Genomic DNA, 90,090 nt, shown 5'->3' on the forward strand with positions numbered 1-90,090 from the left:
CAACAGGCTCCGTCCAATGGCTCTTCACCAGATACGGCCTCTCAACAAAAGGCATCATCGCTGCAGCCCAAAAAACGCTGCAGCGCAAAGGATAAGCAATGCGCGTACTCGCAATCGATCAGGGGACCTGACCGCATCAGTTCCGCACCTTTGTTTCCGATTGCCGTATCGGCGTTTCCTCTAGCGGGAACCAGTGGCGGGTGCGGTTGGCGAACCATACCAGCGACAACATCACCGGTACTTCAACCAGTACGCCCACCACGGTGACCAGCGCTGCGATGGAGTTCAGACCAAAGAGGCCGATCGCCACGGCCACCGCCAGTTCAAAGAAGTTCGACGTGCCGATCAGCGCACAAGGAGCGGCAACCTTATGCGGGACACGCCACAGTTTCGCGGCCCAATAGGCCACTGCGAACATGCCATAGGACTGGATCAGCAGCGGAATGGCGATGATCGCGATGATCAGCGGGCGGTCAAGGATCACCTCGCCCTGAAAACCAAACAGCAGCATGACCGTCGCCAGAAGCCCGATGACCGAAAAGGGTTTCACCTGCGCCGTAAATGCGCTGACGCTTGCCTCCGCTGCGGCAGCGCCGCGCCGCTGCGCCCCGCGCGTCAGATACAGCCGCGTGATTACCCCCGCCGTCAATGGCACCACGATATACAGCACCACCGACAGCACCAGCGTTTCCCATGGCACAGTAATATCTGTCACGCCCAACAGCAGCGCGACAATCGGGGCAAAGGCGAAAATCATGATCACATCATTCAGCGACACCTGCACAAGCGTGTAATTGGGATCACCCTTCGTCAGTTGCGACCACACAAACACCATGGCCGTGCAGGGCGCGGCCCCCAGCAGGATCATGCCCGCAATATACTGGCCCGCTGTGCCCGGTTCGATGAAAGGCGCAAAGACGTACTCAAAGAACAGCACGCCGAGCGCCGCCATGGTGAAGGGCTTGATCAGCCAGTTGACGACCAGCGTGATGATCAGGCCCTTGGGGCGCTCATGCACATGTTTCAGAGAGGTAAAATCCACCCCGACCATCATCGGATAGACCATGAACCAGATCAGCACCGCGATGACAAAATTGACAGACCCGTATTCAAGGCTTGCAAGGACGTTCACCAGCGCCGGCGCAATCTGGCCAAGTACCAGCCCCACGATAATCGCCAGGGCAACCCAGACCGACAGATAACGTTCAAAGACAGGCATGTGGTTATTCCTTCAGAAGTTCAGACAGTGCGCAAGGCGGTCGGCATGTTCAGCGACTGGTCTGCATCCGGGCCACAAATGCCGGTCGCGCAGCACATGGCAGGGTCATATGGGTGACATGGATCATTCCGCGCTCTCTTTCCCGGCATAGGCCTGAGGTGTGTAGCAGCAGGATGCCGCGTCATTCTGCGCGCCGCGTGCCGCAATAAGCCCGATAAGGGCGTGCAACGGTTCCAGAGCGCCGGGGTCCAGCGAATAGCAGATGCGCGGCCGCTCTATTGTGCCGACAACCAGACCTGATTCCTTCAGAATGCGCAGATGCTCTGACACAGTGGACTGCGCAAGCCCGATTTCGTCCACGATATCCCCCCCGATGCAGCCGGGCCGCGACAACAGAAATTCAATGATCCGCACGCGCGCAGGATGGGCCATGGCCTTGGCCAGCGCAGCCACCTGCGCGGCGTTGCGGGTATCGAAGCCGTGTGTCATATCCGGGTCTGGCATATTCACGCATCCATATCGTCGTTCACCGATATATTAATCGTCAATCGACGATGCAAGGAGAATACACAACCCCGGCAGTTCAGCCCGGCAGTGTGATGACGATGGCACCGCGACGGGTTGCCACGACCGTATGTTCATACTGGACGACCGGGGCTGGCGGTTCGCTGAAAAGCGTCCATGCGTCATCTTTGCCTGACATCGCCCACATTCCGCCGCGCGACAGGAATGGCTCTACCGTCAGCACGAGGCCGTCATGCATGCGTCGCTTGTCGCCTTTGGTTGGCCAGGTCGCAACTTCCTCGGGGTATTCGTGCAGGGCCTTGCCCACACCATGGCTGGCAAGGTTCCGAATCAGCGTGTAGCCGCGCTTCGATGCGAACTTGCCAATAGCGTTGCCGATGTCGGCCAATGGCTTGTCATGGCCGACCTGCGCGATGCCGATCTGCATTGCGCGCTTGCCATCCCGGCACAGCCGGACCAGCGAGGGGCAGACTGCGCCAAGGCCGAAGGTTGCCCCGGTATCGGCAAAATATCCGTTCAGCGAGGCCGAGACATCGATATTAACCAGATCGCCCGATGCAAGCTTGCGGTCGCCGGGGATGCCATGCGCGATCTCTTCGTTGACACTGATGCAGGTGGTGCCCGGAAAATCATAGGTTGCCTGAGGCGCAGATACGGCGCCCGCCTGCTCCAGCAACTTGCGGCCGATCCCGTCAAGTTCGCGTGTTGTCATGCCAGGCTCCATCGCCGCAGCCATGGTATGCATGGTGTTGGCAACGATACGACCAATCTTTTTCAGGCCATCCAACTCGTCTTGATGCGTGATTGTCATTCAGGCTCTCTTCAGAAATGCGGTGGGGCAATCCCATAGCATATAACACCAGAAGTCCGCTTTGTCCGCACGCCCGCCGGTCGGATGGCGCAAAACTGCGGCCATAATATGCTGGACGGCAACTGCGCAGTCAGAAACCGACGCGATCGCCCCCCTTCAGGCCCAGTATTTCGCGGGCTTCATCCGGGCTGGCGATTTCATTGCCCAGTTCTTCGACAATGCGCCGGATTTTGGTGACCTGTTGCGCGTTGGACTCCGCCAGTTTGCCCCGGGTTATGAACAGGCTGTCTTCCAGCCCCACGCGGACATGGCCGCCCATCTGGCTGGCGGTGGTCGCCATCGGAATCTGTGACGCCCCCGCCGCCAGCACCGACCAGCGGTAATCATCGCCGAACAGCTTGTCAGCGGTACGCTTCATGAATACCAGATTTTCGACATCCGCGCCGATCCCGCCCAGAATACCCAGCACGAACTGAATGAAGACGGGCGCTTTGAACAGGCCGGTATCCATGCAGAATTTCAGGTTATAGAGATGGCTGATATCATAGCATTCATGCTCGAACTTCGTGCCATGCGGTGCAAGGCTGGTCGCGGCCTCCCTGATATCGCGGAAGGTGTTGCGGAAAATGCTGGCTTCGGAATTTTCGACATAGGTCTTCTCCCAGTCGAATTTCCATTCGCTGTAGCGCGCGGCCAGCGGGTGGAAGCTGAAATTCATCGACCCCATATTCATTGAGCACATCTCGGGCGAAAAGGTCATGGCTGGCCTGATCCTGTCCTGAATAGACAGGCTGAGCGAGCCGCCGGTGGAAATGTTTACCACCGCGTCGGACGCTTGCCTGATGCGGGCAAGGAAGGGCGCAAAATCGACTGGGTCCACCGATGGTGCCCCGTTTTCGGGATTGCGCGCATGCAGGTGCAGGATCGAAGCGCCAGCCTCGGATGCGGCAAGCGCCTGTCCGGCAATTTGCTCGCAAGTCCATGGCAGGGCATCCGACATTGTCGGCGTATGGATTGCCCCGGTAATGGCGCAGGTGATGATGGTACGCGGCTTTCGGGCCATGTCAGTGTCCTTTCTCGTTCAGGCCTGCCACCCGTCGGCTGAGCGGAAATATCTCCAGTCCCCATCGATCGCGCACCAACCCCCACAATCCGCGCGGTGCCCAGAGCATTACGGCAATCGCCACCAGTCCCAGCGCAATCAGATAGATCGTGCCCAGATCCGCCAGCGTCTGGCGCAGCGCAAAAAAGACCAGCGTGCCTATGATGGGCCCTTCGATTGTGCCAAGACCGCCGATGACGACAATGAAGATCACAAACGCCGTCCAGTCATTGACCGAAAAGGCGGCATCGGGCGAAATCCGCAGCTTTTGCAGGAAGATCAGCGCGCCGATCAATGTGGTTAACGCACCCACTGCGACATAGACGGTGAATTTCGTGCGCCAGACATCAATACCCAGTGACCGCGCAGCCAGTTCGTTGTCGCGGATCGCCGTCAGCGCAACACCATTGCGCGACCGCAGGAACAGCACCACCACACCGATGACCAGAGCTGCCGCCCCCAACGCCAGCCACCAGGCCATGGCCTCGCGCATCCAGCGATCGTCGGACAAGGCGCGCACCACGGCAGGCGGCAACGAAATGCCCGACCCGCCCCCGAGTGCCGACACCTGCGCAAAGGTCAGACGGAACACTTCCGCCAGAACCCATGATCCGATGGCGAAATAGGCACCACGAAGCCGGAACAGCAGGACCGCCGCAGTGGCCGACATTCCCGCACCCACCAGCATCAGCAGCGGCAGTGCTGCCAGCGGGTGGACACCCGCCAGAAGCGTGAGAGCGAAGAAAACATAGGCCCCCAGCCCGACATAGGCCTGCTGCCCGACAGAAACCAACCCCGCATACCCGGCAAGCAGGTTCCACAGCGTGGCCAATGACATATAAAGCGCAATTTCACCCATCAGGCGCAGATCTGCCCGCCCCGCCCACCAGGGCGCAGCCGTCAGCAGCACCAGTGCCGGCATCAACAGGATCAGTGTGGTCAGCGACAACCGGGTCTGACGGGTGACATGCAACGCGTTCATTCTTCTCTCCTTGGAAACAGGCCACGCGGCCGCACCGCGAGTATCGCCAGAAACACCAGATGACCGGCCAGCACCTGAAAACCAGGATGGATCGTGGCGCCGACGGTCTGCGCGACACCCAGGATCACCCCGCCCGCCAGCGTGCCCCATAGATTGCCAAGCCCGCCGATGATCACGGCCTCGAACCCATAGATCAGCCGCGCGCTGCCGCCAGCCGGGTCAAACGCTGTGCGGATGCCCAGAAACACCCCCGCCAGCGCCGTGACCGCAAGACACAGCGCCATCGCCATCGCGAACACATGCGCCCGGTTCAACCCCATAAGCTGCGCAATGTCCTGCCGGTCTGACGTAGCGCGGAATGCCCGGCCCAGAGCAGTGCGATAGAACATCCATTGCAGCGCTCCGATCACCGCCACCGCGCAGGCAAAGACCAGCAGCGGCATGACCCCCAGCACCAGCGGCCCGGCCTGCACCGATGCCGTTTCAATCCAGCCTGCATCCAGTTTCTGCGGATCGGCGGAATAGCCCGTCAGCAGCGCGTTCTGAATAATGACCGACAGGCCGAATGTCACCAGAAGCGGCGGCAGGATATCCTCGCCCATGGCGCGATTAAGGATCAGCCGTTGCAGGGCGTAGCCGAACAGCGCCATCCCGGGGACCACCAGCACCAGCGCCAGCAGCGGATGCAGACCCAGTGCAAGCGTCACGGTAAGGGCGACATAGGCCGAAAGCACGATAAGGTCGCCATGGGCGATATTGACCAGCCGCATGATGCCGAAAATCAGGCTGAGCCCCGCCGCGAACAGCGCGTAAAGCCCCCCCAGCAGGACACCTTGGGCAATGGCGTTGATCCACTCCATCCGTCAGACTCCGAAATAGGCGCGCGCGATAGCGTCGCGTGTGACATCCACTGATGGCCCGGTCAGGGCCACGCGCCCTTCCTGCAGGCAGTAAATCCGGTGCGAAACCGAAAGCGCCCTGGTAATGTCCTGCTCTACGATGATCGCGGTCAGCCCTTCGGCCACGATAGCGGGCAGGGCGTCATAGATCTGGCGAATAACGACAGGCGCCAGCCCCAGGCTTATTTCGTCCATCAGAATAAGCTCCGGGTTGGCCATCAGCGCGCGGCCGATGGCAACCATCTGTTGTTGTCCGCCCGACAGCGCATTGGCAGGAAAATGGCGGCGTTCGCGCAGGATGGGAAACAGGGTCTGCACCCGTTCAAGTGTCCACGGCCCGCGACGCCCCAGTTGCCCGCCGATGATCAGGTTCTCCTCGACCGTCAGGGAATCGAACAGAAGCCGCCCCTCTGGTACCATCGCGATACCCAGCGCCGCGATCTGGTCAGCGCGCAAGGCGCCGATGGGGCGCCCCTGCCAGAGGATCGCGCCGGAACGGCTGCGCAGCAGTCCGGCCACCGCGCGCAGCAATGTGGTCTTGCCCGCGCCATTGGCCCCGATCAGCGCCAGCACCTCGCCCGCGGTGACCTGCATGGTCACGCCATGTAGCGCCTGAAAATCGCCGTAATGGGCATCAAGTGCATCAATATTCAGAACGGGGTCAGGCATCGGCATCAATCCCCAGATAAATTTCGCGCACCTCGGGGCTTTGCATGATGGCCTGTGGCGCGCCCTCCGCGATCTTGCGCCCGAAATCGATCACGATCAGCCGGTCCACCAGCGCAATCAGCGCATGCACGACATGTTCGATCCAGACGATGGACACCCCGGTGGCACGCACATCCCGGATGGTATCAATCAGCGCGTGGCATTCGTGTTCACTCAACCCGCCCGCGATTTCGTCCAGCAGCAGCACGCGCGGCTTCGCACAAAGCGCGCGCGCCAGCTCCAGCCGCTTGCGCTCCAGTAGTGTAAGGCCCCCGGCACGGGCATTGGCACGGTGCAGCAAGCCGGTGCGGGCAAGTATATCAAGGCACATCGCATCAGCCCCCGGGCCGGACAGCCCGGCACCCTGTGTTGCGGCGACGAAAGCATTTTCGAACACCGTCATATGCGCAAACGGCTGCGGCACCTGAAAGCTGCGGGCGATCCCCGCCCGGCACCGGCGCGGGGCCGTCCAGTCAGTGATATCCTGCCCGGACAGACGGATGCGCCCGGCATCTGCCCTGATTGTGCCGGTAACCAGATTGAACATACTGGTCTTTCCTGCGCCGTTCGGGCCCAGAACACCCAGCGCCTCGCCTTTGGCCAATGACCAGGATTGCGCTTCGGCCACCACGACAGCGCCAAACGCCTTGCTTACGTTGTCCATCTCCAGGATCGGTTGCATGCGGTACTCCGGCCTTGGTGAACCGCCCGGCCCCGATGGCCGGGCAGCAGTTGACGTCAGAGCAGTTGCAGCGCCCCGGTCAGCGGGATCTGCGGCGCGGTGGCGTTGGCGACGATCTTCAGGTCAATCCCGTCCCCGTCACGCTGCCACTGCCCGGCAACAAGGGGGGTCTTGGTCACGTTCGGAACCGGGCCGGTTGCCCAGTTCACCGGGCCGACGATCGTGTTCAGATCAGTGCCCCTGATCGCGGCAAGAATGGCATCCGGGTCATCCAGATCCGCAGCGCGCGCGACCACATCGGCCACCACCTCGAACAGCGCGTGTTTGAACCCGATGGGCTGTGTCCAGGGCCGCCCGGTGGCAGCGGTAAAGCCGCCCGCCAGTTCCCCCGCCGTGACACCCGTCAACGACGAAGCGAACGGATGATCCGGCGACCACCAGACTTCGGATGACAGGCCAGGCCCACGCTCACCCAAGCCCTGAATGACGGATGGAAACAACAGCGCCTTGCCGATGGTGACGATCTTCGGGTGGAAGCCCTGCTGCGCGGCCTGCGCCCAGAAGGTGCCGAAATCGGGCGGAATCATGTTGCCGGTCACAATCTCGCAGCCAGCGGCTTTGAATGCGTTGATGTAGTTCGAAAAATCATCGGAAAGCGGCTGATAGCGGCCCGGATCGGTCAGCGTGTAACCCGCCGCAGCCAGTGGTGTGGGCAGCCCCAGTTCAGGATGGCCCCAGGCATTGCCGTCTGCATCATTGGGAAACAGCCCGCCCACCGTCTTTGTTACCCCGGCGGCATCCCACATCGACAGGAATGCACCGATCACATCTTCAAGGCCCCAGAAGAAATGAAATGTGTTGCGAAACCCCTCTGCGGGATTGCCGCCGCGCCCGAAGAAATAGGGCTGCCACGGACAATCGGTGGTGATGCAGGGCACATCATTGATCTCGGCCTGATCGGACACCGGGTTGACCGTGTCCGGGGTCGAAGCTGCGACGATGATGTCAACCTCGTCTGACAGGATCAGTTCGCTGGTCACTTCAGAGGCGCGGTTGGGGTTGGACTGGCTGTCCTTGGAGATGATCTGGATCTGCCAGCCGCGCCCGTTGTTCTCAACCCCGCCTGCGAAACGTTCGGCAAGCCCTGCCAGAATATGCTCATCAGCCTCTGCAAACCCCGCCAGCGGGCCGGTGCGCGGACTGACATGGCCCACTTTCAGCACCGGTGTGCGGGCATAGGCACGGGTGCCGCGCAAAATGGCCGGTGCGGCCAGAAGGGTGGTGCTGCCTGTAAGAAAAAGTCTTCTGCTCAGTGTCTTCATGGTCTCGTCCTCCCCGGTTCGAGATGTGTGAAGCTTTGTGCGAACGCACGCCCCGGACGGCGCCGCGCCTCAGTCCTTGTCCAGTATTCCTTCCAGCCTGCGCAAATGGGTGGTGACCCGGTTGCGAACCCTGGCGGCCTCCTCTGGGGTCCATTTGCGGAACCCCGCGCCGGTCTTCATGCCCAGCTTGCCGTCGGCGACCAGTTGCTGAAGATAAGGCGAGGGGGCCTGCCGGTGTTCCAGATCGGCCAGAACCGTGTTGTGGATATCAAGCGTCAGATCAGTGCCCACAAGATCGGCGTTTTCCAGTGGCCCCAGTACCGACAGCCGCCGCCCGAAACAGGATTTCACCACCGTATCGACCGATTCCGCGTCACAGATGCCACGTTCGACAAGGCTGATCGCCTCGCGCCAGAGCGCGTGCTGCAGGCGATTGCCGATGAAACCGGGCACGTCTTTTTCCACCCGCACCGGCGTTTTGCCCAAATCAGTCAGCAGACCGACCATGGCATCCATGCTGTGGGTGGTGGTCCATTCGGTACGGATCACCTCAACCAGCGGAATCATGTGGGGCGGGTTCCACCAATGGGTTCCCAGCGCCCTGCCCCGCAGCCGAAGGTTCTGCATGATCCGGGTTATCGGCATCACGCTGGTGTTCGATGCCAGAATGCAGGAGTCTGACGCATGCGCTTCTATCTCCGCAAAGATCGCCTGTTTCAGCGCCAGCTTTTCCGGCGCTGCCTCGAACACGACGGCAGCGTCACACACTGCGGCGGGCACTGTATCGGTAATTGCGATCTTCGCCAGAATTCCGGCAATGCGCCCCTCATCTTCGCCCATCAGCCGCAGGCTGTCGGAAATACGCTGCGGAGCGCTGGCGCGGGCTTGCGGCAGGGGGTCGGTCAGCGCGACACGCCAGCCCGCGCGCGCCAGTGTAAGCGCAATGCCGTGCCCCATCAGCCCTGCACCTATCACCGCCGTTTGCTGGTTGCTGTGCATATCCCTACCCCGCCGTATAGCCGCCATCGGCATAAAGGATATGCCCGGTGTAAAAGTCCGACGCTTTCGACGACAGGAACAGAAGCGGCCCCGCCAGATCCTCTGGTTCGCCCAGACGGCCCTTCGGCACACGCGCCAGAAAGCCCTCACGCACCGCTTTTGCGTTGTCGGTATCGTCGAACATCCATTGCGTCAGCGGACTGCGGAACACAGTTGGCGCAATCGCGTTTACCGTGATCCCGGTCGGCCCCAGTTCACACCCCAGCGCTTTGGTGATCCCGTCCACAGCGGATTTGGATGCACAATAGGCGGTGTATCCGGCCGGGTGACCCAGCAAGCCGCGCGCGCTGGAGACCAGAACGATCTTTCCGCCCCTGCCCTGCGCCTTCATCTGGCGGGTGGCAGCGCGGGCCATCAGCCAGCTTTGGGTGACATTGGCATCCATGACCGACAAGAAGGTGTCGGGCGTCATTTCGTCTATTTTTGCAACCTTGTTCATGCCGCTGGCAACCACAAGGATATCAAGCGCACCAAACCCACTGACCGCCTGCGCAACCAGCGCGTCACAGGCCGCTTCACTGTCGGGGCGGGCATTGGCTTCATGTACCCCTGCACCAGCCTCGCGGCACTCGCGGGCAATTGCAGCCAAGGCGGAGGCATCGCCGGCCGCCAGAACCAGCCTTGCACCAGCGCCCGCCAGCACACGCGCAGCCACGGCCCCAAAAGCCCCGGATGCGCCGGTGATCAACGCGACCTTGCCGCGGATATCGAACATGTCCAGCGGGGTCGGCAGGGTCATGGCTGAACTCCGGGCGGATAGGGGACGACCACAAGCATGGTGCAGGTGTGATTGGTGCGGTTCTTGATGGTGCGCACCTCGTCCGGGTGAATGGTCGCGCTGTCATATCTGCCAAGCACGGTTTCCACGCCGTCGATGATGACTGTCATTTCGCCATCAAGAACAACATAGACCTTCTCAAACGGTGTCGAATCCGGCCCGGCCCCGCCACCCGGCAGGAATTGCGACAGACCGACCCATTGGTTACGCGGCCCCTCTGCCTCGAACCCTTGCAGCCGCAAGCCCGCCACGCCCCAGTGATTGGGCGCGTGATAGAATGCGGCATCCTGAAAACGCTTTACAAACAACGGTGTCCCCTCCCCCATCGGCGGCTCAACTGGCAGCGGGCCCGCTTTTCCGGCGCCTCTCCAGTCCTGAAACCGGATAAGCGGCAGGGGTCGGCCAACCCTTGCACCCGCCGCGCCACGCGCGCACTCAGAGCGGCGCGCCGCGTTCAATCCGGTAGTCGCCTGACTTGTCGATCATCGCGACCAGACGGATGATACAGCCATCGCCCCGGTCCCAGTTCCACGGAAAGAAGGCGAAGGTGCAGCGCTTGCCGGTCACCGCATCCAGATCACCGCCGACATTCTCAATGCCAAGGATGCCGTTTTTGAACAGCACCTGATGCACCGGTTCCCATTCCGGAAAGTCATCTTCCCAGTCATTGCCGCCGGTATGCGCGGCCCATTCCTTTTTCAGATGCGGCAGCAACGGCCCGTTCCTTTGCGGGCCGATGGCAGTGGCCAGCGGGTGATCATTGGCCTGGGTGTCATGGCCCACAACCTTGACACCCTTTTCCACCATCCATTCACCCGCCGATTTCACGAAGCCGGGGCAATAGGCAAAGTAATCGCCATCTTCATATTGCTTGTGCCAGCCGGTGTTGATGATCAGCACATCACCCTTGCGGATGGTCTTGCCGCAGGCTTCTTCCAGATCGTCGCCGGTAATGAACTCCCACTTCTTTTTGGGCATCGGCACCACGATCCCGGTGCCGAAGAAATGCGGCAGCGGCACCTCGTCGATAAAGGGCGTTCCCTGCACCACATGGGCGGGCGCATCGATATGGGTGGTGGCGTGCATCGTCGTTGTAATGCGCTGCGACAGCACACCCGACTTGGCCATGTAGTGGATACGCTCGATCTTGGTATCCTGAAAATACGGCCAGTTCGGATTCTGAAACCCGAAACGATGGCTGAGATTATAGAACTCCAGCCCCATGCTGTTGTCGAGATTTCCTTCAAAACTGATCCCGCGGATCATCACCATGACAATTCCCCCCTTGGTCCCGCCGCGCCTTGGTGGTGGCGCGTCTTCGTTCCATATTACGGTACATCTGCATCACCATTCGGTCAACAATAAATTTGGTACGGCTGTACCGCATTGCAATCACCCGGGTATTTGGTGTATTGCATGGTGAAATCCGGCATGGAGAGACCAATGAACGAAGAGGCAAACAGCCGGTCCGGCATTCAGGTAATCGCACGGGCCGCAGCGATTCTGCGGGCGTTGCGCGACAATTCGGATGGTATGAGTCTGGGGCAGATCGCCGAACAGGTGGAACTGCCACGTTCGACCGTGCAGCGGATCGTCGGCGCACTGCAGGTGGAACGACTGGTGATTGCGTCATCCTCGGGCGGTTCAATCCGGCTGGGGCCGGGCATCACCGCATTGTCCGAGGGGACGCATTACAACGTGGTCGATGATTGCAGGCTGCATCTGTCCGAACTATCCCGCCGGTTGGGCGAAACGGCCGATCTGTCGGTGCTGCGTGGTGCGGCGATGATTTTTCTGGATCAGGTTCCCGGCACCCACCGGCTGCGGACAGTTTCCGCCGTGGGGGATGTGTTTCCGCTGACAACCACTGCCAACGGTCGCGCCGCACTGGCCCTGCTGCCGCCTGATCGCGCCCGCGCATTGGCAGAAGCCGAATGGCAGCGGCGGGGCCAGCAGGGTGACTGGCCGTCCTTTGCGACCCTGTTGGACCGCATCCGCGAAGAAGGGCTGGCATCAGACATTGATGAGCACACGCAGGGTATTTCCGCATTGGGCGGGGCATTCTGCGACCGCAATGGCGAAATCCACGCAGTTTCCGTACCGGTGCCGTCCCAGCGGTTCGCCCATACCCGCAAGAACATCGAAACCGCCCTGCGCGAAACCCTTGCAGCGGTAAAGCGCGACGGGCGGCGCTGATCTTCTGACCGCAGTTCAGGCGCTGGCTGAAATCCTCCCTGACCGGAACATACAGAAATGTATTGACCGGTAACAGAGTCTGTGCAAACCATAAACAAACAGAAGTGTATGGAACGCTCTGCTGGGGGAATCACATGTTTTCTGTGGATTGGTCGCTTTCTGAGCGACGCCATGCGCCTGCGCGCACGTCACTTGCCATCCCCATAAGCGATGGCATCACTCTGGATGCGGTAGTGACCCGCCCGGATGATGACATGCCGTACCCTGCGCTTTTATGTGCACATGCCTACCGCACCACTGATCAGTTGATGCACATGCGTCCGGTCGGGTTTTCCCATGCGCGGGGTCATCTGGAAGCGGGCGATCCCGAATTCTGGGCGCGGCGCGGATATGCCCATGTGGTGGTGAATGTGCGCGGCACCGGCAATTCGACGGGCACGTATGACAACCTCGGTCCACGAACAATTCAGGATCTGGCAGACGCCATCGCATGGCTTGCATCGCAGACATGGTGTTCCGGTGCCGTGGGTATGTTCGGCATTTCGTATTTCGCGATCGTGCAGCCGCTGGTCGCACAACTTTCGCCGCCGGCACTGAAAGCGATCTTCGCACCCTATGGCTATACCGACATGTACCGCGACCGCTATTATCACGGTGGCATTCTCAGTCACAAATTCATGGAGATGTGGCTGCCGACGCTTGACCGGCCACGCCTGCAAAGCGTGCTGGCAGCGGGCGACGGGCGCGCGGCGTTTGACGCGGGAATCGCTGCGGCGCAGGCGGATGCCGACCTGATGGCAGTGCCGTTTCTGCGCGACATTCTTGCCGACCCGCTGAACGGACAAAACGGCATGATTGCCGACATTCTTCAGTCACCGCTCGACGGGCAATATTACCGCGAACGTTCGGTTGATTATGCGCATGGCTGCACGGTGCCCGCCTATTTTGGCGGGTGCTGGGGGGTGCATGGCCTGCATCTGCCCGGCGCATTGCGCAGCTTTGCCAACTGGAACGGGCCGCGAAAGCTGACAATCGGCCCGCCCGTCTATCTTGACCGGCCCTTCTATCAGTACCACCAGGAAGCGCTGCGCTGGTTCGATCACTGGCTGAAGGGCAACGACACCGGCATGATGGACGAAACGGATATCAACCTGTTCATTGTCGGAACCGGGCGCTGGAAATCTGCGCAGCAATGGCCATTGCCCGAAACGCGCTTTACCCGGTTCTACCTGCATGAAAACGGCGAACTGTCCGAGCGCGGGTATACCGTCGGAGAAGGTGCGACAACCTTCTCGGATTCGCCCTACTGCCACGAGGCCCTGGAATTCTGGACCCATCCGATGGTCGAAGAAACAGAACTGGCCGGGCCGATGGTGCTGAATTTGCACGCCAGCACGACCGACACCGAAGCATTGTGGTTTGTTTCGGTGCTGCACCGCGACGTGCATGGAACCGAGACTTTGCTGACCCGTGGCTGGCTGCGCGGATCGCAGCGCGCAACCGATCCGGCGAGCAGCACCCCATGGCAGCCCTGGCACCCGCATGATGCGCGTGAACCGCTGGAACCCGGTGTTATCCATGATTTTGCCATCGAAATCCGTCCCTATGCCATCGCCCTGCGGCCCGGTGAACGCCTGGGCCTGCGGATCAAATGCGCCGATGACGAGGCCCCGCCGACCCCGCTTGATGCCATCTGTCAGGGGCATCTGTCGCGGGCCACAGGGGCACGGCTGACGGTGCATCACAATGGCGATCACCCGTCGCATCTGGTGCTGCCGGTGACAGCCGGCAACCGGGTCGGCACCTTCGTATCAGGGGGGAAGCTGTAATGGCACCCGAACTGGTCGGAGCAGGTGGATTTGTGGCGCTGCTGGCCCTGATCGCGCTGCGCGCGCCCATCGGGCTGGCGCTTATGCTCGTGGGTGGCGGCGGGCTGACGATCATTCAGGGCACACGCACACTGGATTTTGTCGCCGGTCAGGCCCCGGTTTCGGCGCTGATGAACTATACCCTGTCGACCCTGCCGATGTTTCTGTTCATGGGTGTTCTGGCAGTGCGCATCGGCATGGCCGAACGCCTGTATGACACCGCCAACACCTTCGTGCGCCACCGCCGTGGCGGGCTGGCGATGGCCAGCGTGCTTTCGTGTGGCGGGTTCGGGGCGGTATGCGGCAGCAGCGTCGCCACGGTCACCACAATGGCGCGCATTGCCGTGCCGCCAATGCTGAAAAACGGCTACAGCCCCCGGCTTGCAGGCGGGTCGATTGCTGCGGGTACGACGCTGGGCATCCTTATTCCGCCTTCGCTGCCGCTGATCGTCTATGCCATTCTGACCGAAACATCGATCGGCAAACTGTTCGCCGCCGGTATCATACCAGGCATTGTCGCCATGCTGCTTTATGTCTTTGCCGTCTGGGTCTGGACCCGGATTGACCCGCAATCCGCACCGGTCGGCCTGCGGGCAGGCTGGCGCGAGCGTATCGCGGCACTGGGAAGGATCGGCGGGGTACTGGCGCTGTTTCTGCTGGTGATGGGCGGGATATTCATTGGCCTTTTTACCCCGTCGGAAGGGGCTGCGATCGGGGCCGCCGGGGCAATGGTCATCGGCCTTGTCACCCGAACACTGACGCCAGAGGTCTTTCGCGCCTCGGTGGTAGAAACAGTGCAGCTTTCCACCATGATCATCTTCATTGTGCTGGGTGTGACGTTTTACGAATATTTCCTGCAGGCGTCGCGCATCCCAAATGTCTTTGTCGGCTTTGTCGAGGCGCTGGATCTGTCCCCGTTGGCCCTGATCCTGTTGTTGGTTGCGGCCTTCGTGCTGTTGGGCTGCGTTCTGGATTCAATGGCGATCCTGTTCATCTTTACGCCGGTGATCTTTCCGCTGGTGTTGCAGGCCGGGTTCGACCCGGTCTGGTTCGGCATCATCATGGTGATGGTGATCGAATTCGGGCTGGTCACCCCACCGATAGGACTGAATATCTTTCTGCTGTCGCGCGTCACACCGCAGATATCAATGACGGATGCCTTTGTCGGCGTGGTGCCCTTCATTGCGGTCGATGTCCTGCGACTGGCGTTGTTTATCGCGTTTCCGGGGCTGGTGCTGTTTCTGCCCGGCCTGCTGTTCGACTGACGGAGTTATGCCATGAAACATCTGAAAACCCTGACTGACCTTCTGTCGTACCTGACAGTCCTGCTGGCCGGGCTGGCGCTTGTGCTTATGGTAGGCATTGTCGTCGCGGATGTGGGCGGGCGTTACTTCTCTGCATCGCTGTCATTCAACGGCGCTATCGAGATGGTTTCGATCCTGCTGCTGGCAGTGGGGTTCTTTGGACTGCCGCGCGCTTTCGCGCAGGGAACCCATCTGAATGTCGAAATTGCGACTGCTACCGTACCCCCGCAGGTTCTGCGCTGGCTGGATGCATTCTGGGTGCTCATCGGGGCCGCTGTCTGCGGCTATCTGGCGTGGAAGGTCTTGCAAAGCGGGTTGATGACGTTGCGTTTCGGCCAGGTAACAGAGGTGCTGCGCCTGCCGATGATTGTTCCGTATGCCCTGACCGCCAGCGCGCTGGCCATCGCCGCAGTGGTTGCGGTTCTTACCGCTGTCCGGCGCGCAATGACACACGGGGATCTGCCGGAACCCACTGATAACCAACACTGAACTTCAACAGGGAGGACTATTATGACAACCGGAAAAACCCTTGCTTTCGCGCTTGGCACGCTGATGGCAGTCAGCCCGGCGCACGCCTCTGAGGTCACGATGCGATTCAGCACGTTCGGCACGGCGACAACCCCCTATTACGTCTGCTCCGACCGCGCAATTTTGGATCAGATCGAAGAGGAATCAGGCGGGCGAATTACTGTGGAAACCTTTCTGGGCGGCACGGCCTTTGCCAACCCGGTGATGCAGTATCAGCAGATCGCGCAGGGTGTGATCGACATGTCCGAAGGCGTGCTCAGCTACACCCCCGGCCGGTTCTCGCTGACCGAAATAGCGGCGCTGCCATTGATTGCTGACGACAATGTCGTTGCCTCCATTGCCCTTACCCGGCTGGCCCCGGAATGGCTGGCCGCGGAATTTGCCGATATCCATCTGATGGGTCTGGTACTGACCACGCCTTTCCAGATCCATATGGCACGCCCCGCCGAAACCTTCACCAGCCTTGAGGGGCGGCGGATGCGGGTGTCAGGCAGCGCAATGACGGCCATGACCGAGGCATTTGGCGGCACCGCCGCCGGGATGCCCCTGCCAGAGGTATATGAAGCCTTGCAACGCGGCGTGCTTGACGGGGCCATCGCCAACTGGTCGGCAGTCGGGTCGTTCAACCTGGCAGAGGTCACGCAACAGCATTTCATTGCGGATGTAGGATTTGGTCAGACATTCTTCGGAATGAGCCGGGGTTTCTATGAATCCCTGCCCGATGATCTGCGCACGCTGATTGACACGCGCTTTACCGGAGAGCGGATCGCAGAGCATGGCGCCGAGTGTTTCCGCGAGATCGACCAGCGCGGGCTGGAGGCCGCGCGCGCGCGTGGCAACGAAATCATCGAGGTGTCTGAAGAAGACCGCGCCGCTGCCGCTGCCCGGCTCCAGCCGCTGATCGACAATCTGATCGCCGAGGTCGAGGCGTCGGGCAAGCCCGCGCGCGCCTTCTATGAGGCCTTTCAGGCAGAAATGGAAATAGTCCGTGCCGAACGCGCCAACCGGTGACACCCAGCCCTGCATCCGGCCATGCCGGGCGCAGGGATCACGCCATATCAGCCGCCAGGTCCACCCGACCGACCGATTGGCATGCCGCATCATCTGGGGTATTTTCCCGTCATGGCGATGCGCCGGCGCGAACAGGTGGTTGCGTCCGGGTATTGTCAGGCAACGCATGAATCCGAACAAGGGGACTCGTCAGTGACCGGAAACGCGAACATCCAACCCGACCGCCCGGAGGGGGGCTCGTCGCGCCTTGGCCGCGAAGACTGGATCGCTGCGGCATGGGAGGCCCTGTCAGAAGGGTCCGCCGATACGATCAAGGTTGACCGGCTGGCGCGCCGGATCGGCGTTACCCGGGGCAGTTTTTACTGGCATTTCCGCAACCGCGAAGACCTGATCGACGCAGTGGTGGAATACTGGCTGAAGCGTCTGGCGCGCAATGCCTCGCTGGTTGACCGGCATACCGAAGGTGCCACACCCGAAGACCGGCTCTGGACTGTTTATGACTTTGTGGTGCGCTCGGTAACCGGCCCGCAATCGGTTTTCCTGCGCATCGCCGCACAGAAATCACCCCATCTGACCAGACGGTTGCAGGACGAAAGCACGCAGCGGGTTGATGCCGACGCCGCGCTGTTCTGCGAGATGGGACTGCCACCTGCCGATGCGCAGCAGTTTGCCACGCTCTATAACACGATGATCGTCAGCGAATTTCTTCGCAACGGTGCCTTGCCGCTGGAAGAGCGGCTGGCCCTTGCGCGATCTCAGCATGATCTGGTGATCAACGCCGCACGGCGGTTTTCACCTGCGTGATCGCGTCAGGCTGGTTGAAACGGTTGCTGGGCGCCCGAAGCCCGCGCTTCCGGCGGGCCGGGGGCTGCCGGTTCCACGCTGGATAAGTTTACTTTATGCAAGCGGCCTACTCCGACCTGCACGGCTTGCACTGACATCAGCGCTATCCGGGACGCCCCCAAAGGCCCGTCTTACGCCGACAGTACCCGCAAACAGGGTGCTTCACCTGATCTGCTCATGCTCCGGTGCCCGCCGCCTGACATAAAATCCCCGATGGAAACAGGGTATCGGACATTTGCCCGACATCCTTGCGAAAAACGGTCGGATGAGGGTTTTCCGCCCTTAGTGTTCTGGTTCCGAAATTTCGAAGGTCGGCTTGGGGAGATATCCGTGCTATGCTCCGCACATGCCTGAAACGCAAAAGCCAACTCATTCATCAAGCACCAATCCCTACATTCCCAAGGGTGACGGCGACGAAGCTGTGCAAGCTTATATTGCCGCGATGCCAGGCTGGAAGAGTGCCCTTGGCAAGCAGATCGATGAAACCATAGAAAAGGTACTTCCCGATGTCCGCAAACAAGTGCGATGGAACACGCCATTCTATGGCAAGGAAGACGGATGGTTTCTGGCGATGTATTGCTACAAGAACTACGTGCAGATCACTTTTTTGACCGGCTCGTCGCTTGACCCAATGCCGCCCAAGAAATCCAAAGTTGAAGGCACACGATATCTGGATATTCATGAAAATGAAGCACTTGATGCAAAGCAACTGGCAAGCTGGGTTCGGCAGGCACTAAAACTCCCCGGCCAAAAGCTCTAGAGTAGACGTTCAGAGGGCAATGCTCTGTATCCGCTCCGTCCCGCATAACCGTCACCTGAACGTCGTCTGTACATCTGTGGCAGGCAGGGAACCCTTTGTCAGCTGGCAAACACACGCTGCACCACAGCAGAGCCGGTTTAGTGCATGTTGCGCGATAACATCCGGCACGGGCTCATGGTGTCTGGACTCCGATGCGCCTGAAACGTACCGGGACAGGGCGATATTTCGAACTGGTGTATGATGCCTTCGGGAAAAAGGGATCGCCTTCTGCAAAGCCATGGGCGGCACCCATGTCGGGGTGGTACAGGCAGCGCAACAGAAAACAGTCGATCAGGCATTCTCCAGTACGATGCAACCTGCGCCGGTCATAGAGGCGGGCAAGTGGTAATGTGTGTGTTTCACGTTGACCGACGCATCCATCGCCCCGCGCATGACCAACCACATGATCAGTTCTGCCCCCTCTGATCCGAAGATTTCGACGAAATCCTCGCGGCTCAGATCGCGCCACTTCCCGGGATTGTTCCCGATGCTGGCCAGCCAGTCACGGTCCGCCTGTTCGTTCAGGAAACCCGCCCTTGTGCCTTGCAACTGGTGCGACAACCCACCGGTTCCCATGACGACAATGCGCTCATCTGTGGGGTAGCTCTCGATTGCCGCGCGCAGGATTTGACCCATCTCCCAGCAACGCTGCGGCGTCGGAATCGGGAATTGCACGGTGTTAACCCAGATCGGCAGAATCCTGACCGGCCATTTGTCCTCCGGGCGACCGAAGAACAGCTCCATCGGGACCTGCAATCCGTGGTCCACATCGATTTCCCGCGCAATCATCGGGTCGAAATGGTTCTCCACAAGTTTGTCAGCGAAATACCAGCTGAAATCCTCTGCCCCGTCGAAATGCGGGATGGCGCGTGGCCCCCAGCCCTCGTCCGCTGGTGCGTATTTGTCCGCAACGCCGACCGTAAAGGTTGGCACACGGTCCAGAAACATCGCGTTGCCGTGGTCGTTGAAGATTACCACCGCAATGTCGGGGCGGTTTTCCTTCATCCATTGTTTGGGATAGTCATATCCGTCAAACAGCGGCTTCCAGTAATCTGTCTGATCCTGCCCCTTATCCAGTGCGACACCGATAGAGGGCACATGGCTGGTTCCCAGCCCGCCGATGAGTTTTGCCATCCTACTTCCCCAGTCTGTTCTTGATGAAATCTTCCGGCGTCATGCCAGCCTGTGCCGCCCCGATAGAAATGATCGGGGTCGGGTCGATGGCCGATATCTTCAGGATGAAGAACAGGTTACCCCCAAGGCGCACCATTTCGTGCCAGTCGCGCGACATGACCGCGGCCTTGGTCACGGCATCCAGCCCGAAACGGTCCAGATAGGCCTCCTCGTTATCCTTGAACGCCTGACGATTATGTTCCTCGACCAGGGCCATGGCCATCTTGTTCAGTTTGTAGCCCCGGATATTGGCCTTGCGGTCAAACAGCGGGGTCTGGGCAATCTTGCCTGTGTCAGACATGGGTCCTCTCCTTGTTGCGGCTAAGCCATTCAGTAATGCGCGCGACGGTATCCGCCGGTTGTTCGACCGGCATGAAATGCCCTGCATCGTCAATCAGCTGCACCTCTGCGTCGGGTGCCATATCCGCGATGGCGCGGTGCTGCGCGGCTGGCGACCATGCGTCCTGTCTGCCGGTCAACAGTAGGATCGGACATGCAATCCGGCCCAGACAGGCCCCGGCATCGGGGCGGTTCAGCAGGGCATGGATCTGGCGTTCGTGAACTGCAGGCCCTGCCGCGATTACCATTTCTGTCAGGCCTTCGATCAGCGCAGTGTCGCTGGTTCGCGCCGGGTCCAGCATGCCGGGCAACCATTCCGCCGCCAGTTTTGCCATGCTGTCGTGCCCCAGATCGATTTTGGCCTGTCGCTTCGCGGTTTCACCAGGTTTGCGCGTGTCGTGCCCTGTATTGGCCAACACCAGCGCGCGCAGACGATCCGGGGCCTGCCGGGCCATTTCCATGGCAACACGGCCCCCCATCGAATGGCCGACCGCGATCAGCGGTCCATCGGCATCCGCAAGAAGCCGCGCGGCCATCGCTTCGATCCGGTCATCGCGCTGCACATTGGCGGCGTGAATAACATAGCTGTCTTTCAGGGCATCAGCCACAGGTTGCCAGACACGCGCATCGGAAACGAGACCGGGAATCAGAACAAGGGTCAATTCGTGCAACGAGACCTCCTCTGGCATGGTGTGGGACGTGATCAGGCATGAAAGTGGCATGACAAGACTTTATTTGACAATCCGATCCATCAGATACTTAATATCTGAAATTTCGATGAATCGACCGGCCGGCCTGCAAGGAGATCAGACCATTCAGAGCGATCCATACAAGGTTGACTTTCAGGCGCTTCGAACGCTGAAGCTGGTGTATCTGCACCGGTCATTTTCAGAAGTCGCCAACAGGCTCGGCGTCAGCCAATCCGTCGTCAGCTATACCATTGATAAACTGCGGACCGCATTCAAGGACTCCCTTTTCATCCGGCAGGGTGCAGGCGTCGCTCCGACGGCACGCTGCATACAGGCAGTGGCAGAGGCTGACCGAATATTGGGCCTGTTTGAGGGTTTGATTACGCCGGAAGATGTCGATCCTGCCCGCATCCGGCATCAGTTCACAATCAGCGGAAACTACTATGAGAGACGTCTGATCCTGCCGCTTGTCGCCCGCGCGCTGCGCAGCGCCGCGCCGCTTGCCGAACTGGTCGCGTTGCAGGCCCAGACCCGGGGGCCGAAACAACTTATCAGCGGCGAAGCTGACGTTCTGATCGGGCCAATGCTGCCTGACGCCGAAGGCTTCTACAAGCGTACATTGCTAACCGAATCCTATGTCTGCATCATGGACCCGGGCAATGCGCTGGCGCAACGACCCTTGACGCTGGAAGATTACGGCACGGCCAACCATGTCGGCATCGATTACGGACGCGGATGGTCATCCAGCTATGTCACAAAATTGCAGTCCATGGGGTTCGATCTGCGCCCGGCAATAACCGTTCCCAGCCCGGCAGATATTGCGGATTTGATTGTGAACACCGATCTGATCGCATCGGTGCCTGAAAAAGCGGCCAGATCAATGCAGCCCGCATTACACATTGCGCCATGCCCCTTTCCGGCACCGTTCGAGATCGCGATGGTGTGGACGGCGCGGACCCATGAATCGCGCCTTCATCAATGGTTCCGAAATCTCATTGCCAAGGCCGTCAAGGATGATCTGAACACCCGTTAAATACACTATAATATCACCTCCTACAGTGTCACGACATGCTGTTTGCAATGCTATCGCTATAGATCAATCATGTGAGTTCGAAGGCAAATGCAAGATCGCATCAACATACGCCACATACGCTGTTTTCTGGAAGTCGCGCGCCAGCAAAGCGTGAAGCGCGCAGCTGAAAAACTGAATATCGCACAACCCGCGATATCACGCACGTTGAACGAACTGGAAGAAATCGTCGGACAGAAGCTTCTTGAACGCAACCGACGGGGAAGCCACCTGACCATTTCCGGTGACAACTTTTATCGACAGGTTTCAACAGGAATGGACCAGTTGATCAGTGCATATTCCACAGTCGGCAATTTGCAGGAAAGTGGCGAGGTCATCAGCATCGGTGCATTGCCAACAGCTTCGGCGGAATTCCTTCCGGGGATTTTCACGGAACTTCGGGCACAAGGCTTTGATGCGGGGATCCGGGTTGTCCAGGGGTCCAACAAGGAACTTCTCAGAATGCTTCAAAGGGGGGTCGTTGCGTTTGTGATAGGTCGCCTCGGGCCGCCGGAAGACATGGCGGGGCTGGCATTCGAGCATCTGTACTACGAGACACTGGAATGTGCCGCGCGACCTGAGCATCCATTGCTTGAGGGCGCAGGCAAAAGCGTCACAACTGCCCGGATTGCCAGCTATCCCTTGATTCTGAACGTGCCGGAAACAATTGTCCGCACAGAAACAGACCGGCAGTTCCAAAGTGCTGGCGTGACTGCCTTTGTCGATGTGATCGAGACAAACTCCGTTTCGCTGGCACGCCGCCTGACGCTTATGTCGGACCGCATCTGGGTCGTGCCAAGGGGCGTTGTCGACCTTGATTATCGCGAGGGCAAGATGCGGAAAATCAACGTGACGGACTGGCAAATACGTGGACCAGTCGGGATGAGCACCAACCCGAAAACAAGTGTAAGCAAGGCGACAAAAGCCATGATGAACGAGGTTCGAAGAAACGCGAGCATCATTTAATGAACATAATTGTTATGTAAAAAGCAGAGTCAGTATTTTTCTTGCTCCGAAATATATGTTTTCTCGTCAATGAGTAACTTGGAGGAGGACTCATGTTTATGAACAACACCCTGCGGCTTACCGCAGTCGCTTTGGCGTTCGCTGGCGTCGCTGAAGCGCAAACCGTGTCCATTGGCACCAATCCGCAAGGTTCCGTGGCATATGCTACCGGATCAGCACTCGCCAAAGTAGCAATCGAGCAGGCGGACATTCGCATGCGCGTTGTGCCACAGGGCGGCCCGAACGTCGTTGTGCCGATTGTGAACGCCGGTGAAATGGAATTTTCCATCGCAAATGGTGTGGTCGCGGCGAATGCCTATGGCGGGGTAGGTGAATTCTCCAGGCCGAATGAAAATATCCGGGTCGCAGCCGTGCTGTTCCCGCTTTATAGCGGATTCATGGTCCGCGCAGACAGCGACATCAACACATTGTCCGATCTGGCCGGGCGGCGTCTGGCCTCCGACTTTTTGCAGCAAAAAGGGGCGCAGCTGAATTCGGAATCGGTTCTCAGAACGGTGGGCCTGACGTATGACGATGTGCAGCGCGTGCCGGTACCGTCCGGCGTCCGAGGCGTAGAGGATTTCGAAGCAGGCAATGTTGACGCCACCTTCTTCTCGCTCAGTTCCGGCCGCACCTTGCAAGCCGATGCAACCATTGGCGGCATCCGGATTCTTGCGGTTGAGAACAGTGATGAAGCGCTGGCCAACCTGACCGAAGTTTACAAAGGTGCCTGGATTGAAACAGTTGAGCCTGGCCCGAACTTTCCGGGCATTCATGAACCTACAGGCGCTTTCACAACGCCATTCGTCGTGCTGGCAAACGCCAATGTGTCCGACGACCTCGTTTACGATTTCATCAAAGCGCTTCATGACAACAAACCTGCACTGGTTGCAGCAGCAGGCGCTTTCGAAGGCTTTGATCCGGCAAGGATGAACGCGGATATCGGCGTGCCGTTCCACCCTGGGGCAGAACGGTTTTTTGCCGAAATGGGCATGTGATCGCATCATGGGCTGACACCTGACGGCTGTCAGCCCAAATTTTCCAATGACATCGGAGGAGACTGTCGTGGCAGCCGACAAGAAACTGTCGATGGCTGATGCTGGCGATGCCGCATTGCCCAACGATTTCAAGCCCCAGGAAAGTAGCAGCAGATCGATCCTGGCTGCCAAGCTCCTCGGCGCGACAATTGTTGTCCTTGCGTTGTCTGACGCGCTGGATCTTTATCGCAAGCTGGGGTTCGTATTTATCAACGAGCAGTTGCTTGCGCTGGTGCTTGGTTTTGGCCTCGCCACAGTGTTCCTTATTCGTCCGTTTCATCGCGGGGCGACGCGGACCAACCTGCCTTGGTATGATCTTGCCCTCGCAATCATAACATTCGGCGCATGCCTCTATGTCGCGGTATTCTATGTCCAGATCGTCGAAACACTTTTCGAGAAGCCACTCGGCTCACTTGCCGCTGGTACGATCATCGTCGCAGGCGTTGCGGAAGGGCTTCGTCGCACGGCAGGTCCGGTGCTGTTCATCTTCGTGCTTTTCTTCCTTATGTTCGGGCTTCTGGGCCATTTTATCCCCGGTCACTTTCAGGGCCGAAACGTCGCGACTGACAGGCTGTTCATGTATGTCGGTCTGGATTCAAACGGAATCATCGGGCTGCCGATCGCGACTGTCGTCTCTATCGTTATCGCTTTTATTTTCTTCGGGAACTTGCTGAATGCGTCTGGCGGCGCGAACTTCTTCACAGAGATCGCAACCGCAGCGATGGGACGCTATCGGGGCGGATCAGCGAAGGTGGCGATCATGGCCTCTTCGCTGTTTGGTTCGATTTCAGGATCGGCGGTCGCCAATGTTGTATCTACTGGCGTGCTGACGATTCCCATGATGAAAAAGGGCGGCTATCCGAAAGAAAAGGCCGCCGCCATCGAAGCTGTTGCATCTACTGGTGGTCAGCTTATGCCGCCGATGATGGGCGCCGCAGCGTTCTTGATAGCAGAATTCCTGCAAATCCCGTTCCGGGAGGTTATTCTGGCCGCGCTGATCCCGGCGGTTCTGTATTACGTCGCACTATTCATTCAAGCGGACCTGTATGCCGCGCGTGAAGGCGTCAAACCGCTTGAGAATCTTACATTTCGCGCGACCGAGGTTCTGGCAAGAGGCTGGCCCTATATCACGCCGTTTGCGGTGATCCTGCTTGGCCTGTTTACCTTTAATATTCGACCACAAACCGCCGCGATGTGGGCTGTTGGTGTGCTTATCCCTATTGCATTGCTTTACGGGTATCGCGGTGTGCGGATGCACTGGAAAACCTTCTTCGTTGCGCTTGGCGATACTGGAATCGCAGTTACCAATCTTTTGATGGTCTCTGCGATGGCCGGGGTCGTGATCGGTGTTCTGAACATCACCGGTTTGGGTTTTGCGCTGACGCAAGCCATTATCCAGCTCTCCGGTGGGAACCTTGCACTGATCCTACTGCTGGCGGGTGCAATTTCGATTGTGTTGGGCATGGGTATGCCGACCGTCGGCGTCTACCTTTTGTTGGCAACGCTTGTCGTTCCTTCGATGGTCGAGGCGGGTGTGCCCCCCCTGGCCGCACATATGTTCGCCTTCTACTTCGGCATTTTGTCGATGATCACACCGCCGGTCGCCGCCGCAGCGTTTGCAGCTGCAACAATATCAGGCTCGGATTTCATACGAACCGGATTGGCAGCAGCCGCGTTCGGTTGGCCGGCCTATGTGGTGCCGTTCATTTTTGTGATGTCTCCAGAAATGCTCTGGCAGGGCAGTGCATTCGAAGTTGCCCGGATTTTTGTGCTCTCTACCGCAGGTGTCTGGCTGATTTCGGCAGGCTGGATTGCCTATACAGGGGGGCGTCTGTCCACCTTATGGCGGTTGCTTTTCATCGCCTCAGGGGTGCTTTGCCTCGTTCCTGGCGGCGTTGTTCCATATGGCGAATACATTGATCTTTTCGGGCTGGCCACAGGTGTGGTTCTTCTGACCGCCCGTATCGGAAATGCAAAGAGAAGGGCTCAGGATGCCTGAAAAACGACCAAACTTCATCCTCTTCATCACCGATCAGCACAGAGCCGATTATCTGGGATGTTACGGACATCCGGTAGTTCAAACCCCGCATATCGACGCGATGGCGCAGCAGGGACTTGCATTTGACAGCTTCTATGTCGCAAGCCCGGTCTGCATGCCCAACCGTGCCAGCCTGATGACTGCGCGCCTGCCTTCAAGTCATGGCGTGCGGATGAATGGCAGTCCTCTTTCACGTCGAAACGTGACATTCGTGGAACTGCTGCGCGACGCGGGCTATGATACCGCCCTGATCGGCAAAAGCCATCTTCAGACTTTGTCCGGACAGCCGCCTCTATTGAAGAAGCCCGAAGGACGTTCAGGTTATCATCATGCCAATGGTGATCTGCGCGAGGCGGTCCGCCACGATTTGACAGAGCCAGCCTATAAGCTTGAGGAACCACGCTACTGGGCGGATGGAAATCCGAATTTTCCGACACCTTTCTACGGCTTTGATCATGTTGAACTGGTAATCGGACACGGGGACGGTGTCGGAGGCCATTATCGTGACTGGCTTTATAGTAAAGAACCTGACGCCGATGCCCTGATCGGGCCGGAAAACCAGCTGCCGCATGACTACATCTGTCCGCAGGCCGTGCGCACCGCGATCCCGGAGGAGTTATATTCCACCACCTATATTGCTGAACGTGCCGAGGCGTGGCTTGCCGCGCGCAAGGACAGTGAACGGCCTTTTTTCCTTATGGTGTCGTGGCCGGACCCACATCATCCGTTCAACCCGCCGGGCAGGTACTGGGACATGTACAACCCCGCTAACATGCCAGTTCCAGAGGCCTTCTTGCGTAATGACTGGACACCGCCAGAACATGTTGCCGGGATCTTGCGGACACGAGAGGAAGGTCGCGCCATGCTGGGCGGTCTGAACTCCGTTGCCGTGACATTGCGCGAGGCACAGGAAGCGCAAGCGCTGACCTGCGGCATGATTACCATGATTGATGACGCGGTCGGGCGGGTTAAGCAAGCGTTGCACGATACTGGGCGCGCAGACACGACCGTTACGATGTTCACAACTGATCATGGCGACCATCTGGGCGACCACAAGCTGCTACTGAAAGGCGCGGAGCAATACGAACAGATCACCAGAGTTCCTTTCATCTGGGCGGACCCGGAAGGCCCGGCCGGAGAACGGACTGACAAGATTGGTCAGACCTACGACATCGGAACCACGATACTTGAACGTGCAAGGATCGAACCAGCCTATGGCATGCAGGGCGTTGACCTGATGTCGCATGCCAGGGAAACGGCGCTTATTCAGTATGCACATCAGAAGATCATGGATGGCATGCCGATCCGGCCCAATGTCCATTCGCTTCGCCGCGATTGCTATCGCCTGTCAGTCTATCAGCACATGAGCTGGGGCGAACTTTACGATCTTGACGATGATCCGGGCGAGTTCTGCAATCTATGGAACGATCCGGGCTACAGCGCCATCAAGCTTTCCCTGCTAGAGGATCTGGCCCGGGCGGAACTGGCCGCTGCTGACCTTTCGCCCGCCCCTGTAGCGCGGGCTTAGCGTCGCACAACAAAGCGGCGAAGCGCGAATGTCATTCCAGCGATGCATACACTACCATACCCCGAACAGATAACCGCGATGTTTGTGTGTGTCGGTCCGCGCTTCAATCTGTGTGTCGGAAAGGGTAACCCGCATCCGACGGTCCCGCAGCCAGCGGAACAGTTCATCACGCAATTCGTCGCGAATTGTCGCATGATCCGCGCTTCCGCCCAGATCATGCTGTTCGGCAGAGTCTTCCATCAGGTCAAACAACTGCGGGGCATAACCGTCATAGTCGACATACTTCCAGCGATCAGTGCGCACCATCCAGGCACGCGACTCGGACGGTGCCCGCCCCAGCGTCAGGCGAGCGCCGCGAAACGCATAGTCGCATTGTGAAAAACAGGCATGCCGCCAACCCTCGCCCGTCGCGCGGGTCCGCGCCAATAGCGAGCGCCCTTCCAGAATATGCGCAGGAACTGTTCCGCCGACGGCCTGAACAAAGGTGGGGGCCAGATCGATTGCCTCTACCAAAGCGTCGTCCACTGTACCGCGCGTGGCGTCAGCGGCGGCCGAAGGGTCATACACAATCATCGGGATGCGCACGCTTTCCTCGTGAAACAGCTCCTTCTCACCCAGCCAGTGATCGCCCAGATAATCACCATGGTCAGATGTTACCACGATCAGCGTATTCTCAAACAATCCCCGTTGCTCAAGAAATTCCCAGAGTCTTGCGAGGTGGTCATCGACCTGGCGGATCAACCCCATATATGCCGGGATCACTGTTTCGCGCACCTCATCACGGGCAAAATTCACGCTTTCCTCATGCTGCATGAATGCGCCGACAACCGGATGTGGGGACTTGCGTTCCGCCTCGGTGCGGTTGGCGGGCAGCACATGCTGCGGCCCATACATCGCATGATAAGGGCTGGGGGCGATATAGGGCCAGTGCGGCTTGATATATGACAGATGCAAGCACCAGGGCTGGTCGCCAGCCTCGTCGATGAACTCCATTGCCCGCATGGTCATATAGGCGGTTTCGGAATGCTCTTCGGCAATTGCCGCGGGTTCGGCGCAATTGCGCATCAGCCAGCCGGATTTCAAGTTGCCCTCTGCATCGCGCCCGGCATTGGCATTGGCGTGCCAGGGGTTGTCGCCCTCGTAGCCCTGCGCGCGCAGCCAGCGATTATACGCCAGATCATGGGGGTTTACCTCGTCCGGCCAAAGCCCGTCATCGCGTTCATAGGGTTCGAATCCGCATTCGGCAGCAAAGACCCCTTCCACCGACTGTCGGTCGACACCTAACCGGGTCATGCCGTCGCGATCTTCAGTCATGTGGGTCTTGCCAACCAGCGCGGTCCGCAGGCCAAGCGGACGCAAATGATCGCCAATCGTCATTTCCCCAACCCGCAGCGGCACGCGGTTATAGCTGGACCCGTGCGAGGCAACATAGCGGCCGGTATAGAAGCTCATCCGCGAAGGGCCACAAACTGGGGCCTGCACATAAGCACGCGAGAACCGCACACCCCGCGCTGCCAGTGCATCCATCGCCGGGGTCTGCAGATGGGGATGGCCATAGCACGACAGGTAATCAGCGCGCAGCTGATCGGCCATGATAAACAGGATATTGCGTATGGGTTTGGCGTCAGAAATTGGCATGTATCTCTCCAGCAAGGAAGCGCACCCACCCGAAAAGGCGGGCACGCCAGAGCGCGTTATTCGCATTCACACGCCGCACTCTGACTTGTTGATTTCGCATGTCCGGAAGGCAGAAAACCGGTTTTTACTTTGTCCGCAACATGCGCTAGTTCACCGACAGTCGCCGGTCAGGGGCGCAACTCGTCAGGGATATCGATTCCCAGTTCCTCGTAGTAGCGCAGCGCACCGGGGTGGATCGGCAGGTTCAGATCGGTCAGCGCCCCTTCCAGTGTTACCTGACGCAGCCAGGGCGTACTATCGCGGATGTCGGACACCGCTTCCCAGAAGGCTTTGGTAATCCGGTAAACCGCGTCCTCGTCCACATGTGCGCCAGCGCCGATCCCGACAGTGGAGCCCAGCGTGACCACACGTTCGGCATTCACCTGATTGTCGCCGTAAACACCGGCCTCAATTTCCCCCAGCAGACCGCCCGGCCGGTTCAGGATTGCCTGTACCACTGGCTGCGCCAGATGCTCTTCAGTCAAGCCCAGAAATCGGATTTTGCGGCTCAGGGCGATCTGTTGAATCACCGGCGAGGGAACAAGGGTTGAGTTGATGTAAACATCGATCCGGCCATCCTGAAACGCCTGCGTCGCACCATCCCAGCCCAGCTGTACCTGCTGATACCCGGCACCCGGTTCCAGCCCTGTCGCTGCACGAACCACGTTCTGCATGATCGCGGTTGCGCCCCCGCCCGGGGGGCCAAGGAAAACGGTCTTGCCCTCTAGATCCTCCAGCCGCTCGATGCCGCTGTCGGCATTTGTGGTAATGTGATATAGGCCAAGCGGAAAGGCAAATACCGCGCGCAGGTTCTGCGACAGGTCTGCGGCCTGCGGTACGTTGGCATACATTGCCGTGCCTTCGACCATGTTGGCATGCACACTGGCTGACCACATGAAGAAATCAAGCTGCCCTGCCCCGGCTTCCAGCGCGTGTTGCGTCGCGGCGCCAGTGGCATTGACCTGTATCTCGACATCATCAAGCTGCTGGCCCACCAGTTGGGCAAAGGTACTCATCACCAGATAGGGCGAAGAGCCCGGCCCAAGCGTGGCCAGGCGGAAGAACTCTTGCGCGGGAGCGGCAGTGACCGCCCCGACGGAAAGCGCAATAGCCAGTAGTCCGGTTTTCAGGGTCGACATGTGATCCTCCTTTTCACGGTGTCAAACAGTAGTTCGGGAAATCTGCGCGGCATCGCTGCGGAATGCCCGCCAGTCCAGCCAGACCAGCATAAGGGTCAGCACGACGGCTGCGGTCTCTATCCAGATATCGGGGACCAACAAACCCACACCCAATGCCAGCCGCACCAGCCGGATGGGCATGCCAATTGGTCTGCCACCAAAACCAGCGAAGCCGGTGGTGAACATCCAAAGTGCCAGCCCCAGCCGCAGACACACCCAGATCAACCCCTCTGGGGTCACATCGATCACCAATGTCAGCGAGGGATTGTAGACCAGCACAAACGGAATGATGAAGCCAATCAGCGCCAGTCGCGTCGCATCAATCCCGATTGCGACCGGATTGGCGCGGGCTATGGGCGCGGCGGCAAAGGCCGCGATAGCCACAGGCGGGGTAATGGCACTAAGCACCGCGAAATACACGACGAACATATGCGCAATCAGCGTCGGCACACCCAACCGCTCAATGGCCGGACCCATGACCAAAACGACTATCAGATAGGCCGGAACCGTCGGCATACCCATACCAAGCACCAGGGCGCCCAGCATCATCAGAACCAGCGAAAGAAACAGCGACCCGCTTGCCGCGCTCTGGATCAGCCCTGCAAAGCGCAGGCCCAGCCCGGTCATGTTCATCACGCCGATGACGATGCCGATCGCCCCCACTGCAATCAGGATCTGCGCAGAGGCAAGCCCGCCCTGATGCAAACCTTTCAGTAGCATCAGGGGCTTGCGGCGAACCTCGGGGTTCATCACGACCCCCAGCGCGACAACGGCGAATACGGCCCAGAACCCGGCCAGCGCAGGCGAGCGGCCGCTGATCATAAGCGCCATCATCAACGCCAGCGGCAAGACGAGACAAAGTGACATGCGCCAGTCATGCGGGGTCAGGCGCGGCAAGTCTGCGCGCGGCACCGGTTTAATGCCGCGGCGCAAGGCTTCCATATGCACCGAAAGAAAGAGCGATGCGTAGTAAAACAGTGCCGGCAACAGTGCGGCCAGACAGATCGTAAGATACGGAATCCCGGTCACATCGGCCATTATGAAGGCAACCGCGCCCATTATCGGCGGCATGAACTGACCACCGGCCGAGGCTGCCGCCTCGACCCCACCAGCATAGCGACGGGGAAAGCCCCGCTCCACGATCATCGGAATGGTCATGACACCGGTGCCCACCACATTGCCGGAAACCGATCCGGACATGGTGCCGAAAACGCCGCTGGCCGCGACTGCCGCATGGGCCGGGCCGCCGCGCAGCCGCCCGGTGGCCACGACAGCGAATCGTAGCAGCACGGCGCCCGCCCCTATGGCTTCCAGCAGCGCGCCAAAAACGATGAACACCAGGATCAGTGATACGACGACAGAAAGCGGGCCGCCGAACACGCCATCGAATGAATACCAGACCACCCGCACGATTTGTTCCAGAGAATAGCCGCCATGGCGGAAAATCGATGGCAGACTCTGGCCCCAGAAGGCATAGCCCAGCACCAGCAGGCACACGATCACCAGCGGCAGCCCGAAGGCGCGGCGCGTCAGTTCCAGCAGCGCGGCAAGTCCGACGCAGCCGATCACAACATCCTCTCGCGTAAAGAAATAAAGTCCCGTCTCTAGCGCCTGTCCAATCTCGAACCAGCGGATGACCGATACCGCCAGTGCCAGCGCCAAAACAACGTTTGCCCCGGTTGCGATGTAATGGCGACCAGCAATGTCGCGAGAGAAAGACACCAACAGCAGCACCACACTGCCCAGTGCATAGGTGCCGACCCGCAGCAAGGTTTCGCTGAACCCGCCAAAACCGGCGACCCAGATCCCGACCAAAGCCAGAGATACGCCCAAAAGCGCAGTTGCAGCGTTCAGAAACCTCGCGCCTGCGGCATTCTCGCCCTGATCCATACCGTCCTCCCAAACCGGCATATTTCACTCCTGTTTTTCAGTCTGGTGACCCAACGACTTTCCGGCTACAAAAAATGCATTCCGTTTCACCAGGAGAAATTTTAGTCATGAAACGCATTGCCTCGCTTGAGCGCGGATTGCTGGTCATGGACTTCCTGCGCCGATCAGGACCGATGTCGCTGGCCGAGGTTACGCAGCGCTCCGGACTCCCGAAGCCGACGGTTCTGCGCATTCTCCGCACGTTGGCAGCCGCCGGTGTGGCGCATCAGGGGCTTGCGGACCGGCTGTGGCGGCTGTCACCACAAAACAATCCGGCCACCGGAAATGACGATCCGGATGCGCGGCTAACCGAAATTGCGGGCGTAATGCTTGATGCGCTTTGTCGAAAGGTTCTGTGGCCCTCGGACATTGGTGTTTACCGCGATGGTGCCATTCAGGTCCTGGAGAATTCGCGCCGCATGTCGCCATTTCTGGTCAACCGCGATGTGATCAGCCAACGCATCCATGTTCTTCCATCAGCGATGGGCCGGGCGATTCTGGCCTGGTCATCTGCCGACATCCGTGAGCGCATCCTTTCCGAACTACCCGTGCTGGGTGGCGGCATTGATCGCGCGCTGCCCCCGGCGGCCGATCTCGACGCATCACTTGCGCGCATCCGCGCCCGCGGTTACGCCGCGCGCCAGAAAGGATATTTCGTTTCGATCCCCCGAGAGGGGCGGGTAATGGCAATCGCTGTTCCGGTCGATCTGGGACAGGGCCGTGTTGCCGCCGTAAACCTGTCCTGGGTCGCCAGCGCAATGACCGAAACCGATTTCGTCGGGCGCCATCTGGATGAGTTGTCCGCGACAGCACGGCACATAGAAGCGGCGCTCCGCGATACTGACAGCACCGCAATCAGTGTTCCGGCAAATCCCGGCAAATATCAGAAATGATTGCTGCCAAGTTCCCTTCGCCTTCAGCCCGTCCACGCCGGGGTGGCCGAAATCCTTCATGCGTTGACCAGGGCGCTATGCCCCCTTGCACGGCCCCACTGTGGCCCGCAATACAAGCTGCGGGGGCAGAAGCACTTTTTTCGCCTGATGCTCTGACCTGAGCAGGGATTGCACAGCCAGCTGCCCGATGCCGGCCTTGTCCACAGCGATTGTCGTCAGCGCCGGATAAAGCAGGCCAGCCTCTTCCATATCATCGCATCCGATAACAGACAGGCTTTCGGCAGGGGTGGTGCCACTTTGCAAAATGCCGCTGACCATACCAAAGGCAATCAGATCGCTGAAACAAATTGCGGCAGTTGGCCTTTCAGGTGTGGCTGGGCGACCTAATATATGCTCGGCGGCGTGCCGACCGAACTGCCGCAGGGTGGGACCGTGCATCAACTCCAGCGAGGGGAGACCCGCCTTGGCCATTGCCATTGTTGCGCCGGCCTGCCGATTGCGCGCGGTAGAGGTTTCCTGCCCACCGCCGACCCAGATAATGCGCTTGTGCCCGTGATCGATCAGGCATTGCGCCGCCATCTGGCCCGCCACAAAATCATCGTTCAGAAATTGCGAAACTGGCACATCCTCAAGCGCGCGCGAAATCAAGGCAGTGGGTAGCAGTGGTCTGGATCGCCCTTCAGGCCAGATCACCGTCAGATCGGTGCGGGTGGTGCCACGCACTGGCAGCAGGAGCAAACCGCTTGCGCCTTGTTCCAGCGCCGTTTGCAGAAACTGGTGTTGCAGCGCAAGATCTTCGCGGGCAATCCCCAGAAAGACCAGACGATCCTGCGCACGCAACTCTTCCTCGATATGAATAAGGAATTCGTTGAAAACCGGGTTGGACAGATCGCTTAGGCAGACAGCAACCAAGGAAGAAGAGGTTTGCCGAAGATTGGCAGCAGCGCGGTTGTAGATATATCCAAGCCGCAATGCTGCTTCCTGGACACGCGCTGTTGTCTGCTGCGAAATACGCGGGTTTGCGCGCAACGCCATGGAGGCGGTGGCAACAGTCACGCCCACATCAAGGGCGACGTCTCGCAATGTCACGCGTCTGGTGGTCATCAGGATCTCATTGCCAAATGCGATGCAACTTTTGCAAAGACAATTTCTTGTTTAATCGATTGACTAGATCATTTTCAACATGTTTATCTGACACCAGAGAGTTGCGGCGCAGTGTCTGCGCACAAAACTCTCCACCAAAGAGGAGGAGGAGGAACACATGACCAGAAAGATGACTCACACGCTGTTGCGTGGTGTTGCCGCTGCGGCGCTTGCAACCGCATCAACAGCCGCCTATGCCCAGACTTGCGACTGGACCCCGGATCGCGCTGTGACCTATGTTGTGCCATGGGGCGCAGGGGGTGGAACCGATGCCAATTCGCGCATGCTGGCGACGATGCTTGAACAGAAATGGGGAGTTCCGTTCAACGTTGTGAACCGCACGGGCGGAAATGGCGTGACAGGCCACAGCGCCATCTCCAATGCAGCGCCTGATGGCTATACGGTCGGGGCGGTCACGGTTGAGATTAATACCATGCATTGGGTCGGACTAACCGACATGACCCATGAAAACATCGCACCGATCGCGCTGATCGATATTGTGCCCGCCAGTGTTCTGGTCGGCCATGACAGTCCTTTCGAAACGCTGGAAGACCTGATGGCGCATGCGCGCGCGAATCCGGGCGAACTGACTGCCTCCGGTACCTCTCTCGGGGGGATCTGGCATCTTGCGCTGGCCGGGATGCTGAATGCCGAAGGGATGGACCCAGAGGCCATTCGCTGGATTCCATCGCAAGGTGCCGCGCCTGCCATGCAGGAATTGATCGCGGGAGGGGTGGATATTGCAACACCGGCCCTGTCTGAAGGTCGCGCACTCGTTGAGGCAGGCGAAATTCGGGCATTGGCCTATATGCATGACAGCCCGATGGAAGCCTTGCCGGATGTGCCAGTGACGTCCGAGGTGCTTGAAAGCGGCTGGACGTTGGCGGCTTATATCACCATCTCTGGCCCCGAAGGGCTACCGGATGAAATTTCCTGCGCCTATGAGCAAGCAGTGAATGAAATCACGCAAAGCGCTGAATGGGCCGAATTCAAGGCATCGCGCGGCGCAGATGTTGTCTTCATGGGCCGTGAAGAGCTGACAGAATTCATGGTCGCCCAGGACACCGCACTGGGAGAAACCATTCAGGCCATCGGGCTGGCGGAGTGATCCGGGCCAATGCAACTCAGACGTGATCTGATTGTGGGGGCAGCCATAACTGCCCTCGCTATCGCCATGATTATAGCAACGCAGGGTTTCCCGCGTATCCGGGCCATGCCCTACGGTCCTGATCTTTTTCCGCGCATCATTGCCGGGGGACTCATCCTTTCGGCCATCGGAATCGTGATCGAAGGGTTGCGCAGCTTGCGTGCCGGGGCGGCTGAAGCAGGTGCGCCGCCTGCCCCGCGCGTCACTTTGGGGGCCTTTGCCTTTGTCGCTGTGGCCGCATTGGTTGCAGGTTTCGCGCTGTTGCTGCCGCTGCTGGGCTTTCATCTTGCTGCGGCATTGGTGCTGCTCTGTGCGGTTCCCATCTTCGGCGGCAGTCTGCTTCTGGCGGTTTTCATGGCGGCAGTGGTGCCCTTCGCGCTGCATTACGTGTTTTATTCGCTGATGCGTGTGGTTCTGCCCTGGGGCGTACTTACGCCATATGCCTGGTGATCGCTGATGGATATGTTTGCAATTCTCGCGACTGTCCTGTCACCCAAGATCCTTGGCACGATCTTTTTGTGCACGCTCTACGGCTCTTTTGTCGGGGCCATGCCGGGGCTGACCGCGACGATGGCCGTGGCGCTGCTGGTGCCCTTCACCTGGTTCATGGACCCGGTTCAGGCCGCTGCCGCGATTGTCGCAACCACCACAACCGCCATTTTCGCCGGGGATATCTCTGGCGCAATCCTCAAGATTCCCGGCACGCCCGCCTCCGCCGCCTATGTCGAGGACAGTTATCGCCTGTCACAATCGGGCAAGTCGCGCAGTACCCTTTTCGCGGCGCTTTTCGCTTCGGTATGCGGTGGGGTGATCGGGGTTCTGATCCTTGCCCTTGCAACGCCCCTGTTGGCAAATCTCTCGCGCAGCTTCTCCAGCGATGAGGTCTTCTGGCTGGCCACGCTCGGGCTGTCCTGCGCTGTGCTGGTCGGCGGCCCGTCGGTGCCACGGAATTTTGCAAGCCTTCTGATAGGCCTGGCCATTGCGACAATCGGGATCGATGTGGCCGTAGGGCATCCGCGCTTCACATTCGGCAATCTGGAACTGTATGATGGTGTGAGCTTCATACCGGCAATGATCGGCATGTTCGCGCTTTCGGAATTGTTGCGTAACGCTGCGCTTGGGCATCAGACGAAATTGGTCAAGCTGACAGTAGAGCCGTTGGGCGAAGCCCTTGCCACAGCAACGCGCCGCTTTGGCCAATTGTGGAAGAATGTCTTGCGTTCGGCCTCTGGCGGAACGGTGATCGGGGCGCTGCCCGGCGCAGGGGCAGATGTCGCGGCATGGATTGCCTACGCCGTCTCGCGGCGGTTTTCCAGAAACCCCGAGGCCTATGGCAAGGGCCATCTCGAAGGTATTGTTGATGGTGGTGCGGCCAATAACGCCGCCGTTGCCGGTGCCTGGACGCCGGCGCTGGTCTTCGGCATTCCGGGCGATAGTGTGACAGCCATCGCAATCGGTGTCCTGATGATGAAAGGGCTGACACCTGGCCCGGATATCTTTAACAGCGATGCCACTCTGGTTTACACCATCTTCGGCGCGTTTCTGATGGCCAATATCCTGATGCTCTTTGCCGGAGGGCTGGTTGTGACGCTTGCCACACAGGTTTTGCGCGTGCCCCGTGCCATTCTGATGCCGCTTATCCTGCTGCTGGCCATGATTGGCGGGTTTGCAATTACCGGCAGCACGCTTGCGATCTGGATCATCCTTGCGCTGGGGCTTCTGGCCAGTGCCATGCTCTGGGCAAAGATTCCGCTGGCCCCTGCGATTCTCGGCATCGTTCTGGGGCGCATCGTGGAGGATAACTTTATGGTTTCCATGATGAAGGCACGCGGCGATCTGACTCAGTTTTTCGCGCGTGATACGGCGGCAGTTCTGGGTGCTCTTACCCTAATTATATGGGCACTCCTGCTCTATCGTGCCTTGCGCAGCTTTCTTGATGCAACAACGCCCCACAAATGAAACGGACAAATAGATGAACAGACGAAATACTCTCAGGACGCGACTGGAGACAGGCGAGACTGTCGCCGCTGCCTGGCTTGACCTTGGATCGGCAGAGGTTGCTGAAGTCCTGGTGCATACTGGCTGGGATGTGGTGGTTGTGGATTGCGAGCATGGCCCCACGGCGGTGGAACAGGCCATTCCCCTTATCCGCGCAATCGAAGCCGCTGGTGGTGTGGCCGTGCTTCGGGTGCCCGACGGGTCTGACACTGTTCTGAAGCGCGTGCTTGATAAGGGCGTGCATTCGCTGATGGTGCCCATGGTTCAGACCGCAGAGGTCGCGCGCGCCGTCGCCGAAAGTTGCTTGTATCCGCCGCGCGGCAGGCGCGGCTACGCTGCGCCGATCCTGCGGGCTTCGGGTTATGGGGCGATTCCCGATTACGCCCGCGAAAGGGCGCATGACGAGTTGCTGCTCATGGTTCAGATCGAGCATGTTGACGCGATAGAGGCCATCCCCGAGATTGCCGCGATTGAAGGGGTCAGCATGATCTTTATCGGGCCGAATGACCTTGCGGCATCAATGGGGCATCTGGAAAACATGGCACATCCAGAGGTGCGCGCCGCTATTGCACGGGCAGAAGACCTTGCGCGTGCAGCTGGGCTTATGCTCGGTACGGTGCTTTGGGCCGATCACGATTATCGCTCGCTGCGCGCGGCGGGGTATACCTTCATTGCAGGGGCCTGCGACGTGGCGCTTCTGGCCAGGGCGGCGCGTGAGGCACGCAACGCCGCCCACGAGATGCTGGCGTAAGCGCATGACGGCGCATCGCCTGCACATCCTCTGCGCTGGCCTGGTGGCGCTGGATATGGAATTTTCCGTGCCAGCATTTCCTGTGATGGGGTTGAAACACAAGGCAAGCGCCACGCGGTTTCTGGGGGGCGGAGGAGCACTGCTTGCAGCAACGGCAGTGCAGATTCTGGGCGGTCGCGCCAGTTTGCGGGGGGCCATGGGCGATGATGCTCTTGCCAATCTGTTGGCCGAGCGCATTCGCGACAGCGGTATCCCTCTGGATGGTCTTCACCGCATTGCCGGTGAAGTGACCCCGCATTCAGCGGTGTTGATCCAACCCGATGGTGAACGCACGATCATCAATTTCAGGCAGGACTCACTTTGTGATAACCTGCCATTGCCTGACTTGAACTTCCCCTATGACGCAGCGCTTTGCGATACGCGGTTTGCCAAGCTGTCAACGCCGGTTCTGGCTGCGGCACGGGCAGCGGGCAAACCTGCTGTGCTGGATGCCGAAGCCCCCGTCAGAAACATCGGATCAGGCTTGCAGGAAGCAACGCATATCGCCTTCTCGATGCAAGGACTGGAAGATTTTGCCGGTGCAAGCGATGCACGCACCTTGCGCGAGGTGGCGCGCAGTTTGCAAAGATGGGTCTGTGTCACGCGCGGCCCCGATCCTGTGCTTTGCGATGATGGCGCAGAAGGTTATTCCGTTGCCGTGCCGCATGCGCGTGCGGTCAACACCAATGGCGCAGGGGATTTCTGGCATGCAGCGTTCACGCTTGCGCTGGCTGGCGGGAAAACTGAACGCGCTGCGGTTACCGCCGCGAACTGCGCTGCCGCGCGGCATGTGGCCGCCTTGCCGCCCGCATTTCCATGAAAACATCAAGACACAGAAAGCTGATCCATGACCGGAACCTTGAAAATTGCCATCGCGGGTGCTGGTGCGATCAGTGCCTTTCACCTTGCGGGCTGGCGGGCGCAGAACGATATTTCGCTTGTCGGGATCTGCGACCCTGATCTGGCAAGAGCACAGGCGCGTGCAACCGAATACGGCATTCCGATGGTGTTTCAGGATATGGCCGACATGCTGGATAAGACGAAGCCGGATGCCGTGGATATCATCACCCCGGTTGGCACGCATTCCGATCTGGTGCGACAGGCGGCGGCGCGCGGTGTGCATGTAAAGTGCCAGAAACCCATGACCCCAACCGTGGCCGAAGCAGAGCGTCTGATTGCCGATCTGGGGGAGAGTGTGCGCTTCATGGTGCATGAGAATTACCGCTTCCGCCCCCATTATGCCGAAATCGCGCATCGTGTGCAGGCAGGCGAGATTGGCCAGTTGCGTCATGCCCGACTGACGGTGCGGGCCTCCGCGCTGAATGCCTATCCGGGTCAGGTGCCCTTTTTGCTGAACCGCCAGCCCTATCTGGCGCAGTTTCCAAGGTTGCTGGTCTTTGAAGTTCTGATTCACCATCTCGACGCACTTCGTGCAATTCTGGGAGAGATGACAGTGATGGCTGTGCATCTGGATCGGCTGAATCCTGATTTGCAGGGCGAGGATGTGGCGCTGATCACGTTGCGGGCACATTCGGGGGCGCTGGTTCAGATTGATGCTAATATTTCGGCACTGGGATACCCCGATTTGCCGACTGACCGTCTGGAACTGGTGGGCACGCAGGATACGCTGGTCTATGACCGGGACCGTATCGCACTGCTTTCGCAGCCCGAAAACTTGTCGTTGCATGATCTGAGCGCCAATTATCAGGCCTGCTTCACCGGCGCGATCTGCGAGTTTGTCGAGGGGCTGCGCCACGCCAGACCCTTTGCAACGGACCGGCTCGACAATCTCAAGACGCTGCGGCTGATGGAATCAATCTATCATATGGCGGGCGTCTCCGTTGGCTAAGTAGCTCCGGGGGTTTCAGCGTGCCGGCCCCCGCCCGTTTTTCCTGTCTCTGAGTTCCACATCTAACAGATCGATCCCCCATCCTGGCCTTCACAGCTTGTTCGCTTTTTGTTGATGCGCTACGCCTGAAAATCCTGCATGCCAAGTTCGTCCAGAATCTCTGCGGAATGCTCGCCCAGCTTCGGGGGGGGCGCGTCATGCCCCGGCCCGTCATGTGCAAATTCGAATCCGGCATTCAGGATTGTTGCAACCGGCACATGCGGGTTGGGGGTCGGCACATCGATCATCAGATTTCGGAGCTTCAGCTGATCCAATTCCAATGCATCCGACACCTTTCTTACAGCACCTGCGGGCACCCCTGCCCTGGACAGCAACTCTTCGCATTCCGTGGCGCTGAACTTCGCGAATGCCGCCGTCAATTCGGTCTGCAATGCAGCGTCATTCACAATGCGCGTATCGGAATCCCTGAAGCGGGGGTCACTGATCAGATGTGGAAGTTCAAGCACATGACACAGCCGCTCAAACTGGTTTTGCTGAACCGCGCCAATGGTGATCTGTCGGTCCCGGGTTGGGAATGTATCGGCCGTTGGCGCAAGCGAAAAGCCCCGGTTGCCGGTCCGCACAGGTTCCGTGCCGGAAATCAGCAAAGGATAGATAACCGACGCCATCATGACCAACGAGGCGTCAAGCATCGCGACATCAACATACTGTCCCTGTTTCGCAGGGTCGCGCTCGCGTTGCAGCAATGCAGACTGAACTGCAAACGCCGTCATCAACGCGCTATAGGTGTCGACGACAGGAAAACCTATACGCATTGGCGGCGCCTCATGTTCCCCTGACAGGGTCATAAGTCCTGAAACACTCTGAATAATCTGGTCAATAGCGGGATGATCGCGCATTGGCCCCTTCTGACCGTAACCGGAAACAGAACAATAGATCAGCGAGGGATTTTCAGCCATGACACGTTCATGTCCCAGCCCAAGGCGATCAATCACACCCGGACGAAAATTCTCGATCATGACGTCGCTTGTTGCGATCAGCCGTCTTGCAGCTTCCTGTCCGAAGTCTGCTTTCAGGTCCAGAACCAGTGATTTCTTGCCTGCATTCACACCAATGAAAGCTTCTGCCATACCGCGCAATTCCTGCCTTTGGGTATAATTGCGCAGAACATCCCCTTTGGGTGGTTCAACCTTGATGACTTCGGCACCCATCAAGCGCAGGAAATGGGTCGCAAGCGGCCCCGCAATCACATGCGAAAAATCTGCAATTCGCATACCGGCAAGTGGCTGCCCCATGATGATCCCTCCTCAAATAAGTTCAATATATGAACTTTATATACTGTGAGGTCAAGCTGACAGCGGCTGAATTTTCTACTTCTCTTGCGGGTCTTTCAAGGCCGGTGACAGGGTGTCCCGGTGTTTTGAGCGCATTGCAAGATGATCATGCAGGGTGTTCAACAACTGAAACAGCATCGCAGACTCCGCTGTGCTGAACGGGCCGAGCATGGCGTTGTGCTGTGCCTCCATCCGCTGCATCAGCTGGTCGTGCCATTCAATACCTGATGGCGTCAGCGACAACGCATTATAGCGTCGGTCACTTCGGACCTTACGACGCTGGACCAGACCACGCTTCTCCAGGTTCTTGATAAGGCTTGTTACAGCGGACTTTTTAAGAACAATATGCTGCGCCAGTTCATTCTGAGAGATGCCCTGATTTTCGCGGATCAGGCTAAGCGTCGCGATCTCGCCATGCTCGGTATGCATATCGCCGAAATGCTCGACATTTTCCGCGCGGATGAACGCTCGGATCGTCTGGGACAGAAACGGTAAATTCGCACGCAAATGGCCCAGATTGATCGACTCAACGCAGGACGGGACGGCGCCTTCATGTTCGGTCATATGTCTCACTCTCAAATTTTCATCCAACCTATATGGGGTGCTGCATTCCTGTCAAAGGCAGAAAAGGGTATTGACACATGCATCATAAAAAGTTCAAGTTATGAACTACAAGGGAAGGAGAACTGCTGTGACTTCGCAAACTGCGGCCAACAGACTTGAAAACGCATTTGCCTTGCGCAGCACGGAACTGCCGACCGATATGATCGGCATTTTCGGCGAAGGGTTTCCCGAAGCGTTGCTGCGTGCGGCTGGGGCGCGGCTAACCTGTCTGCATGTTGCGCCCATCGATGACGACAGCAATGCCGGACAAGCTGTATCCGATTGTATAGAACCCTTTGTCGATCACGCGGTTCAATGCTTCCTGCACCGTTTCGCAATGGACAGCTTCAGGAACTTGCAAGCGATCATCTTTTGCCGCGATGACACGGCGGCCCTTGTGGCCTATCAGTATGCATCGGAATTGCGGCGGTTGGGATTGGCGCCTGCGACACCGCAGTTGATTTTGTGGAATCTGGTCCACGCACCCCACGCGCATGATTTCAACATGCTGCAAATGAAGAAACTGTGGCAATACCTGGACCTCGCGCCGCCGGTCGATAGCGCTTTGGCCGCGACCCTGACAGATGAACGCGCCCGCGCAAATGCGCTTGCTGAACTGTCGGATGGCACTGGGCGTATCCCTGCAAGCACCGCGATCAAATGGCGCATCGCAGGTCGCAATATGGACGGGAGAGAGCACGCGCAACTTATAAGCGCGGCACTTGCAACCGCCCCGCGCCCGGTCGGGCAAAGCCTGCGCCTTGGTTTGATCGGCGCGCCCATCACAGCGGTCGACCTGTACCAGACCATAGAGCAGCATGGGCATATCGTATGTGACCTGCAGCCCATCGCAGCTGCCTGGCCTGTGCCCCTACCCGAAATTCCTGGCATTGCCGCGTTTTTGCAGGCGGCAGCATCCGATCCGGCTTGTGCAAGAATCGTTCCGCCTGACCGCCACACAGAAATGCTGCTGCGCCGATTGACTGCGGCAAATTGTGACGCCGTGATCTGCCAGCTTCAGCCGCATGATGATGTGTTCGGATGGGATGTACCGCAGATTTCGGATTACCTTCACGCAAATGAAACCCCTTTCATTAACCTTGGCTTCATTGACCCTGCCCCTGACGACACTGAATTGACCAGAATAGGCGCGCTGTTGGCGCATGAATTACGGCAACGGGGGCTGACATGACCCATACGTCATTGAAGACAACGAAAATCGCCATGACCTATCAGCGCGACTGGGTCCGGCAGCTGCGCGAGGACATCACGGGCGGCCAGAAATTCGCATTCGTGAACGCTGACACGCCGCATGAACTGTTTCATGCGATGGGTATGCCCATCGTAACAAACCAATGGTGGTCCGCGGTCATTGCGGCCAAGCAACTGTCGGAGCACTATCTGGATCGCGCTACGGAAATGGGGTTTCACGCCCATCTTCCGCGCTATTCAAGCCTGCCCTTGATTGCAGAACTGGATGGTGACCCTGCGCGCCAACCCTGGGGGGGATTGCCGAATCCCTCAATTCTGTGCGCGCGGCAAAGCTCGGATGAGCATCAGAAAGTGTTTTCACTTTGGTCCAGGGCGACTGGGGCACCTTTGCATCTTTTCAGCGCGCCGGGCGTTCCGAACCCTGAACCACGTTGGTGGGAAATCGCACGCGACGATTGGGAACAGCTTTATCATCCGGACCGGCTTGACCTGATGGTTGCGGAAATGAAAACGCTGATCACAACGCTGGAACACATGACCGGCAAGAATTTTGATCTGGACCAGTTCAGCCAGTATATGCACGCGATCAACCGGCAGGAAGCGATCTTCGAAGAAATAGATCAGATGATCGCCCAAGCGCCCCAGGCGCCATTGCGCATTTCCGAACAAATTCCAAATGTCATGGTTCCACAATGGCACCGTGGTTCCGGCTGGGCGCTGGAACATGCGGCGTCGTTCCGTGACGAAGTGGCTGCGCGAATTGCCGAAGGTCAATCCGTCTGTGAAAAGGAACGTATCCGCATGATGTGGATCGGCGCGGGGCTTTGGTTTGACACCGATTTCTATACTGCATTCGAGGAAAGCCACGGCGCTGTTTTTGTGTGGTCCATGTATCTGCCATTCGCGGCGGATGGCTACATCCGGACTATCGGTGATGACCCGTTGCGCGCGCTGGCGGCACGCATATCATTAATGAATGAACAACTGCACCAGCCGCCCTGGGTGAACGAGTGGCTGGTCGAACAGGCACAACGCTACCGGATTGATTGCGCGCTGATGCTGGTGCCACGCCATGACCGTTTTTCCAGTTACGGTTCGCATTTTGCGCGCCGCGCGTTGGAGGCGGCAGGTATTAAAGTGATCGAGATCTGGTCCGATATGGTGGATCGCCGCGATTGGAATCGCGCAGAAATGCAAGCCCTGGTGGCAGCGGAACTGGACAGAATAAGTTGAATTTTAAATCAATAGTTCATATGATGAACCATTGATTGTGCGGATTGGGGGAATCATGCGCGCGTTGGAAGGTGTAAAGATAGCCGATTTCAGCTGGGTTGGTGCCGGACCGCGGGCAACCAAGGATCTGGCCGATAACGGTGCGCTGGTCATCAAGATCGAATCCGCGCGCAGGCTGGATCTGGGGCGCCGCTCGCCACCATTTGCCGACAGCCCAAAAGATTACGACGGTTCCGCATTTTTTGCGCAATCCAACACATCCAAGAAAAGCGTCACCTTGAACCTGTCGGACCCGCGCGGCGTGGACTTGGCACGGCAACTTGTTGGCTGGGCTGATGTTGTTGTCGAAAACTTTGGCCCCAACTACATGGAGCGTATCGGGCTGGGATTTGAAACCTTGCGCAAGATCAAGCCGGATATCATTCTGGCCAGTGTTTCGGTTGCTGGACGCACCGGCCCAATGGCCGGGTTTCGCGGATATGGCAATTCCGCCGCCGCCCATTCCGGACATGCGGCACTGTCAGGATGGCCCGATCGCCCCCCACATATGCCGCCGCTTGCCTATGGCGATGTCGTCGCACCAATGTTTGCGACTGTGGCAGTTTTGGCAGCACTTGAATACCGTAGCCGCACAGGGCGCGGGCAGCATCTGGATATTTCGCAGATTGAACCGATGGTTCATGTCATTGCCGACCTGTTCGCCGATCCTGATGCGGGGAAATCCGGAAACGCAGATCCGGTCATGGCACCGCATGGTGTCTATCGTTGCAAGGGGGACAAATGGATTGCCATCGCCGCCGAAACGAATGCGCAATGGCGCAGTATATGCACTGTGCTGGGGCTGACACCGGATACTTGTTTTGAAACTGCGAAGGGGCGCATCAGGCATCTGCAACAGCTGGACCAGCAAGTTGCGCAGGCTATTGCGGCAAGGAGTCGTGATGACCTGATCATCGAACTGTCGCAGGCTGACGTGCCAGTAGCCGCAGTTCAGAACGGGCGCGACGTGTTTGAGGATCCCGAATTACGTGCAGCCGGTCATGTTGTGCCAGTCCAGCATCCGGTTCTGGGCACCAGCATGATGCCAACACCACCAATGATCTTTTCGCAAACCCCTTCCGCAGTCAGTGCCGCGCCCTGTCTGGGTGCCCATAATGACGAAGTGCTTTCTGGCATTCTGGGCCTGTCCGCTGAACGTCTGGAAGAATTGAAAACCTTGGGGGTCGTCGCATGAGCCAACTGCAGGGCATCCGCGTTCTCGAACTTTCAGATGGTCTGGTCGATCTGGGCGGCCGGATGCTGGCCGAACTGGGCGCAACTGTCATCAGCCTGTCACGCAGCGCACCGCAGACTGACGCGCGGGAACTTGCATGGGGGCACGGCAAGCATCGATTTACCTGGCCAGAGGATATTTCGGCATTGTCGCGCATTCTGGAAGAAGCGGATCTTCTGCTTGAAGATCGCCGACGTGGGCCGATTATTCCTGATGCCATGCTGACAGGTCTTGACCAGCTGATCCATGTGGTTGCGCGCCCCTACAGCGCCGCCGGTCCCCGCAGTGGTCACGTTGCGACGGATCTGACGCTGATGGCGCAAAGCGGGTTGATGCATATAACTGGCGATCCTGACCGCCCCCCGCTGCGTTTTCCAGGTGAACAGGCATATGCGCTGACCGGCATTCAAGTGGCGACGGCCGGCTTGATGGCGCTTCATGCGCGCCGCCGGACGGGGTGCGGGCAATGTGTCGAAGTCTCGGCTCTGCAAGCAACGACATTGGCAAATTACCGCGAAGCCATCATGTATGAGTGGACCGGACGCATAGGCAACCGCACCGGCAACCGGCTGGTGCGCGGAAAATCGGGGGTACGACAAGTCTGGCCCTGCGCAGACGGTCATGTGACGTGGTCCATGATCGACAATCCGAACATGATGCGTGCCGTGATAAATGTTCTGGAACAGCATGATGCGGCAGGTGAACTTGCTGAAGTTGATTGGGGGGCCATCCTTGTCGCAGACATGCCGCAGGATGTGATTGGCCGCTGGGAAGCCATTCTGGAAGCCTTCTTCGCGCACCACACCAAAGGTCAGCTTGGGCAATGGTCGCTTGAACTTGGGTGGGGGCTTTCGGTCATTCATGATCTGGATGAAGTGCGCGACAGCGCCCATTTACGTGAACGCGGCCTGTTTGTGCCCATCCGTTCGGGTGATGATGAGATCCCGCTTCCGGGACCATTGTTTCACCATGGCGCCGGTCACGATGTTCCCGTTCGAACGCTGATGCCAAAGCAGGCGCTGGACGATTTCCGCGGCTGGGAGACATACGCATGACAGCGCTTCAAGGCATGAAGGTGCTTGATTTTTCGCGTTTGCTGCCGGGGCCATATTGCACATGGCTGCTTGCCGATATGGGTGCCGATGTCATTCGTATTGAAAACCCGCGGGAACTGAAAAAGCAGGCAAAGGTTTTCGGCTGGGACCGCCTGACCCCAACCGGGCGCGCGGAATTGCGGCAGAATGACATCCTGTCGCGCAACAAGAAGTCGCTGAAACTTGATATTGGCAATCCCGATGCACTGGCGCTGATCAAGCGTCTGGTGCTGGGCGCAGATATCATGGTTGAAGATTATCGCCCCGGCGTTCTGGCCAGCCTGGGACTGGATTACCAAACACTTCAGAAAATCAACCCGCGCCTTATCTATTGCAGCCTGACCTTGTGCGGACATACCGGGCCTTACCGCGATAAACCCGGGCACGACCCGGTTGCCCTTGCTATTTCAGGGGCACTGTCACGCATTGGCGAGAACGCGGACACACCTTCCTTCGCGGGGGTTCCGGTTGCAGATATCGTGACTGGCACGCATGCTGCCTTCGGCATTCTGGCTGCTGCAATTGCCCGTCAGCGTGACGGCAAAGGCCAGCATGTCGACATCGCGATGAGTGATTGTGCAATGTCGCTTCTGGTAAATGTGCTGTCGCGCCACCCGGACCCGTCCACCATTCCACCGCGTGGGGCGCGGCGTGCCGACATGGGGTTATGGCGAACAAAAGACAACAAATTCATCGTCACAACTGACATGGAGCCACGCTATTGGCACCGGTTTTGCGAAGCTGTGGGAAAGCCTGAATTCACAGAGCTTCAGCATGATGTTCAGTCATGGCCCCGTATTCGGACAGAACTGCAAATCATATTTTCAGAACGCACGCGGGACGAATGGCTTGACCTGCTGACCGCCGCGCAAACCCAGTTCTGCGCCGTTCATGACGTGGCAGAGGCGCTGACGGATGAACACAATCTCGCGCGGGGGATGGTCGTCCCGGTACAATCCGATACCGGGCGCGACCTTCAGCAGATCGGTTCACCCGTCAAGCTTACAAGAACCCCTGCACGGGTCCGCAATCTGGCGCCAGTTCCGGGGCAGGACAGGGATGAAATCCTGTTTGCAGCCGGTTTGGGTGCAAAAGACATAAAGGCTTTGGCCGCAGCCGGAGCTTTTGGAGAAGACTTATAACAAAACCATCAAATCGGGAGGATACGATGGCTTACTTCACGAAGACTGCGCTAACCACTGGCATAATCACCGTTCTGGGGCTGGGTATGGCCACAGCTCAGGAATTCCGGCTGACTTATGCATCGCCATATGGGCCCACTCATCCATATGGCGAAGCGGATCAGGCGTGGATTGACAGAATTCACGAACAGACCGAGGGGCGCGTGGAAATCACGCCTTTCTGGGGCCGCTCATTGATCACAAGCCGCGAAGGCGTTGACGAACTTGCCGCAGGTGTCGCCGATATTGCGTATATAGCGCCCATTTACGCAAGTTCCGGGTATGAACTGTCGCGCCTTACACCATCCTTTTTCTATGGGTATGAGGATGCTCTTGAAGTTCTGGATGTGTATCTGGAACTGTGGAACGAATTCCCCCAGTTCGAGCAGGAACTGGACGGCGTAAAAGTCCTTGGGTTCAACGTGGGCACCCCCATGCACCTGATGCTGCGCGACCGCCCGTTTGAACAGGTCAGCGATTTGCAGGGGCTGCGCATCCGTTCGGCGGTTGACTATATCAGCGCATTGGCCGGTTTCGGGGCCGAAGGCGTTACCATGCCGATGACAGACACATATCCCGCACTGGAACGCGGTGTCGTGGATGGTGTGATCGCACCCTATGAGGCGCTGCGATCCCTGAGTTTCGCCGAAGTCATCAATTACTATTCAGAACTGCCCCACAGCCGCGGCGCCTACCCGTCCCGGGCCATGAATGGTGGCGTCTGGGCCCGCCTTCCTGCTGACATTCAACAGGTATTCGAGGATAACATCCTCTGGCTTACCACGATGACATATGAACTGGCCGAAGGGTCCGAAGATGCGGGGCGCGCATATGGCGAAGAAATGGGCGTCACATTCAACACCGTAGATGAAAGCGTCATCATCGAATATTCGGCGGCCTTTGCGCAGCCTGCACGGGAAACTGCAGAACGCCTTGATGCCGCGGGAATGCCCGGAACCGAAATCCTGAACCGCGTTCGCGCGGGTCGCGACTGACGCAGCAATCAGAAAGTGACGGGGCCGCCACAGCCTCGTCACTTTCCGTTTTCAAAAATTAGCCAAGGTATGGATGCATGCGTTACGGTCAGCGCCTTCTGGAACTGTTTAGCCGGGTGTCGGGATTGATTGCGGTCAGTGGCATTCTCGCCCTGATGGCGTTGACTGTCGTCACAGTTGCCTTCCGCGCGGTGGGCATAGCCTTTCCAGGGACATACGCGATTGCGGAATTGTTGCTTATTCCCGCCATCAGCTTCGCACTGGTCTATGCAACCATGCAAAACGAGCATACGGGCGTCACCCTGTTCGTGGACGGACTGCATCACAGGCGGTTCCGGCTGACCCTTAAGGGCATCATGCTGGCCTTGGGGTCGCTGTTCTGGATGGCAGTTGCGCTGGCAACAATACGCGAAGCGATAAGGCGGGCTGCGCAAGGCGAAATGTCCCCGATCATCAATATTCCTGTCGCGCCCTTCCGGTGGATGATGGCAATCGCCATGATCCTGATCTGCGTGACGCTACTGTTCAAAGTGCTGCAATTGTTTCTTGGCCAGGACGATAGCATCAACACCCCCGAAAAACTGGAAAACAAACTATGAGCACGGTCGCTATCGGTTTTGTCGGGCTTGCAATCGTCTTTGCGTTTATCGCGGCGGGAATGCCCATCGGGTTTGCGATGGGGCTGGTGGGTTTTGTCGGGTTCGCAGCCATTATCAGCTTCGATGCTGCAGTAGTGCGCATCGGGGTCACGACCTATGGCATTGTTACGAACCACGCTATCGGAACCATTCCGCTGTTTCTGTTCATGGCGCACCTCATGTTTGCATCCGGCATCGGGCGCGACATCTACGACTTTGCCGCGAAATGGATCGGACGCAGACGCGGCGGGCTTGCCATGGCGACGATCGGGGCATCAGCGGGGTTTGCTTCGGTCAGCGCATCCAGTCTGGCGACGACAGCAACGATGGGGCTGGTCGCGATGCCTGAAATGCGCAAGCATAAATACGACCTGTCGCTGGCGTCCGGCAGTGTCGTCGCAGGCGGCACCATTGGCGCGCTGATACCACCTTCCGGAATGTTCATCATCTATGGAATCCTTACCGAAACATCGATCGGCGCAATGTTTGCTGCGGGGATCATTCCGGGTATTATGCTGGCACTTTTTTATATTGTCACGATAGCCATCATCTGCCGGATCAACCCTGATGCGGGACCGCGCGGCCCGAAATACACATTCCGCGAAAAACTCGCCAGTTTCAAAACCACTGGCGAAGTGATCTTGTTGTTCAGTCTGGTCATGGGGGGCATCATCTTTGGTTGGTTCACCCCGACCGAGGCAGGCGCAATCGGGGCATTCGGCGCGATTGTAATAACCGCCGCACGGCGTCGCCTGACCTGGGTCACGGCACGCACAGCAATATATGCTACGGTCAAGACAACGGGGATGATCTTCGGCATCCTGTTCGGCGCGTTGGTGTTCAACAGCTTTGTAACCGTCACACGGATACCGCTTCACATTGTTGATTTTGTCAGCAACAGCGGCTTTGCGCCAATGACCATCTTACTGATGATTCTGGCCGTTTATCTTGTCCTCGGGATGGTGCTGGATGCGTCGGCGATGATGACCCTGACAGTGCCTTTGTTCTTTCCCCTTGTTACCGGTCTGGGGTTTGATGCGATATTGTTTGGTGTTCTGGTTGTGCGGATGACAGAAATTGCCCTTATCACCCCACCCGTGGGCATGAATGTATATATCCTGTCAGGCGTTGCACGCGATGTGCCGCTGAACAAAATATTCAAGGGCGCATTTCCCTTCGTCGGTGCAGATATATTGCATGTCGCGCTATTGCTCGCGTTTCCGATACTGGTGCTTTGGCTGCCAAGTCTGTAGCGTGAAGCGCATTGTTCATTGTCCGGCGAACCGGCGGCCGCAACAAATGGCCGGAACGGTTTTTTGCTTCAACTTTACGATGCCGCCGTTCCCGGACTAGCCTGAAGCGGAGTTGTTATGGCTGATTCTTCGTTCTATATCGGGCAAAGCAGTAACTGGACCGAGGATATATGTCTGTCAGTAGACGTGGCTGGTTAAAAGGCGCTTCAGCCTTGCTTGTAACACCGATATTCGGATGCCGGGATACCACACACATGACAAGGATGCTTTGGCGCCAATGGCAATCGGATTGGCGCTGGATGGAAGAAATTGCGCAAAGGCGAGGTTGGCAGGTGACGCCGCTCTCAATCGCGCCGCCTGCCTCTGAAACTGCTGTCCAGGCACTGGAAAGCCTCCACGGGATGAGGGTGCCGCCGCAGCTTCGCGAATTGCTGACGCGCTATTCCGCGCATGTCGCGTTCGGCTGGTATATTCCGTCACATCTGCGTCCGATGCACCACCAGAACCTTCCAACGATGAGCGCGAACCGGTTTGCGATATGGGACATCGACCACATCGCCGACCACGCGATTCCGAACTTTCTGGGCTTGAAGAGGCATTTGGCCGATATGGATCTCTCTGAAGCTCCGAATAGTCCTGAAATGTGGGAACATCAGTTTCCTGTCTACAATCTGGTCAATGGTGACATTATCACCATCGACATGTCAGCGCCCGATGAACCGCATCCGGTGCGCTATTTCAGCCACGAACTGGAGATGCTGCACGGTCTTACGCTCGCACCGGATTTCATCTCCTTCGTAACCGAGATGTCGAAGCTTGGCTTCGCCGGAACGGAATGGGCATCGTGGATGCCGTTCGGCACGTTTGACGAGGCGCGGAACGCATACACGCTGAAGGCGGACAGTCCAGGTGGCAAGGCCTGGCTGGATTGGTTGGCAAAGGACCTCACTGAACCCGAAGCCGATGTGCCGCCGCAATCGATTTTAGAGGAAACACCAGCTGAACGCGCCTTGCTTACCGGCGCGCGCGCCAACGACATGGAAGCCGTCAAACTGGCGCTCAAGGCCGGGGCGAGGCCGGATGTCGTGCCAGACGGCAACTGGCTCTCGGACAACTTTGCCTGGGATCAGGAATTTTCGACCGCTCTCAGCTATGCCGTGCGCGCCAACAACCTGCCGCTTGCGCAGGGACTGCTCGACGCCGGTGCAACCGTGAATACGCGCCGCCTGCCGATGGCAGACGCGGTACAGGCAAGCACGCTCGACACCATACAATGGCTGATCGGCCTGGGTGCGCGCGTTAACGGCTGGAAGGATGACCGCCATTGGCCAATTCACCTGCTAATCACGCAACGCAGCAAGCTGACGGCACCAACAAGAAGCGAACTGGAAGCGCGCCTTCGCAAGGACAACGAGGTCTGGTCCCAGGCAGACGACGCCACTGACCATCGGCGGGTGCTGCGTGACATACAGGAAAAGCGCCTTCGCGATCAACTCGCCGCTTGGATAGACCGGCCCACCTATCTCGCCATGCTTGATGCGTTGTTGAAAGCCGGCGCGGAACCCGACGCGCGCTGGGACAACGACACCACCGCACTGATGTGGGCGGAGGCGGATGATAGCGAGTTACTGTTGCGCGCGGGCGCCGATGTCGAGGCACGGGATTTCTCAGGCAGCAGCGCCCTGCATATGGCCAGACGACCGGATAAAATTCGTGTGCTCGTGGCCCATGGCGCCGATGTAAACGCCCTGGAGACGCCGCCACCGGGCTACGAAAACGAATGGGCGTCGACTCCGCTTCAATCCGCACTGCTCCTTTCAAGGCTCGATGGTCTTGAGCGCGCCCGGACTCTTCTGGACCTGAAGGCGGACCCACGCAAACGGGATGCTCAAGGCCGCAGTACCCTATGCTACTGCACAACAGTAGAGAGCTTCGAGCTCATCACCGCCCACGGCCTCGACCCGCTGGAGCGCCTTCCCGATGGCGGCACCCTGCTGCATAACCTGTACAGGGCGACCAGTCTCCGTACCTCCTGGCCTGACGAAGTTGCATTCCTCGATTTCCTGCTTGGTCTGGGTCTGCCGATCAACGCAGAGGATGACGCCGGACAAACAATGCTCCATGTCGCTGCAGAACGGACTCAGACGGTCGAGGATATTGCCCTGCTTCTGGATCGCGGCGCAGATAAGTCGGTTCGCGATCGTCGCGGGCGGCACCCCGTTGATCTTGTACCGGGATCACTTCAGGAGATCCGTAACCTTCTCGCACCGTGAATAAAGTTAGGGGCCCATGTCCCTGAAGATGCGCCCAAAGGTATGGGCTCATCCACCGGCTTGGCCGACCGCTGATCCAGACGAATGGGCATCGGGCGGGGCGATGTATGGCTTATCGCGGACATTCACATAGAAGCGGCGCAACATCCCCGGGAAAAGGCCACGCGGGACTGACCCCGCTGACCTGACAGAGTGACAAATGCGCGTTCCAGGATATTGATCGACCTGGCATTTCGCGATTTGCGCGCTATGTCGAAATCAGTCGGTCGAATTTCGAACCCGGCGTCAAACATTAGTGCGTTCAGCCCCTCCAACACGCCAAACTGACGGAAACTGACAGGGCATTGGTTACTGCCCACAGGTTCTGAACGCCTGCAGCATCACAGGACTTGAAAGTCACCAAGCCGTGCGGGCTGTATTTCCAGCGCGCGTGACAAGCTTATTGAACGCAGGAAGGACGGATCGTCAGCCTGCGCGTTTGCGGTATGCGGGATCAATATGAATACCGTTCGATACCGGCAACGCATTTTTGCCATCAGTTCCGCCGCAGGCTTTGCTTTGGTCCGCCGGGTGCATAGGCCAGCGCGGCCACCGGTTGGCCGCCGACCACATGATCATCGATGATCTGATCCAGCGCTGTCAGTGTCACGCCGCCATAATAGGTGCCTTCGGGCCAGACCTGCACAACAGGACCAAGCGCGCAGGGGCCAAGGCAGGATGTACGGCATGACATCATCCCCGGGGCACGACGGCGCAGTTTTTCGGCATCCTGACGTGCGCGCAACTGGTGCCACAGCTCGGCCGCGCCTGCGTTCATGCAAGGCCCACCCGTACAGACCAGCACGCGCGCATGGTGGTCGGGCACCTGGGCGGAGTCAGCGGGCAAGGGCGCAACCGGCACTTCGCGCAGGGGCGGCATGTTCACGCTTGCGACAATAGCAGTGGTCAGATCGCGCAGGGCGGATGACAGGGGCGGCGTCACATTGATGACCGGCGCAGGGCCGGACCGTCCTTTTGCCCAACGCTGCACAGTTCTGGCAATCGCGTTCACAGTCGCAGGTTCGGCAGGCAGGGACAGGGGCAGCACGCGGATTTGCGGGGCCGCATCATAGGTGTCAAGCTGCGCACGCAGGGTGGGTGTGCCCTGTTCGCTGTAGGCCCAGGTCACCTGCCAGTCCGGCAGCGCAGCCGCCACCGCGTGCGCCATTGCCTTCATGTCAACATGGGCGGGGGCCGCGATGGCCGCCTTGGCCAGCAATATCAGAACGGGTTTCATAAATGTCCTTTCAGGCAGGCAATACAACAAGGGTGCCGCGCGTGGGGTGACGCTGAATCAGCGTCTCAACGCCATAGACCTGCCGGATCCGTGCCGGGGTCAGCACATCTTCCGGCCTGCCCTGCGCCACGACACGCCCCGCATCAAGCAGCGCCAGCCGGTCACAGACCATCGCGGCCAGCGTCAGGTCATGCAGCGCCGCAATCACGCTGACACCGATCTGGCGCACCAATGTCAGGAACGCCATCTGATGGCGCAGGTCCAGATGGTTCGTCGGCTCATCCAGCACCAGAAGGCGGGGTTGCTGCACCAGCGCACGACCCAGCAGCACACGCTGCCGCTCGCCCCCGGAAAGGGTCGCAAACAGCCGCCCGGCAAAGGGCCACAGGTTCAGAAGCTGCAAGGCCGCCGCGATCTGGGCACGGTCATGGGCGCTCTCTGCGGCATGGGCGGATTGATGGGGCGCACGGCCCATGGCGATCACATCCCGCACCGTCAGCGGAAAATCGGCGGGCATGTCCTGCAGTACCGCGCCTATGCGCTGCGCACCCCAGCGCGGGCTTTGCGCCCAAAGATCGCTGCCATCCAGCAGCACGCGCCCGATATCAGGCCGCCGCGCACGGTAGATGGTGCGCAGAAGTGTCGATTTCCCGGCACCATTCGGCCCCAGCAAGCCGACAAATTCACCCGGTCGCACCTGAAGCGACACATCATGCACCAGCGCGCCCCCGCCAACGCGCACGCTGATCTGTTCCAGTTCCAGATGGGCGGGCGGGATAAGCGTCATCCGCGCATATCCTTCGCGGCGCGGCGCAAAAGCCAGATGAAGAACGGCCCCCCGATCATCGCGGTGATGATGCCGACCGGCAATTCCAGCGGCGCGATGATCCAGCGTGCAATCAGATCCGCGCCAATGGCGAAACCTGCACCCAGAAGCGCCACAGCAGGCAACCCATGACGATGATCGGCCCCGACCATCAGCCGCACGATATGCGGCAGGATCAGACCGATAAAGCCGATCACCCCGGCCACCGCAACCGTAACACCCGTCAGCGCAGCGCTCAGTACAAACATGGACCGCCGGAACCCTTCGACATCCAGCCCCAGCGCCGCCGCATTTTCATCGCCTGCCAGAAGCAGGTTCAACCGCCGAGCCTGCAGGATCAGCACCACAAGACCAAGGCAAAGCGCCAGCACCGGAACCGGCAGCAGCTTCCATTGCGCGCTGGCAAAACTGCCCAGAGTCCAGAACAGCACCCGCGCGGCCAGTTGCGGGTCAGGCGAGGTCAGCACCAGCAGCGAAGTCAGCGCACTGAATACTGCCGACGTTGCAACCCCCGCAAGAATCAGCCGCGTTGGCGCGATCTGCCCGCCCGTGCGCGCGATCCAGAAAACCAGAGCCAATGTCACCAACCCGCCCAGAAAGGCCGAAATATGCAGCGTGAAAACCCCGAAGGCTGCAAGCCCGAAGCGCATCGTCAGCACTGCGCCCACCGCCGCGCCTGACGACACACCAAGGATGCTTGGTCCTGCCAGCGGGTTGCGCACCAGTGCCTGAATGGTCATGCCAGCAACCGCCAGCGCCGCACCGACCGATGCCGCAAGGATCACCCGCGGCATGCGGGTTTGCAGCACGATCACTTCATGCGCGGCACGCCAGTCGCGACTGATCCAGCCATCGCCAAGAACTGCATGGGCAAGAATGCGCAGAACAGTGCCCGCAGGCACCTGCACCGACCCCAGCATAAGCCCACCCAGCGCGGCACAGATCGCAAGAACTGTATAAGCTGCCATGACCGCCCGGAACCGCGCCGCACCGGGCGGGGCAATGGAGTGCGCGGCACCATGGCTACCCGGTCCGGGTGCCCTGCGCAGAACCGCAAGCGCATCATCTGCCTGTGTGGCCGCAGGCATGGCTTGCGATCCTGCCAAGTCTGTCATTGCGCGAAGCGCTCGGGGTGCAGAAGCCGCGCCAGTTCTTCCACTGCACGGACAGATGACGGGCCGGGCTGGCCTGTCGCCGAACTGACCGGGTGAAAGCGCCCTTCGCGCACGGCGGTCACATCTGCCATGGCAGGAAAACTGCTGAGCAGTTCAATCCGTGCACCCGCGATATCCGCGCGGGGATCGGCGACGACCTGTCCGGCCTCCGTCAGGGAATAGAAGACAACGATATGCGCGGGGTCACGCTCGACGATATTTTCCCATGACACTGTTCCATAGCGCATCTCAATATCGCCAAAAATATGCGCGCCGCCCGCGCGCGTGACAATCGAATGAAGCATTGTGTTGCCAAGCGCGGCACGGGGGGGCGCGTCACCACCATTATAGATGAACACATGCACAGGTTCGGCCCCGTCCAGCGCCGCATCCACAGCGTCAAGCCGGGCCTGCAACCCCTCTATCAGCGCCTCGGCACGGTCCGGAACGCCAAAGATTGCCGCAACATCGCGCAGTTCCTGCCAGAGGTTGGAAAAGTCAAACCTGCCCAGATTGCACCCTTCTGTTGCCAGTCGTGTGGTCATGCCCAGATCATGCAACTGGTCGCGGGTGTGCCAGCGTTCGGAAAACCCGTCCGGATAGCCCGCATAGACGAAATCGGCCTCCACCTCGATCAGTTGCTCGGTTGTGGCGATCAGGGGTGACAGGACCGGGATGCGGGCGTAGCTTTCGGCGTATTCCGGGCCGATTTCCAGATTGCCCATATAGGACGTGCCGACCAAATGCTCTTGCAGCCCAAGGGCCAACATGATTTCAGTCGCGTTATTCGATAATGTCACTGCGCGTTGCGGCGGGGCCTCGAATACTGTCGTGACATCACAATTCACATCCGTATGCGGAAAGCGGTCAAGGGCCAGCACGGGCACGGCCAGCGACGTGAATGCAGCACCGAACAGAAGGGCGCGTAAGCTCATAGGCAGATTTCCTTTGTCATGGCGGGGGACGTCAGCGCAGGCAGAACCTGCGCCGCAAAAAGCCGCATGGCGGCGCGCGCCTGCGGAACGGGAATTGCGCCATTGGCGCTGAAAAACGCCCGGATCGACCCTGTGTGCAACTGCGCGGATAAATCCAGAATCTGCGCAGTGCAATCATCCGGCGTGCCCGCAATGGCGTGCCCTTCCAGCATCTGGGCGCGGCTGCGCGGGACCGGGGGCGGATTGCCCGCAGCGATGGCGCGGGCCGCGCGGTTTTCATTCAGCCGATGCGTCAGCGCGTCCAGCTGCGCCAGTGCTGTGCCCCGGTCGCGGTCAATCAACACATACCGCGACAGAGAGGACGCATGTAGCGGCCCCACGCCCTGCCCATGCCGGGCCAGTGCCGCGCGATAGGGGGCGAACTGGCGCCCCTCATTGGGTTCCAGCGAATACAGCAGTGGCAGGGCGTGGCGTGCGGCAAGGTCAATATTATCCGGCGCGACCGCCGCCATATAGACCGGGGGGTGGGGGCGTTGCACGCAGGGCGGGCCGACGGATACATTGTCAAAACGCCAGAAGGAGCCGTCATGACTGACATTGCCTTGTGTCCACGCCATGCGCAGGATGTCCAGCGCGGCGGCGAAACGCGGGCGGGCCTCATCCGGGTTCAGACCCAGCGCGCGGAACGTATCCGGGCTGGTCCCGCGCCCCACCCCCACATCCAGCCGCCCGCCCGATTGTCGGTCCAGTTGCGCCACTTGTTCTGCAAGCAGCAGCGGATGATAAAGCGGCAGCACCAGAATGGATGTGCCAAAGCGAAGGCGTTCAGTCACAGCCAGAATCGCGGCCCCCAGCAGCAATGTGGACGGATGGGGCAGCCGATTGCGGTCGAAATGGAATTCGTTGAACCAGATCCCGCCAAACCCCAGCGCATCGGCTTCGCGCGCCAGCGCAATCAGGTCGGCATGATCACCAAGCCCCCCTTCGCGGGCAAATCCGGCAAGGTCAACGCGGATGCGCCCCGACATGTTCATGTTGCCGCCAGCGGCAGAACAACCGGCACGCCATTCAGTTCTGTGACCATCGCATCCACCCCATAGGCCGCGCGTACTGTCGCAGGTGTCAGCGCGGCGCCCCCCGCGCCTTCGGCCAGCACGCGCCCTTGTTGCATCAGAACTGTCCGCGTCGAAAAGCGCGCCGCCATCGACAGGTCATGGATGGCGACCAGAACGCCAATCCGCCCGGTTGCCGCCAGATCGGACAGGAAACGTAACGCGAAAAGCTGATGCCCGATATCCAGCGCGCTGGTGGGTTCATCCAGCACCAGAAGCGGCGTTTCCTGTGCCAGCGCGCGCGCCAGCATGACGCGCTGGCGTTCGCCGCCACTCAGCGCGTCCATGCTGCGAAAAGCCAGATTGTCCAGTTGCAGTTGCGCGATTGCCCATTCCGTCACCGCCAGATCGCGGCGGGCGGGACGGGTTCCCATATGCGGGGTGCGCCCCATCAGCACTGTCTGGAATACGCTGACCGGAAACCCCTCGGGCGGGGCCTGCGGCACATAGGCGATCAGGCGCGCCCTGTCACGCGCGGCGCTGCGCATCATGTCACGCCCTGCGCAGTGAATTTGCCCTGCGCGCAGATGGTGATAACCCAGTATCGCCTTGACCAGTGTGGACTTGCCCGCGCCATTGGGTCCGACCAGTCCCACCATTTCACCCTGTGCAACGGTGACCGACACATCGTCCAGCACTGCCCGTCCCCCTGCCGTAACCGTCAGGTTCCTTGCATCCAACGTGATCATGCGTAATTCGTCCTTTGGCGCGACAGGATCAGATGCAGGAATAACGGCACCCCGACAAAGGCAACCACAATACCGACAGGAACCACGACCGGTGCGAAGGCCAGCCGCCCGATGGTGTCAGCGGCCAGCAGCAGCGCAGCCCCTGTGATTGCGGCAAAGGGCAGCAGATAGCGATGGTCACCCCCGATCATCATGCGCGCCACATGCGGGCCGATCAGCCCGACGAAGCCTATAACCCCAAGGAAACTGATAACCGAGGCCGCAGCAACAACCGCCAGCACAATGGCCATGGCGCGCAGCCGCGCCACATGGACACCCAGCGAATGCGCAACGTCGTCCCCTGCGACCGTCAGCACGTTCAGTTTCCACGCCTGCGCCTGCATCACCGGCAGAACAACTGCCAGAACACCCGCACAGATGACCACGGCGGGCCAGCGCACGCCGTTCAAGCTGCCAAATGTCCAGTGAACCACCCTTGCAAGTTGCTGTTCGGTTGCAATGAACTGCACGGCTGCGGTCATGGCACTGAACAGATACATCAGCGCGATGCCGGTCAGGATCATCGCCTGCGGCCCCATATTGCGCCACCAACTCATTGAAAATACTGCTGTGGCAGCGATCAGCGCGAATACAAACGCTGTCAGTGGAATGAAATAGATGCCCGCACCGGTCAGTCCGACCCCGAACATGATCGCGACCGCCGCACCGAAAGCCGCAGCAGACGACACGCCGATAGTATAGGGGCTGACCAACGGGTTGCGTGTGATGGCCTGCATCAGCACCCCCGCCACCGACAGTGCCGCCCCGGCAATCATGGCCATCACCACGCGCGGCAGGCGCAAATGCAGCAGCACCAGTTCCGACTGGGCATCAAGCGACGCACTGATCGCACCGAAACTTGCATGCGATGCGATGACGCGCAGCAGGTCGGCCATTCCGGTTTCATGGATGCCCCGCACTGTCACCGACAATGCCGCGCCCATCAGCAGCACAAAGGCACAGGCAATTATCGCCAGCCGGGTTGTCCGGCTGGCAAGATAGCGCGCGCCAAGACTGTCCGCCCCGACCGGCAGTTCCACCTGGTCCGGCGATATGCTTTGCATCGGCGGAACTGCCGGCGTTGCGCGGGTCATGGTTGGAACTGGCCCCTGTGGGTCATGCCGGATTGATAAGGCAGGCCCTGAAACTCCTCTATCCAGACGCGCATGGCATCTTCGGGGTCGATATCTGCAAACAGGTCCGGATGCGCCCATTTTGCGATCTGAAGCGCGCCTGTGATCTTGGACGCGCCGCCAGCCAGATAGTAATTGACCAGATGCACATTGCCCGCGTCCCAGGCAGGTGTTGCGCGGATTTCCTCGCGGGTGGAAAGCTCGGCCCAGGCCGCCGCATAGATATCCGCCGGAATTGACTCATACGCGCCGGGCACCAATCTGAAAATCAGGTCAGGGCTGCGGCTGACCAGTTCCTCCGGGTCAATGGTGAAGGCGTTGACATTCCCGCGCGACGCCGGTTCGGCAGCGATATCGATGCTGCCAAAGACATTGAGCGCCCCACCCTGCAGCGCCATGTCATGCCAGCCAGACCCCGGCGTGACTGTGACCAGCGGGCGCGTTTCCTCAATGTAAATGCTTGCTGGTTCTACCCCGGCAAGGCGTTCCTCCAACAAGGTCAGATACCCGGTATAGAAATCATTAAGTGCCTGCGCGCGTTCGGGCGCGTCAAACAGATCGCCCATCAATGTCACATTTTCCACATGCTTGGTCGCATCCCAGGCGGTGATAACCATGACCGGAATGCCGAATGGTTCAAGCTGCGCTGCCGCTTCTTCCCATGCGCCGTTACGCGGCAGGATGACGATATCGGGCCGGGCGGCAACAATCGCTTCGTAATTGGGCGCAGCCTGTCCGGCGCCGACAATCATGTCAGCGTTCAGTTCCGGCCAATAAGGCGGATCGCGATACGTACTCTGATCGATCCCAACAACGCGGTCCATCGCCCTTAGCGCGCGGGCGAATTCGACCCCATAGCGGTTGAAGATGACGGCGCGTTCGACAGGCAGTTGCACCGCAACATCGCGGCCCATATCGTCGATGAAAGTGGTGGTCTGCGCCTGCGCTATGGACCATGACAATGGAAGGGCAAGCAGCGCACTCAGGCACAGGGGTCTGAAGAACATCGGGAACCTCGATCAGCACAAAGCCGGGCGCGGACCAGCCGTCGGGACATCAGGGCCAGATATTGCGCGTCCAGATTGTCGGACGTGATGTCTTCTGCCATGCCATTCCTTCAGCCGGGCACCTCGCCGGCGGTTACGGTTATGCCATAGGCAGGTCTCCTGGCTCACGGCTCGAACGGTATCAGGTCCCTTCCCGGCTATGCCAGTGGCTTGACCCAAACCTTGCCGCCTACAGTTGCGAGGGCAGCTACAGATGACGGGCTACGCCCGATCCTGTATTCCCTATTAATCCGCAGATGCGGAACCTTGGCAGCCCAAACCGTACCCGACCCGGGGGTGCCTGTCCATGCGCATTCGTGCGCGCAGATCCGGAATAGCCGGTCCCGGCATGAACTGGCGTCCACGGACAAGGCGCGTGCCTTCCGGGCCACGTTCCGCCTGAAAACATGATCCGGTGGTTCTGCGCAGCCGCTTCAGGCCGACACGGATTGCACCGGGCGGCAATAGCCCATTTTCAGCAACCACATGACATGCGCGATGGCCGCTTCGTCACCGCATCCGGTCCGCGCATCCAGATGCGCGCTCAACTGCGCCAGGGATTGCGGCTTTTGTTTCAAAATGGATAACAAGAAACGCAAGGAAGCGGCCGAATGCAGACCGGTGGCACAAAAATAGGCCGCAACGGGCCGGTTCCACGAACCGCTGAACGGCTCCGTTAACAAGATCCTGGGGGGACTGTTGCATTAACTTTGATCGCTGATGATTGTATTTGCGCCCTTAGATTTAAGCGGCCAAGCCAAAGGGCTCGTGGACGAAGCTGATTTCGCCACGGACACCCGGCCGCTTCGTTTGTATGTGTCCATTCTTGATTGTCCTGATCGTCTCCACCCCTGGCAGTGTCGCCTTGACACAACTCAGAGATCGGAAGCTTTGCCGAACTCCGAGTAGCCGCTTCAGCGCGGCATGATAGCTCTCGACACGGTTGTTCAGATACTTGCGGTCGATATGGGTGATGTAGTCAAAATGCGGATCGTAGCGATGGTTTATCTCACGGATCACCTTTCGATATGTTGGTGCCTTATCTGTGCAGATTGAAACGGGGCGGTGCAGCCGCACACGTTCGAGAGCACTGTTCAGGAAAGCTTTTGCTGCCTTCGCATCGCGTCTGGCTGTGAGCCTGAAATCGAACAATTGGCCGTTGCCATCAATTGCCTGCCACAGGTAACGCCACTTACCGCCAACACGAATATAGGTTTCATCCACGTGCCAGTTCAGCCTTACGCGGCTGAGATGACGCTCGGCACGTTTGGACAGTTCCGGTCCAAACTTCTGAACCCATCAAAAGACCGTTGAGCGGTCAACATCAAGCCCTCGCTCGGCAAGCAGGTCCGTCACATCTTGGTAGGATAGTGGATACCGCAGATACATCCGAACGGCACATAAGATGGTCACCGCAGGAAACCGGTGGCGCTTGAACGGTCGGTTGCTCGGCATATCAGCAATCCTTTCACTGCCATAATCGCCAACACCCAAGTTTAATGCAACTGTCCCCGACGAGGAGCTGTTCGCACGTCAGGTTGGTGTAAAGCGCCGTCGGTGTGTAGGTCGCGTGAATGTTCTCCGGGCGCGGTGCGCAGCCTACGATAACGGCTGCCGCCGCGACAATACTGATCGTTCCAGACTTCATTTAAATGTCTCCCGCAATGTGGTTTCATGTCACTGCCGGACACCAATTGAACGGCAATGACATGCATATCAATAGTTTACGGGAACCGGAGAGGATTGGAACTTTGACGAGCGAGAACATGATTGAATCTTGAAATTTCCGCAATTTTGCAAGTTCACTCTTGTCAGGCCGCGTCTATCCTGAGGAGCGAAACATGAAACACCTAGATAACGCTGTGCCGCTGGCACGACCCAAAATAAATCTATGGATCTCTATTGTGAAATCCCTGCTCTATCGGCTGCCCTATCCGTCTTTTCGGCATACATTGCATCTGCTGGTCGTGCTGATCTGTCTGGCGGCCGGATCTGCGCCTGTCGCTGCACAGGATTCTGTTGTTGCGGAGGGGCCGAGGGATGAGCGCAGCCTGCGGGTGGGGGTTTATGTGCACCCGCCCTTTGTCATGCGGGAAGATGACACGTTCTCCGGCATGGCCATCGACCTGTGGGAACAGATTGCACAATCCCTCTCGCTGCAAAGCGAATATGTCGAGCTGGACAACACCGGCGCGCTTGTCACAGCCGCCGCAAATGCCGAGATTGATGTGGCCGTCACCAACCTGACCGTGACCAGAGAACGGGCCGAGCGCATGGATTTCACGCATCCATGGTTCGATGCGGGCCAGCGCATCATGGTAAACGATGACCGGGGCGGCGGATTCCGTGATGTCCTCCGGGGGCTTCGTGATTCCGGCCATTTGCGCGGCTACGCCTGGATCGCCTTTGTCATCGCCGTGGCGACATTGCTGATCACGGCGTTTGACCGCCGTTTCAACAAGGAGTTCCCGCGCCGCTGGCGCGATGGCATTGCTGAAGGTTTTTACACCGTCATGTCTGTGGCGACGTCGGGCAAATCGCCGCAGCGAAAGAACTATTTTGGCTGGATCGGGCGCATCTGGCAGGGTCTGTGGCTGGTCTGCGGCATTGCTGTGCTGGCCTATCTGACTTCCTCCGTCACCAGCGTCATGACCACTTTGTCCCTGACCAACCAGATCAACAGCGTGGCCGATCTTCCAGGCCGGGTTGTCGGGGTACAGCCGGGCAGCGTGTCTGAACGCTATGCACAGCAAGCGGGCCTCAACGCACGGCGTTTTGCGCATATCGAAGAGGCTGTGCAAGCACTTGTTGACGGTCGAATTGACGCGATTGTGGGCGATGCGCCGGTGCTGGAATATTATGCCCATACCAACCCTGAACAGCCGGTGACTGTGGTCGGGCCGATTTTTGCGCCTGACAAATATGCTTTCGGCCTCGTTCATGGAAGTGATCTGACACGCCGGCTGACCATTGAACTGATCGGTGCGCATGAAGGTGGTGCAATCGAAGAGATCAGGACGCAGTATTTCGGCAACGATCCTTGAAAGGAACGGTCACGATGAGAACGGCATTTCTGTTCGCCGCAGTTGTGGCATTCTTGGCGACCTGCGTTCCCGAAACCGGGCCCTACCCGCCCCCGCACGAGGACAGGCCCGCCGCCTGTACATTCGAATACCCGCCCGTCTGTGGCGAGCGGCATGGTCAGCGCGAAACCTATGGCAATGCCTGTATGATGCGTGCGGCCGATGCCCGGCTGGTTCATCAGGGCCAGTGCCGCCCTGCAACTGTCAGCCCCCGCCCGCCCGGAGGCCGGGAACAGGCCTGCACGCGGGAATACGCCCCGGTCTGTGCCGTCAGACAGGACCAACGGCGCAGCTTCGCCAACGCCTGCGAGGCCGAGGCAGCGCAGTTTCGCGTCGTGCGGCGCGGGGAGTGCAGAGGGTGAAAGCCTGTAGAAAACATCAGGGAGAAAGACCATGAGACGTAAATTTCTTGCCGCAACAATGACCTGCCTGATGGTCTCTGCCGCGCATGCGGATGTCTGCGAGAGTGCCAGGGACCAGGCAACACTGAACCGTTGTGCCCAGAATGCCTATCAGGCCGCCGACACCGATCTGAACACGCTTTATCATCGGATCAGGCAGCGTCCGGGCGACGACCCTGACGCCTACCGGCAGCTTCGGAACGCGCGCGTCACTGGATATCCTTCCGCGATGCAGAATGCGCCTTCGCAGCCTCGGCGGTGGTAGGGGGAAGCATTTATCCCATGGTGCTTGATGGTTGTCTGGAAAGCCTGACGCGGCAGCGGGTTGATCAGTTCCGTCAGTACCTCGCCTGCGAAGAAGGCGACCTGAGCTGTCCGGTGTCTGCCGGGGATTGAGGCGATTTTTCAGGCAACTACGGAATGGAAATGTTAAAATGAACAGGAATCCTTGCCTGACGGGTGTCTTTTTACTGCTTATGTATGCATCCGCCGGGGCAGAAACGGTACACATCAGTCGCGGCAACGCGGCTTGCGGATTGATTGATACGGATCTGACGGAAATGCGCCGGCACGAATACGCAGGATCATTGATTCATCAAGCGCATCACGGGGCTGATGCTCGGCTTCAAAGCCGTTCATTCCGCGTCCGCAACCCTTGAGGGAATTGAGGTCGCGCACATGATCCGCAAAAGGCAATTCGACAACAACGGCTTGAACGCATTTGAGCAGTTCGCCCAGCTCGCAGCATAAGTCTGTCCAGCGCTTGGCTACACTCAACCTATATGAATATTTGCGACAGAACCAACTTGGCAATGCCTCTTGCATTCTTGCTACGCGGTTTGTGAAAGACTTAGTGCCAAGCCGCAAGCCGCTCGCGGCACAACTCCAGCATCTGCTCGGCCTTGGCCGTCATCTCCGCATCAAGGTTCGGCACATCCGGCACAATGATCTGATCGAGCCCGGTGGCAAATCTCTTGACAAGCTCATCGATAGCGGCGTTGGCAGCACGTGCTAGTATCCCGGCAGTCGCGGCAAGGCGTAGGAAGTCGGCGCGGCGCAGCCGGTCATCCTTGCCATCCAGCTTGAGCGCCATGCGATCATGCTCCAGTCTCGGAAAGACGCGAGTCGTCACCGCATCATAGAGCGGGGCCATCCTCACGCTCTCAAAGGTGTCTGCGCCCGGCGCTGCTATCTTAAGCAAGGCAAGATTCTTAAGATGCATGTCACCATCGGCAATGAGCCAAGCAAACAGCGCGCGCTTCAATATAACCGTCAGATCTTCCTCGGGCGCGGTGGAAAGTGGACGCACGGCGCGCGCGATCCGCTCGATGGTGCTGTCATATTTGGCTTCTGGGGGCAAATCAAGAACAGAGCAGATGTCTTCGAGAGCAATACAGCGGTGATCATCGGCACTGCTACGGATATCAAAGCGTTCCACAATTAACGCCGGCGGCATGCCGTCCGGCATGCCTATCAATGCGATGGCCGGGGCTTCAAGTCCGGCAGCCCGCCCCAAGGACATCGACAAATACTCGATAATCGGCAGGGCCTGAAATCCGCTTGTGCCGGCAGGTTTTAGTATATGCGTGAAGGGCTCTATCGTGCTAGGAACAAGGCGTCCCTTTGCGTCAAGAAACATCGGAGCCTTGATCTGCACGCCGGACAAGCGCGGTGTCTGCGAGTTTGCAAACAAGCGCGCGAGATTTTCTTCAAAACTGTTCTCTATATCGCCACGTGCCGGCCCCTCATAGTGTCCGATAAACACGCCTTCGGTGCTGAATTCACTTAGGCGAGTTGAAAGACGATCTGTCGGCAACACTGCAATTTCGGCGGTATCAGAGCTGATCGTGATGTTTGACATATAGCGCTTTCCGGAACGAAGCAGGGCGCGCTCATCACTCTCGTTGAGCACGCGCTCCAGCCAGCCTTCGGGCAAGAGCGAGAGAATGAAGGGAGGCAGCTTGCCGGGCGTTCGCTGCTGCACCAATGGTAGATTGAAGTTCTTCTCAGCCGTCCAACGCCATTCAAAGCCGTCATGGCGTAGCTCTCCGATCGGCTGGCTGTGCCAGGCCACCGTGAAGCTTAGCGCGGCTTCATTTCGCGTTTCAATCAGAGACGGTGATCTCATGAGGTAGCGCTCGGCTTGCTCGCCCTCGCGGTACCATTTATTCTCACGCGCAAGCGTCCAGAGCGCATCGGCAGCGTTTTTAGGGTCACCATATTCTTCGATCAAACGCGCCGCGAGTGCAGCGCGCATTTCTTCATTAATCGAGGCAGCATGTTCGCTGCGCAGACGAAAGGCTTCGAGACAACGCTGCCGCAGCGAAGAGACATCAGTCCGGAACTCACCCAGCTCGTCCGCGATTAGCGCGGGTGCGGTCGAGGGATGGGCTGGCGCGATATTCTGGATGATCTCCAGTGTCCTGATCCGTTTGCGCTGTGAACGCGGCCCACTAATGAACAATCGGCCATCTCGCGTCGGTGCGAGCTGTACGGCGCTGGCGGCTGACAGATAAGCCCGCGGATAGAGATATTTGGCGATGCGTACGGCGTGCCGCAGCACGATGCCATCGACATCCTCGGCGGCATCGGCATAGATACCCCGCATAAGCTTCACGATCCGGCCTGTTTCGGCCAAGTAGTGAGCGCGGTCGCTGTCCAAATTCTCGCCAATGAGATAGAGCATTTTCCGTCTTTCGCGTATTTCATCTACGCGAAAATTGGAATAATTCACATCATTTGTCAAGTTTTTCCGTCTTTCGCGTATTTCATCTACGCGAAAGACGGAAACTAAGATGGTGCTCGACCAGCCCCGCTGAGCCTAAAAGCTATCGTGCATTTGATCACATTGATCAGATTCTGTCGCAAAGATTTTTGTCTTCCGGTTGGCTCTGTATGAAGCATCGGCGTAGGAGGTGACTTCACACTCGGCTACCGCACTACAGAAGATCAATGGTTTGGGTGCGTCAGTATCCCCGGACAAAACCTCAGATGTGGATCTGGTTGCGTTTAGCTTCTGACATGCGCAGTCAGATTCAGCCCTTTGCTATGGCAGAACGATTTGCATTTTTACATCCGCAGGAGGGGTGGAGGCGGCGATTTCAAAGGCTTGGACACCGTCTTTGAAATCAAAGCTGCGTGTGATCACACGACTTAACATCGATGGCACCAGAACTCAACATGCTAACGCAACGTGGAAAGACATGCGCATAGCGGAAAATGTTTTCGACACGCGCTTCGCGTACCATTGCGGCACCTGCGTCGTATTGAATGGGGTCGGGCTGTCCGCCGATCATCACCACGCATCCGCCCGGCGCCAGCGTTTCAAAGACAGCTCTGGCAGCATGGGGGGAAGCCGGTCGCCTCGAACACGACGTCGACGCCCCAACCGTCAGTGTGACTGAGCACGATGTCCACCAGATTTTCTGACTGCGCGTTGACGGGCACGATGGCGGGACTGAGCGACCCAGCAATGTCGAGTTTCCGTTGCGCCAGATCGGTCACATAGACGCGCGCGCAGCCCGCCGCCAACGCGGCAAGCGCCGTGACCAGACCGATTGGGCCAGCCCCGAGCACCACCGCATTGTCGCCGGGCCTGACTCGCGCCTTGGTGGCGGCGTGAACGCCGACGGCCAGAGGTTCGACCATCGCGGCTTCGGCAAAGCTGACGTTGTCGGGCAGTTTGAACGTGAATGCTTCGGGATGCACGCAGGTCGGGCGCAGGATGCCGTGAACCGGCGGCGTCGCCCAGAACCGGACCGCAGGGTCGATGTTATACAGACCCAGCCGCGTCGCCTTGGAACTGGGGTCGGGAATGCCCGGTTCCATGCAGACCCGGTCGCCTTCTTTCAGGCTAGTGACGACCGTGCCGACCTCGATCACGGTGCCTGACGCCTCATGCCCGAGGATCATTGGTGCATTGACGACAAACGGCGCGATATGACCATGGGTGTAGTAATGCACATCCGATCCGCAGATCCCGACGGTGTGGATCTTGATCCGCACATCATGCGGGGCAAGCGTTTCCTCTGCCTTGTCGATCGCGGGAAAGTCCCGCAAGCTCAGGGCCTGTTTCTTTTCGAGAACAAGCGATTTCATCGGACTATCCTTTGTTGGTGACCCGGACCGCCGATCCGGATGCAGTGACCCCGGCGATCCGTATTGACGAACCCATCTCCTGTCACAGGTCCAGGATGTGCAAGCCACTTACGGTTTCTGCAAGCGGCCTCAGACGTCGAAATTGCTTGGCAGCACGATCATGTCACGGATGGTGACATTGCGCGGGCGGCTGAGCATGAACATCATGGCATCCGCAACCTCGACAGGTTCCATCAGGGCACCGGCGTCCTTCATCCGTTGCAGGCGGTCGGGTTCCCAATCCGCCAGCAAGGCCGAGACCACCGGGCCGGGGGAAACCTGTCCCACGCGGATGCCATGGGTCATCAATTGTCGCCGCATCGTCTGCACAAAGCAGGAGACCGCCCATTTGGACGCGGAATAGATCGGTTCGACATGAATGGGTGTATGGCCCGCGATGGAACTGGTGACGATGACATCGCCTTTCTTGCGTGCGATCATATGCGGCGCAACAGCGTGGACGTTTTTCATCACCGCGTTGATGTTCAGGTTCAGCATCCGGTCGATGGTGGCTGGGTCGGTATCGACCAGATCACCGCCGATATAGCTGCCGGCATTGCAGATCATGATGTCGATCTGCCCGGCCTTATGCAGGATCTCGGGCACCATCGCGTTGCAGCTGTCAGCATCCAGCAGGTCGGTGACCTGCGCAACCGCCCCGTCGCCCAGTTCACGGGTCAGCCCGGCCAGAGCATCGGCATCGCGGTCCACCAGCACCACGCGGGCGCCTGCGGCCCGCAAAGCCCGCGTGATGGCAAGTCCAATGCCCGAAGCGGCCCCGGTGATTGCGGCGACCTTGCCGTGCATGTTCTGGAACATCTCATTCTCCTTGGTTCGGCGGGTTTGTTCCGCGCTTCGTTTAAATTTGTCAGACTGCCAGAAAGCCGCCATCCAACGGCAGAACGGCCCCGGTGATCATCGCGGCGTCATTTGACAGCAAAAGCGCGATACTGCGCGCGACATCCTCTGCCTCAGCAAAGCGTCCCAGTGGGTGGCGCGCCATCATTGCGTCGCGTTTGGCGGGATCGCTCCATGCTGCAGCGGCCAGTTCGGTCATCGTCACGGTGGGGGCAATGGCCACGGCGCGGATGCCGTGGGTGCCAAGCTCTTGCGCCATGACACGGGTCGCGCCTTCCAGCCCAGACTTGGAGGCGGCATAGCAGATATGGTCGGCAAAGCCGCGATGTCCGGCGATGCTGGTGACATTGACGATGGCGCCGCCCCCACCTGCTGCGATCCGGGCGCGGGCGAATGCCTGCGCGCAGATCAGCGCGGCCTGCAGGTTGATACCCATAACGCTGTCATATCCTGTGTCCGTCATGTCCAGCAGGCTCTCCAACACGTTGGTGCCGGCGCAATTCACCAGAAAGTCACATGTGCCCGCCTGCGCTATTGCCGCGCGCGCCGCCTGCGGATCTGACAGATCGGCGACAATACCGGTGATGCCTGTCAGGCTGTCCAGATCGGCACGTGTGCGGCTGATCGCGATGACGCGCGCGCCGCGTTCGGCCAGCAACAGGGCGGTGGCCCGGCCGATCCCCTTGCCCGCGCCGGTGATGATGACGGATTTATCCTGAAACGGCATGGTCTTGTCCTTGCATGATGGTCGCGTTCATGGCCGCGCGCAGATCGCGGGCGGTATGCTGTAGTGTCAGAAATGCTTGGTAGCGCGCCTGATGCAGGGGCTGGCTGTCCGGCGCGGGTTGATAGCTGGCCTGCACCCGAGACATGGCGGGCATCGCCTTACCCAGATCGGCGAAAACCCCGCCCGCCACCGCACCCAGCATGGCCGCGCCCAGCAGCACGGGTTCTTCGCTGGCGGTGGCGTCCACCGGCAGACCGGTAGTATCGGCCAGAAGCTGGCGGATCAGCGGATGCCGCCCGGCACCACCGCTGATCGCGATGCGCCGGACGTCTGCGTCATGGGCGGCCTGAGTTTCGACAATCTGGCGCAGGCCATAGCCCAGCCCACATATCCCCGCGACATAAAGATCGACCAGCGAGGCCAGATCTGTCTGCATCCCCAGCCCAGAAATCGTGGCGCGGGCATGGGGATCGGCAAAGGGCGCGCGGTTGCCCAGAAATTCGGGGACCACATGCAGATGCATGATATTTTGCAAGGCGTCCGCTGTCGTCTGACCGGCCAGCCAATCGGGCAAGGATAGCCCTTCGGCATGGGCAAGGGCTGCGGCCTCTGCATGGGCGGGGTGCAGGCGCAGCAGGTGGTCGATGGCGGCCCCGGCGACGGATTGTCCGCCCTCATTGAGCCACATCCCCGGCACCATGGCCGAATAATAGGGCCCCCAGACCCCCGGCACAAAGACCAGCTCATGCGTCGTGGTCATCGTGCAGGACGAGGTGCCGAAGACATAGCCAAGCGTGGCTACCGGATCGCCTGCGCCGCCATGTGCTGCGACGGTGCCGATCCCCCCGGCATGGGCGTCGATCAGCCCTGCACCCACCGCGATGCCCGGGCGCAGGCCCATTGCGCGCGCAGCCTGTGGGGTCAGACCCTGTCCGAGCGGCGTTGCCGGCGGCACGACCCTAGCACCGATGCGGGCAAACCCGTCATCGACAAGTTCAGCCAGCCCGATGCTGCGGAAATAATCCGCATCCCAGCGGTCTTCATGGGCCAGATAGGTCCATTTGCAGGTGACCGTACAGGTTGACCGCACAGCGCTGTTGGTTGCCTTCCATGTCAGGAAATCGGTCAGGTCAAAGAAATGCCGGGCGTCGGCGAAAACCTGCGGCCGGTTTTCTTTCAGCCACAACAGCTTGGGAGTCTCCATCTCGGGCGAGATGCGCCCGCCGACATAGCGCAGCACGTCATGGCCGCCGTCATTGATCCGCGCGGCCTGTTCCACGGCGCGGTGATCCATCCAGACGATGATGTCGCGTTCGGGGTGGTCGGGATCGCCCACCGGCAAGGGGCGGTCACCGGCCACCACCAGCGAACAGGTGGCGTCAAAGCCGATGCCTGCCACAGCCCCCGGATCAATCCCGGCGTCTGCCAAGGCTGCGCGGGTGGCGGAGCAGACCGCATCCCAGACCTGCGCGCTGGATTGTTCCGCGATCCCGCCCGAGGGGCGGTGCATCGCTACATCGCATTTGCCGGTGCCATGCAGCGTGCCCTCCGCATCGAACACCCCGGCGCGTGCCGACCCGGTGCCGACATCGATGCCGATGACATACGACGACATCAACGCCATTCCCGCCCAATGTAGATGGCCAGCAGGATGATCAGGCCCTTGATGACGTCCTGCATATACGGGTTGATGCCCATCAGATTCAGCCCGTTGTTCAAAATGCCCAACAGAACTGCGCCGATCAGCGTGCCCAGGATCAAACCCCGCCCGCCCGCAATCGCGGTGCCGCCGAGAACGACGGCGGCGATGGCGTCCAGCTCGAATCCGACGCCTGCGTTGGGCTGGCCGCTCATCAACCGGCCGGTCAGTACTATTGCCGCGAGCGAGGCTGTCAGTCCCGAGATTCCGAACACTGCCAATTTTACCCAACGGGTGCGGACGCCGGACAGGCGGGCGGCGGTTTCGTTCCCGCCGAGGGAGTAGACGTGACGGCCAAAGGCGGTGCGCTCTAGCATGACCCACGCCAGCGCATAGACCGTGACCATGATGATGACCGGCACTGGAATGATGCCGATGCGACCAACGCCGAACCACGACACCCAGCCCGGCAGGCCGCTGATCGGATAGCCGCCTGAATAAATCAAACCCAGCCCACGCGCGATGCCCATCATGGCCAGCGTCACGATGATCGCGGGCATCCTGCCCCATGCGACCAGCGCGCCGCTGATCAGGCCGAGCCCGGTGCCGACCAGAAGCGCCGCTGCCAGACCGACCCCACCCGGCAAACCCATATTTACCATCAGCCCAGCCGCGACCGTGCCCGACAGTGCCATAACCGCGCCCACTGACAGGTCAATTCCGCCCGTCAAGATAACGAAGGTCATTCCCACCGCCAATATCCCCACGACTGAGACCTGCCGCAGCACGTTAAGGATATTGTTCACGGTAAAGAAGTTGTCGCTGGCAAAGCTCATCAAGACCGATACCACGATCAGCCCGACCAGCGGCAACGCCAGAGGGGAATGAAACAGCCAATCCAGTGCCGCGCGACGGCGGCGACCTTTGGCATCGATAGTGCTGTCATGCGACATGATGGACCCTCCCGGTCGTTGCGTGTGTCATGATCTGTTCGGATGTGATCGCATCCCCCTCGACCGTGGCGACGATGCCACCCGAACGAAAAACGCAGACACGGTCGGCCATCCCGATCACCTCGGGCAGTTCGGACGAGATCATGATGATGGCATAGCCCTGCGCGGTAAATGCGCGCATCAGCTGATAGATTTCGGCCTTGGCACCCACGTCGATGCCGCGCGTCGGTTCGTCGAAGATCAGCACCCGCATCTGGTGGTTCAGCCAGCGGGCGATTACGACCTTTTGCTGATTGCCACCCGACAGCGTATCGACGCGGGCACGTGGCCCTTGTGCCTTGACATGGACCTGATCCATGGCGGCCTGCGTGCTGGCCAGTTCTTTCTTAAAATCGATGAACCAATGTGCTTGCCGGTACTTGCCGTAATTGTTCAAAGACACGTTCTGCAGGATCGAGAAACTGGTGATCAGCCCCTGTTCCTTGCGGCTTTCAGGCAGCAATCCGATGCCATGGGCCAGCCCGTCGGCGGGGCTGCGCAAGCGCATTTCCTTGCCGTCCACCTGGATCTTGCAACGCGCGGAACCATATTCACCCAGAATTGACAGGACGGTTTCGGTCCGCCCGGATCCCACCAGGCCGGCAAAGCCTAGAATTTCCCCAGCCCGCAGCTGAAAACCGGATACGGGACCGCCGCGCCGCAGCTGCACCTCGACCGCTTCCAATACGACCGGGGCCGCGGGGTCGGGCGCGGGTTTGGGGGGAAAGCTGTTTTCGATGCGGCGTCCGACCATCATCTCGACCAGACGGTCGGTGCTGATATCCGCCACTTCGCTGCTGCCTACATACTCGCCGTCGCGCAGAACGGTAATGCGGTCGCAGATTTCAGAGATTTCCTCCAGATGGTGCGAGATAAAGACAATGGCCACCCCAGCCTCGCGCAATTCACGCATGACCTTGAACAAATGTTCCGTTTCAGAGGGCGTCAGCGTGGCCGTGGGTTCATCCAGCACCAGAATGCGGGCGTCCAGCGACAGGGCCTTGGCGATTTCCACGAATTGCTGCTCCGCTACCGACAGGCGCGCAATGGGCACATCCAGCGGCAGATCGATTTCCAGCCGTTTGAGGGTCGCCTGCGCGCGCTTGCGCATCGCCTTGCGGTCCAGCAGGCCAAATCGCCCGCGCAATTCGCGCGCGAGAAACATGTTCTCAATGGCGGTCAGACCGGGGATAAGGCTGAATTCCTGAAAAACGATGCCAACGCCAGCGGCAATCGCCTCGTCATAATTTGCAAAGCTGTAGGATTTGCCGTCAATGAATATCTGCCCGTCCGAAGGCTGGATGATGCCGCTGACGATCTTCATCAATGTTGATTTGCCCGCGCCGTTCTCGCCCAGCAGGGCATGGACTTCGCCTGCACGGACCTGCAGGTCAACACCGTGAAGGACCTCTATCGGGCCATAGCTTTTGCGTATTGCTTTGAGTTCCAGCATCGTCGCCCCCGCATCGGAATGGTCGCGCCCGCAAGGGGCGCGACCGGGTTTTTACCAGCTGAAATCAGCCGCGTTTTCGATATCTACGGTACGCACGTCGATCGGCACCTCTGTCGGGACCACACGGGCACCCCAGTATTGCGCCAACGCCATGCCCAGCCCGACGCGGACCTGATCACGTGGGAATTGTGCCGTTGTCTGGATGAATGGGCCACCAGCCGCGATGGCCTGCACCGCCTCTGGCGCGCCATCGACCGATGTCAGCTTGATATCGCGGCCAGAGCCCTGTATGGCCGCCAGGGCCCCCATCGCGCCACCGTCATTGACCGAAAAGATCCCGGCCAGATTTGGATGCGACTGGATCATATTTTCAACCACGCCAAGCGCGACAGAGCGGTCCTGACGCCCGTTCTGGGTAGTGACCAGTGTGATCCCCTCATGCTCGGCCAGTGCCTCCTGACAGCCTTTGACGCGTTGCAGGATCGGCACGACCGGGATGCCGCCAAGGATCGCAACTTCACCCTCTCCGCCAAGAGCGTCGGCCAGATAGGCGCATGATTGATAGCCAGCATCGCGGTTCTTGGAGCCGACGAAAGTATCTACCGGGCCGTTGGCATTGGCATCTACCGCCACTACGATCACGCCCTGATCCTTGGCCATGCGCACTGCTGCCTCGACGCCTGCGCTGTCGGTTGGGTTTAGCAGCAGAATGTCGATACCTTGTTGCAGCATATCCTCGACATCAGAGATCTGCTTGGCCACGTCATGGCCCGCATCGGTGACGATGACCTCGGCGCCGATCTGGGCGGCAGCCTCGTTCAGCGCCTCTTGCATCGAGACGAAATAGGGGTTGTTCATTTCCTGAAATGTCATGCCAATTTTCAGTGGCCCGTCCTGGGCCAAGGCAAGCCCGCCTGATGCGGCAAGCCCCAGTGCTGCGGCGGAAACGGTTTTCATCAAGGTCTTCATGGTAGTCCTCCCTTAGGTTCAGTTGGTAGTCTCCCTCCGTTCGCGGACCAAGGGTTCGCGTGCGGAAGGCATCAGGGTGTCGGCAGGCTTAGCTGGCCATGCGGATCATCTGATTGGCGGCGAAGGTCGCCCGGAATTCTGAAGGCGACATCTTCTTCAGCTTGAGAAATTGGCGGTTGAAGTTCGAAAGGTTAGAAAATCCGACATCAAAGCAGATATCGGAGACGCGTGCCTCGGGGTCCGACAGCAGCATGTGGCAGGCCAGATCGATGCGCATCTGATTGCGATAGCGCACCAGCGTCGTGCCGGTATGGCGTCTGAATGACCGCGAAAATGCGCTCTGGCTCTGGCCGGTCAAGGCGGCCAGTTCGGGTTCGCTGAGCGACTCAAGCAGATTTTCCCGCAAATGGCTAAGCGCGCGATTCATCCCCGATTGCTTGGTGCGTTCCAGATCCATGACAAAGCTGAGACTGGCAAGCGTCAGCGATTTCGGCGCATTTGCCAGCAGGTCGAGAATCTGAAAGAACAGCCCCAGCCTGCGCACGCCTCTGGCCTTGATCAACTTGCTGATCAGCGGGCCGACAGCCTGCGCCGTTTCATCATCAAACAGCAGCCCGCGGCGGCAGCGTTCCAAAAGCGGCTGCAGGGTTTCCATTTCGGGAAAGACGCTGCTTGCATCATCGACAACGCTTTGCGGAAACTGGATGACCTTGGTCCGGCAGGGCACGATCTCACCTGGGCGGATATCGCTGATCCAATTCTGCGGCAGATTCGGCCCGGTCATGATCAACTGGCCGGGCTCAAAATCGCCGACATGGTCACCGATATAATATTTCCCGGATGTCGCGACGACCATGTGAATTTCGTATTCAGGGTGAAAATGCCAGCGTACCGTGCGAAACGGATAGCCATGTTTCCATGCAGCAAAGGATTCGCCTTTACGTATATGAACCAGTTCGAGATCAGGCTGCATACTTCCCCCACTTTCCGCACCTGCACGATTTCTTTCGAAGAAATCGGCCCTCCTTGGCGCTCAAGTTAGGTTAGCACCAAGGGTGCCGCTTCTACCACGAGCCTACGCACAATTTTCTGATACTTTTTTGACAGACAATCGTAAATTTTGTTGGCGGGGGGCATTGCAATCAACCGGTCAGGGCGCGACTCTGGAGATAAGCCCATGCCGAATAGTCACAATAGTTGATTCCGAGCATATCGAATCAGATCTGGCACGATCGTCTCTACCGATGCGGTTCTGAAAATCGATGTTGCACGACACATACTTTTCCGAACGCCACACCAGACAGATACAGTTGCTTTTTGCCCGCCATGGAGTGCCCCAAGATGTCTACTATACGCAGTGGACACTATCATCGGCCACGGTCTTCTCCCGCCCCAAAGGTTGATGGTGGTCGTGCGGGTGGGTGCCAACTGTTGGTATTAGCTGTTAAGTCAGGCGCATATGTTGCTGGCAAATAGCAAGCCATGGGTTGGACCTATGTTTACGATGTAGCACAAATCTTGGTTAACGTTCTATTTTTTGGAACCTTGTCGTACTATTTGGCCTCTACTGGGCATTGTTGCATGGATGCTGTTGGTTCAGTAAGCAGGAGGCTTTGTAATCGATTGGATAGGGTTGATGCCGCATAAATTCAGCGACGCGCGTCGGCACAAGTTCAAGAAGAAGCATACCGCATTTCAAACTGGTCCGAATACAATGAGAGCCTGCGTCAGCGCGGCGATGTAACAGTTTGGTTAAGCCCTGAGGTGGAAGCAGCATGGCGCGCAGATCGGCGCAAAACGCGGGGTGGCCCGCCGGTATATTCCGATCTGGCGATCACTGTTTGTCTGACACTTGGCATAGTCTACAAGCAGCCGCTTCGTCAAACTGAAGGCTTTGTCCGCAGCCTCATGAAGATCATGGGGCTGGATCTGGCTGTGCCCGATTGCTCGACCTTTTCACGCCACGGATCTGGTTTGGTTTTGCCGTTGGAAACGCGGGCGCAGACGAATGGCCCTATTCATCTGGTGGTAGACAGCACTGGCCTGAAGATCTTTGGTGAAGGCGAGTGGCTGGAAAACAAGCATAAAACAAAGGCCAGGCGCAAAGCCTGGCGCAAGCTGCATCTCGGTTCAGACCTCGCCAGCGGTGATCTGGTCTGTTCTGATTTGACTGAGGACTCTGTGGGTGACACGATGACCTTAGGGGGGCCTCCTGGATCAGATCGACGGGGAGGTGTAGCGCTTCATTGCCGACGGGGCCTACGACGGCGATCCGTCGAGCGAGATATTGCTGGCGCGGTTCGGCGGCGATATTCAGATCGTCATTCCGCCACCAAAGTACGCGATCCTGAGCACCGACGCGCAGGACAGCCCCACGCTTCGTGACCAGCGCATTACCGCGATAAGCACCGTGGGCAGAATGGCCTGGCAGGTGAGCAGCGGCTACAATCAGCGCAGTCGCGGGGAAACACAAATGGGCCGTTGGAAGCAAGTCATCGGCCCCAAAATGAAGGCACGATGCTTTCCCAATCAAAGAACAGAAGCCAAAATCGACACGCGCATCCTGAACAAAATGAACGGGCTTGGCTGCGCCAAGTTCGAAGCCATCTTATGACCTAAATTATGGGTAAGGGCATTCTCAAACCCAACGCATATCTATGCAACAACGCCTATTCGTGGCAATAGCAGCCCCGGTCTGGGGCAACCAATGCTGAACCAGCTTACGCGCGATGATATCTGGACACCTTAGGGAACGCGGGCTGGCGCAGGATGCGTCCTCACAACAGATCAAGCCAGACCATCGCCATCATTGCAAAGCCCAATAGCGCAAGCGTTTCCACCACGACCATTGCCAGATGCCCACTGCCCAAAGTAGTCAGTGCCTTCAGCGATGTTTTGACCCCCAACGCGGCGATGGCCATGATCAGAAGCCCGCGCGAAATCGCGTCAACCTGCATCACAAGCGTTTGTGGCAGATCAACCGCGCTGCCAAGCCCGGCCAATGACAGAAACAGAAACATGAACCATGGCAGCGTGGGTATTTTGCCCCGCCCTGTGCCTGTTGCCGTGGTGCGCAGGGCAAGAATAATCAGCAACAGGACGACCGGCAGCATGGCCACGCGGAACAACTTTGTGATTGTCGCCATTTCACCGGCTGTGTCCGATATCTGGAAGCCTGCACCGACAACCTGTGCCACATCATGGATTGTCGCCCCGATCAGAAAGCCCGTTTGTATGTCGGTGAACCCGACTGTCTGGAACACCAACGGATAAACCACCATCGCTATGGTCGACAGCGCCGTCACCGCGATAACGGTGAACAAGGTGTTCCGTTCATTTTGGTCATTGGCGGGCAGAATCGCGGCGATGGCCAGCGCCGCCGAAGCCCCGCAAATTGCCACAGCCCCGCCCGTCAGCAGCGCAAAACGCCACGAGCGCCCGAACAATGCCCCCGCCACGAAGCCGGTCGCGATGGTCAGCGCGATCAACCCCGCCAGAACGCCTGCCCCCAGCAGCCCGATCTGCGCCACATCGTCAAAGGCGATCCGTATTCCCAGCAGCCCGACACCCAGACGCAGGATGAATTGCGACGTGAAATCGATACCTGCCCGGCAGGGGTCGTCTTCGTGCAGAAAGTTGAAGGCCATCCCTAAAAGCAACGCAAACAGCATGACAGGCGCGCCATAATGCGCCCCCAGAAATGCAGATGCGGCCGCGACTGTCGCAGCCAGCATCATACCGGGCAACAATGGTGTACCCCATGCATACAGGCGGGTCATAGCTGTCATGCCAGCGCGGCCGTGTCGGGATACAGGTAATGCGCCGGATCGGGATTAGTCATGCACTGACATCCGCCCCTGCGCATCCAACGCGACGGCCCGTCCGGTTTGCGCCGCGCGCTGCGCGGCAAGGCCCATCTGCACGGCCCAGACCCCGTCAGACAAGCTTACCTCAACCTTGCCATGCCCGCGCACCACCTTCGCAAAGCGGTCATGCTGGTAAAATGTTGACCCGTTATGATCGCCCGCCTGCAAAAGTGCCGGATCAACGGGAACCTCGATCTGTTTAGGCCCCTTGGGATCGCGCAGGCTGACAATCAGTTGTGGCACTGGTGGCGCGCCCAGATGGTCAGGCCAGAACCGCCCCGGACCGGGCACAAGGCATTCAATGCGTGCATCGGGGCCAACAGCAGTGATTTCTTCCTGATAGCGCGCGCCTTCGGCGAACATGCACAATTCCAGCATGGCGCGCGCACCGCCTGCAAAATCGACAATGACATAGGCGTTGTCCCAGATATCTGGCGCGGACCCGTCATAGCGTTCGTTCACATGGTTCACGTCCTGCCCGCCCGACGCCATGACCCGCACGGGGTTATCTTGCAAGATCAGGCGCATCAGGTCGAAGAAGTGACAGCATTTCTCGACCAGTGTTCCGCCGGTTCTTGCGTTGAAGCGATTCCAGTCGCCCACCTTTTCCAGAAACGGGAAGCGATGTTCACGGATGGTCAGCATCTTGATCCCGCCCGTCACACTTTGGGCCTGATCCAGCAATGCAGCCACCGGCGGCATATACCGATATTCCATCGCCACCCATAGGGGGGCAGCATACTGCAGCGCGTCAAGCGTGTCCCAGTCTGACGGATCGGTGAAAACCGGCTTCTCGACCAGCAGGGGCAGCGGGCGGGTCGCTGCGATTTCCCGTATCTGGCGTACATGCAGGTCGTTGGGGCTGGCAACCAGCAGGGCATCAAGGTTCGGATGCGCCAGCAGTTCAGCAACAGACCCGACCATCTGTGCCTTGGGGACCAGTGCTGCGGCGCGCGCACGCATTCCGGCATCCGGTTCAAAAATGGCGGTCACTTCCGCGCCGTTTACCAGCGCCAGATTGCGCAGATGTTCCTGCCCCATCATGCCGCAGCCGATGATTCCGTAGTTGAGCGTTTCCAAGATGATGTCCTTATTTAAGCCTGACAGTGTAGCGCACGCGCTGGGGGTCATACCAAGTCCATGATGCTTCGGCAGACTGGCCATCATGGCTGTGGCTGACGCGCGTGATCATCGGCAGTAGTGTTCCGGGCTTGTGCGGGAATTCGGGTGGTGCCCAGTCAGGAAGCGGCCCCAGCCCCACGCGATCTTCGGCGCGCGCAATGCGCAGATTAAGGCATGTCCGGTAATAATAGTATAAGGACTCGGACAGTTCGTGCACGGACAGGACTGGCGCATATCCGCCGTCCAGCCAGATTTCCTCAACCGCGGCGATTGTACCGGACAGAAAACGCAGCCGCCGGATGCGGTGCCCGTCCGCAGACTGGCCGAAATCGGGCAGGGCGGGATCTTTTGGCATGCGGTCCACTGAGAGGACACGCGCAGTCGGCAGCCCGCCCCCTTCGGCCAGTTCCAGCCGCAAAAAGGCATAGACCGATGCGGGATCAGTCCTTGCGCGAATGTAATTGCCTGACCCCTGCACGCGTTCCAGCAGCCCTTTGTCCTGAAGAGCGGCCAGCGCCTTGCGCAATGTTCCTATGGCGATCCCGTGCGCCAAGGCCATCTCGCGTTCGGGCGGCAAACGCTCTCCGTCCACCAGCCTGCCAGCGGCGATATCGCGGATCAGCAACTCAGTAATCTGCATATGTAGCGGCAAGGCGCCGGTGTCTGACATGGTGTCCTCTGATCATCGGAAGATGAAATTGATACCCTATTGATTTACCCCTTTCGAGGTGTTACGCAAGACTTAAATATACATAATGGATGGAGAATTACATGAGCGTCGTGCCTGTAACATCGGTCGATCTGGATGGGGCCGAAGTCAGCTGGTTCGCGGCGCTGTGCTCGGATGATTATGAATTTCTGGGCGTGCCGGACGGGCGGCTGCGTTCAAGCTGGGATCATTGCTCAAGTCTGGTCCAAACCGCCGAACGCAACGGGTTTCGGAATGTCCTGTGCCCGTCCAGCTATCAGGTGGGGCAGGATACGCTGTCGTTTGTCGCAGGCTGCGCGCCAATCACCCAGAATATCAACTTTCTGGCCGCCATTCGTTGTGGCGAGATGCAACCCGTAATGTTGGCGCGCACCGTAGCAACGCTTGATCACATGCTCAAGGGACGGCTGACGCTGAATGTCATTTCCTCGGACTTCCCCGGCGAGGTGGCGGAAAGTGCGTTTCGCTACAAGCGCAGTCACGAGGTGGTGGAAATCCTGCGGCAGGCGTGGACACGCGACGAGATCGAATATTCCGGCGACATCTACCAGATCAGCAAATTGTCCGCCGACCCTGCGCGTCCCTACCAGAAAAACGGCGGGCCGCTTTTGTATTTTGGCGGCTACAGCCCTGACGCACTGGAACTGTGCGGCGCGCAATGCGACGTATATCTGATGTGGCCGGAACCGCGTGAGATGCTGGAAAAACGCATGCGCGACGTCCATGCCCGCGCCGAGGCCCATGGCCGCACACTGGATTACGGGTTGCGTGTGCACATGATCGTGCGCGACACAGAAGCCGAGGCGCGCGAATATGCTGACCACATCGCCAGCAAACTGGATGATGAATACGGCAAACTGATCCGTGATCGCGCGCATGACAGCATCAGCCTTGGTGTGTCACATCAGGCCCGCGCACGCGAACTTGCAGATAAATTCGGCTATGTCGAACCCAACCTATGGACAGGGGTAGGCCGCGCGCGGTCGGGTTGCGGCGCGGCGCTGGTCGGGTCGGTCGATCAGGTGCTTACGAAACTGGAAGACTATCGCAAGATGGGTATTCGCGCGTTCATCCTGTCGGGCTATCCGCACCATGATGAGGCCGAGATTTTCGGTACAAAGGTCATGCCGCATCTGAACACTGTGTCATTGCCGCATGTCTACGGGCGCGTGCCTGCCGAAACCCCTGCAACACCCCTTGGAAATGGACCCCGCCGCTGATGCTGAACCGTTCTTCCCTGACACCCGATCTGTCGCTTTCGCGTCTTGTCTATGGCATGTGGCGCTTGGGCGATGATCCCGACACCAGCCCCGCCCATGTTCAGGCCAAGATCGAATCCTGCCTTGCCCAAGGTATCACAACCATGGATCAGGCCGATATTTATTGCGGCTACACGGCCGAAGCGATTTTGGGTGCCGCGCTGAAAGCCGCACCGGCATTGCGCGACCAGATCGAGATTGTGACGAAATGCGATATCGTGGCCCCTGTCGGGCGGCATGCCGGTGTGCGCGTGAAGCATTACGACACAAGTGCGGCGCATATCATGGCCTCGGTCGAGGCAAGCTTGCGCGACATGGCCACCGACCGGATTGACCTGCTGCTGATCCACCGCCCCGACCCGCTTATTGACCCTGGCGACACCGGCGCGACACTGGATGCGTTGATTGCGTCAGGCAAGGTGCAGGCCGTGGGGGTGTCGAATTTCCGGCCTTGGGATCTGGATTTGCTGCAATCGCGCATGACAGCACGATTGGTGACAAACCAGATCGAACTAAGCCTGATGGCACATGAAGCGTTCGTGAATGGCGATATCGCTCATTTGCACCAGCACCGCATTGCACCCATGGCATGGTCCCCGCTGGCGGGCGGGCAACTGGCAACCGCCGCACCACAGGGCATGCGTGAAAAGCTGGATGCGTTGGGCACTGAGGCTGGCACAGATTGGGGCGCGGTCGCCGTGGCGTGGTTGTTGCACCACCCTTCCGGCATTTTGCCCGTCATGGGGACGAACAGCCTTGAACGGATCGCACGCATTTCCGACGCGCTGCGCGTGCCAATGGATCGCCAAACATGGTATGAACTGTATACACTGGCTTTGGGCCGAGAGGTCGCGTGATGGCGGATGGTGGGCAAATGCACCCGACAGAGTTTGTCCCCGGCCCCGATACATCGCGTGCCTTTCGCAACGCATTGGGGTGCTTTGCCACGGGGGTAACCCTTGTGACCATCGACAGCGCCGATGGGCCAATGGGGTTTGCCGCCAACAGCTTCGCGGCAGTGTCTCTTGACCCTGCACTGGTGCTTTGGTCGCCTGCGAAATCGTCTGGCCGGTTCGCGCATTATCGTGCAGCCACGCATTACGCGATCCATGTTTTGCCATTGTCGGCGCGGGACGTGCTGGACCGTTTCGCGCGTGGAGGCAAGGGATTTGTCGATCTGCCGCACAGTCGCAATGCCGATAGCGTGCCGCTGCTGGATCACGCTATCGCAAGGTTCGATTGCCGTCAGCATGCAACGCATGACGGTGGCGATCATCTGATCATCGTGGGGCAGGTGTTGCGCGCCGTTTTGCACGGGGGCGAGGCGCTGATCTTCAATCAGGGGCAATACGGTAAATTCAGCCCGTTGCACTGACCATTGGGGTGGGCAAATGACCATGCCTTTGCCCACCCCGATCTTGCCTGTTACGGCTGTGTGCCATTCTCCAACTCGCCCAATCGCAGACGGGGCAGGGCGGTGGTGTCCTTGCGAAACACATGCGCAAAATCAGGCCGGATCGCCAGATGCGCGTTACTGCCGCATGTCAGGGTCGTTTGCCCGGTCAGATGCGCGGTCAACGCGACGCCTGTTTCAGTGCGCACATACAAGTAGCTTTCGCCGCCCAATTGCTCGACATTCTCGACGGTGACGGGGTAACCTTCGGGGTCGGGGTGCAGGTGTTCGGGCCGGATTCCCAACTCGACCTCCTCGCCTACCGCAACGGTGCGCCCGTCCACTGCGGCTTGCAAAACACGGCCCTGCGCATCTTGCAGCGTAATGCCGGTTTCATCCCGTCCGGTGACCGTGCAAGGCATGAAATTCATACGCGGTGATCCAATGAAACCGGCAACGAACGTGTTTACAGGCCGGTTATACAGTTCGATCGGGGCACCAGCCTGTTCGATCCGTCCGTCCCTTAGCACGACAATTTTGTCGGCCATGGTCATTGCTTCAACCTGATCATGGGTGACATAGATCATCGTGTTGCCGATGCGGCGGTGCAGGCCGGCAATTTCGCCGCGCATGCTGACACGCAATTCAGCATCCAGATTCGACAGCGGTTCGTCAAACAAAAACACCTTGGGTTCGCGCACCACTGCCCGCCCGATTGCAACGCGCTGGCGTTGCCCGCCCGACAGCGCGCGCGGCCTGCGGTCCAGATACGGTTCAAGTTGCAGCATGCGGGCGGCTTCGGTGACGCGCGCGGCAATCTCGGCTTTGTGCATGCGGATGTTTTCCAACCCGAAAGCCAGATTCTGCCGCACCGACATATGCGGATATAACGCATAGGTCTGGAACACCATCGCCAGCCCGCGTTCGGCGGCACGCTGGTCATTGACGCGCGCGCCCCCGATCATCAGGTCGCCCCCAGATATTTCTTCCAGTCCCGCGATCATGCGCAACAGGGTTGATTTTCCGCAACCGGACGGGCCGACAAAGACACAAAATGTCCCATCCTCGATGGTCAGGTCCACGCCGTGGACAACCCGCACCGCGCCATAATCCTTGACGATGCCGCACAGTTCGACCTCAGCCATTGTTCAACCCCATCCTCATGTCCCCAATACCTGTAAGGCGCGTCATTTCACCCCCGATTGCGCAATACCCTGCGTGATGAATTTTTGCAAAAACGCAAAGACCAACGTAATCGGCAAAAGCGTCAGAACTGTCATGGCCAACAGGCTGGACCACGCGGTTTGCAATTCGCCCTGAAAAGAATTCAGCGCCAGTTGCAGTGTAAATGCTTCGGAGCGGTTCAAAACGATAAGCGGCCAAAGGAATTCGTTCCACCGCCACATCACCGAGAAGATGATAAGCACCGCCAAGGCAGGTGCCGATAGCGGCAGCACAATCTTCCAATACACACGCCATTCGCTGGCATTGTCCATACGCGCAGCATCCAGCAGGTCATCAGGGATGGTCAGCATATATTGCCGCAGCAGGAACACGCCTGTGGGTGTTGCAATGGCAGGCCAGATCACCGCCCAGGGTGAATTGATCAGCCCCATCTGGCTGACCACCAGAAACAGCGGCACCAAAGTAACTGTGGGCGGGATCATCAGGGTTGCGATAATCAACAAGAACACGGTGGTCCGGCCAGTAAAGCGGTATTTTGCCAGCGCAAACGCGGCCATCGAATTGAACAGCACCGTCAGCACAGTTGCGACGACCGTTATGAATGTCGAATTCCAGAAATACCGCAAGAAACTGAACCGCGTGAACAGCCCGGTGTAGTTTTCAGTTTCCACCTGAACGGCGCGGACGGGTTCGCGGTCATTGATGTGGACATTCAGGCGTTCACCAGCGTTGGCAGGGTCAATCATCTGCGCGTTCAGGCCAATACGCCGCACCTGCGCCAGTTCGCGGCCTGCATGTTCGCCCGAAACGACTTGAAAGCGCTGCAAGGCCGTTTCAAACCCCTCAACCTCGACAAACTGGGGGGCAAGCGGCAGCAGTTTGGGGGGGTATTCCTGCAAGGCCGCTTCGGTCTTGAAGCTGGACAGCACCAGCCACAGCACAGGGCCAAGCATCAAAAACACGCCCAGCCCCAGAAACCCGAACGCAATCCAGTCGGTCATATCCAGCCGGTCGCGCCCGCGACGCTGGGTCAGGAAACGCAGCATCACCCCTCCTCTGCGCGTTTGCGCGTTGCGGCCAGTTGCAGCAGGGTCAGCACCAGCAGCACACCCGCCATTACCAGCGATGCCGCCGCAGCTAGCCCAAACTGGCGGGGCCGTGTGGCGAAACCGACATCATAGATATATTGTATAAGCAGCGTCGTCGCCGACCCCGGCCCGCCGCCCGTAAGCACATATATTTCATCAAAGGCCTGCACGGCGCGGATCAGGCTTAGGACCATCACGACAAGCAGCGTGGGCGTCAGCAATGGCAGCGTAATCCGGAAAAGCCGACGCCATGTGGGGGTTCCATCCATCTCGGCGGCTTCATAGACGTCGCCGGGAATGGCCTGTAGCCCTGCAAGCAGGATCAGCACATAAAAGCCCATATTGGCCCAGATCGACACGAACACGATCCAGAAAAACGCCCATGACGGGTCCAGCAACCAATGGACCGTGCCCATCCCCGCCCAGTCCAAGCCTGCGTTCAGCACGCCATTGCGCTGCAAAATCCATTTCCAGATCAGCGCGACCACCACAGGTGACAACAGCACCGGATAGAAGAAAACCGCGCGGAAGAACCCCTTTAGCGGGATATTGCGGTTCAGGATTAACGCCGCCATCAAGGACAGCAGGATCATGAACCCCACCTGCAGCACAACAAACCAACCCGTATTATGCACCGCGCGCCAGAACAGATCGCGGCGGCACGAATTCGGGTCCATATATGACCCGCAATCAAACAGGGTCGCGAAGTTTTCAGCGCCCACCCAATTGCGGTCACCCAGCAAAATGCGGTCACCGCCTGTGGTGGAATACCAGATATTCAGTAGGATAGGCAGATATGTAAAAAGAATGAAGATCAACAGGTTAGGTAGCAAAAAGACCCAAGCCATGCGGTGTGCGCCGAGGCTGTATTGAAGCATCCGCATCGGCTTTTCAAAAAGGTTGAAGGCCCCCTCGTAAAGGGTGCGGAAGATCGCTGTCATCTTGTGTGGTCCTGTTGTTCAGGGGTGCCCGGCCCGAAGGGGGCCGGGCATTCGGGGTGTTAGCGCGCCTCGGCGATGGCGTCTGCAACGTCCTGATGCAGCCGGTCAAGCGCGTCGTCCAGCGGCAATTCGCCCACAATCGCCTGTGTCAGACGTGCTGGAATGCTGGTAAAGACCGCGCGGTTGAACTGATAACCCTGCAGCGCATAGGCCGTATCGGAAAAGGTCGGTACGGAAGCCGCAAAGACCGTCAGCGCGGCGGCAACTTCGGGCATTACGTCCTGATAGTCGATCCCGTTGGCCTGCAATTCGGCATTGGCGGGCAGGTTGCGCGTCTGTGCCAAAACCTGTGCCTGCACGTCATCGCGCGCCACGAAACCTATCAGCTTGCCCACCGCTTCGGGATGCTCGGTATGATTGAAGCCCACAACGCCAGCACCGCCCGGCATACCGGTGCACGCTTCAGGCCCGCAAACGCCGCCCGTGGCGACCCAGTCGAACGCATCGCCAATGTCACGTCCGAAGCGGCCAATTTGCCAACTGCCGGAATAATACATCACCAGATTGGCATTGATGAATTCGGCAGCCGCATCTTGATAGGTGCCACCCCCCGCGCCAGCCCAAACGTCCCGCGCCATTACGCCATTTTCGTGCCAGTCAACGAATTGTTCGGCAAACGCGCGGAACCCGTCGTCAATGACCAGCGCCTCGCCCGTGTCGTCAAACAGCGCTGCGCCAAAGGAAATGGCGGGCGCGGCAAAGCGGTGCCCTGTGCGGTCAAGTGCCATAGCAAAATCGACACCTGTTGTATCACGCACCGCAACCGAGGCTTCAGCCCATTCTGCCCAGCTTGCACCCGGCGCTGGCATTTCCACGCCTGCTTGCTCGAACAATGTCTGGTTGGCGAAGCCGCCTGTTGCCGTCAGCTGGTCAACAATGTTGTAAATCCCGTCAGGTGCATTGTCGCCCACCCGCGCCCAAGCTAGGGACTGGCCGTAGCGCGCTTCGATCATGTCAGGATCGTCAACGAAGGGGCGCACATCCAGCATGAAACGCGCAAGGCCGCCGTAATCGGTGACACGGGCCAGATCAGGGCCTTCGCCGACCTCTAGCTGAACCGGCAGTGATTCCAAAATCGCCTGATACGGCACAACATCTACCACAACCGTGATGCCAGGGTTCTCTGCTTCGAAGGTCTGGAACGCTTCGGCCCAGACGTCGCATTCATTGCCGTCCTGATAGCACATGAAGCGCAGTTCCTGTCCATGCGCCGCACTTGCTGCCAAAACGGCGAAGGCGGATATTGCGATGTTCTTTTTCATTTAGGTCCTCCCATTGGTAATATTCTCAGCCGCCTGTCCAGCCTGCGGTGCAACCGTTTAAATCAGCTTCATCGCGCTGAGGGTCAGATGCGTCATGTGCTCCCCGCACATGCCACTATGCCCGGACGCATGCGCGCAGAATGCCGCAACCCACGCTTGTTTGCGGCGACGGGTCCGCCATGCGGGCCGACATTGCTGTCATCTGGAATGTTCCTCCCTGCGCCGCGCAGAACGCGATCTGGAAAAAATGCTAACACTGGATAAATAATAAATCAATGGGGTATCAATTTAGATTCGACGTCCCGTTCACGTGCCAATTAACGCCCGATCCCGGACCGGTTCCGGTGGGACAGCCTGTCCGCCAAGACGGCGCCGCACCGAAACACCTAGCGGGGTGCACACATTCCACAGATTCTCCCCGTTTGCGCGAACAGGCAAGGTTTCGTGGTGGTGCCAGGCTAAGGTCTTGTGGGGATCAGCACGGCATGCAAGCTGCTTGGCGTTGTTGCGTAAGTCAGTGCTGAGACGTGATGCCCCCCTTTCCCCTTCAGCTCAGGTCACGCGGACGATCTCGGCCGTTCCGAGGGCCGAGAAGCGGTTCATAAGGGCGATGCGTATTTGGATTTCTGCGGTCTGGCGGTCGGGGTCTCTGGCATTGATGCGTTCGCCGAAGGCCTTGAGGCGCCGCATCTTGCTTCGATCCTGCTTCGGACATGGTATACAGTCCAGCGCTTCCAGAACGCCCTGCCATAGTGTCGGGTGGCTCGCAGTATTTCGTTCCGGGCGATTGCCGCCGGGCAGTCTTCTTTCCATGGTCGGCCGTTCTTGCGGATAGGGATGATCGGAGTGGCATGACGGTCGATGATGGCGGTATGGCAGCGGCGGGTGTCATAGGCGCCGTCGGCAGTTACCGAGCCGATGTCTTCGCCCTCGGGGATCTGGTCCAGCAGGTCTGGCAAGATCGGACTGTCGCCGTTGCTGCTGGAGGTGAACTCCACCGCCCGGATGTCGGACGTAGCGGTGTCCGTGGCCAGATGGACCTTGCGCCATTGGCGTCTGCCCTGAACGCCCTGCTTGCGCGCCTGCCACTCACCATCGCCGAGGAACTTGATCCCGGTGCTATCCACGAGCAGGTTCAAGGGGCCATCGACGCGCCGATACGGTATCTGGACGGCCAGCGTCTTTTGCCGTCGGCATAGCGTCGTATAGTCGGGTACCGCCCAATCCAAGCCCGACAACTTGAGCAAGCTGGCCACCATTCCAGTTGTTTGGCGGAGCGGCAGCTTGAAAAGAACCTTGATGGTCAGGCAGAACTGGATCGCCGCATCCGAGAAGACCGCAGGCCGACCGGGGTTGCCATCCTGCGGAGCGAGCCAGGTCATGTCCTTGTCCAGCCAGATCAACAGAGAACCGCGCTTGCGCAGCGATGCAGTGTAGCTGGACCAGTTCGTCGTCCGGTCGGGGGTGGGTGATGGCTTGCTCATGCAGCCTATCTAACTCCATGGATTCACAATGTTAATCCTCGGGGA

80 protein-coding genes, 6 pseudogenes and 1 riboswitch are annotated in these 90,090 nt (G+C 59.1%); of the genes and pseudogenes, 36 read left to right on the plus strand and 50 right to left on the minus strand.

The genetic code is table 11. From position 1 onward, the window contains the following. Window positions 1–136 precede the first annotated feature (136 nt). The 14 genes from arsB to PUT78_RS16380 all read right to left on the minus strand — a co-directional run bounded on the left by arsB (window position 137) and on the right by PUT78_RS16380 (window position 11,359). On the minus strand, window positions 137–1,219 hold the full coding sequence (arsB, locus tag PUT78_RS16320) for an ACR3 family arsenite efflux transporter (protein ID WP_274353343.1): 1,083 nt from the start codon (window positions 1,217–1,219) through the stop codon (window positions 137–139). Window positions 1,220–1,239: 20 nt separating this feature from the next. Further along, window positions 1,240–1,404, minus strand: a complete 165-nt coding sequence (locus PUT78_RS23825) for an arsenic metallochaperone ArsD family protein (RefSeq protein ID WP_420793514.1) — start codon at window positions 1,402–1,404, stop codon at window positions 1,240–1,242. Then, window positions 1,343–1,723, minus strand: coding sequence for an ArsR/SmtB family transcription factor (locus PUT78_RS16325; RefSeq protein ID WP_274353344.1), 381 nt, complete (start codon window positions 1,721–1,723; stop codon window positions 1,343–1,345). The genes PUT78_RS23825 and PUT78_RS16325 overlap by 62 nt, the downstream gene beginning before the upstream one ends. A gap of 79 nt (window positions 1,724–1,802) precedes the next feature. Further along, entirely contained in the window at window positions 1,803–2,555 is a 753-nt protein-coding gene (map, locus tag PUT78_RS16330; protein WP_274353345.1) for a type I methionyl aminopeptidase, read from the minus strand. Window positions 2,556–2,685: 130 nt separating this feature from the next. Continuing rightward, window positions 2,686–3,618 (minus strand): 3,5-dioxohexanoate:acetyl-CoA acetone transferase, encoded by a 933-nt coding sequence (gene kce, locus PUT78_RS16335; RefSeq protein ID WP_274353346.1) that lies wholly within the window; start codon window positions 3,616–3,618, stop codon window positions 2,686–2,688. 1 nt (window position 3,619) lies between these two features. After that, on the minus strand, window positions 3,620–4,639 hold the full coding sequence (locus tag PUT78_RS16340; RefSeq protein ID WP_274353347.1) for a branched-chain amino acid ABC transporter permease: 1,020 nt from the start codon (window positions 4,637–4,639) through the stop codon (window positions 3,620–3,622). After that, on the minus strand, window positions 4,636–5,499 hold the full coding sequence (locus PUT78_RS16345; RefSeq protein WP_274353348.1) for a branched-chain amino acid ABC transporter permease: 864 nt from the start codon (window positions 5,497–5,499) through the stop codon (window positions 4,636–4,638). The genes PUT78_RS16340 and PUT78_RS16345 overlap by 4 nt, the downstream gene beginning before the upstream one ends. A gap of 3 nt (window positions 5,500–5,502) precedes the next feature. Further along, complete coding sequence (locus PUT78_RS16350) at window positions 5,503–6,207, minus strand: ABC transporter ATP-binding protein (RefSeq protein ID WP_274353349.1); 705 nt, start codon at window positions 6,205–6,207, stop codon at window positions 5,503–5,505. Beyond that, window positions 6,200–6,928 carry an ABC transporter ATP-binding protein gene (locus PUT78_RS16355; RefSeq protein ID WP_274353350.1) on the minus strand — a complete coding sequence of 243 codons (729 nt, stop codon included), beginning with the start codon at window positions 6,926–6,928 and terminating at the stop codon, window positions 6,200–6,202. Before PUT78_RS16355 ends, PUT78_RS16350 begins: the two co-directional genes overlap by 8 nt. Before the next feature lie 56 nt (window positions 6,929–6,984). Then, entirely contained in the window at window positions 6,985–8,250 is a 1,266-nt protein-coding gene (locus PUT78_RS16360; RefSeq protein ID WP_274353351.1) for an ABC transporter substrate-binding protein, read from the minus strand. Between the two features lie 69 nt (window positions 8,251–8,319). Beyond that, window positions 8,320–9,249, minus strand: a complete 930-nt coding sequence (locus PUT78_RS16365) for a 3-hydroxyacyl-CoA dehydrogenase family protein (RefSeq protein WP_274353352.1) — start codon at window positions 9,247–9,249, stop codon at window positions 8,320–8,322. A 4-nt stretch (window positions 9,250–9,253) separates the two neighbouring features. Then, on the minus strand, window positions 9,254–10,048 hold the full coding sequence (locus tag PUT78_RS16370) for an SDR family NAD(P)-dependent oxidoreductase (protein ID WP_274353353.1): 795 nt from the start codon (window positions 10,046–10,048) through the stop codon (window positions 9,254–9,256). After that, window positions 10,045–10,395: a cupin domain-containing protein gene (locus PUT78_RS16375; RefSeq protein ID WP_274353354.1), complete on the minus strand. Its 351-nt coding sequence runs from the start codon at window positions 10,393–10,395 to the stop codon at window positions 10,045–10,047. The genes PUT78_RS16370 and PUT78_RS16375 overlap by 4 nt, the downstream gene beginning before the upstream one ends. A 127-nt stretch (window positions 10,396–10,522) precedes the next feature. Beyond that, window positions 10,523–11,359, minus strand: coding sequence for a cyclase family protein (locus PUT78_RS16380; protein ID WP_274353355.1), 837 nt, complete (start codon window positions 11,357–11,359; stop codon window positions 10,523–10,525). Window positions 11,360–11,530: 171 nt separating this feature from the next. Between PUT78_RS16380 and PUT78_RS16385 the strand changes: the two genes are divergently transcribed. The 7 genes from PUT78_RS16385 to PUT78_RS16415 all read left to right on the plus strand — a co-directional run bounded on the left by PUT78_RS16385 (window position 11,531) and on the right by PUT78_RS16415 (window position 18,597). Continuing rightward, window positions 11,531–12,283, plus strand: coding sequence for an IclR family transcriptional regulator (locus PUT78_RS16385; RefSeq protein WP_274353356.1), 753 nt, complete (start codon window positions 11,531–11,533; stop codon window positions 12,281–12,283). Between the two features lie 134 nt (window positions 12,284–12,417). Then, window positions 12,418–14,112: a CocE/NonD family hydrolase gene (locus PUT78_RS16390; RefSeq protein ID WP_274353357.1), complete on the plus strand. Its 1,695-nt coding sequence runs from the start codon at window positions 12,418–12,420 to the stop codon at window positions 14,110–14,112. Continuing rightward, window positions 14,112–15,416, plus strand: a complete 1,305-nt coding sequence (locus PUT78_RS16395; RefSeq protein WP_274353358.1) for a TRAP transporter large permease — start codon at window positions 14,112–14,114, stop codon at window positions 15,414–15,416. The genes PUT78_RS16390 and PUT78_RS16395 overlap by 1 nt, the downstream gene beginning before the upstream one ends. A gap of 12 nt (window positions 15,417–15,428) precedes the next feature. Further along, the gene (locus PUT78_RS16400) at window positions 15,429–15,944 is read left to right on the plus strand and encodes a TRAP transporter small permease (protein WP_274353359.1); all 516 of its coding nucleotides are present in this window, start codon (window positions 15,429–15,431) and stop codon (window positions 15,942–15,944) included. Window positions 15,945–15,965: 21 nt separating this feature from the next. Next, complete coding sequence (locus tag PUT78_RS16405) at window positions 15,966–16,994, plus strand: TRAP transporter substrate-binding protein (protein WP_274353360.1); 1,029 nt, start codon at window positions 15,966–15,968, stop codon at window positions 16,992–16,994. 192 nt (window positions 16,995–17,186) lie between these two features. Beyond that, the gene (locus tag PUT78_RS16410; RefSeq protein WP_274353361.1) at window positions 17,187–17,798 is read left to right on the plus strand and encodes a TetR/AcrR family transcriptional regulator; all 612 of its coding nucleotides are present in this window, start codon (window positions 17,187–17,189) and stop codon (window positions 17,796–17,798) included. A 385-nt stretch (window positions 17,799–18,183) separates the two neighbouring features. Beyond that, a complete protein-coding gene (locus PUT78_RS16415; protein WP_274353362.1) occupies window positions 18,184–18,597 on the plus strand; it encodes a DUF1801 domain-containing protein in 414 nt (137 codons plus the stop codon). Window positions 18,598–18,927: 330 nt separating this feature from the next. On the opposite strand, the gene PUT78_RS16420 is transcribed toward PUT78_RS16415, so the two are convergent. Genes PUT78_RS16420 through PUT78_RS16430 form a run of 3 tightly spaced genes read right to left on the minus strand, consistent with a single transcriptional unit; the run spans window position 18,928 to window position 20,819 of the window. After that, window positions 18,928–19,770 (minus strand): class III extradiol dioxygenase family protein, encoded by an 843-nt coding sequence (locus tag PUT78_RS16420; RefSeq protein ID WP_274353363.1) that lies wholly within the window; start codon window positions 19,768–19,770, stop codon window positions 18,928–18,930. Between the two features lies 1 nt (window position 19,771). Next, a complete protein-coding gene (locus tag PUT78_RS16425) occupies window positions 19,772–20,110 on the minus strand; it encodes an extradiol ring-cleavage dioxygenase (RefSeq protein WP_274353364.1) in 339 nt (112 codons plus the stop codon). After that, window positions 20,103–20,819 carry an alpha/beta fold hydrolase gene (locus PUT78_RS16430; RefSeq protein ID WP_274353365.1) on the minus strand — a complete coding sequence of 239 codons (717 nt, stop codon included), beginning with the start codon at window positions 20,817–20,819 and terminating at the stop codon, window positions 20,103–20,105. The genes PUT78_RS16425 and PUT78_RS16430 overlap by 8 nt, the downstream gene beginning before the upstream one ends. A gap of 106 nt (window positions 20,820–20,925) precedes the next feature. On the opposite strand from PUT78_RS16430, the gene PUT78_RS16435 reads away from it, so the two are divergent. The 5 genes from PUT78_RS16435 to PUT78_RS16455 all read left to right on the plus strand — a co-directional run bounded on the left by PUT78_RS16435 (window position 20,926) and on the right by PUT78_RS16455 (window position 27,514). Beyond that, a complete protein-coding gene (locus PUT78_RS16435) occupies window positions 20,926–21,870 on the plus strand; it encodes a LysR family transcriptional regulator (protein WP_274353366.1) in 945 nt (314 codons plus the stop codon). 87 nt (window positions 21,871–21,957) lie between these two features. Further along, complete coding sequence (locus tag PUT78_RS16440; RefSeq protein WP_274353367.1) at window positions 21,958–22,872, plus strand: LysR substrate-binding domain-containing protein; 915 nt, start codon at window positions 21,958–21,960, stop codon at window positions 22,870–22,872. Window positions 22,873–22,964: 92 nt separating this feature from the next. Next, window positions 22,965–23,909 (plus strand): TAXI family TRAP transporter solute-binding subunit, encoded by a 945-nt coding sequence (locus PUT78_RS16445; protein ID WP_274353368.1) that lies wholly within the window; start codon window positions 22,965–22,967, stop codon window positions 23,907–23,909. 67 nt (window positions 23,910–23,976) lie between these two features. Beyond that, complete coding sequence (locus PUT78_RS16450; protein ID WP_274353369.1) at window positions 23,977–25,947, plus strand: TRAP transporter permease; 1,971 nt, start codon at window positions 23,977–23,979, stop codon at window positions 25,945–25,947. Next, window positions 25,940–27,514, plus strand: coding sequence for a sulfatase family protein (locus PUT78_RS16455; RefSeq protein WP_274353370.1), 1,575 nt, complete (start codon window positions 25,940–25,942; stop codon window positions 27,512–27,514). The genes PUT78_RS16450 and PUT78_RS16455 overlap by 8 nt, the downstream gene beginning before the upstream one ends. 51 nt (window positions 27,515–27,565) lie before the next feature. Here PUT78_RS16455 and PUT78_RS16460 read toward each other — a convergent pair whose 3' ends face one another. From PUT78_RS16460 to PUT78_RS16470, 3 genes are all read right to left on the minus strand, one after another. Continuing rightward, complete coding sequence (locus PUT78_RS16460; protein ID WP_274353371.1) at window positions 27,566–29,152, minus strand: sulfatase-like hydrolase/transferase; 1,587 nt, start codon at window positions 29,150–29,152, stop codon at window positions 27,566–27,568. Window positions 29,153–29,319: 167 nt separating this feature from the next. After that, the gene (locus PUT78_RS16465) at window positions 29,320–30,330 is read right to left on the minus strand and encodes a TAXI family TRAP transporter solute-binding subunit (protein ID WP_274353372.1); all 1,011 of its coding nucleotides are present in this window, start codon (window positions 30,328–30,330) and stop codon (window positions 29,320–29,322) included. 21 nt (window positions 30,331–30,351) lie between these two features. Then, window positions 30,352–32,280, minus strand: coding sequence for a TRAP transporter permease (locus PUT78_RS16470; protein ID WP_274353373.1), 1,929 nt, complete (start codon window positions 32,278–32,280; stop codon window positions 30,352–30,354). 86 nt (window positions 32,281–32,366) lie between these two features. Here PUT78_RS16470 and PUT78_RS16475 point away from each other — a divergent pair, with 86 nt between their 5' ends. Further along, a complete protein-coding gene (locus PUT78_RS16475) occupies window positions 32,367–33,191 on the plus strand; it encodes a helix-turn-helix domain-containing protein (RefSeq protein WP_274353374.1) in 825 nt (274 codons plus the stop codon). Between the two features lie 75 nt (window positions 33,192–33,266). Here the strand turns inward: PUT78_RS16475 and PUT78_RS16480 are convergent, their stop codons facing one another. Further along, on the minus strand, window positions 33,267–34,295 hold the full coding sequence (locus tag PUT78_RS16480) for a LacI family DNA-binding transcriptional regulator (protein ID WP_274353375.1): 1,029 nt from the start codon (window positions 34,293–34,295) through the stop codon (window positions 33,267–33,269). A gap of 157 nt (window positions 34,296–34,452) precedes the next feature. On the opposite strand from PUT78_RS16480, the gene PUT78_RS16485 reads away from it, so the two are divergent. The 6 genes from PUT78_RS16485 to PUT78_RS16510 are packed head-to-tail and all read left to right on the plus strand — an operon-like array spanning window position 34,453 to window position 40,118. Next, entirely contained in the window at window positions 34,453–35,442 is a 990-nt protein-coding gene (locus PUT78_RS16485) for a tripartite tricarboxylate transporter substrate binding protein (RefSeq protein ID WP_274353376.1), read from the plus strand. 9 nt (window positions 35,443–35,451) lie between these two features. Next, entirely contained in the window at window positions 35,452–35,931 is a 480-nt protein-coding gene (locus tag PUT78_RS16490; protein ID WP_274353377.1) for a tripartite tricarboxylate transporter TctB family protein, read from the plus strand. Window positions 35,932–35,937: 6 nt separating this feature from the next. After that, entirely contained in the window at window positions 35,938–37,440 is a 1,503-nt protein-coding gene (locus PUT78_RS16495) for a tripartite tricarboxylate transporter permease (RefSeq protein WP_274353378.1), read from the plus strand. A 13-nt stretch (window positions 37,441–37,453) separates the two neighbouring features. Further along, entirely contained in the window at window positions 37,454–38,230 is a 777-nt protein-coding gene (locus tag PUT78_RS16500; RefSeq protein ID WP_274353379.1) for an HpcH/HpaI aldolase family protein, read from the plus strand. Between the two features lie 4 nt (window positions 38,231–38,234). Then, window positions 38,235–39,089, plus strand: coding sequence for a PfkB family carbohydrate kinase (locus tag PUT78_RS16505; protein ID WP_274353380.1), 855 nt, complete (start codon window positions 38,235–38,237; stop codon window positions 39,087–39,089). 27 nt (window positions 39,090–39,116) lie between these two features. Next, window positions 39,117–40,118, plus strand: coding sequence for a Gfo/Idh/MocA family protein (locus PUT78_RS16510; RefSeq protein WP_274353381.1), 1,002 nt, complete (start codon window positions 39,117–39,119; stop codon window positions 40,116–40,118). 119 nt (window positions 40,119–40,237) lie between these two features. Here the strand turns inward: PUT78_RS16510 and PUT78_RS16515 are convergent, their stop codons facing one another. Together PUT78_RS16515 and PUT78_RS16520 are read right to left on the minus strand one after the other, a co-directional pair. Continuing rightward, window positions 40,238–41,413 (minus strand): CaiB/BaiF CoA transferase family protein, encoded by a 1,176-nt coding sequence (locus PUT78_RS16515; protein WP_274353382.1) that lies wholly within the window; start codon window positions 41,411–41,413, stop codon window positions 40,238–40,240. 75 nt (window positions 41,414–41,488) lie between these two features. Then, window positions 41,489–42,043 (minus strand): MarR family winged helix-turn-helix transcriptional regulator, encoded by a 555-nt coding sequence (locus PUT78_RS16520; protein WP_274353383.1) that lies wholly within the window; start codon window positions 42,041–42,043, stop codon window positions 41,489–41,491. A gap of 100 nt (window positions 42,044–42,143) precedes the next feature. On the opposite strand from PUT78_RS16520, the gene PUT78_RS16525 reads away from it, so the two are divergent. The 9 genes from PUT78_RS16525 (at window position 42,144) to PUT78_RS16565 (ending at window position 53,207) form a co-directional block, all read left to right on the plus strand. Then, on the plus strand, window positions 42,144–43,247 hold the full coding sequence (locus PUT78_RS16525) for a 2-hydroxyacyl-CoA dehydratase family protein (RefSeq protein WP_274353384.1): 1,104 nt from the start codon (window positions 42,144–42,146) through the stop codon (window positions 43,245–43,247). Next, window positions 43,244–44,500: a 2-hydroxyacyl-CoA dehydratase family protein gene (locus tag PUT78_RS16530; RefSeq protein WP_274353385.1), complete on the plus strand. Its 1,257-nt coding sequence runs from the start codon at window positions 43,244–43,246 to the stop codon at window positions 44,498–44,500. Before PUT78_RS16525 ends, PUT78_RS16530 begins: the two co-directional genes overlap by 4 nt. 55 nt (window positions 44,501–44,555) lie before the next feature. After that, on the plus strand, window positions 44,556–45,734 hold the full coding sequence (locus tag PUT78_RS16535; RefSeq protein ID WP_274353386.1) for a CaiB/BaiF CoA transferase family protein: 1,179 nt from the start codon (window positions 44,556–44,558) through the stop codon (window positions 45,732–45,734). Beyond that, the gene (locus PUT78_RS16540; RefSeq protein ID WP_274353387.1) at window positions 45,731–46,828 is read left to right on the plus strand and encodes a CoA transferase; all 1,098 of its coding nucleotides are present in this window, start codon (window positions 45,731–45,733) and stop codon (window positions 46,826–46,828) included. Before PUT78_RS16535 ends, PUT78_RS16540 begins: the two co-directional genes overlap by 4 nt. Further along, entirely contained in the window at window positions 46,825–48,009 is a 1,185-nt protein-coding gene (locus PUT78_RS16545) for a CaiB/BaiF CoA transferase family protein (RefSeq protein WP_274353388.1), read from the plus strand. Before PUT78_RS16540 ends, PUT78_RS16545 begins: the two co-directional genes overlap by 4 nt. Before the next feature lie 26 nt (window positions 48,010–48,035). Then, window positions 48,036–49,043, plus strand: coding sequence for a TRAP transporter substrate-binding protein (locus PUT78_RS16550; protein ID WP_274353389.1), 1,008 nt, complete (start codon window positions 48,036–48,038; stop codon window positions 49,041–49,043). A gap of 77 nt (window positions 49,044–49,120) precedes the next feature. Then, window positions 49,121–49,642 (plus strand): TRAP transporter small permease subunit, encoded by a 522-nt coding sequence (locus PUT78_RS16555; RefSeq protein ID WP_274353390.1) that lies wholly within the window; start codon window positions 49,121–49,123, stop codon window positions 49,640–49,642. After that, on the plus strand, window positions 49,639–50,934 hold the full coding sequence (locus PUT78_RS16560) for a TRAP transporter large permease (RefSeq protein WP_274353391.1): 1,296 nt from the start codon (window positions 49,639–49,641) through the stop codon (window positions 50,932–50,934). Before PUT78_RS16555 ends, PUT78_RS16560 begins: the two co-directional genes overlap by 4 nt. Before the next feature lie 254 nt (window positions 50,935–51,188). After that, window positions 51,189–53,207: an SMI1/KNR4 family protein gene (locus PUT78_RS16565; RefSeq protein WP_274353392.1), complete on the plus strand. Its 2,019-nt coding sequence runs from the start codon at window positions 51,189–51,191 to the stop codon at window positions 53,205–53,207. 535 nt (window positions 53,208–53,742) lie between these two features. On the opposite strand, the gene PUT78_RS16570 is transcribed toward PUT78_RS16565, so the two are convergent. The 10 genes and pseudogenes from PUT78_RS16570 to PUT78_RS16615 all read right to left on the minus strand — a co-directional run bounded on the left by PUT78_RS16570 (window position 53,743) and on the right by PUT78_RS16615 (window position 62,872). Continuing rightward, window positions 53,743–54,483 (minus strand): (2Fe-2S) ferredoxin domain-containing protein, encoded by a 741-nt coding sequence (locus PUT78_RS16570; RefSeq protein WP_274353393.1) that lies wholly within the window; start codon window positions 54,481–54,483, stop codon window positions 53,743–53,745. 10 nt (window positions 54,484–54,493) lie between these two features. After that, a complete protein-coding gene (locus PUT78_RS16575; RefSeq protein WP_274353394.1) occupies window positions 54,494–55,270 on the minus strand; it encodes an ABC transporter ATP-binding protein in 777 nt (258 codons plus the stop codon). After that, the gene (locus PUT78_RS16580; RefSeq protein ID WP_274353395.1) at window positions 55,267–56,397 is read right to left on the minus strand and encodes a FecCD family ABC transporter permease; all 1,131 of its coding nucleotides are present in this window, start codon (window positions 56,395–56,397) and stop codon (window positions 55,267–55,269) included. Before PUT78_RS16580 ends, PUT78_RS16575 begins: the two co-directional genes overlap by 4 nt. A 23-nt stretch (window positions 56,398–56,420) precedes the next feature. Next, complete coding sequence (locus PUT78_RS16585) at window positions 56,421–57,398, minus strand: ABC transporter substrate-binding protein (protein WP_274353396.1); 978 nt, start codon at window positions 57,396–57,398, stop codon at window positions 56,421–56,423. Then, entirely contained in the window at window positions 57,395–58,426 is a 1,032-nt protein-coding gene (locus PUT78_RS16590) for an LLM class flavin-dependent oxidoreductase (RefSeq protein ID WP_274353397.1), read from the minus strand. The genes PUT78_RS16585 and PUT78_RS16590 overlap by 4 nt, the downstream gene beginning before the upstream one ends. A gap of 2 nt (window positions 58,427–58,428) precedes the next feature. Beyond that, complete coding sequence (locus PUT78_RS16595; protein WP_274353398.1) at window positions 58,429–59,199, minus strand: ABC transporter ATP-binding protein; 771 nt, start codon at window positions 59,197–59,199, stop codon at window positions 58,429–58,431. Beyond that, window positions 59,196–60,302, minus strand: a complete 1,107-nt coding sequence (locus tag PUT78_RS16600; RefSeq protein WP_274353399.1) for a FecCD family ABC transporter permease — start codon at window positions 60,300–60,302, stop codon at window positions 59,196–59,198. The genes PUT78_RS16595 and PUT78_RS16600 overlap by 4 nt, the downstream gene beginning before the upstream one ends. A gap of 26 nt (window positions 60,303–60,328) precedes the next feature. Further along, window positions 60,329–61,378 carry an ABC transporter substrate-binding protein gene (locus PUT78_RS16605; protein ID WP_274353400.1) on the minus strand — a complete coding sequence of 350 codons (1,050 nt, stop codon included), beginning with the start codon at window positions 61,376–61,378 and terminating at the stop codon, window positions 60,329–60,331. Between the two features lie 131 nt (window positions 61,379–61,509). Further along, a riboswitch (cobalamin riboswitch) is annotated at window positions 61,510–61,702 on the minus strand. A gap of 149 nt (window positions 61,703–61,851) precedes the next feature. Further along, on the minus strand, window positions 61,852–61,995 hold the full coding sequence (locus PUT78_RS16610) for a hypothetical protein (RefSeq protein ID WP_274353401.1): 144 nt from the start codon (window positions 61,993–61,995) through the stop codon (window positions 61,852–61,854). A 166-nt stretch (window positions 61,996–62,161) separates the two neighbouring features. Then, window positions 62,162–62,872 (minus strand): annotated as a pseudogene (locus PUT78_RS16615) (IS6 family transposase). Window positions 62,873–63,258: 386 nt separating this feature from the next. Between PUT78_RS16615 and PUT78_RS16620 the strand changes: the two are divergent. The 4 genes and pseudogenes from PUT78_RS16620 to PUT78_RS16635 form a co-directional block, all read left to right on the plus strand. Then, window positions 63,259–64,461, plus strand: coding sequence for a transporter substrate-binding domain-containing protein (locus PUT78_RS16620; protein ID WP_274353402.1), 1,203 nt, complete (start codon window positions 63,259–63,261; stop codon window positions 64,459–64,461). 14 nt (window positions 64,462–64,475) lie between these two features. Then, window positions 64,476–64,862 carry a Kazal-type serine protease inhibitor domain-containing protein gene (locus PUT78_RS16625; RefSeq protein WP_274353403.1) on the plus strand — a complete coding sequence of 129 codons (387 nt, stop codon included), beginning with the start codon at window positions 64,476–64,478 and terminating at the stop codon, window positions 64,860–64,862. 70 nt (window positions 64,863–64,932) lie between these two features. After that, a pseudogene (locus tag PUT78_RS16630) lies at window positions 64,933–65,297 on the plus strand (lysozyme inhibitor LprI family protein). A gap of 195 nt (window positions 65,298–65,492) precedes the next feature. After that, window positions 65,493–65,651, plus strand: a pseudogene (locus PUT78_RS16635) (IS6 family transposase); the annotation flags it as partial. 100 nt (window positions 65,652–65,751) lie between these two features. On the opposite strand, the gene PUT78_RS16640 reads toward PUT78_RS16635, so the two are convergent. The 9 genes and pseudogenes from PUT78_RS16640 to PUT78_RS16680 all read right to left on the minus strand — a co-directional run bounded on the left by PUT78_RS16640 (window position 65,752) and on the right by PUT78_RS16680 (window position 76,649). Beyond that, complete coding sequence (locus PUT78_RS16640) at window positions 65,752–67,647, minus strand: HipA domain-containing protein (RefSeq protein WP_274353404.1); 1,896 nt, start codon at window positions 67,645–67,647, stop codon at window positions 65,752–65,754. Window positions 67,648–67,947: 300 nt separating this feature from the next. Next, a pseudogene (locus tag PUT78_RS16645) lies at window positions 67,948–68,999 on the minus strand (NAD(P)-dependent alcohol dehydrogenase). 129 nt (window positions 69,000–69,128) lie between these two features. Continuing rightward, window positions 69,129–69,857 (minus strand): SDR family oxidoreductase, encoded by a 729-nt coding sequence (locus tag PUT78_RS16650; RefSeq protein ID WP_274353405.1) that lies wholly within the window; start codon window positions 69,855–69,857, stop codon window positions 69,129–69,131. A 49-nt stretch (window positions 69,858–69,906) separates the two neighbouring features. Further along, a complete protein-coding gene (locus PUT78_RS16655) occupies window positions 69,907–70,623 on the minus strand; it encodes an SDR family oxidoreductase (RefSeq protein ID WP_274353406.1) in 717 nt (238 codons plus the stop codon). Further along, window positions 70,607–72,238, minus strand: a complete 1,632-nt coding sequence (locus PUT78_RS16660) for an FGGY-family carbohydrate kinase (protein ID WP_274353407.1) — start codon at window positions 72,236–72,238, stop codon at window positions 70,607–70,609. The genes PUT78_RS16655 and PUT78_RS16660 overlap by 17 nt, the downstream gene beginning before the upstream one ends. Next, the gene (locus PUT78_RS16665) at window positions 72,238–73,098 is read right to left on the minus strand and encodes an ABC transporter permease (protein ID WP_274353408.1); all 861 of its coding nucleotides are present in this window, start codon (window positions 73,096–73,098) and stop codon (window positions 72,238–72,240) included. Before PUT78_RS16665 ends, PUT78_RS16660 begins: the two co-directional genes overlap by 1 nt. A gap of 106 nt (window positions 73,099–73,204) precedes the next feature. Continuing rightward, window positions 73,205–74,707: a sugar ABC transporter ATP-binding protein gene (locus PUT78_RS16670; protein WP_274353409.1), complete on the minus strand. Its 1,503-nt coding sequence runs from the start codon at window positions 74,705–74,707 to the stop codon at window positions 73,205–73,207. A gap of 51 nt (window positions 74,708–74,758) precedes the next feature. Continuing rightward, entirely contained in the window at window positions 74,759–75,676 is a 918-nt protein-coding gene (locus tag PUT78_RS16675; protein ID WP_274353410.1) for an ABC transporter substrate-binding protein, read from the minus strand. 88 nt (window positions 75,677–75,764) lie between these two features. Beyond that, complete coding sequence (locus PUT78_RS16680) at window positions 75,765–76,649, minus strand: AraC family transcriptional regulator (RefSeq protein ID WP_274353411.1); 885 nt, start codon at window positions 76,647–76,649, stop codon at window positions 75,765–75,767. A gap of 663 nt (window positions 76,650–77,312) precedes the next feature. Here PUT78_RS16680 and PUT78_RS16685 point away from each other — a divergent pair. Further along, window positions 77,313–78,290, plus strand: a pseudogene (locus tag PUT78_RS16685) (IS5 family transposase). Between the two features lie 163 nt (window positions 78,291–78,453). Here the strand turns inward: PUT78_RS16685 and PUT78_RS16695 are convergent. Genes PUT78_RS16695 through PUT78_RS16705 form a run of 3 tightly spaced genes read right to left on the minus strand, consistent with a single transcriptional unit; the run spans window position 78,454 to window position 81,334 of the window. Further along, a complete protein-coding gene (locus tag PUT78_RS16695) occupies window positions 78,454–79,455 on the minus strand; it encodes a YeiH family protein (protein ID WP_274353413.1) in 1,002 nt (333 codons plus the stop codon). 54 nt (window positions 79,456–79,509) lie between these two features. Then, complete coding sequence (locus PUT78_RS16700) at window positions 79,510–80,625, minus strand: Gfo/Idh/MocA family protein (protein WP_274353422.1); 1,116 nt, start codon at window positions 80,623–80,625, stop codon at window positions 79,510–79,512. Window positions 80,626–80,632: 7 nt separating this feature from the next. After that, window positions 80,633–81,334 (minus strand): GntR family transcriptional regulator, encoded by a 702-nt coding sequence (locus PUT78_RS16705; RefSeq protein WP_274353414.1) that lies wholly within the window; start codon window positions 81,332–81,334, stop codon window positions 80,633–80,635. 101 nt (window positions 81,335–81,435) lie between these two features. Here PUT78_RS16705 and PUT78_RS16710 point away from each other — a divergent pair, with 101 nt between their 5' ends. Genes PUT78_RS16710 through PUT78_RS16720 form a run of 3 tightly spaced genes read left to right on the plus strand, consistent with a single transcriptional unit; the run spans window position 81,436 to window position 84,007 of the window. Then, the gene (locus PUT78_RS16710) at window positions 81,436–82,593 is read left to right on the plus strand and encodes an LLM class flavin-dependent oxidoreductase (RefSeq protein WP_274353415.1); all 1,158 of its coding nucleotides are present in this window, start codon (window positions 81,436–81,438) and stop codon (window positions 82,591–82,593) included. Window positions 82,594–82,595: 2 nt separating this feature from the next. After that, a complete protein-coding gene (locus tag PUT78_RS16715) occupies window positions 82,596–83,489 on the plus strand; it encodes an aldo/keto reductase (RefSeq protein WP_274353423.1) in 894 nt (297 codons plus the stop codon). A 17-nt stretch (window positions 83,490–83,506) separates the two neighbouring features. Further along, the gene (locus PUT78_RS16720) at window positions 83,507–84,007 is read left to right on the plus strand and encodes a flavin reductase family protein (protein WP_274353416.1); all 501 of its coding nucleotides are present in this window, start codon (window positions 83,507–83,509) and stop codon (window positions 84,005–84,007) included. A gap of 50 nt (window positions 84,008–84,057) precedes the next feature. Here the strand turns inward: PUT78_RS16720 and PUT78_RS16725 are convergent, their stop codons facing one another. The 5 genes and pseudogenes from PUT78_RS16725 to PUT78_RS16745 form a co-directional block, all read right to left on the minus strand. Then, complete coding sequence (locus PUT78_RS16725; protein ID WP_274353417.1) at window positions 84,058–85,170, minus strand: ABC transporter ATP-binding protein; 1,113 nt, start codon at window positions 85,168–85,170, stop codon at window positions 84,058–84,060. A gap of 42 nt (window positions 85,171–85,212) precedes the next feature. Further along, window positions 85,213–86,256: a carbohydrate ABC transporter permease gene (locus PUT78_RS16730; protein ID WP_274353418.1), complete on the minus strand. Its 1,044-nt coding sequence runs from the start codon at window positions 86,254–86,256 to the stop codon at window positions 85,213–85,215. Further along, on the minus strand, window positions 86,256–87,239 hold the full coding sequence (locus PUT78_RS16735; RefSeq protein ID WP_274353419.1) for a carbohydrate ABC transporter permease: 984 nt from the start codon (window positions 87,237–87,239) through the stop codon (window positions 86,256–86,258). The genes PUT78_RS16730 and PUT78_RS16735 overlap by 1 nt, the downstream gene beginning before the upstream one ends. Window positions 87,240–87,298: 59 nt before the next feature. Further along, on the minus strand, window positions 87,299–88,561 hold the full coding sequence (locus PUT78_RS16740; RefSeq protein WP_274353420.1) for an ABC transporter substrate-binding protein: 1,263 nt from the start codon (window positions 88,559–88,561) through the stop codon (window positions 87,299–87,301). Window positions 88,562–89,113: 552 nt separating this feature from the next. Next, window positions 89,114–90,045 (minus strand): annotated as a pseudogene (locus PUT78_RS16745) (IS5 family transposase). Window positions 90,046–90,090 lie beyond the last annotated feature (45 nt).

This window comes from Roseinatronobacter alkalisoli (assembly GCF_028745735.1).
Lineage (GTDB): Bacteria > Pseudomonadota > Alphaproteobacteria > Rhodobacterales > Rhodobacteraceae > Roseinatronobacter > Roseinatronobacter alkalisoli.

What these genes read in the sequence shown, in the direction of transcription:
- arsB (WP_274353343.1), bottom strand. Translation starts at nt 1,219, where the DNA reads ATGCCTGTCTTTGAACGTTATCTGTCGGTCTGGGTTGCCCTGGCGATT.
- PUT78_RS23825 (WP_420793514.1), bottom strand. Translation starts at nt 1,404, where the DNA reads ATGACGCGGCATCCTGCTGCTACACACCTCAGGCCTATGCCGGGAAAG.
- PUT78_RS16325 (WP_274353344.1), bottom strand. Translation starts at nt 1,723, where the DNA reads ATGCCAGACCCGGATATGACACACGGCTTCGATACCCGCAACGCCGCG.
- map (WP_274353345.1), bottom strand. Translation starts at nt 2,555, where the DNA reads ATGACAATCACGCATCAAGACGAGTTGGATGGCCTGAAAAAGATTGGT.
- kce (WP_274353346.1), bottom strand. Translation starts at nt 3,618, where the DNA reads ATGGCCCGAAAGCCGCGTACCATCATCACCTGCGCCATTACCGGGGCA.
- PUT78_RS16340 (WP_274353347.1), bottom strand. Translation starts at nt 4,639, where the DNA reads ATGAACGCGTTGCATGTCACCCGTCAGACCCGGTTGTCGCTGACCACA.
- PUT78_RS16345 (WP_274353348.1), bottom strand. Translation starts at nt 5,499, where the DNA reads ATGGAGTGGATCAACGCCATTGCCCAAGGTGTCCTGCTGGGGGGGCTT.
- PUT78_RS16350 (WP_274353349.1), bottom strand. Translation starts at nt 6,207, where the DNA reads ATGCCTGACCCCGTTCTGAATATTGATGCACTTGATGCCCATTACGGC.
- PUT78_RS16355 (WP_274353350.1), bottom strand. Translation starts at nt 6,928, where the DNA reads ATGCAACCGATCCTGGAGATGGACAACGTAAGCAAGGCGTTTGGCGCT.
- PUT78_RS16360 (WP_274353351.1), bottom strand. Translation starts at nt 8,250, where the DNA reads ATGAAGACACTGAGCAGAAGACTTTTTCTTACAGGCAGCACCACCCTT.
- PUT78_RS16365 (WP_274353352.1), bottom strand. Translation starts at nt 9,249, where the DNA reads ATGCACAGCAACCAGCAAACGGCGGTGATAGGTGCAGGGCTGATGGGG.
- PUT78_RS16370 (WP_274353353.1), bottom strand. Translation starts at nt 10,048, where the DNA reads ATGACCCTGCCGACCCCGCTGGACATGTTCGATATCCGCGGCAAGGTC.
- PUT78_RS16380 (WP_274353355.1), bottom strand. Translation starts at nt 11,359, where the DNA reads ATGGTGATGATCCGCGGGATCAGTTTTGAAGGAAATCTCGACAACAGC.
- PUT78_RS16385 (WP_274353356.1), top strand. Translation starts at nt 11,531, where the DNA reads ATGAACGAAGAGGCAAACAGCCGGTCCGGCATTCAGGTAATCGCACGG.
- PUT78_RS16390 (WP_274353357.1), top strand. Translation starts at nt 12,418, where the DNA reads ATGTTTTCTGTGGATTGGTCGCTTTCTGAGCGACGCCATGCGCCTGCG.
- PUT78_RS16395 (WP_274353358.1), top strand. Translation starts at nt 14,112, where the DNA reads ATGGCACCCGAACTGGTCGGAGCAGGTGGATTTGTGGCGCTGCTGGCC.
- PUT78_RS16400 (WP_274353359.1), top strand. Translation starts at nt 15,429, where the DNA reads ATGAAACATCTGAAAACCCTGACTGACCTTCTGTCGTACCTGACAGTC.
- PUT78_RS16405 (WP_274353360.1), top strand. Translation starts at nt 15,966, where the DNA reads ATGACAACCGGAAAAACCCTTGCTTTCGCGCTTGGCACGCTGATGGCA.
- PUT78_RS16415 (WP_274353362.1), top strand. Translation starts at nt 18,184, where the DNA reads ATGCCTGAAACGCAAAAGCCAACTCATTCATCAAGCACCAATCCCTAC.
- PUT78_RS16420 (WP_274353363.1), bottom strand. Translation starts at nt 19,770, where the DNA reads ATGGCAAAACTCATCGGCGGGCTGGGAACCAGCCATGTGCCCTCTATC.
- PUT78_RS16425 (WP_274353364.1), bottom strand. Translation starts at nt 20,110, where the DNA reads ATGTCTGACACAGGCAAGATTGCCCAGACCCCGCTGTTTGACCGCAAG.
- PUT78_RS16435 (WP_274353366.1), top strand. Translation starts at nt 20,926, where the DNA reads ATGAATCGACCGGCCGGCCTGCAAGGAGATCAGACCATTCAGAGCGAT.
- PUT78_RS16440 (WP_274353367.1), top strand. Translation starts at nt 21,958, where the DNA reads ATGCAAGATCGCATCAACATACGCCACATACGCTGTTTTCTGGAAGTC.
- PUT78_RS16445 (WP_274353368.1), top strand. Translation starts at nt 22,965, where the DNA reads ATGTTTATGAACAACACCCTGCGGCTTACCGCAGTCGCTTTGGCGTTC.
- PUT78_RS16455 (WP_274353370.1), top strand. Translation starts at nt 25,940, where the DNA reads ATGCCTGAAAAACGACCAAACTTCATCCTCTTCATCACCGATCAGCAC.
- PUT78_RS16460 (WP_274353371.1), bottom strand. Translation starts at nt 29,152, where the DNA reads ATGCCAATTTCTGACGCCAAACCCATACGCAATATCCTGTTTATCATG.
- PUT78_RS16465 (WP_274353372.1), bottom strand. Translation starts at nt 30,330, where the DNA reads ATGTCGACCCTGAAAACCGGACTACTGGCTATTGCGCTTTCCGTCGGG.
- PUT78_RS16470 (WP_274353373.1), bottom strand. Translation starts at nt 32,280, where the DNA reads ATGCCGGTTTGGGAGGACGGTATGGATCAGGGCGAGAATGCCGCAGGC.
- PUT78_RS16475 (WP_274353374.1), top strand. Translation starts at nt 32,367, where the DNA reads ATGAAACGCATTGCCTCGCTTGAGCGCGGATTGCTGGTCATGGACTTC.
- PUT78_RS16480 (WP_274353375.1), bottom strand. Translation starts at nt 34,295, where the DNA reads ATGACCACCAGACGCGTGACATTGCGAGACGTCGCCCTTGATGTGGGC.
- PUT78_RS16485 (WP_274353376.1), top strand. Translation starts at nt 34,453, where the DNA reads ATGACCAGAAAGATGACTCACACGCTGTTGCGTGGTGTTGCCGCTGCG.
- PUT78_RS16490 (WP_274353377.1), top strand. Translation starts at nt 35,452, where the DNA reads ATGCAACTCAGACGTGATCTGATTGTGGGGGCAGCCATAACTGCCCTC.
- PUT78_RS16495 (WP_274353378.1), top strand. Translation starts at nt 35,938, where the DNA reads ATGGATATGTTTGCAATTCTCGCGACTGTCCTGTCACCCAAGATCCTT.
- PUT78_RS16500 (WP_274353379.1), top strand. Translation starts at nt 37,454, where the DNA reads ATGAACAGACGAAATACTCTCAGGACGCGACTGGAGACAGGCGAGACT.
- PUT78_RS16505 (WP_274353380.1), top strand. Translation starts at nt 38,235, where the DNA reads ATGACGGCGCATCGCCTGCACATCCTCTGCGCTGGCCTGGTGGCGCTG.
- PUT78_RS16510 (WP_274353381.1), top strand. Translation starts at nt 39,117, where the DNA reads ATGACCGGAACCTTGAAAATTGCCATCGCGGGTGCTGGTGCGATCAGT.
- PUT78_RS16515 (WP_274353382.1), bottom strand. Translation starts at nt 41,413, where the DNA reads ATGGGGCAGCCACTTGCCGGTATGCGAATTGCAGATTTTTCGCATGTG.
- PUT78_RS16530 (WP_274353385.1), top strand. Translation starts at nt 43,244, where the DNA reads ATGACCCATACGTCATTGAAGACAACGAAAATCGCCATGACCTATCAG.
- PUT78_RS16535 (WP_274353386.1), top strand. Translation starts at nt 44,556, where the DNA reads ATGCGCGCGTTGGAAGGTGTAAAGATAGCCGATTTCAGCTGGGTTGGT.
- PUT78_RS16540 (WP_274353387.1), top strand. Translation starts at nt 45,731, where the DNA reads ATGAGCCAACTGCAGGGCATCCGCGTTCTCGAACTTTCAGATGGTCTG.
- PUT78_RS16545 (WP_274353388.1), top strand. Translation starts at nt 46,825, where the DNA reads ATGACAGCGCTTCAAGGCATGAAGGTGCTTGATTTTTCGCGTTTGCTG.
- PUT78_RS16550 (WP_274353389.1), top strand. Translation starts at nt 48,036, where the DNA reads ATGGCTTACTTCACGAAGACTGCGCTAACCACTGGCATAATCACCGTT.
- PUT78_RS16555 (WP_274353390.1), top strand. Translation starts at nt 49,121, where the DNA reads ATGCGTTACGGTCAGCGCCTTCTGGAACTGTTTAGCCGGGTGTCGGGA.
- PUT78_RS16560 (WP_274353391.1), top strand. Translation starts at nt 49,639, where the DNA reads ATGAGCACGGTCGCTATCGGTTTTGTCGGGCTTGCAATCGTCTTTGCG.
- PUT78_RS16565 (WP_274353392.1), top strand. Translation starts at nt 51,189, where the DNA reads ATGACAAGGATGCTTTGGCGCCAATGGCAATCGGATTGGCGCTGGATG.
- PUT78_RS16570 (WP_274353393.1), bottom strand. Translation starts at nt 54,483, where the DNA reads ATGAAACCCGTTCTGATATTGCTGGCCAAGGCGGCCATCGCGGCCCCC.
- PUT78_RS16575 (WP_274353394.1), bottom strand. Translation starts at nt 55,270, where the DNA reads ATGACGCTTATCCCGCCCGCCCATCTGGAACTGGAACAGATCAGCGTG.
- PUT78_RS16580 (WP_274353395.1), bottom strand. Translation starts at nt 56,397, where the DNA reads ATGCCTGCGGCCACACAGGCAGATGATGCGCTTGCGGTTCTGCGCAGG.
- PUT78_RS16585 (WP_274353396.1), bottom strand. Translation starts at nt 57,398, where the DNA reads ATGAGCTTACGCGCCCTTCTGTTCGGTGCTGCATTCACGTCGCTGGCC.
- PUT78_RS16590 (WP_274353397.1), bottom strand. Translation starts at nt 58,426, where the DNA reads ATGTCGGGGCGCATCCGCGTTGACCTTGCCGGATTTGCCCGCGAAGGG.
- PUT78_RS16595 (WP_274353398.1), bottom strand. Translation starts at nt 59,199, where the DNA reads ATGATCACGTTGGATGCAAGGAACCTGACGGTTACGGCAGGGGGACGG.
- PUT78_RS16600 (WP_274353399.1), bottom strand. Translation starts at nt 60,302, where the DNA reads ATGCAAAGCATATCGCCGGACCAGGTGGAACTGCCGGTCGGGGCGGAC.
- PUT78_RS16605 (WP_274353400.1), bottom strand. Translation starts at nt 61,378, where the DNA reads ATGTTCTTCAGACCCCTGTGCCTGAGTGCGCTGCTTGCCCTTCCATTG.
- PUT78_RS16620 (WP_274353402.1), top strand. Translation starts at nt 63,259, where the DNA reads ATGAAACACCTAGATAACGCTGTGCCGCTGGCACGACCCAAAATAAAT.
- PUT78_RS16625 (WP_274353403.1), top strand. Translation starts at nt 64,476, where the DNA reads ATGAGAACGGCATTTCTGTTCGCCGCAGTTGTGGCATTCTTGGCGACC.
- PUT78_RS16650 (WP_274353405.1), bottom strand. Translation starts at nt 69,857, where the DNA reads ATGTTCCAGAACATGCACGGCAAGGTCGCCGCAATCACCGGGGCCGCT.
- PUT78_RS16655 (WP_274353406.1), bottom strand. Translation starts at nt 70,623, where the DNA reads ATGCCGTTTCAGGATAAATCCGTCATCATCACCGGCGCGGGCAAGGGG.
- PUT78_RS16660 (WP_274353407.1), bottom strand. Translation starts at nt 72,238, where the DNA reads ATGTCGTCGTATGTCATCGGCATCGATGTCGGCACCGGGTCGGCACGC.
- PUT78_RS16665 (WP_274353408.1), bottom strand. Translation starts at nt 73,098, where the DNA reads ATGAGCTTTGCCAGCGACAACTTCTTTACCGTGAACAATATCCTTAAC.
- PUT78_RS16670 (WP_274353409.1), bottom strand. Translation starts at nt 74,707, where the DNA reads ATGCTGGAACTCAAAGCAATACGCAAAAGCTATGGCCCGATAGAGGTC.
- PUT78_RS16675 (WP_274353410.1), bottom strand. Translation starts at nt 75,676, where the DNA reads ATGAAGACCTTGATGAAAACCGTTTCCGCCGCAGCACTGGGGCTTGCC.
- PUT78_RS16680 (WP_274353411.1), bottom strand. Translation starts at nt 76,649, where the DNA reads ATGCAGCCTGATCTCGAACTGGTTCATATACGTAAAGGCGAATCCTTT.
- PUT78_RS16695 (WP_274353413.1), bottom strand. Translation starts at nt 79,455, where the DNA reads ATGACCCGCCTGTATGCATGGGGTACACCATTGTTGCCCGGTATGATG.
- PUT78_RS16705 (WP_274353414.1), bottom strand. Translation starts at nt 81,334, where the DNA reads ATGTCAGACACCGGCGCCTTGCCGCTACATATGCAGATTACTGAGTTG.
- PUT78_RS16710 (WP_274353415.1), top strand. Translation starts at nt 81,436, where the DNA reads ATGAGCGTCGTGCCTGTAACATCGGTCGATCTGGATGGGGCCGAAGTC.
- PUT78_RS16720 (WP_274353416.1), top strand. Translation starts at nt 83,507, where the DNA reads ATGCACCCGACAGAGTTTGTCCCCGGCCCCGATACATCGCGTGCCTTT.
- PUT78_RS16725 (WP_274353417.1), bottom strand. Translation starts at nt 85,170, where the DNA reads ATGGCTGAGGTCGAACTGTGCGGCATCGTCAAGGATTATGGCGCGGTG.
- PUT78_RS16730 (WP_274353418.1), bottom strand. Translation starts at nt 86,256, where the DNA reads ATGCTGCGTTTCCTGACCCAGCGTCGCGGGCGCGACCGGCTGGATATG.
- PUT78_RS16735 (WP_274353419.1), bottom strand. Translation starts at nt 87,239, where the DNA reads ATGACAGCGATCTTCCGCACCCTTTACGAGGGGGCCTTCAACCTTTTT.
- PUT78_RS16740 (WP_274353420.1), bottom strand. Translation starts at nt 88,561, where the DNA reads ATGAAAAAGAACATCGCAATATCCGCCTTCGCCGTTTTGGCAGCAAGT.